Source organism: Nitratireductor sp. PBL-C9 (genome assembly GCF_050877045.1).
In the GTDB taxonomy this organism is placed as follows: Bacteria; Pseudomonadota; Alphaproteobacteria; order Rhizobiales; family Rhizobiaceae; genus Nitratireductor; species Nitratireductor aquimarinus.
Genome location: NZ_JBPAXW010000008.1, coordinates 1 through 112,826 on the forward strand (window position 1 = coordinate 1; position 112,826 = coordinate 112,826).

General features: G+C 62.3%; 109 protein-coding genes and 1 riboswitch (1 of these 110 running past the window's edge). Of the genes, 37 read left to right on the forward strand and 72 right to left on the reverse strand.

The features are described 5' to 3' along the window. Together ACRTG1_RS16680 and ACRTG1_RS16685 are read left to right on the forward strand one after the other, a co-directional pair. On the forward strand, positions 1-1,118 hold a 1,118-nt coding region (locus tag ACRTG1_RS16680), incomplete at its 5' end, for a porin (RefSeq protein WP_432516646.1). Between the two features lie 156 nt (positions 1,119-1,274). Further along, positions 1,275-2,387 carry a pyridoxal phosphate-dependent aminotransferase gene (locus tag ACRTG1_RS16685; RefSeq protein ID WP_432516648.1) on the forward strand — a complete coding sequence of 371 codons (1,113 nt, stop codon included), beginning with the start codon at positions 1,275-1,277 and terminating at the stop codon, positions 2,385-2,387. Positions 2,388-2,486: 99 nt separating this feature from the next. On the opposite strand, the gene ACRTG1_RS16690 is transcribed toward ACRTG1_RS16685, so the two are convergent. The 5 genes from ACRTG1_RS16690 to ACRTG1_RS16710 all read right to left on the reverse strand — a co-directional run bounded on the left by ACRTG1_RS16690 (position 2,487) and on the right by ACRTG1_RS16710 (position 7,363). Next, positions 2,487-2,921, reverse strand: coding sequence for a 6,7-dimethyl-8-ribityllumazine synthase (locus tag ACRTG1_RS16690; RefSeq protein WP_113156234.1), 435 nt, complete (start codon positions 2,919-2,921; stop codon positions 2,487-2,489). Between the two features lie 82 nt (positions 2,922-3,003). Further along, positions 3,004-3,155: riboswitch (FMN riboswitch) on the reverse strand. A gap of 67 nt (positions 3,156-3,222) precedes the next feature. After that, complete coding sequence (locus tag ACRTG1_RS16695; RefSeq protein WP_432516650.1) at positions 3,223-4,326, reverse strand: DUF1513 domain-containing protein; 1,104 nt, start codon at positions 4,324-4,326, stop codon at positions 3,223-3,225. Beyond that, a complete protein-coding gene (locus ACRTG1_RS16700; RefSeq protein ID WP_432516652.1) occupies positions 4,307-5,377 on the reverse strand; it encodes an imelysin family protein in 1,071 nt (356 codons plus the stop codon). The genes ACRTG1_RS16695 and ACRTG1_RS16700 overlap by 20 nt, the downstream gene beginning before the upstream one ends. A 142-nt stretch (positions 5,378-5,519) precedes the next feature. Further along, a complete protein-coding gene (locus ACRTG1_RS16705) occupies positions 5,520-6,545 on the reverse strand; it encodes a P1 family peptidase (protein WP_432516654.1) in 1,026 nt (341 codons plus the stop codon). Beyond that, entirely contained in the window at positions 6,542-7,363 is an 822-nt protein-coding gene (locus tag ACRTG1_RS16710) for a M55 family metallopeptidase (protein WP_432516655.1), read from the reverse strand. The genes ACRTG1_RS16705 and ACRTG1_RS16710 overlap by 4 nt, the downstream gene beginning before the upstream one ends. A 348-nt stretch (positions 7,364-7,711) precedes the next feature. On the opposite strand from ACRTG1_RS16710, the gene ACRTG1_RS16715 reads away from it, so the two are divergent. The 5 genes from ACRTG1_RS16715 (at position 7,712) to ACRTG1_RS16735 (ending at position 13,583) form a co-directional block, all read left to right on the forward strand. Then, entirely contained in the window at positions 7,712-8,914 is a 1,203-nt protein-coding gene (locus ACRTG1_RS16715; RefSeq protein ID WP_432516656.1) for an MFS transporter, read from the forward strand. Positions 8,915-8,993: 79 nt separating this feature from the next. Next, positions 8,994-9,548 (forward strand): cysteine hydrolase family protein, encoded by a 555-nt coding sequence (locus tag ACRTG1_RS16720; RefSeq protein ID WP_206545947.1) that lies wholly within the window; start codon positions 8,994-8,996, stop codon positions 9,546-9,548. A 467-nt stretch (positions 9,549-10,015) separates the two neighbouring features. Then, on the forward strand, positions 10,016-10,624 hold the full coding sequence (locus ACRTG1_RS16725) for a TetR/AcrR family transcriptional regulator (RefSeq protein WP_206545946.1): 609 nt from the start codon (positions 10,016-10,018) through the stop codon (positions 10,622-10,624). Between the two features lie 13 nt (positions 10,625-10,637). Continuing rightward, complete coding sequence (locus tag ACRTG1_RS16730; RefSeq protein ID WP_113154647.1) at positions 10,638-11,798, forward strand: isovaleryl-CoA dehydrogenase; 1,161 nt, start codon at positions 10,638-10,640, stop codon at positions 11,796-11,798. Between the two features lie 177 nt (positions 11,799-11,975). Further along, positions 11,976-13,583 carry a carboxyl transferase domain-containing protein gene (locus ACRTG1_RS16735; RefSeq protein ID WP_283799337.1) on the forward strand — a complete coding sequence of 536 codons (1,608 nt, stop codon included), beginning with the start codon at positions 11,976-11,978 and terminating at the stop codon, positions 13,581-13,583. Between the two features lie 17 nt (positions 13,584-13,600). Here ACRTG1_RS16735 and ACRTG1_RS16740 read toward each other — a convergent pair whose 3' ends face one another. From ACRTG1_RS16740 to ACRTG1_RS16750, 3 genes are all read right to left on the reverse strand, one after another. After that, positions 13,601-14,212 carry a DUF922 domain-containing Zn-dependent protease gene (locus ACRTG1_RS16740; RefSeq protein WP_206546035.1) on the reverse strand — a complete coding sequence of 204 codons (612 nt, stop codon included), beginning with the start codon at positions 14,210-14,212 and terminating at the stop codon, positions 13,601-13,603. Between the two features lie 307 nt (positions 14,213-14,519). Further along, the gene (locus ACRTG1_RS16745) at positions 14,520-18,416 is read right to left on the reverse strand and encodes a TonB-dependent receptor (RefSeq protein ID WP_432516658.1); all 3,897 of its coding nucleotides are present in this window, start codon (positions 18,414-18,416) and stop codon (positions 14,520-14,522) included. Between the two features lie 180 nt (positions 18,417-18,596). Then, a complete protein-coding gene (locus tag ACRTG1_RS16750) occupies positions 18,597-18,758 on the reverse strand; it encodes a hypothetical protein (RefSeq protein ID WP_206545944.1) in 162 nt (53 codons plus the stop codon). 414 nt (positions 18,759-19,172) lie between these two features. On the opposite strand from ACRTG1_RS16750, the gene ACRTG1_RS16755 reads away from it, so the two are divergent. Continuing rightward, the gene (locus ACRTG1_RS16755) at positions 19,173-21,128 is read left to right on the forward strand and encodes an acetyl-CoA carboxylase biotin carboxylase subunit (RefSeq protein WP_206993674.1); all 1,956 of its coding nucleotides are present in this window, start codon (positions 19,173-19,175) and stop codon (positions 21,126-21,128) included. 91 nt (positions 21,129-21,219) lie between these two features. Here ACRTG1_RS16755 and ACRTG1_RS16760 read toward each other — a convergent pair whose 3' ends face one another. From ACRTG1_RS16760 to ACRTG1_RS16775, 4 genes are all read right to left on the reverse strand, one after another. Further along, entirely contained in the window at positions 21,220-21,486 is a 267-nt protein-coding gene (locus tag ACRTG1_RS16760; protein ID WP_113154643.1) for an SEL1-like repeat protein, read from the reverse strand. Between the two features lie 382 nt (positions 21,487-21,868). Further along, positions 21,869-22,705, reverse strand: coding sequence for an ABC transporter ATP-binding protein (locus tag ACRTG1_RS16765; RefSeq protein WP_206547339.1), 837 nt, complete (start codon positions 22,703-22,705; stop codon positions 21,869-21,871). Beyond that, a complete protein-coding gene (locus tag ACRTG1_RS16770) occupies positions 22,698-23,753 on the reverse strand; it encodes a FecCD family ABC transporter permease (protein WP_297557919.1) in 1,056 nt (351 codons plus the stop codon). Before ACRTG1_RS16770 ends, ACRTG1_RS16765 begins: the two co-directional genes overlap by 8 nt. Further along, positions 23,750-24,742 carry a FecCD family ABC transporter permease gene (locus tag ACRTG1_RS16775; RefSeq protein WP_432516661.1) on the reverse strand — a complete coding sequence of 331 codons (993 nt, stop codon included), beginning with the start codon at positions 24,740-24,742 and terminating at the stop codon, positions 23,750-23,752. Before ACRTG1_RS16775 ends, ACRTG1_RS16770 begins: the two co-directional genes overlap by 4 nt. A gap of 130 nt (positions 24,743-24,872) precedes the next feature. Here ACRTG1_RS16775 and ACRTG1_RS16780 point away from each other — a divergent pair, with 130 nt between their 5' ends. The 3 genes from ACRTG1_RS16780 to ACRTG1_RS16790 all read left to right on the forward strand — a co-directional run bounded on the left by ACRTG1_RS16780 (position 24,873) and on the right by ACRTG1_RS16790 (position 27,232). Continuing rightward, the gene (locus tag ACRTG1_RS16780; RefSeq protein ID WP_317089009.1) at positions 24,873-25,772 is read left to right on the forward strand and encodes an ABC transporter substrate-binding protein; all 900 of its coding nucleotides are present in this window, start codon (positions 24,873-24,875) and stop codon (positions 25,770-25,772) included. Positions 25,773-25,856: 84 nt separating this feature from the next. Next, positions 25,857-26,771, forward strand: coding sequence for an ABC transporter substrate-binding protein (locus tag ACRTG1_RS16785; RefSeq protein WP_432516662.1), 915 nt, complete (start codon positions 25,857-25,859; stop codon positions 26,769-26,771). Positions 26,772-26,887: 116 nt separating this feature from the next. After that, positions 26,888-27,232 (forward strand): DUF2147 domain-containing protein, encoded by a 345-nt coding sequence (locus tag ACRTG1_RS16790; RefSeq protein WP_432516781.1) that lies wholly within the window; start codon positions 26,888-26,890, stop codon positions 27,230-27,232. A gap of 158 nt (positions 27,233-27,390) precedes the next feature. Here the strand turns inward: ACRTG1_RS16790 and ACRTG1_RS16795 are convergent, their stop codons facing one another. Further along, positions 27,391-28,299 carry a LysR family transcriptional regulator gene (locus ACRTG1_RS16795; protein ID WP_113154637.1) on the reverse strand — a complete coding sequence of 303 codons (909 nt, stop codon included), beginning with the start codon at positions 28,297-28,299 and terminating at the stop codon, positions 27,391-27,393. Between the two features lie 111 nt (positions 28,300-28,410). Here ACRTG1_RS16795 and ACRTG1_RS16800 point away from each other — a divergent pair, with 111 nt between their 5' ends. Together ACRTG1_RS16800 and ACRTG1_RS16805 are read left to right on the forward strand one after the other, a co-directional pair. Further along, positions 28,411-28,749, forward strand: a complete 339-nt coding sequence (locus ACRTG1_RS16800; protein ID WP_113154636.1) for a DMT family transporter — start codon at positions 28,411-28,413, stop codon at positions 28,747-28,749. Next, a complete protein-coding gene (locus tag ACRTG1_RS16805) occupies positions 28,746-29,063 on the forward strand; it encodes an SMR family transporter (protein WP_113154635.1) in 318 nt (105 codons plus the stop codon). Before ACRTG1_RS16800 ends, ACRTG1_RS16805 begins: the two co-directional genes overlap by 4 nt. Positions 29,064-29,136: 73 nt before the next feature. Here the strand turns inward: ACRTG1_RS16805 and ACRTG1_RS16810 are convergent, their stop codons facing one another. Beyond that, entirely contained in the window at positions 29,137-29,841 is a 705-nt protein-coding gene (locus tag ACRTG1_RS16810; RefSeq protein ID WP_297562755.1) for a glutathione binding-like protein, read from the reverse strand. A gap of 226 nt (positions 29,842-30,067) precedes the next feature. Here ACRTG1_RS16810 and ACRTG1_RS16815 point away from each other — a divergent pair, with 226 nt between their 5' ends. The 4 genes from ACRTG1_RS16815 to ACRTG1_RS16830 all read left to right on the forward strand — a co-directional run bounded on the left by ACRTG1_RS16815 (position 30,068) and on the right by ACRTG1_RS16830 (position 33,106). After that, positions 30,068-30,238: a hypothetical protein gene (locus ACRTG1_RS16815; RefSeq protein ID WP_206545936.1), complete on the forward strand. Its 171-nt coding sequence runs from the start codon at positions 30,068-30,070 to the stop codon at positions 30,236-30,238. Between the two features lie 23 nt (positions 30,239-30,261). Continuing rightward, positions 30,262-30,438, forward strand: coding sequence for a hypothetical protein (locus ACRTG1_RS16820; RefSeq protein ID WP_162742260.1), 177 nt, complete (start codon positions 30,262-30,264; stop codon positions 30,436-30,438). Positions 30,439-30,530: 92 nt separating this feature from the next. Beyond that, complete coding sequence (locus ACRTG1_RS16825) at positions 30,531-32,030, forward strand: AMP nucleosidase (RefSeq protein ID WP_113154633.1); 1,500 nt, start codon at positions 30,531-30,533, stop codon at positions 32,028-32,030. A gap of 59 nt (positions 32,031-32,089) precedes the next feature. Then, positions 32,090-33,106, forward strand: a complete 1,017-nt coding sequence (locus tag ACRTG1_RS16830) for an endonuclease/exonuclease/phosphatase family protein (RefSeq protein ID WP_432516666.1) — start codon at positions 32,090-32,092, stop codon at positions 33,104-33,106. Positions 33,107-33,166: 60 nt separating this feature from the next. Here the strand turns inward: ACRTG1_RS16830 and ACRTG1_RS16835 are convergent, their stop codons facing one another. Both ACRTG1_RS16835 and ACRTG1_RS16840 read right to left on the reverse strand, forming a co-directional pair. Next, positions 33,167-34,018: a methyltransferase gene (locus ACRTG1_RS16835; protein WP_432516667.1), complete on the reverse strand. Its 852-nt coding sequence runs from the start codon at positions 34,016-34,018 to the stop codon at positions 33,167-33,169. Between the two features lie 5 nt (positions 34,019-34,023). Next, positions 34,024-35,706 (reverse strand): electron transfer flavoprotein-ubiquinone oxidoreductase, encoded by a 1,683-nt coding sequence (locus ACRTG1_RS16840; RefSeq protein WP_206553992.1) that lies wholly within the window; start codon positions 35,704-35,706, stop codon positions 34,024-34,026. A 381-nt stretch (positions 35,707-36,087) separates the two neighbouring features. Between ACRTG1_RS16840 and ACRTG1_RS16845 the strand changes: the two genes are divergently transcribed. From ACRTG1_RS16845 to ACRTG1_RS16860, 4 genes are all read left to right on the forward strand, one after another. Continuing rightward, positions 36,088-36,687, forward strand: coding sequence for a DUF2585 family protein (locus ACRTG1_RS16845; RefSeq protein ID WP_432516669.1), 600 nt, complete (start codon positions 36,088-36,090; stop codon positions 36,685-36,687). A 104-nt stretch (positions 36,688-36,791) separates the two neighbouring features. Then, positions 36,792-37,364, forward strand: coding sequence for a hypothetical protein (locus ACRTG1_RS16850; RefSeq protein WP_432516671.1), 573 nt, complete (start codon positions 36,792-36,794; stop codon positions 37,362-37,364). Positions 37,365-37,450: 86 nt separating this feature from the next. Beyond that, positions 37,451-38,287 (forward strand): uracil-DNA glycosylase, encoded by an 837-nt coding sequence (locus ACRTG1_RS16855; protein WP_432516673.1) that lies wholly within the window; start codon positions 37,451-37,453, stop codon positions 38,285-38,287. 99 nt (positions 38,288-38,386) lie between these two features. After that, the gene (locus tag ACRTG1_RS16860; protein WP_432516674.1) at positions 38,387-39,256 is read left to right on the forward strand and encodes a hypothetical protein; all 870 of its coding nucleotides are present in this window, start codon (positions 38,387-38,389) and stop codon (positions 39,254-39,256) included. A 25-nt stretch (positions 39,257-39,281) separates the two neighbouring features. On the opposite strand, the gene ACRTG1_RS16865 is transcribed toward ACRTG1_RS16860, so the two are convergent. Together ACRTG1_RS16865 and ACRTG1_RS16870 are read right to left on the reverse strand one after the other, a co-directional pair. Next, positions 39,282-40,235 carry a DMT family transporter gene (locus ACRTG1_RS16865; protein WP_113154626.1) on the reverse strand — a complete coding sequence of 318 codons (954 nt, stop codon included), beginning with the start codon at positions 40,233-40,235 and terminating at the stop codon, positions 39,282-39,284. Positions 40,236-40,303: 68 nt separating this feature from the next. Next, positions 40,304-42,619: a xanthine dehydrogenase family protein molybdopterin-binding subunit gene (locus tag ACRTG1_RS16870; protein WP_432516676.1), complete on the reverse strand. Its 2,316-nt coding sequence runs from the start codon at positions 42,617-42,619 to the stop codon at positions 40,304-40,306. A 187-nt stretch (positions 42,620-42,806) separates the two neighbouring features. Here ACRTG1_RS16870 and pepN point away from each other — a divergent pair, with 187 nt between their 5' ends. Together pepN and ACRTG1_RS16880 are read left to right on the forward strand one after the other, a co-directional pair. Beyond that, positions 42,807-45,452, forward strand: a complete 2,646-nt coding sequence (pepN, locus tag ACRTG1_RS16875; RefSeq protein ID WP_432516678.1) for an aminopeptidase N — start codon at positions 42,807-42,809, stop codon at positions 45,450-45,452. Between the two features lie 130 nt (positions 45,453-45,582). After that, on the forward strand, positions 45,583-47,919 hold the full coding sequence (locus tag ACRTG1_RS16880) for a PAS domain-containing sensor histidine kinase (protein WP_162742259.1): 2,337 nt from the start codon (positions 45,583-45,585) through the stop codon (positions 47,917-47,919). Between the two features lie 25 nt (positions 47,920-47,944). Here the strand turns inward: ACRTG1_RS16880 and ACRTG1_RS16885 are convergent, their stop codons facing one another. The 35 genes from ACRTG1_RS16885 to ACRTG1_RS17055 form a co-directional block, all read right to left on the reverse strand. Then, on the reverse strand, positions 47,945-50,911 hold the full coding sequence (locus ACRTG1_RS16885; protein WP_299937078.1) for a bifunctional [glutamine synthetase] adenylyltransferase/[glutamine synthetase]-adenylyl-L-tyrosine phosphorylase: 2,967 nt from the start codon (positions 50,909-50,911) through the stop codon (positions 47,945-47,947). A gap of 43 nt (positions 50,912-50,954) precedes the next feature. After that, on the reverse strand, positions 50,955-52,415 hold the full coding sequence (locus tag ACRTG1_RS16890; protein ID WP_432516679.1) for a sensor histidine kinase: 1,461 nt from the start codon (positions 52,413-52,415) through the stop codon (positions 50,955-50,957). Next, positions 52,415-53,086: a response regulator transcription factor gene (locus ACRTG1_RS16895; protein ID WP_113154620.1), complete on the reverse strand. Its 672-nt coding sequence runs from the start codon at positions 53,084-53,086 to the stop codon at positions 52,415-52,417. The genes ACRTG1_RS16890 and ACRTG1_RS16895 overlap by 1 nt, the downstream gene beginning before the upstream one ends. Before the next feature lie 97 nt (positions 53,087-53,183). Beyond that, positions 53,184-54,731: a Do family serine endopeptidase gene (locus ACRTG1_RS16900; RefSeq protein WP_432516681.1), complete on the reverse strand. Its 1,548-nt coding sequence runs from the start codon at positions 54,729-54,731 to the stop codon at positions 53,184-53,186. A 124-nt stretch (positions 54,732-54,855) separates the two neighbouring features. Further along, positions 54,856-56,100, reverse strand: a complete 1,245-nt coding sequence (locus tag ACRTG1_RS16905; RefSeq protein ID WP_297562790.1) for a bifunctional alpha/beta hydrolase/OsmC family protein — start codon at positions 56,098-56,100, stop codon at positions 54,856-54,858. 103 nt (positions 56,101-56,203) lie between these two features. Further along, positions 56,204-56,677, reverse strand: coding sequence for a cytochrome c-type biogenesis protein CcmH (locus tag ACRTG1_RS16910; RefSeq protein ID WP_206547319.1), 474 nt, complete (start codon positions 56,675-56,677; stop codon positions 56,204-56,206). Then, the gene (locus ACRTG1_RS16915) at positions 56,677-58,665 is read right to left on the reverse strand and encodes a heme lyase CcmF/NrfE family subunit (RefSeq protein ID WP_432516682.1); all 1,989 of its coding nucleotides are present in this window, start codon (positions 58,663-58,665) and stop codon (positions 56,677-56,679) included. Before ACRTG1_RS16915 ends, ACRTG1_RS16910 begins: the two co-directional genes overlap by 1 nt. Before the next feature lie 62 nt (positions 58,666-58,727). Next, the gene (gene ccmE / locus ACRTG1_RS16920) at positions 58,728-59,162 is read right to left on the reverse strand and encodes a cytochrome c maturation protein CcmE (protein WP_113154616.1); all 435 of its coding nucleotides are present in this window, start codon (positions 59,160-59,162) and stop codon (positions 58,728-58,730) included. Between the two features lie 7 nt (positions 59,163-59,169). After that, positions 59,170-60,309: a c-type cytochrome biogenesis protein CcmI gene (gene ccmI, locus ACRTG1_RS16925; RefSeq protein WP_432516684.1), complete on the reverse strand. Its 1,140-nt coding sequence runs from the start codon at positions 60,307-60,309 to the stop codon at positions 59,170-59,172. Between the two features lie 169 nt (positions 60,310-60,478). Continuing rightward, a complete protein-coding gene (locus ACRTG1_RS16930) occupies positions 60,479-60,916 on the reverse strand; it encodes an RT0821/Lpp0805 family surface protein (RefSeq protein ID WP_432516686.1) in 438 nt (145 codons plus the stop codon). Between the two features lie 98 nt (positions 60,917-61,014). Then, positions 61,015-62,421, reverse strand: coding sequence for a sensor histidine kinase (locus tag ACRTG1_RS16935; protein WP_206545917.1), 1,407 nt, complete (start codon positions 62,419-62,421; stop codon positions 61,015-61,017). Between the two features lie 9 nt (positions 62,422-62,430). Further along, positions 62,431-63,102 carry a response regulator transcription factor gene (locus ACRTG1_RS16940; RefSeq protein ID WP_206545916.1) on the reverse strand — a complete coding sequence of 224 codons (672 nt, stop codon included), beginning with the start codon at positions 63,100-63,102 and terminating at the stop codon, positions 62,431-62,433. A gap of 75 nt (positions 63,103-63,177) precedes the next feature. Beyond that, positions 63,178-63,414: a hypothetical protein gene (locus tag ACRTG1_RS16945; RefSeq protein ID WP_432516688.1), complete on the reverse strand. Its 237-nt coding sequence runs from the start codon at positions 63,412-63,414 to the stop codon at positions 63,178-63,180. Positions 63,415-63,550: 136 nt separating this feature from the next. Continuing rightward, on the reverse strand, positions 63,551-63,757 hold the full coding sequence (locus tag ACRTG1_RS16950; protein ID WP_206547315.1) for a hypothetical protein: 207 nt from the start codon (positions 63,755-63,757) through the stop codon (positions 63,551-63,553). A gap of 24 nt (positions 63,758-63,781) precedes the next feature. Then, positions 63,782-67,741: a baseplate multidomain protein megatron gene (locus ACRTG1_RS16955; RefSeq protein WP_432516690.1), complete on the reverse strand. Its 3,960-nt coding sequence runs from the start codon at positions 67,739-67,741 to the stop codon at positions 63,782-63,784. A gap of 6 nt (positions 67,742-67,747) precedes the next feature. Then, positions 67,748-68,221 (reverse strand): NlpC/P60 family protein, encoded by a 474-nt coding sequence (locus ACRTG1_RS16960; RefSeq protein WP_432516782.1) that lies wholly within the window; start codon positions 68,219-68,221, stop codon positions 67,748-67,750. After that, complete coding sequence (locus tag ACRTG1_RS16965; protein ID WP_432516691.1) at positions 68,221-69,111, reverse strand: DUF2163 domain-containing protein; 891 nt, start codon at positions 69,109-69,111, stop codon at positions 68,221-68,223. Before ACRTG1_RS16965 ends, ACRTG1_RS16960 begins: the two co-directional genes overlap by 1 nt. Continuing rightward, the gene (locus ACRTG1_RS16970; RefSeq protein ID WP_432516692.1) at positions 69,108-69,749 is read right to left on the reverse strand and encodes a phage distal tail protein, Rcc01695 family; all 642 of its coding nucleotides are present in this window, start codon (positions 69,747-69,749) and stop codon (positions 69,108-69,110) included. The genes ACRTG1_RS16965 and ACRTG1_RS16970 overlap by 4 nt, the downstream gene beginning before the upstream one ends. Before the next feature lie 17 nt (positions 69,750-69,766). Continuing rightward, positions 69,767-70,321, reverse strand: coding sequence for a phage tail tape measure protein (locus ACRTG1_RS16975; protein WP_432516693.1), 555 nt, complete (start codon positions 70,319-70,321; stop codon positions 69,767-69,769). A gap of 198 nt (positions 70,322-70,519) precedes the next feature. Further along, on the reverse strand, positions 70,520-70,738 hold the full coding sequence (locus tag ACRTG1_RS16980) for a rcc01693 family protein (protein WP_317089021.1): 219 nt from the start codon (positions 70,736-70,738) through the stop codon (positions 70,520-70,522). After that, the gene (locus ACRTG1_RS16985) at positions 70,735-71,073 is read right to left on the reverse strand and encodes a gene transfer agent family protein (protein WP_432516694.1); all 339 of its coding nucleotides are present in this window, start codon (positions 71,071-71,073) and stop codon (positions 70,735-70,737) included. The genes ACRTG1_RS16980 and ACRTG1_RS16985 overlap by 4 nt, the downstream gene beginning before the upstream one ends. Next, positions 71,070-71,486: a phage major tail protein, TP901-1 family gene (locus ACRTG1_RS16990; protein WP_297557965.1), complete on the reverse strand. Its 417-nt coding sequence runs from the start codon at positions 71,484-71,486 to the stop codon at positions 71,070-71,072. Before ACRTG1_RS16990 ends, ACRTG1_RS16985 begins: the two co-directional genes overlap by 4 nt. Before the next feature lie 28 nt (positions 71,487-71,514). Then, on the reverse strand, positions 71,515-71,922 hold the full coding sequence (locus ACRTG1_RS16995; protein ID WP_432516695.1) for a DUF3168 domain-containing protein: 408 nt from the start codon (positions 71,920-71,922) through the stop codon (positions 71,515-71,517). After that, positions 71,903-72,067 carry a hypothetical protein gene (locus ACRTG1_RS17000; RefSeq protein WP_297562823.1) on the reverse strand — a complete coding sequence of 55 codons (165 nt, stop codon included), beginning with the start codon at positions 72,065-72,067 and terminating at the stop codon, positions 71,903-71,905. The genes ACRTG1_RS16995 and ACRTG1_RS17000 overlap by 20 nt, the downstream gene beginning before the upstream one ends. Continuing rightward, complete coding sequence (locus ACRTG1_RS17005) at positions 72,064-72,399, reverse strand: phage head closure protein (RefSeq protein WP_432516696.1); 336 nt, start codon at positions 72,397-72,399, stop codon at positions 72,064-72,066. The genes ACRTG1_RS17000 and ACRTG1_RS17005 overlap by 4 nt, the downstream gene beginning before the upstream one ends. Next, positions 72,399-72,968, reverse strand: a complete 570-nt coding sequence (locus ACRTG1_RS17010; protein WP_297562828.1) for a head-tail connector protein — start codon at positions 72,966-72,968, stop codon at positions 72,399-72,401. Before ACRTG1_RS17010 ends, ACRTG1_RS17005 begins: the two co-directional genes overlap by 1 nt. Before the next feature lie 75 nt (positions 72,969-73,043). After that, positions 73,044-74,300, reverse strand: coding sequence for a phage major capsid protein (locus ACRTG1_RS17015; RefSeq protein WP_432516697.1), 1,257 nt, complete (start codon positions 74,298-74,300; stop codon positions 73,044-73,046). A gap of 10 nt (positions 74,301-74,310) precedes the next feature. Then, a complete protein-coding gene (locus ACRTG1_RS17020; RefSeq protein ID WP_432516698.1) occupies positions 74,311-74,994 on the reverse strand; it encodes an HK97 family phage prohead protease in 684 nt (227 codons plus the stop codon). Positions 74,995-74,997: 3 nt separating this feature from the next. Then, positions 74,998-75,357: a DUF6107 family protein gene (locus tag ACRTG1_RS17025; protein ID WP_206547301.1), complete on the reverse strand. Its 360-nt coding sequence runs from the start codon at positions 75,355-75,357 to the stop codon at positions 74,998-75,000. 157 nt (positions 75,358-75,514) lie between these two features. Then, entirely contained in the window at positions 75,515-75,664 is a 150-nt protein-coding gene (locus tag ACRTG1_RS17030) for a hypothetical protein (protein WP_432516699.1), read from the reverse strand. Between the two features lie 766 nt (positions 75,665-76,430). Further along, a complete protein-coding gene (locus ACRTG1_RS17035) occupies positions 76,431-76,712 on the reverse strand; it encodes a hypothetical protein (protein WP_162742257.1) in 282 nt (93 codons plus the stop codon). Between the two features lie 359 nt (positions 76,713-77,071). Continuing rightward, positions 77,072-77,680 (reverse strand): hypothetical protein, encoded by a 609-nt coding sequence (locus ACRTG1_RS17040; RefSeq protein ID WP_432516701.1) that lies wholly within the window; start codon positions 77,678-77,680, stop codon positions 77,072-77,074. A 115-nt stretch (positions 77,681-77,795) separates the two neighbouring features. Further along, entirely contained in the window at positions 77,796-78,965 is a 1,170-nt protein-coding gene (locus ACRTG1_RS17045) for a phage portal protein (RefSeq protein WP_206547298.1), read from the reverse strand. Between the two features lie 33 nt (positions 78,966-78,998). Beyond that, positions 78,999-80,240, reverse strand: coding sequence for a DNA-packaging protein (locus tag ACRTG1_RS17050; RefSeq protein WP_432516783.1), 1,242 nt, complete (start codon positions 80,238-80,240; stop codon positions 78,999-79,001). After that, positions 80,230-80,703 carry a hypothetical protein gene (locus ACRTG1_RS17055; protein WP_432516702.1) on the reverse strand — a complete coding sequence of 158 codons (474 nt, stop codon included), beginning with the start codon at positions 80,701-80,703 and terminating at the stop codon, positions 80,230-80,232. The genes ACRTG1_RS17050 and ACRTG1_RS17055 overlap by 11 nt, the downstream gene beginning before the upstream one ends. A 333-nt stretch (positions 80,704-81,036) precedes the next feature. On the opposite strand from ACRTG1_RS17055, the gene ACRTG1_RS17060 reads away from it, so the two are divergent. From ACRTG1_RS17060 to ACRTG1_RS17070, 3 genes are all read left to right on the forward strand, one after another. After that, positions 81,037-83,184, forward strand: a complete 2,148-nt coding sequence (locus tag ACRTG1_RS17060; protein WP_432516703.1) for a transglycosylase domain-containing protein — start codon at positions 81,037-81,039, stop codon at positions 83,182-83,184. Positions 83,185-83,269: 85 nt separating this feature from the next. Further along, positions 83,270-83,854, forward strand: coding sequence for a DUF1214 domain-containing protein (locus ACRTG1_RS17065; RefSeq protein ID WP_206547295.1), 585 nt, complete (start codon positions 83,270-83,272; stop codon positions 83,852-83,854). Next, entirely contained in the window at positions 83,847-84,389 is a 543-nt protein-coding gene (locus ACRTG1_RS17070; protein ID WP_297562850.1) for a DUF1254 domain-containing protein, read from the forward strand. The genes ACRTG1_RS17065 and ACRTG1_RS17070 overlap by 8 nt, the downstream gene beginning before the upstream one ends. A 146-nt stretch (positions 84,390-84,535) precedes the next feature. Here the strand turns inward: ACRTG1_RS17070 and ACRTG1_RS17075 are convergent, their stop codons facing one another. Next, complete coding sequence (locus ACRTG1_RS17075) at positions 84,536-84,727, reverse strand: hypothetical protein (protein ID WP_432516704.1); 192 nt, start codon at positions 84,725-84,727, stop codon at positions 84,536-84,538. Between the two features lie 235 nt (positions 84,728-84,962). Here ACRTG1_RS17075 and ACRTG1_RS17080 point away from each other — a divergent pair, with 235 nt between their 5' ends. After that, positions 84,963-85,877, forward strand: coding sequence for a hypothetical protein (locus ACRTG1_RS17080; RefSeq protein WP_206547294.1), 915 nt, complete (start codon positions 84,963-84,965; stop codon positions 85,875-85,877). Here ACRTG1_RS17080 and ACRTG1_RS17085 read toward each other — a convergent pair. The 3 genes from ACRTG1_RS17085 to ACRTG1_RS17095 form a co-directional block, all read right to left on the reverse strand. Then, the gene (locus tag ACRTG1_RS17085) at positions 85,853-86,200 is read right to left on the reverse strand and encodes a DUF1491 family protein (RefSeq protein WP_113154602.1); all 348 of its coding nucleotides are present in this window, start codon (positions 86,198-86,200) and stop codon (positions 85,853-85,855) included. The two genes, ACRTG1_RS17080 and ACRTG1_RS17085, sit on opposite strands and share 25 nt — an antisense overlap. A gap of 98 nt (positions 86,201-86,298) precedes the next feature. After that, positions 86,299-87,240: a peptidoglycan-binding domain-containing protein gene (locus ACRTG1_RS17090; protein WP_432516705.1), complete on the reverse strand. Its 942-nt coding sequence runs from the start codon at positions 87,238-87,240 to the stop codon at positions 86,299-86,301. Then, positions 87,215-89,005, reverse strand: coding sequence for a sensor histidine kinase (locus ACRTG1_RS17095; protein ID WP_432516706.1), 1,791 nt, complete (start codon positions 89,003-89,005; stop codon positions 87,215-87,217). The genes ACRTG1_RS17090 and ACRTG1_RS17095 overlap by 26 nt, the downstream gene beginning before the upstream one ends. Positions 89,006-89,468: 463 nt before the next feature. On the opposite strand from ACRTG1_RS17095, the gene ACRTG1_RS17100 reads away from it, so the two are divergent. Both ACRTG1_RS17100 and ACRTG1_RS17105 read left to right on the forward strand, forming a co-directional pair. Then, the gene (locus ACRTG1_RS17100; protein ID WP_206545906.1) at positions 89,469-89,819 is read left to right on the forward strand and encodes a DUF5330 domain-containing protein; all 351 of its coding nucleotides are present in this window, start codon (positions 89,469-89,471) and stop codon (positions 89,817-89,819) included. A 62-nt stretch (positions 89,820-89,881) separates the two neighbouring features. Further along, the gene (locus tag ACRTG1_RS17105; protein WP_206993699.1) at positions 89,882-90,310 is read left to right on the forward strand and encodes a SufE family protein; all 429 of its coding nucleotides are present in this window, start codon (positions 89,882-89,884) and stop codon (positions 90,308-90,310) included. An 81-nt stretch (positions 90,311-90,391) separates the two neighbouring features. Here the strand turns inward: ACRTG1_RS17105 and ACRTG1_RS17110 are convergent, their stop codons facing one another. Together ACRTG1_RS17110 and ACRTG1_RS17115 are read right to left on the reverse strand one after the other, a co-directional pair. After that, positions 90,392-91,216: a DUF6456 domain-containing protein gene (locus ACRTG1_RS17110; protein ID WP_299936998.1), complete on the reverse strand. Its 825-nt coding sequence runs from the start codon at positions 91,214-91,216 to the stop codon at positions 90,392-90,394. Position 91,217: 1 nt separating this feature from the next. Then, entirely contained in the window at positions 91,218-91,649 is a 432-nt protein-coding gene (locus ACRTG1_RS17115) for a helix-turn-helix domain-containing protein (protein WP_283799308.1), read from the reverse strand. A 204-nt stretch (positions 91,650-91,853) separates the two neighbouring features. On the opposite strand from ACRTG1_RS17115, the gene ACRTG1_RS17120 reads away from it, so the two are divergent. Beyond that, entirely contained in the window at positions 91,854-92,216 is a 363-nt protein-coding gene (locus tag ACRTG1_RS17120) for a hypothetical protein (RefSeq protein WP_222473852.1), read from the forward strand. Between the two features lie 211 nt (positions 92,217-92,427). On the opposite strand, the gene ACRTG1_RS17125 is transcribed toward ACRTG1_RS17120, so the two are convergent. The 8 genes from ACRTG1_RS17125 to ACRTG1_RS17160 all read right to left on the reverse strand — a co-directional run bounded on the left by ACRTG1_RS17125 (position 92,428) and on the right by ACRTG1_RS17160 (position 99,169). Next, the gene (locus ACRTG1_RS17125; protein ID WP_206545903.1) at positions 92,428-92,847 is read right to left on the reverse strand and encodes a MucR family transcriptional regulator; all 420 of its coding nucleotides are present in this window, start codon (positions 92,845-92,847) and stop codon (positions 92,428-92,430) included. Positions 92,848-93,282: 435 nt separating this feature from the next. Next, on the reverse strand, positions 93,283-93,660 hold the full coding sequence (gene mnhG / locus ACRTG1_RS17130) for a monovalent cation/H(+) antiporter subunit G (RefSeq protein WP_113156224.1): 378 nt from the start codon (positions 93,658-93,660) through the stop codon (positions 93,283-93,285). Further along, a complete protein-coding gene (locus tag ACRTG1_RS17135) occupies positions 93,660-93,995 on the reverse strand; it encodes a cation:proton antiporter (protein WP_206545902.1) in 336 nt (111 codons plus the stop codon). The genes mnhG and ACRTG1_RS17135 overlap by 1 nt, the downstream gene beginning before the upstream one ends. After that, positions 93,992-94,465: a Na+/H+ antiporter subunit E gene (locus ACRTG1_RS17140; protein ID WP_113154595.1), complete on the reverse strand. Its 474-nt coding sequence runs from the start codon at positions 94,463-94,465 to the stop codon at positions 93,992-93,994. The genes ACRTG1_RS17135 and ACRTG1_RS17140 overlap by 4 nt, the downstream gene beginning before the upstream one ends. Next, a complete protein-coding gene (locus tag ACRTG1_RS17145) occupies positions 94,462-96,018 on the reverse strand; it encodes a Na+/H+ antiporter subunit D (protein ID WP_432516707.1) in 1,557 nt (518 codons plus the stop codon). Before ACRTG1_RS17145 ends, ACRTG1_RS17140 begins: the two co-directional genes overlap by 4 nt. Before the next feature lie 7 nt (positions 96,019-96,025). Next, the gene (locus ACRTG1_RS17150; RefSeq protein WP_113154593.1) at positions 96,026-96,403 is read right to left on the reverse strand and encodes a Na+/H+ antiporter subunit C; all 378 of its coding nucleotides are present in this window, start codon (positions 96,401-96,403) and stop codon (positions 96,026-96,028) included. After that, on the reverse strand, positions 96,403-96,822 hold the full coding sequence (locus ACRTG1_RS17155; protein WP_113154592.1) for a Na+/H+ antiporter subunit B: 420 nt from the start codon (positions 96,820-96,822) through the stop codon (positions 96,403-96,405). The genes ACRTG1_RS17150 and ACRTG1_RS17155 overlap by 1 nt, the downstream gene beginning before the upstream one ends. A 1-nt stretch (position 96,823) precedes the next feature. Then, positions 96,824-99,169: a putative monovalent cation/H+ antiporter subunit A gene (locus ACRTG1_RS17160; RefSeq protein ID WP_297558004.1), complete on the reverse strand. Its 2,346-nt coding sequence runs from the start codon at positions 99,167-99,169 to the stop codon at positions 96,824-96,826. A 472-nt stretch (positions 99,170-99,641) separates the two neighbouring features. On the opposite strand from ACRTG1_RS17160, the gene ACRTG1_RS17165 reads away from it, so the two are divergent. Continuing rightward, complete coding sequence (locus ACRTG1_RS17165) at positions 99,642-101,759, forward strand: S9 family peptidase (RefSeq protein ID WP_432516708.1); 2,118 nt, start codon at positions 99,642-99,644, stop codon at positions 101,757-101,759. Here ACRTG1_RS17165 and ACRTG1_RS17170 read toward each other — a convergent pair. The 4 genes from ACRTG1_RS17170 to ACRTG1_RS17185 form a co-directional block, all read right to left on the reverse strand. After that, positions 101,734-102,666, reverse strand: a complete 933-nt coding sequence (locus tag ACRTG1_RS17170) for a cytochrome c (RefSeq protein WP_206545899.1) — start codon at positions 102,664-102,666, stop codon at positions 101,734-101,736. The two genes, ACRTG1_RS17165 and ACRTG1_RS17170, sit on opposite strands and share 26 nt — an antisense overlap. Positions 102,667-102,840: 174 nt before the next feature. Continuing rightward, positions 102,841-103,290: a c-type cytochrome gene (locus ACRTG1_RS17175; RefSeq protein ID WP_432516709.1), complete on the reverse strand. Its 450-nt coding sequence runs from the start codon at positions 103,288-103,290 to the stop codon at positions 102,841-102,843. A gap of 178 nt (positions 103,291-103,468) precedes the next feature. Beyond that, a complete protein-coding gene (locus tag ACRTG1_RS17180) occupies positions 103,469-104,068 on the reverse strand; it encodes a superoxide dismutase (protein WP_113154587.1) in 600 nt (199 codons plus the stop codon). Positions 104,069-104,170: 102 nt separating this feature from the next. After that, complete coding sequence (locus tag ACRTG1_RS17185) at positions 104,171-105,049, reverse strand: branched-chain amino acid aminotransferase (RefSeq protein ID WP_297562882.1); 879 nt, start codon at positions 105,047-105,049, stop codon at positions 104,171-104,173. 196 nt (positions 105,050-105,245) lie between these two features. Here ACRTG1_RS17185 and ACRTG1_RS17190 point away from each other — a divergent pair, with 196 nt between their 5' ends. Together ACRTG1_RS17190 and ACRTG1_RS17195 are read left to right on the forward strand one after the other, a co-directional pair. Then, positions 105,246-105,902: a haloacid dehalogenase type II gene (locus ACRTG1_RS17190; protein ID WP_113154585.1), complete on the forward strand. Its 657-nt coding sequence runs from the start codon at positions 105,246-105,248 to the stop codon at positions 105,900-105,902. A 249-nt stretch (positions 105,903-106,151) separates the two neighbouring features. Then, positions 106,152-106,898: a L,D-transpeptidase gene (locus tag ACRTG1_RS17195; RefSeq protein ID WP_206545897.1), complete on the forward strand. Its 747-nt coding sequence runs from the start codon at positions 106,152-106,154 to the stop codon at positions 106,896-106,898. Between the two features lie 40 nt (positions 106,899-106,938). Here the strand turns inward: ACRTG1_RS17195 and ACRTG1_RS17200 are convergent, their stop codons facing one another. Next, positions 106,939-108,510 (reverse strand): helicase HerA-like C-terminal domain-containing protein, encoded by a 1,572-nt coding sequence (locus ACRTG1_RS17200; protein WP_206554013.1) that lies wholly within the window; start codon positions 108,508-108,510, stop codon positions 106,939-106,941. Between the two features lie 255 nt (positions 108,511-108,765). Between ACRTG1_RS17200 and ACRTG1_RS17205 the strand changes: the two genes are divergently transcribed. From ACRTG1_RS17205 to ACRTG1_RS17220, 4 genes are all read left to right on the forward strand, one after another. Further along, positions 108,766-110,211, forward strand: a complete 1,446-nt coding sequence (locus ACRTG1_RS17205) for a methylmalonyl-CoA mutase family protein (RefSeq protein WP_206545895.1) — start codon at positions 108,766-108,768, stop codon at positions 110,209-110,211. Next, positions 110,208-112,334 carry a methylmalonyl-CoA mutase gene (scpA, locus tag ACRTG1_RS17210; RefSeq protein ID WP_432516710.1) on the forward strand — a complete coding sequence of 709 codons (2,127 nt, stop codon included), beginning with the start codon at positions 110,208-110,210 and terminating at the stop codon, positions 112,332-112,334. The genes ACRTG1_RS17205 and scpA overlap by 4 nt, the downstream gene beginning before the upstream one ends. A gap of 64 nt (positions 112,335-112,398) precedes the next feature. Beyond that, positions 112,399-112,620: an AbrB/MazE/SpoVT family DNA-binding domain-containing protein gene (locus tag ACRTG1_RS17215; RefSeq protein ID WP_432516711.1), complete on the forward strand. Its 222-nt coding sequence runs from the start codon at positions 112,399-112,401 to the stop codon at positions 112,618-112,620. A 179-nt stretch (positions 112,621-112,799) separates the two neighbouring features. Next, positions 112,800-112,826 carry the start of a TIGR03808 family TAT-translocated repetitive protein gene (locus ACRTG1_RS17220; protein WP_432516712.1) on the forward strand. 1,341 nt of this gene lie beyond the right edge of the window, so only the first 27 of its 1,368 coding nucleotides appear in the window; the start codon lies at positions 112,800-112,802; the stop codon falls past the right edge of the window.

Sequence of the window (112,826 nt, forward strand, 5' to 3'; positions counted from 1 at the left end):
ACATGAAACTCAAGAGCCTTCTCATCGGCTCCGCAGCTCTCGCAGCTGCTGCCACCGGCGCAAAAGCAGCCGACCCGATTGTCGTTCCCGAGCCGGAGCCGATGGAATACGTTCGCGTTTGCGACGTCTACGGCGCAGGCTTCTTCTACATCCCGGGCACCGAAACCTGCCTGAAGATCGGCGGCATGGTCCGTTACCAGATCAACTGGAACGAGAACGACGACGGCTGGCGCAAGTACGCTCGCGGCGAGCTCAACATCGACGCCCGCTCCGAGACCGAATACGGCACGCTCGGCGGCTTCATCAAGCTGCGCGCAACGTCCACGACCGGTGCGACCGCTACGTTCCCGGCTGCTTGGGACGTCAACGACGGCAACGCCTACTCCACGGGTGTTGGCTCGACCGTTGGTCTGCAGCAGGCAATCATCTCGCTCGGCGGCCTCTCCATGGGTCTCTCCGACACGCTGTACGACGCATCCATCTCGGGTGAGTTCGACAATGGCGGTGGTGATCGCGTTCACTTCATCAACTACACCTTCGCAGCAGGCAACGGCTTCACCGCCACGCTCGCTCTCGAAGAGGCTGACAGCAACTACGACTACACGCCGAACTTCGTCGGTAAGGTTGGCGTTGCTCAGGGTTGGGGCACTGCAGACTTCTACGCTGCTTACGACGCAACTGCAGAAGAGTTCGCTCTTAAGGCAATCGTCAAGGCTGACCTGACCGAGCGTCTGTTTGCACAGGCAATGGCGATCTACGAAAGCGGCATCAACTTCTACTCGACCGATCCGTTCGATCTCGGCGGCTTCGGCACGCCGAACGTTGCTCGCTTCGGTTCGGAGTGGTCCGTTGGCGGCCTCATCGGCTACAAGTTCACGCCGAAGCTGAAGGCTTCTATCGGTGCTCAGTACTACGACGCCGTTGGTCATGACTTCATCTCGAACCTCGCAGGCGGCGACGTTGATGTCATCAACGCTGGTCTGACCGTGGATTACGAGATCGTCGAGAACTTCGACGCGAAGCTCGCAGTCAACTACACCAACATTGATGCGCCGGCTGGTACTCCGATCATGGACGACCACTGGAGCGGCTTCATCCGCTTCCAGCGCAACTTCTAATCAGAAGTTACGGTGTTTTGGGAAAGGCCCGGCATTTGCCGGGCCTTTTTCATTTCTGGTACAATTGAAGGGCTGCGAAAGCATTTTCTCTTGTGACGGGCATGCTGTAGGGTCTCTGCATTCGACAAGACCCAGAAAGCAGACACATACCGCCCCATGACAATACGCCCACCGCTTACGCCGCTTGCAGAATCCCTCCCCTCCACCGTTCCGTTTGTCGGCCCTGAAACCCAGGAGCGCGCCGCCGGACGGCCTTTTCGTGCGCGTCTCGGCGCCAATGAGAATGGTTTTGGTCCGTCCCCGAAGGCGATCGAAGCCATGGAGAACGCAGCGCATCACGTGTGGAAGTATGGCGACCCCGAAAGCAGCGATCTGCGGGCGGCGCTGGCGCAGGAACACGGCGTAAAGCCGGAGAACATCGTCGTCGGTGAAGGCATTGACGGGCTTCTTGGCCTGATTGCCCGTCTCTATATTGAGCCGGGAACGCCTGTCGTCACCTCGCTCGGCGGCTATCCGACATTCAACTATCATGTGGTCGGCTTTGGCGGTCGTCTCGTGCCGGTTCCCTATTCGGGAGATCACGAGAACCTCGAAGGTCTGCGGGATGCAGCCTTTGCCGAAAAGGCCCCGCTGGTCTATTTCGCCAATCCCGACAATCCGATGGGCACATGGTGGGAGGCCGACGAGGTTCAGCGCTTCATCGAATCGCTGCCCGAAACCAGCATGCTCATTCTGGATGAGGCCTATGGCGAGACCGCGCCGGCGAGCGCCCTGCCCCGCTTTGAGCCCGACCGGCCCAATGTGCTGCGCATGCGCACCTTCTCAAAGGCCTATGCGCTGGCCGGCCTGCGCTGCGGTTACGCCATTGGCGAAGCGCAGACCATCCGCGCCTTCGACAAGATCCGCAATCACTTTGGCATGCCGGGCATCACGCAGGCTGCCAGTCTGGCCGCACTTCAGGACAAGGCCTATTTTCAGGAAACGCTCAAGAAGATCAGCGCGAGCCGCGACCGGATTGCAGCGATTGCGGCAGCCAACGGGCTGGCGAGCGTTCCCTCCGCCACCAATTTCGTGGCCGTCGACTGCGGCGGCAAGGCCATTGCCGAGGCGGTCATGCAGGGCCTGCTCGACCGCGATGTGTTCGTGCGCAAGCCGGCAACCCCGGGCCTTGATCGCTGCATTCGCGTCAGTGTCGGACCGGAGAACGAAATGGATGTCTTTGAACAGGCCTTTGCCGAGGCCCTGGCAGCGGCGCACAATCAGCGCTGAAGCTCTGAAACTGAATCAGCCGGGAACCATAATCGACTGATTTAAAAAGTCTTTTTAAATTGAGAGGGGCGATCTGATCGCCCCTCTTTTCATTCACGCTCAGGCTGCCAGTGCGGCCCGGGTCTTGCCGATCATAAGAGCGGCCTGCGCGGCTTCACGACCCTTTTCAATGAAATGCTCGCGATAGATCGCGGTGTGATGCTCGGTCGGCTGATAGTGGTGCGGTGTCAGCGACACGGACAGAACCGGCACACCGGTGTCCATGCCGGCGCGCATCAAGCCGTCCACGACGGCCTGCGCGACGAAATCATGCCGGTAGATGCCGCCATCCACCACGAAGGCGGCAGCGGCCACCGCCGCATAACGGCCGGAGGACGCAAGGTCGCGCGCCACGAGCGGCATTTCGAACGCGCCCGGCACATCGAACACATCCACCTGTTCGGCGGGAATCAGTTCGCAAAAGCCTTCCAGCGCCCTGTCGACAATGTCGGCGTGCCAATTGGCCTTGATGAATGCATAGCGGGTGTGTGTCATCGTGATCTCCTTTGCAACAGACACGTCACCCAAGGCGATCACGTGCGACGCAGCGCAGCCGGAAAACGGCAAGCGAAACATCGCGCGTTCTCTTCCATCCGGACTCTAACCGTCGGCCCAGGAGTCTCACCTGGTCTGCTGACCCTTCCCGAGTGTCATGGGAAAGCGCTCGCGGGCTTGCGGCCAGTGCCGCTTACCGCCGGTGGGGAATTTCACCCCGCCCTGAGAACGAGGCGAAGATAAGCATCCCTCCAAAGAACGGCAAGCCGAAAACGAGGTCCGGTGGAATTGCATCCGGTGCTCAGATCCGGCGCAGGTGATTGTCCCAGGCAGGCGCGCTGGCCTGCGGCTCGCGAACGCTTTCAAGCACCGCGTCAGGGCCTGTCCGCACGATTGCGCCACGGCCGCTGGTGCCAAGCAGACGGTGCCCCGAGAGTGGCGCGAGACCGCAGCCATCCTTGAGCTGGCGCTCGCCCAGGCATCGGCCGGTCTCGGCATCCCAGAACACCGAAAGCCCGCCGCGCGGCGACGATGTGGCGACGATTTCGCCGGATGCATCGATGGCGACCGAACCGACATAATTGTCGAGTTTCTTCAGCGTTGCTTCGGGACCGGGAAAGAGCTCAAACGCGTGCCCCCGGCGATGCCGCCCGACAAGCGGCGGGCGCGCATCGTCCTCGCCCTGATACTGCGCCCCGAACCAGACCGCGCCGAACCGGTCGAGCGTCATGTGGCGGATCGAGAGTTTGTGGAGTTCCGGCGCAAGCTCCGCCTGCTCCAGAAGATCGCCCGTCTCCAGATCCACATAGGAAAGGCTCGGCTTCATCGTGGCGAGGTTCAGTTTCACCCGCTCATAATCGGGATGGGTGAGAATGCCGCCATTGGCAACGCACAGCGTCTTGCCGTCTGCCAGCAGAATCACCTCATGCGGACCGATGCCGCCAGTCTCGAACTCGCCGATGCGGCGAAATCCGGCGCTCGCATCGTAAAGCCCGGTGACGCCCCGCTCGCCGTCATAATCGTTTTCCGTGGCGAGAAGCAGCCGGCCATCCGGAGTGAAGACGCCGTGACCGTAGAAATGGCGGTCCGGCGTCGGAGCGAATGCGATGGGCTCGCCCGTTCCATCGACCGAGAAGGCCACCGCGAAACGCCCCGGCGACCGCGCAAACGCAACGGCGCGGCGGCGCGGCGCATCGATGGCGAAGGAATGTCCGCGCGCCTCCAGCGGCAGCACCAGCCGGTCACGGCCGGAAGCGTCGATCACCGCCGCCTCGAACGCACCGCCATTGAGGCGCGCGCCAAGGAACAGCGCTTCATCCGCAGCGCTGGCAAGCGCCGGCCTGAAGGCCGCAGCAGCGCCGGCGAGCGCGAGAAATGTCCGGCGATCAATCTCCATCGAGCGCATTGAACCCCATCACCAGCCCCAGAGCCCCTGCGAGTTCGCCATTGAGCGTGTGCTTCGCGCCCTCCATGGCGATGGTCGCATAGCTGATGCGCCCGCGATCCTCTTCCTCGCCGAATGCCGCTTCCGGCGCACCCGCCACAGCCTCGAGCGCGTCGCGCGCATGCGCGAGATCGAAATTCATGCTCTCACCATAGCCATTCACCAGATCGGAGGGGCCGTCGACAAAGCCCGCCGCCGCGATCAGTTGCTGCACGCCTTCGATCTGGGCTGCGGTGAAGGCGAAGGTCTCGCCACTGCGCCAGAAGGGTGCGCGCTTGCCCCGCGCCTTCTCCACGCTCTTTCCAAGGGCGGGCAGAAGCTCCGCATTGCGCGCAAATTCGATTGCCGTGCCGGCTGCCTTCACCACTTCACCCGCCACTTCGGCGCTGGAGCGATAGGGGTCGCGATCCGCAGCAGGCGCGGTGAACGAAGCCCGAAAGGCCGTACCCTCGGCCCAGCCATTCTCCAGCGCCCCTGCGATATCGGCCACATTGTCCGCCACCGCCTGCGCATAGGCGCAGCGCCTGGCATCGTCTGCCAACTTGTCGCCGCCCGTGCCGAAGAGCACATAGTCGAGCGCCGGCAGGCCCTGCAGCGCGACGCTCTGCGCGGCCAGATCCTGCGGCAGTGGTTCGTCGGAAGCAAGAAGCCCCTGCACCTGGCGCAGCGTCACGCCGCGCGGATCGGGCCAGAAGAAGACACGCTCGAAACGGTTTTCCGCCACCAGAGGCCCAAACCGCAGAACAGAAACATGCCCCCAGGCAGAAACCGTCTCGGCAAAATGCTGATGCACGGCGGCAAGTCCGCTGTCCGACGGCGCGCCGCAAACATCACCAAGTGCGTTCGAGAGCGCCCCGCTCGCCTCGCGAAAGCGCGCCAGCGTGGGCGTGACATATCCTTCCAGCACCCGGCTTCCCACATTGGGGGCGATGGTGCTGGTGTTTTCCTGCGCCAGCGCTGGCGCAGATGAAAGACAAAGGATCAGAACGCATCGCGAGAGGCGCGCTTGCATCGGGCAGACTCCATAACCGTGGCTGGCATTGCTGGCTATCGCGCAGGGGGGAGAGGCGCGAGGGCTGGCCGGAAGCCGGGAGCAGGCTCCCGTCCATCCGGCTTATCGCCCGGAACCGCTCACGACAAGGGAAAGTCCGGCTTCACGACAAAAGTTGATCGCGCAACACAGGAAGCCGGAGCCCGTCATAACCGCTCACGGGGCTGGCGTGCCAGAGGCCGTTCAGAACCGCCTCCTCCGCCGCCTCGACGGCTGCATGAAGGAACGGATCGATGCGCGCTTCGGCAAGCCGCTCGATGGCATCCGCCTCGCTGTCGATATCGAGGCGGTTGGCGGTGGAGAAGGCGATGGCCACATCGCCGCTCTGGTCACCCCAATAACTGCCGAGACGTCCAAGCGCTGCACCCGCCCGCCGCGCCACGCGGGTGAGCTGGCGCGAATCGAGAGGCGCATCCGTGGCATAGACGATGATGACGGAGCCCTTGTCCTGCGGGTCGGCGCGCCCGGCCTCCGGCGTCTTGATGCGTTCCCCCAGAAGCCGCAGATCGCCCGGCCTGCCGAAATTGGAGAGAACAAGCGCCGCTACCGTATGGGTACGGCCGGATGGCAGCGCGACACGGCGCGATGCGCTGCCGATGGCGCCGGCAAAGCCAAAGGTGCGCATGCCGGTTCCTGCGCCCACCGTGCCCTGCGCAACCTCGGCGCCGGCGGCGGAAATCGCCTCTTCCGCCATGGCTTCGGTCACCGCCAGCGCCTGAATGTCGCTGACGCGCCCGTCATTGCATTCCAGCACCAGCGGATTGACGGTTGGGCGTCCGCGCCCGATCTCGGGGTTTTGTGCAATCGCCCGGCGGATCAGCGCCGTGGTGCAGGCCGCCACGCCAAATGTGTTGGTGAGAAGGATCGGCGTTTCGATGCGGCCGAGCTCTGCAAGCTGCATCAGGCCGGCGCTCTTGCCAAATCCATTGAGCACCGCCACGCCGGCCGGAACCGGATTGCGAAAGAGATCGCCATCATGCGGCAGGATCGCGGTGACGCCCGTGCGCGCGGTCTGAGCGCGGTGGGTCAGATGCCCGACGGTGACGCCCGGCACATCCGCAATGCTGTTGGCCGGTCCCGCCGGAAGATCCCACCACGCGCCCGCCCTGTCGAAAAGCCGTTCCGTCATGCCAGAGCCGATGCCATGAGAGAGAAGCTGGAGATGATGCCGATCGCCTCGGCATGGCTCTTTGCGACAAAGCGCACATCCAGCGCGCCGGTGCGCTCCGTGAAAGGCAGGAGTGCGGCGGCATCCGCGAAAATCTGCTTGGAAAAGCCGATATCCACCGTAAGCGGCGGCGTGCATGGCGCTTTCACCTCGGTGCCCGCAGCCGCCTCAACCGCCTCGCAGACATCCTGTTCGATCCTTTCGCGCGCTTCGTCCGGCGACATGCTTTCCGAGGCAAAGGCGTTGATGCAGCGCTTGACGGTAATGGAGCGGGCTGCCGGAAACTGCTCGGCGATTTCGGCTTCCAGCCGGTCATCGCCGCTCACCGCAAGAAGCGGCACGCCAATCTCCGCTGCATGGCCGGCAAAGAGCGTCGGCTCTCCGGCGCGCACGCCATTCACCTCGATGCGGCGGAACGCCAGACCGCTGACCGTGTGGGCAAGCACGCCGAAATTGTCGGCGGCCGCGTGGTAACCGATCAGCACCACACCATCGTGATCGGCATGAATGCCTTCGATCATCGACAGCGGACGCGCGCGACCGGAAACAAGACGCGCGCGCGGGTCGAGCTGTTCAGCGATCATGTTGCGCATCGGCCCGTGCGAATCCGCCACCGTCACCGCGTCCGCTCCGCCCGCAAAAGCGCCACGGATCGCGGCATTCGCCTCTTCGGTCATGAGCCTGCGCGCCACCTCGTATTCCGGGTTGCCGCGCTGGCCCTGAAGGCTCTCGCAGACCCCGGCCACGCCCTCGATATCGACAGAGATAAAAATATGCATGCCGCTCCCCTGATAATGAATCGCCGGCATTCGACTTGAAACGCATGACGAATTCCAGTCCCAACATGCGATAGAAGCGATGCCAGCCGCTTGCACCGCAGCCTGCATCATGCAAAATGAAGCCAGCGTTCGGGCAAACAGCCCTTGGCAGCCCCCTTGGCAGCCCCCGGCAGCCCTTGGCATCCCCCTCCCGGCAACATTGCCACAAGACGCTTCAGCACCTCTCCTTTCTTCCCTGAAACGCTGCGCAAACCCTCTGCGCCAGCACTCCGGTGCGCTCTCCCCCCAAAAAACGTCTTTCCCGGCGCTCAAAGCGCCATCCCGTTCATCCTGAACATGGAGTTTTCCATGCCTTCACGGCTTCTTTTGCCGGTGCTTGCGCTGGCTGTTTTCTTCGTCGGCGTGACAGAGTTCATGATCGCGCCCCTTCTGACGCCCATCGGCGCTGCCTTTGGCGCGACCCCGGCTGCCGCCTCCTGGCTGATTTCCGGCTATGCGCTTGCCTATGCGGTCGGCGCGCCGCTTATCGGTCTTGTCGCCCACCGGCTTGACCGGCGGCGTCTTCTGCTTACGGCGCTGGCGCTTCTCGCCGCCGATGGGCTTGCGGTGGCCTTCGCCCCCACGCTTGGCATTGCCATCATTCTTCGTGTTCTGGGTGGAGTGGCGGCGGCCGCGCTCATTCCTGCCGTGTTCGCGCTCATTGCCGACCGGTTTCCCGAGGCGCGACATTCACAGGCCATGGGCCTTGTCATGCTTGGCATGACGGCAGGCATCGCCGCCGGGCCAGCGCTGGCCGGCGTCCTGACACGGCTGTTTGACTGGCGCGCGCCCTTCCTTGCCAGCGCCATCGGCTGTCTTCTGCTGCTCATGCCCGCAGGCCGTGTGCTTCGGGGCGATGAGACGACACATGCGCCTGCCACACGGCAGCGTTCAAGCGGGCTCGGCAGTTCTGGAAGAAGCGCGCTCCTGCTTCTCATCGCCAAGGCTCTCTGGAATGGCGCTGCCGTTGCCGCCTTCGGGCTAAGTGGCGAGATGCTGCGGGACCGATTTGCAACCGACACGCTGCAAACGGGGCTGGCGATCACGGCATTCGGCCTCGGCTTGGCCGTGGGCAATCTTTCGACCGGCCTTGTCAGGCGGCTGTCGCACGGCGATGAGCGGCTGCTGGTCGCCGCCGTTCTGTTTCTCGCGCTCAGTTTTGCAGCCTTCCTGCTTCTGCCATTGCCGCTTGTCGGCGCGCTTTTCTGCCTTGCCTTCTGGGGCATTGCGCTCGGTTTTGCAGCCCCTGCCAGCACGGCGCTGATCGCCCGCCGGGCGGGTACAGACAAAGGGTTTGTGCTGGCCCTGTCGGAGAGCGCCAACAATATCGCGCTGCTCTCGCTGCTCACAGGTGCGGCCTTCGCATTGCAGAGGTTTGGATTGCCTGCGGCAGGCATGGTGCTTGGAAGCGGGCTCGCGCTGGGGGCGAGCCTTCTCCTGATGGACGGGTTGGTCCAGAAGCAGGCAAAACCCCGGCGCGATGGCTCTTGCAGGTCCGGCAGCTGGCGGTAGCATTGGCCTGCTACCCGTGCCCGATGCAGGCACCCAGTACAGGCAATCGCGCAACAACCGGATATGCAAAGGCTCACCGATGGATCTGAACGACGCCGTTCTTCTGCTTGTCGATTATCAGCAGGCATTTGACGATCCGTCCTGGCCCCGGCGCTGGAACAGCGATGTCGACAGGAACGGTCTTGCACTTCTCGCCGCCTGGCGCAGGGCAAAACGCCCGCTGATCCATGTGCGGCACGATTCAGTCGAGCAGGCTTCCACGCTGCGCCCCGGCGCGCCCGGCAACGCTCTGCGGCCGGGTTTCGAGCCGCTGCCCGGCGAACAGCTTGTCACCAAGAGCGTCAATTCCGCCTTTATCGGCACCGATCTCGACCTGCGCCTGCGCCGTCTCGGCGCGAAGACGGTCGTTACCTGCGGCATTTCCACGGATATGTGCGTGTCTACCACCATACGCACCGGCGCGAATATGGGCTGGAACATGATGCTGGTGGAAGACGCCTGCGACTGCTTCGATCTGCCGGATGGCAAGGGCGGGAGCGTTCCTGCCGAAGAGGTTCACCGCGCGCATGTGGCCACGCTCGGCTTCGAGTTCTGCAGGGTCGCGACCACAAGAGACGTTGTGAGCGCGCTCTGAGCCGCCCGTATGAACCGGGCGCGACGGCACAGAGAACAGGGACGGCTTTCCCGGTTTCCCACCCTGGTAACAACGCATTTGCATACCTGCTTCTGTCGCGTCCGGGCGGCTTCGCTTCTCTAGCGTAGGCCTCGTTTGCTTGTTCAGATTGCCGCAAATCCATCGAATGCCACGGTACGCACGTCCATGGCATTGACCCAGTGCGTGGTTCGACAAGCTCACCATGAGGGAAGTGGTATCCGACAGGAGCCTAGATCCCGGTCGTTGCAGCGGATTTGACAAACACCGCCCTCCCTCATGGTGAGCTTCCTGAGCTTGTCGAAGGGCGAACCACGCACCGCGCTGGGACTGCGAAACCATCTTACGGCATGAACTGTGATCAAACGCCCTTTTGTCCGTAACCAACCAATTCACACCCATCTTGAATTAATTGAACGTTCGTTTTATTAATACCACAGGGAGGCACCATGGCGCGCACGACCGGCTCAGACGGTGAAAAGACGGAAGCAGCGATCCGCGAGGCGGCGCTGGACCTGATTGCGCGTCTCGGCTTTGAAGCCATGTCCATGCGCCAGCTTGCCGCCAGCGTCGGCGTGCAGCCGGCTGCTCTCTACCGATACTTTACGACTAAAGAAGCATTGCTCCATGCACTCATGCTCGAGCATATGGAGCGCCTTATCGCTTCCTGGGGGGAAGCGCGTCCTGCACATGGCTCCGACAAAGAGAAGCCGGCAGGACGCCTCGCTAAATTCGTTGAAAACCACATCCGCTTTCACCTGGCGCGGCGCAACGCGACCCATGTGAGCAATCTGGAGCTGCGCAGCCTTTCCAGCGAGCGGCTCGAGCAGATCCTTGCGCTGCGCAGCCAGTATGAGGGCGAATTGCGCTCCATCCTGACCGATGGCCAGCGCGAAGGCGTTTTCCAGATCGACGATGTGGCGCTGACGGCGATGGCGATCATCCAGATGATCACAGGTGTGATCGTCTGGTTTCGCCCGGAGCTGCGGCTTTCCGAAGACGAAGTTGCCGCTAACTATCACACCATGACCATGCGCCTTGTGGGCGCGGAGGCTTGACCGGAGGAGACCGATGTATACCGGATCGATGAATTTCGGGCTTGGCGAGGACATCGACGCGCTGCGCGACATGACGCATCGCTTCGCTCAGGAAAAGATAGCGCCACTGGCGGCGGAAACCGACGAAAGCAATGAGTTTCCAGCCCATCTCTGGCAGGAAATGGGTGCGCTCGGCCTGCTCGGCATGACCGTTGATCCGGATTATGGCGGCTCGGGCCTCGGCTATCTGGCGCATGTGGTGGCGATGGAGGAAATCTCGCGCGCCTCGGCCTCGGTCGGCCTTTCCTACGGCGCGCATTCCAATCTCTGCGTCAACCAGCTGCGCCGCTGGGGCAATGACGCGCAGAAGGAAAAATACCTTCCGGCACTCTGCTCTGGCGAAACCGTGGGCGCGCTCGCCATGTCCGAGACCGGCGCGGGCTCCGATGTCGTGTCCATGAAGCTCAAGGCAGAAAAGCGCAATGACCGCTTCGTGCTCAACGGCTCGAAAATGTGGATCACCAACGGCCCCGATGCGGGCACGCTGGTTGTCTACGCCAAGACCGATCCCGATGCGGGCCCGCGCGGCATCACCGCCTTCATCATCGAGCGCGACATGAAAGGCTTCTCGGTCGCGCAGAAACTCGACAAGCTTGGCATGCGCGGCTCCAACACCGGCGAACTGGTGTTCGAGGATGTGGAAGTGCCCTTCGAGAACATGCTTGGCGAGGAAGGCAAGGGCGTCAACATTCTGATGTCCGGGCTCGATTACGAGCGTGTGGTGCTGGCCGGCGGCCCGGTGGGCATCATGGCGGCCTGCCTCGACGTCGCCGCGCCTTATGTGCGCGAGCGCCAGCAGTTCGGCCAGCCGGTCGGCTCATTCCAGCTTGTGCAGGGCAAGCTTGCCGACATGTACACGACGATGAACGCCTGCCGGTCCTATGTCTATGCGGTGGCCAGCGCCTGCGACCGTGGCGAGACGACCCGCAAGGACGCCGCCGGCTGCATTCTCTACGCAGCCGAGAAAGCGACGCAGACGGCGCTCGATGCGATCCAGCTACTGGGCGGCAATGGCTATGTGAACGAGTTCCCCGCCGGTCGCCTCCTGCGCGACGCCAAGCTCTACGAGATCGGGGCCGGCACGAGCGAAATCAGGCGCTGGCTGATCGGTCGCGAAATGATGACGGAAGCCTGATGCGGGCCTTGCAGACCGCTCTGCCCGCTTCTCTGCAAGATTTTCTGCAGGATTTTCTGGCCGGTGCTCTTCTATCCGTTGCGCCGGGCAGACATGATGCGCTTACCTGACGCTCAATTCGTTTGCGCAGTTTGACCACCAAAGGGCCTTGCGCCCGACAATGCCGCCGGAGATCGCATGACCGTCCTTCAATCGCAGCTTTCCACCGCCTCCGACGCATACAGGGCCAATTTTGAACGCATGCAGGCGCTGGTGGCCGAAACGGCAGAGAAAGCCGCGCTCGTGGAGCGTGGCGGGTCTGACGAGGCGCGCGAACGCCATGTGAAGCGCGGCAAGCTTCTGCCGCGCGAACGGCTCGCCCAATTGCTCGATGTCGGTGCGCCCTTTCTCGAAATCGGCCAGTTCGCAGCCCACGACATGTATGGCGGCGACATCGCTTCAGCTGGCCTGATCGCCGGCGTCGGGCGCATTGAGGGTCGCGAATGCGTCATCGTCGTCAATGACGCCACCGTGAAGGGCGGCACCTATTATCCGCTGACGGTGAAGAAGCATTTGCGCGCGCAGGAGATCGCGCTCGAAAACAATCTGCCCTGCGTCTATCTGGTGGATTCGGGCGGGGCCAATTTGCCGAACCAGGACGAAGTGTTTCCCGACCGTGAGCATTTCGGCCGCATCTTCTTCAACCAGGCCAACATGTCGGCAAAGGGCATTCCCCAGATTGCCTGCGTGATGGGCTCCTGCACCGCAGGCGGCGCCTATGTTCCCGCGATGAGCGACGAGACCATCATGGTCAAGGGACAGGCGACGATCTTCCTCGGCGGCCCGCCGCTGGTGAAGGCGGCCACCGGCGAAGTGGTGACCGCCGAAGAACTGGGCGGCGCGGAGGTGCACACGCGCGAATCCGGCGTTGCCGATCACTATGCGCTGGACGATGAACACGCACTGGCCATCGTGCGGCGCATCGTCAAAAACCTGAATCGAAAGAAGACGGTATCGCTCGATCTTCGCAAATCGATTCCGCCGCTTTACGACCCGCGCGAGATTTACGGGATCATTCCCGCCGACACCCGCCAGCCCTATGATGTGCGCGAGGTGATCGCGCGGGTGGTGGACGGGTCGGAGTTCGATGAGTTCAAGGCCAATTACGGAACCACGCTCGTCACCGGGTTTGCGCATATTTACGGAATTCCGGTAGGCATTCTGGCAAATAACGGGGTGCTTTTCTCCGAAAGTGCGCTGAAAGGCGCGCATTTCATCGAGCTGTGCTGCCAGCGAAAGATCCCGCTCGTCTTCCTCCAGAACATCACCGGCTTCATGGTCGGCCGCAAATATGAGGCCGGCGGCATCGCCCGTGACGGCGCGAAACTGGTGACGGCTGTCGCCACCGCGCAGGTCCCCAAGGTGACGGCCATTATCGGCGGTTCCTTTGGGGCCGGCAATTACGGCATGTGCGGCCGCGCCTACTCGCCCCGCTTCCTGTGGATGTGGCCCAATGCGCGCATTTCCGTGATGGGTGGCGAACAGGCGGCGACGGTTCTCTCAATCGTCAAGCGCGAAGGCATCGAGCGCAAGGGCGGAAGCTGGAGCGCGGAAGAAGAGGTAGCGTTTCGCCAGCCGATCCTTGAAAAATACGAGCGTGAGGGCCACCCGCTCTATTCGAGCGCACGGCTTTGGGATGACGGCATCGTGGATCCGGCCAAAACCCGCGAGGTTCTGGCGCTTTCGCTCGGATCGGCGCTGAACGCTCCGATTGGCGACACGAAATTCGGCGTTTTCAGAATGTAGGAAGGCAGTGCGGCAGATCAGTTGCTGCGCTGCCTGTCACCATTGATGAACTCCATCACCAGACGGTGGACATTGCCGCCATCGCCCATTTCGACGCGGTCGAAATCGCGGCTGCGCTGACGCTGCGCCTGCGACAGGCGGCCCAGATGCTCCTGCAGTTTCGCCCGCACCTTGCGGCAGCCGGGATCATTCTCCGCGCGCAGACCGACAGACACGGCCTGGATCTCCTTCACCATGTCGGTGATGATCTCGCCATGCATTTCTTCATGCGTGCGCACGCCCGCACTGAAGCGATCCCAGGCGGCCTGCGTCTGCGGTGAGAGGGAAGAAGGCGCCTGCGGCAGGCGATAGGTGATGATGAGCTTCGGCTTTGCGGAAGCCAGCACGCAGGCTCCGTCCTTGCGCTGCTGATAATCGCGCTGCCAGGTCAGCCTGAAATCCGTATAGGCAATCACGCGTCGCACGCCCAGCTTGGGACCACGCTCGCCGATGGAACGGTAGAGATCCAGCGCGGTGGAACCGGTGATTTTGTAGGGTTCCACCTGTTCGACGGGCTTCCACCCGGCCAACGCAACGGACGGCAGCACCACCGCCACCGCCAGGACAACACCCCGAACAAGCTTGCTCAAACCGGACACCCCCGACACGCATTTCTGACCGCTCACCACGTTGCGGCTGGAATAGAGCGCTTCCGCTTTTCGTTGAATCACGGAAGCGCTCTAATTCATTGTTTCTGCGCAATTCCGGACGGAAAACCGGATCCCACTTTTCCTGGAATTGCTCTAGCAGACCGCCAGAGCGCCGGCCATGGCGTTCTGGCGGAAATGCAAGACGGGTCTGTTTCACGGGCAAGTTTGTCGAAATGACGACCCGCGCCATACGCTTGTGAAAACAGGTGGTGGGCGCCGCCCCCTCAAGCGGCGCCCGCCTCGGGCCTCAGAACTTGCCAACCATGTTCAGGAAGGCGCCGCGATCATCAAGCGTGAGATCGCGCAGATCGTCCGAGAAGCGCCCGAAATTGTAGCCCGCTCCGACCTTGAAATTGTTGCCGACGTGGCGGTAGAGGGCTGCGAGTGCGCCGTAATCCATCGACTCGATCTCCGGCAGGTAGAAGGCCCTGCCCTCCACCATGGCGTCCCAGTTCTTGACCACGTGCAGGTCGGCCCTGACGATGCCAAGATGGGCGGAAGACTGTTCCCAGCTTCCCATCGCATTGCTGCCATCGGTGCGCCTCTGGCGAATTTCGCCCATACGCATACCGTATTTACCACCCACCGAAAGCCATGGAAGAAGATCATAGGTGACGTCGGCAGAGACGATATGGCTTCTCTGAAGCGGGCCATTTGTCGAGCGTGACGCGGTGCTGATCTGCTCATTGCCCGGCAGATTGTAGAGATAGGTGTAACGCACCAGAGCATTGAGCGCGTCATGATCGACCGGTCGGTAGGCGTAGCCCAGCGAACCTTCGACATAATCGCCATTGTAATAGGTTCCACCCGGCGTCTGCGAGATGACGGCATCCACATTGCCAAGAACCCGTCCATAACCGTCATGGTCCATGGAAGCACCCGCGCTGACCAGATAGGTGTTGCGGTTGCGGCTTTCATCGTCTGAACGCTCGAAGCGCGCTTCACCACGCGCACGGGCATTGACGCCCAGTTCTTCATCCTTGAAGCCGACGCTGACGGAACCGGCATAGCGCTCGAAATCGGAATACTGTTTTCCGGTGTTCGGATTGATGCGATCATCTTCGATATTGCCTGCTTCAACACCGGCATCGACGGTCCAGGCTGCATCGGGCGTATAGATCACGCCATAGCGCTGAGCCAGAGCATTACGCCGGCCGAACAGATCGTAATCCGCTTCGGAATAGGCCGAGACAACATCGGTCATGCGCTTCTTCACGCCGGCAACCACTGCGCCATAGTCCCTGCCCTGCAGATCGTAGCCGTAGTTGCCATTCGAGGCGCGATCCGGATCGAGGCGATAACCGAGGTAATAGTGATCCTCGGGCGTCGGATCGTAGGTAACGGCAGCGAGACCGCCGATACCGGACTCACCCCAGGACACCTCGCCCTCTGCACCCACTTTCTCGGTCAGACGAACTTCCGCGCCGACACCATAGCGGTCATTCTTGCTCATATTGCCGCCGCGATCGAAGGTCGCCTGGGCAAAGCCGTAATAGAGATAATCGTCGTTCTGGCGATAATCGACGCGCATACCGGCATCCAGCCGCCGACCGCTATATCCGGATTTGCCTGCGGCGACCGCTGCCGGCGAATGAAGTTCTGAGTATGCGACACCAAACGCAGCCTTCCAGTATGCGTCGAATGTGTAGCTGACTTCGAACTCGGCTTCCTTGCTCTCACGCCCCTCGACGTTCCTGTAATCGTCGTAGGAGAGTTTTAACTCCATGTTCGCGGTCAGCGGAATTTCGGCATGCGCGCCCCAGATCCGCTCTTCCACATCCACCTGATCGGTGACGCTGGTGAAGCCGGCCTCCTTCTTCTCATAGTAGCCGCCGATCTTGCCGGGCGTGCCAAACACACGGAAATCCTTTAAGTCCGCCTGTCCGCGAATGCTCCATGCCTTGGCTGCCTGTCCCGCCTGACCGGCGGTTTCGCGATCCGCAAGAGTGAGACCGCCATCGGTAGAGCGGGTAAGACCGAAGCCCGGCCCTTTCGAATAGGCGATTTCCGCATCGATATAGGTATTCTCGGAACGCTGCACGCGAATGTCGCCGCCATAAGCGGTCTGGTCCGACAGGCCCGTCTCGTCCCGCAGGCCGGTCGCACCGAGGCGCACATGGTTCTTGAGCCATGTCTCGGCGCGGCCGCCATAGACATAGTTTTCCATCTCGCTCGCCCTGGAGCGATATTCATACTGGGCCACCATATAGGCCGAATGGCCGCCAAGCGCCCCATCGCGGACCGCGCCGCCGTCGACCGTGCCGGAGTTGAGCGGCGCATCAAGGATCACCACGCCCTGCAGATAATCGATCGTGTAGTCCTCGCCATAGACCAGCGCACGACGCTCGACAACGCGCCCCGTGGTCTTGTCGCGATACTCGATATGCAGCGTTTCGGAACCATCGACGATCCGCTGCCGCTTCAGGAAATAGGCGGAGCCGCCGGTGCCGAGAAATTCGTCGCGCTGCGGCAGTGTCTCGGGCTTTGCGGCGAAGGCGGTGGCCTTGAATTTGGGCTTGCCCCTTGCATTGTTGCCCGGCGAACGCAGCACCATTTCCGCGCCGTAAAGACCTCGGTCGACCTGGAGAAAGCGCGTTCCGGATATCTTGGTCTTGTAATTGCCCCACATGACGTGGCTCTCGCCGCGCTCAAGACGGACATAGAATTTCCCGTTGGTCGGCGCGTCTTCCACCGAGGTGGAGTCATCGCCATAGACCGGATAGTACTTGTCCGGGTCGATGCGCCGGAGAAGCTCTCTCGGGTCGCGGGCATCGAGATCCTTGAAAAGGTTCTTGATCTCGTTTTCGCCGGTGTCTGCCGCCGCCGTGAGCAGGAACTTGCCCTTGATCTTTCCGCGCAGGTAGAAGGCCAGCCTGCCGGAGTTCCACACCTTGTCGTATTCGCCCGTACGCACCTCTTCAATGCGCGGATCGCCGCTGCGTTTGCCGACGGTGAAATCGGCCAGAGCGACGTAGAACCAGTCATTTGTGGGAATGTTGACGTCGCGGCTGAAATAGAGACCACCTGCCTTGGAGCCGCCATCGACGGCCACGTCGACCATGTGCTGCCCCGGCGGGAGAATACGCTGGGTCACGAAAGTGCCCTTGGGATCGAGCGGGACCAGCTCATCGAAAACCACAATCCCGTATCCTTCGGGAACGCGCGATCCGTGGACCGTGACGGCCCCGCCATAGACGGGAATGTTGCGGAATGCGGTTCGATCTTCTGAATTGCCCGGCGCGACGCCATTGCCGGAGTCGGACATGAACTCGCCGCGCGTGCTTGCGAAGGTCATCGGAACCGTTTCATCGAAGCGGCCTTTGGCGTCGTAGACGCGCAGCACATAGCGGAACTCACGCCCGCTCTGGGCCGGCATCACCCAGCCAGCCTCCCCGTTCACATTGATGGGCACCACCGCAACCGGCTTGTTCTGCCAGGCGACATTGTTCTCATAGATGCGCACTTCAGACCGGGTGATGAAGGCGGGATAGTTGGACGTCGCGTAGAAACGCACCGGCTCGCCAGCACGGAATATGCGCTGGACCGGCACTGTCGAGACGTTGAGCAGCGGCTCGACATCGAGCCCGTCGAACTTGATCTGGATATCGACGGAGCTCAGATCCAGATCGGTCTTGCGCTGTTTGTCGACCGGGCGTGCGCCCGGCGATACGCCGAACATGCCCTCGTCAACGATCTGGCCGCTCTCATCAACAACCTGGCCATCCACGGAGATGACAAAGGGGATGGAGGGCTGATCGCCGGGCTGGGCCAGTTCGGTGTTCTCGCCGATCCTGAGCGTGCCCGACCCGCTATTGTCGAGCATCTTGCCACGGACGGTAGCCGGACATGGAAGCCCGCCACAGGCATCGTTCATTTCCATAAGAGGCGGCAACCCGTCATCGCCCTTGTAAACCACGCCGCCATCACCGGGGGCATCGACGGGCGGTCCTCCGACAGTCCCCGCCATGGGCTCACCACCGACAATGCGCCCACTCCCGCCAAGCGGCGAGCGGGCCAAAATGGGCGGTTCCGGGATCGGCTCGATGCCCTGCATGTCTGCAGCCAGAAGCGGCTCTGCCTGAAGGGCGGCAGAAATTGATATGATACTGCTCGCGAGCAGAAAGCGGGGTCGTGAACGTTCCATCATGAAATTTCCATTTGTTGTCTGCTGACGAATTCAACGGATCGCGCCGTTTTCACGCCTCCGAGCAAATCGGGGTTTCTCCCCGGCGGGTGCTGGCGCGGCTGACCAACCGGCTCTCGCGACACCGCCTTGCTTCTCATTTTTGTTCGGGCACTGATGGTGGGCATTCGACGCCCCGCCTCAGTCATTCTTGATTTCCGTCTTGATGACTGCGCAGGGCAGACCAGGCGACGGCGATGCGCTGCCTTTGGGCGCGACGCTCAAACCACTGATGTTCAGCGCAAAAATATCGTTGCCGTCAGCGTTACCGCACGAGGGATGACCACATTCGAGTTCTTGCATGACCATTCGGGAACCAGCCTATGTGTATCGCGCCCGCAACCAGTGCTCCTGGCTGGGACTTTGTTGACGATGCGAAGTACTTGGAACGAACCGACGCGTACTCGGGGTCTAGACACAGGAAAAAAAATAGACGGAACGGATACCGCTTGAGCAGTGCTGGAAGGGTATGGTTACGGTATCGAAATCGAAGAGGTTACGGATTAAGGCACTGAAATCACTTTGTCTTTCCGGTCACAAACGGAGAGAAGACCTGTTGATGCGGTCTCTCGGACAAGCGCAGCAGGACAGTTCAGCGTGGCTCCCGGAACGGTGTTTGCTTATGCATCCAAAAAACAGCGCCAGTGACCGATTCTTCGCTGCAAGCCTGTGCGACAGGCGTTATGCTCTGGCAGCTTTGTAGGAGGATCGGTTCGCATGTTTCAGAAAATCCTGATTGCAAACCGCGGCGAGATCGCCGTGCGGGTGATCAAGACCGCGCGGCAAATGGGCATTGCCACGGTCGCGGTCTATTCGGACGCGGACCGGGATGCCCGGCATGTGCGCATGGCGGATCAGGCCGTCCATATCGGCCCGGCTGCAGCTTCTGAAAGCTACCTCAACGGGGACCGGATCATTGCGGCGGCGCAGGAAACCGGTGCAGAGGCGATCCATCCCGGATACGGATTTCTCTCCGAAAACCCGGATTTCGTGGAAAAGGTGGAAGCAGCGGGCCTTGTCTTCATCGGGCCTTCGTCGCAGGCCATTCGCGCCATGGGGCTCAAGGACGCCGCCAAGCGCCTGATGGAAAAGGCGGGCGTGCCGGTGGTGCCCGGCTATCACGGAGACACGCAGGCGCTGGTGGCGCTCGCCTCCAAGGCGAACGAGATCGGCTATCCGGTGCTGATCAAGGCGCGGGCCGGCGGTGGCGGCAAGGGCATGCGCCTGGTCGCGGACCCGGATGCGTTTCCCGATGCGCTCGCGGCCGCGCAACGCGAAGCAAAGGCCGCCTTTGGCGACGAGCGCGTTCTGGTGGAGAAATACATCGAGACGCCGCGCCATATCGAAGTGCAGGTCTTTGGCGACAAGCATGGCAATGCGGTGCATCTGTTCGAGCGTGACTGCTCTGCCCAGCGCCGTCACCAGAAGGTGATCGAGGAAGCGCCCGCGCCCGGCATGGATGCGCTGACGCGTGAAGCCATGACGGACGCTGCAGTGAAGGCGGCAAAGGCCATCTCCTATAGCGGAGCGGGCACGATCGAATTCATCGTGGATGCGTCCGAGGGGCTTCGGCCCGACCGGTTCTGGTTCATGGAAATGAACACGCGCCTGCAGGTGGAGCATCCCGTGACCGAGATGATCACCGGCATTGATCTGGTGGAGTGGCAGTTGCGGGTGGCCGCCGGCGAGCCCCTGCCCCGCACGCAGGACGAGATCGCCGCGCATGGCCATGCGGTGGAGGCGCGCCTCTATGCGGAAGACGCCACGCGGGACTTCCTGCCGGCCACCGGAACGCTGCATCATCTGAAGTTTCCCGAGCATGTCGATGGCGCGCGCCTGCGCGTGGATGCCGGTGTTGCCGAAGGCGATGCCATCACCCCGTTCTACGATCCGATGATCGCCAAGCTGATCGTGCATGCCCCGACCCGCGAGGAAGCGCTGGAGGGGCTGGCGAATGCGCTGGAACGCACGGAGGTTGCCGGATCAACGGTCAATCTCGGCTTTCTGACCCGATTGTTGCGCGACGACGATTTTGCGGCCGGCCGGCTGGAAACGGGGCTGATCGCGCGCAAGCAGGAAGCGCTGACCACGGTCGCGCCGCTGCGGGACCGCCATCTGGCCGTTGCCGTTGCCGCCACAAGCGGGACGGCCACGGGTGCCGATGCCTCAGACCCGTTTTCGGCAATCTCGGGTTATGGGCATTTTGGGCCGCTCGTTCACAGGCGGACACTGGTGGATGGCGAGGACGCGGTGGAGGCGCGGGTGACGGCGCAGGGGGATGGCGCGTTGAGCATTCGTCTCGGCGACGACGAGGCGGCGCGACCGATCATCGTGCGTCGGGATGATCCGACGCGCATCGCGCGCTGGCCGGGACATGTCACGGTTTTTGAGGGCGCGGATGCGCTGACGTTAAAGGTGCCGGATCGCCTTCAGGCTGCCGACGAGAGTGCTGGCGGTGACAGGCTGAGCGCGCCCATGCCCGGCCTTGTGAAGGTCGTGCGGGCAGCGGTGAACGACACGGTGAAGAAAGGTCAGCCGCTTCTGGTGCTTGAAGCCATGAAGATGGAGCACACCATCACCGCGCCTCATGACGGCGTGGTCGCAGAGATTGCGACCGAGGGGGCGCAGGTGAATGACGGCGCGATGCTTGTCCGCTTCCAGGACGCTGATTAGGAGAATAAGGTGCCCGGGAGCCGGTGGATCTGCGTCCGGTCCCGGGCGTTCCGCCCTCGCTATCAGTTCCCGGGCGTTCCGCCCCCCGCTATCAGTGCATCGTCATCCATTCGCGCGCATCGCGCAGCGCCTTGGCGAGTTCCGGCTTGCTCATGCTTGCGGCCAGTTCCGAGCGCAGCGCAGCGGCGCGTCCAGAACCCTTGATGGCCGCAATGTTGAACCATTTGTGCGCGGCCACCAGATCGACAGCACAATCGCGGCCGGTCGCATACATCATTCCCAGTTGAAACAGCACGTCCGCCTGGGTGGACGAACCAGCCGTACCGAAGCCTGCTTCCTGAACGTCATAACGTGCCATAATCCAAGATCCCTGTTTTTCTCCCGAGAGCCTTTTGTTTTTGCCCGTCTGGGCTAGCCCTTCGATGCTTCCGAGAATGCAGGGAGCGGCTGAAATCGCCGTTAAATCTTGTGCTTAATTTGAAGAAAACAAAGTTCAAATTTTCAGTAAACGCCTGATTTTGTTAAGCATCGCAAACCCGCACGGTGTCGGGGTTTGGGCTCTGTGTGACCGGCTCATTCGTTAACGCCCAGGCTAAGACTTCGCTAACCATGCGGAACGCAAGAACAGACGGTTTTGTGAAAATTGCGGCGCATCGGAGCGAAAAGTGGGGACCGGCTTTCGGCCACTCCGATGCCCCATGAACGGTGTAGAGCATCGGACCGAACGGACGCCCGGCGCTTTAGTCCTGCACGAGGCGGTCGCGACGGGCCGGACAGGCTGCGAGCGGGACGCAGAAGGGGCGGCCTGACGCTTCTTCGCGGCGGACAATGCATTCAATGCCGAACACGTCCTCGATCAGCTCCTGATGGAAAACCGCTTCCACCGGCCCGCAGCCGGCGACCTGGCCCGCACGGAAGAACACGATGTCATCGGCAAAGCGCGCGGCCAGATTGAGATCGTGGAGCACGACCACCACGGTCTTGCCCTCCTGCGCGCCGAGGCGCTGCACAAGCGACAGCACTTCCAGCGCATGGGCGATGTCGAGATGATTGGTGGGCTCGTCGAGCAGGATGACGGGTGCGGCCTGCGCCAGAACCATGGCGATCCAGACGCGCTGAAGCTGGCCGCCCGAGAGCGTGCCGATGGCGCGATGGGCAAGCTCGGTGAGATTTGTCTGTGCGAGCGCGACGGCAACGGCCTCGCGGTCGGCGCGGGCATCGGGCGCGAAGGCCCGGCGGTGAGCGTAACGGCCAAGAGAGACCAGTTGCTCGACCGACATTTCGTCGGGTGCGGTGGGGCTTTGCGTGAGCATGGCGATCTCACGCGCAAGCGCCTTGGCCGGGATCTGCGAGAGCGGGGTGTCGCGCAGCAGCACGGAACCGGCCTGCGTGGGCAGCATGGCCCGCATGGCGCGCAGGGCCGTGGACTTGCCACAGCCATTCGGCCCGCACAAAGCGGTGAGACGCCCCGGACGGATTGAAAGATCGAGCGCATCGAAGACGAGCTTTCCCGGATAGCCGAGCGCTGCGGCGCGCAGTTCGATTTCGCACTGGTCTGCCGAATGGCCTTTAAGCATGAACGCGTCCTGCACGGATCAGAATGAAAAGGAAGTATGGCGCGCCGATCACGGCGGTGACCGCACCGGCAGGCACTTCAAGCGGCGCGAACAACACCCGCACCGCGAGATCGGCCGCGATGACGATGGCTGCGCCGATGAGCGCCGCGCCAAGCGCCTGCACGCCCGCCCTGCCCCCGAGCATGAGCCGCGCGGCATGAGGCGCGACGAGACCGACGAAACCGATGGCTCCGGCAAAGGAGACCGCGGCGGCTGTGAGTGTTGCCGCCAGCGCAAAGAGCATCAACTGGGTGGCGCGGACGGGAAGGCCCGTGGCCTGCGCGCTCAGTTCGTCAAGCTGGAGCTGGTCCATGCGACGGGCGAGCAGAAAGACAAGCGGAACCAGAACGCCAAGCACGATGGCCAGCACCTGAACATCGGCCCAGCGCGCCTGATAGACGGAACCGGCAAGCCACATGGCGGCCTGGCTCGCGCGATGCACCGGGCCATCAACAATGAAGAGCGTGACGCCGGCCTTGGCCAGAGCACCCAGCGCGACACCGTAGAGAATGACCCGCAGGGGCGGCGCTCCGGTGCGCGCGGCAAGCAGGATGACAAGTCCTGCGAAGCCGAGCGCGCCCAGCACCGCCGCCAGCGGCTGCCACTGAATGCTGACAGTGAGCGCATTCGCGTCATTGCTGAAGAGGAAGAGAAACACCACCACGCCAAGGGCAGCGCCATCTACAATGCCGAGAACCGACGGTGAGGCGAGCGGATTGCGCGTGGCGCGCTGAAGCGCGAAGCCTGCCAGCGCCAGCGCCAGGCCGCTCAACCCGGCCATGGCGAGGCGCGGCATGCGCAGCGACCAGATGATGATGGTGTCGCTGCGCTCTCCCGTGCCGAGGATGGCGGACAGGACACGCTGCAACGACATGCCCGAACTGCCCAGCGCAACGCTTGCAAGCGCAAGCGCGCATAAGACGGTGGCGCAGGCGACCAGGATGGCCACGCGCGCCGGGATGCGCGAGCGGACAGGATGCGGACGCTGCGCGAAAGAGGCTGCCGTCATGCTGCGGCTCCGAGCCGTTTGCGCTGAAGGAGATAAAGCAGCATCGGCACGCCGACCACGGCCAGAAGAACGCCAACCGGCGCTTCTGACGGATAGATGATGAAACGGGCCGCAATGTCGGCGGCGAGCGCCAGCGCCGACCCGGCAAGAAGCGAGAGCGGCACGAGCTGCCGGTGCCCCGGAAAGCCGCTGAGCCGCGCCAGATGTGGCGCGGCAAGACCGATGAAGGCGACCGGCCCGGCAACCGAAACACTGACACCGGCAAGGATGGCCGCAAGAACAAGCACCGTCATGCGCACTTTCAGAACCGGCACGCCCAGCGCCTCGGCAGTCGTATCGTCGGTCATGAGCGCGTCGAGCGTCGGGGCGAGGAAACGGCATGCCACCGCCACCAGAACGACCACCGGAGCCGCCAGATAGAGAAGCTCCGCGTCCCGGTCAGCGAAACCGCCGGAAAGCCAGAAGATCAGCTCTTCCATGGTGCGTTCATCGGCAACGATGACGATCTGGATGCCGGATGACAGAAGGGCGGCGCTGGTGACACCCGCCAGAAGCAGATAGGAAGGCGAGGAAATGCCCCCTGCCGAGAAGGCAAGCGAGAAGACGAGAAGCGCGCATAAAAGCGCGCCAAGGCAGGCCGCGAGCGCAATGAGGGAGAGTGATCCCGTGCCGGTGAAGACGACCAAGAGCACGACGGCAAAGCCAGCCCCTGCATTGATGCCCAGAAGACCGGGTTCGGCCAGCGGATTGCGGGTCGCCGTCTGAAGCAGAAGCCCGGCAAGACCGAGCGCCCCTCCCACAATGAGCGCCACAGCCGTGCGCGGAACACGCAGCGTGTTGACGATCAGCGCGGCCTGATCGTCCCCGCCCTGGCTCAGGGCGCGCCAGACCTCTGCGCTGGGTGTGAAGCGAATACCCACATGCAGGCTGATGATCGCCAGAAGGGCAATCACCGCAATCAGTATGGCGTGTGGAAGATAGCGCGGCATCCGTCTCTCTTTCGTGCCCGCTGCATCCCAGAAATTGACTGATAATGTCAACTTCAAACTTGACATTTTAACGCAAGATTTGTTGGTCGTGCCGGCAAGACAGCCACCGCGTCAAATCAGGAGACAGATCATGCGCGTCCTTCCCCTCTTACCGGCCATGCTGATGGCGTTGTTCACGGCGGCGGCAGGCGCTGCCGGGATCGAGCACGCCATGGGAACGGCCACGGTGCCCGACGCTCCGCAGCGCGTGATCGTGCTGACCAATGAAGGCACGGAAGCCCTGCTGGCGCTGGGCGTGAAGCCCGTGGGCGCGGCGAATTCCTGGAATGGCGATCCCTGGTATGCCCATATCGCGGACCAGATGGAGGGCGTGGAGCCGGTCGGCAAGGAGAGCGCCGTCAATCTGGAACTGATCGCTGCACTTGAGCCAGACCTCATTCTGGGCACCAAGATCCGACACGAAGGAATTTTCGAACAGCTTTCCGCCATCGCCCCGACCGTTGTTTCGGAGCGCCTGCGCGGCGACTGGCGCGAGAATTTCGAACTCTGGGCGAAGGCGCTGAACCGGCAGGAAGCCGGCGAGAAGGTGCTGGAGGACTTCGACGCGAAGGTCTCGTCCCTGAGAAACGATCTGGGCGAAGCGGTGGACGAGAAAGTCTCCGTGATCCGCTTCATGCCCGGCCACATCCGCATCTACCAGAAGGACAGTTTTTCCGGCTTCATCCTCGACAGGGTCGGTTTTCAGCGCCCTGAAAATCAGGATGTCGACAACTTCATGCTGAAGGCCGGAAAGGAGAGCATTCCGGACATGGATGGCGACCGCATTTTCTACTTCACCTATGAACCCGGCGATGGCGACGCGACCAGACTTTCTGAAGAGGTGCTGGCCGATCCCCTGTGGCAGACGCTTTCAGGCGTGAAAGCGGGCAAGGTTCATCAGGTGGATGACACGATCTGGAACACGGCCGGAGGCGTTCTGGCCGCGAACCTGATGCTCGACGATCTTGCCCGCCTTTACGGGCTTCGTTGATCAAGACCGGGGCGGCCTGCCAGTGACGGGCCGTCCCACCCTCCCCGTTTTGGGGATTTTTCTCATTTTAAGACGAGATTTTTCATGAAACGATTGCTTATTCCCCTTTTGACCCTTGCCCTGTCCGCCGTGAGCGGAGCCGCTCTGGCCGGCAATGTGCAGCATGCCATGGGCAGGACGACAACGCCCGACACCCCTCAGCGCATCGTGGTGCTGACCACCGAGGGAACCGAAGCGGTTCTCGCACTGGGCATCAAACCGGTGGGCGCCGCCAATGGACGCGCGGTCAATGCGCGCGGCTCCGTCTGGTATGCGCATGTGGCCGACCGGCTTGACGGCGTGGAGCCGCTTGGCGAGGAGCGTGCGGTCAATCTGGAGCAGATCGCGGCGCTGGAGCCGGACCTGATCCTCGGCAACCGCCAGCGTCATGAGGGCGTATACGACCAGCTCTCGGCGATTGCGCCCACCGTGCTGTCCACCCGCCTCAGGGGCGACTGGCGCAAGAATTTCGAACTCTATGCCGAAGCGCTTGGCAGGAAGGACGAAGGGGCTGCGGTGCTTGCGGCCTTCGACAAGCGTGTGGCTGAACTGTCCGACGCGCTCGGCGCGCAGAAGGACGAGACGCTTTCCGTCATTCGCTTCATGCCCGGACAGATCCGCATCTACCAGAGAGACAGTTTTTCAGGCGATGTGCTTGCCCGCCTCGGCATTGCGCGGCCTGAACTCCAGCAGGAAGACAGCTTCGTGCTTAAGGTCGGCAAGGAGAGCATTCCCGACATGGATGGCGACCGGCTGGTGCATTTCACCTATGAATCCGGTGACGGAAAGGCCACCGCGCTTGCGCGCGACATTGCCAGCGATCCGCTCTGGCAGAGCCTGAAGGCCGTACAGGCTGGCTCGGTTCATGCCGTTGACGACGTGATCTGGAACACGGCTGGCGGCATCCTTGCGGCAGAGCGCATGCTGGATGACGTGGCGAAGATCTACGGCGTCGACTGAGCGAAAAGCCCCCGCCCGTCTGCGCGGGGGCCTTCACGGGCCAGTTGCAGAAAGAGGTTGTATTACGTTTACGTTCGCGTAAGCTTGCAGCTGCAACGCCATTGGGAGGAAGAATGATGATTGGCAAACTCTTTCTGGGCGGTGCGGCCCTGCTGCTTGCCGGCGGTGTCGCCATGGCCGACCCGATCGAGGGGAACTGGAAAACGGAATCGGGCGCGACCGCGCAGATCGCGCCCTGCGGCGGTTCCTATTGCATCACGCTGAAAAGTGGAAAGTTCGCCGGCAAGAAGATCGGCACGTTCCAGGCAGCGGGCAGCAACAAGTACACCGGCAAGATCACCGACCCGACCAAGGACAAGACCTATTCCGGCAAGGGCACCCTCACCGGCAACAATCTGAAGATGGGCGGCTGCGTTCTTGGTGGCCTGATCTGCCGCAACCAGACCTGGTCCCGCATCTAAAGCAACTCCAGGAAAAGTGGGAACCGGATTTCCGTCCGGAGTTGCGCAAAACAATGCCTTAGAGCGGTTCAGCGAAAAGCGGAAGCGCTCCAGGGGCAGGCAAAACCCTCCAGCTCAATGCCTCCGCGCGCCTTAACCCTGCAAGGCGCGTGGAGGTTTTAATCTGCAATCAGCCCATCGCTGCGCATCTGTGTGAGAATGATGTCGTGCGCGCGCGACTGTAGCGGCTCCCTCGCCTGCCCCTTGGCGGCCAGCGGCTCGCGACTGCAGACGAAATAGGGATACCACGCAGCGCCCAGACCATGATTGATCTGGCCGAGCTGCGCATAGTCTTCTTCCGACAGCAGGGATTCGGGCACATAGCCCCAGCCCAGACCGTCGCAGATCGCATCCTTGCCGAGTTCAAAACTACTCAGCGCAATCCGCTCGCTGCCCATGGCGTCGAGGTGGAAGCGCTCATGCTGCGTGCTGTCGAGATAGGTGATCTGCGGCAGGATGGAGAGATCCGCATCGGCGACATAGCTCATCGCGGCGAGCGGGTGACCACGCGCGACCATCATGCGCATGCCAATCCGCGCGATGACACGGCTGTAAAGCCCGCTGGCGGGGCCGGACCGGCCGGAGGCGATGAAATAGGCAATGTCCAGCTGCCCCTCGCGCACCAGTTCCGGCAGCACGTCGCTTTCCGCGTAACGCATGCTCAGGCGCACATCCGGCCGCGCGCGTCTGATGGAGCGGATTACGTGGCGCCAAAAATTTTCCGAAAGCACGTCGTCGCGACCGATCCGCAACTCCTGGCCCGCAGTCTCCTCGCCGCGCGCACAACGCTCGATGATGCTGTTGGAAAGCGCGATGATACGGGCGCAGTCGTCCAGAATATGCTCGCCGACCGGCGACAGGGTGAGGCTGTTGCCGCGCCGCACGAAAAGCTCCGCACCCAGCTCATCCTCCAGCGCGGCAATGGCCATGCTGACCGTGGAACGGTTGCGGCCCAGCTGCACCGCTGCGCCCGAAATGGAGCCGGTTCGCGCCGCAGCCTCAAAATATTCCAGGTAGTCGAGCCGCATTGGAACGGCCTTTCGTCAAAATTCTTGTCACTCAGCGATTTCTCATACGTCTAAAAGGCGGATATCTCAATCAAGTGACATTAAATTTGATCTTACATCACGAGGACGAAATTGCACTGGTTCTATCTGATCGCTGCGGTCTCCGCAGAAGTTGTCGGGACCACACTGATGAAATTCCTGGTGTCTGCGGGCCAGCTGGCCCAGGGGACGCTTGCCGCAATCTTCATGGTCGCCATGGCCTATCTCTTTCTGGGCAAAGCGACGCTGCGCATACCGGTGGCGCTGGCCAACGCCTTCTGGGAAGGGCTCGGCATGATCCTGATCGCGCTTGCATCGCTCTATCTGCTGGATGAGAGCATCTCGACCATGCAGGCGGTCGGCATCGGCGTGGCGCTGCTGGGCATTGTTATAATCAATTATGGCCACCACCAGCAGGAGCAGAAGCGATGACCATCTATATGGGATATGTGCTGGGCTCGGTGGCGCTCGACATCATGGCCAATCTGGCGCTGGAAAAATCGAACGGCTTTGCCCGCAGAGGCTGGGGCGTTGCGGCAGTTCTTCTGATCATGGCGGCGTTCGCGCTGCTCGCACTGGCCGTCACCGGCATGGATCTTTTCATCGCCTATGCAGTGTGGGGCGTGCTTTCGATCCTGGGAACGGCCATCGCCGTTTGGCTCGTTTTCGGCCAGCGCCTCAACCTGACAAGCTGGGTGGGCGTAGGCATTCTGATCCTGGCCATACTGCTGATCAGGCTTGGCTAACGTCTGAGATTGGGCTTACGATAAAGAAAAGCGGGCGACCGGGATCGCCCGCTTTTTGCATTCCGGACAGGGATCAGCTTGCGCGCTGACCAAAGAGAACCTTCTGGGCCTCCTTGTCCTCGGCCAGATTGCTGCGATGCGTCTGACCAACCTCGAGCGCGCGAATGACCGCCGGCCGGGCCATGACGGTTTCGAACCAGCGCTTCAGGTTCGGGAAGTCGTTGAGGTCCTGCCCCTGCTGCTCATAGGGCTTGATCCAGCCAACGCAGGCCATGTCTGCAATCGTGTACTCATCGCCCGCCAGATAGGCGCGGTCGGCAAGACGACGATCCATCACGCCGTAAAGGCGGTTGACCTCATTGGTGTAGCGCTCGATGCCGTAGGGCACTTTCTCGGGCGCATATTTGCGGAAATGGTGCGCCTGACCGGCCATCGGGCCAAGACCGCCCATCTGCCAGAACAGCCACTGATCGACTTCCACGCGGGCGCGCTCTTCCGTGGGATAGAACTTGCCCGTCTTGCGGCCAAGATATTGCAGGATCGCGCCCGACTCGAAAACGGAGATGGGCTCGCCGCCCGGGCCTTCGGGATCGATGATGGCGGGCATGCGGTTGTTCGGTGCGATCTTCAGGAAGGACGGCTCGAACTGCTCGCCCTTGCCGATGTTCACATAGTGCACGGCATAGGGAAGTCCGGTCTCTTCAAGAAAGATGGTGACTTTCCAGCCGTTTGGTGTCGGCCAGTAATGAAGTTCGATCGGCTTGATCTGGGTGGTCATGCTTGTCTGCCTCCAAGGGTTCAGAGCCACGCGGTCGGGGGAGGATCGTGGCGACATTGGGGCAGGTAAGCACCGCCCGCCCGTTTTGCAACACACGCGCCGATAAACGATCTGTCATCGGGTGTTAACCGCCGTGTTAACGGTGCTGAACGCCGGATGAATGCCCCCATCAGTATCGGTTCAGCCGTCCCCTGCCACATTGATGGCAACAAAGAGGAAGAGCCCGATGCTGATACGCCGATTTTCGATTGTCTGCCTGATTGCAGCCCTGTTCGGCATGGGCCTGGCGATCCTCGTTGCAGAGGCCGGCCGGTCTTCCGACCGCTGGCAGGGCGGCAGGCCTTTCGCCTGCATGACCGATGACAACGCGTTTTGCGGCCAGACGGTGCGGCGCTGAGCAGAAAAGAAGTGGGGTTGGTGATGTTGCAGACAATGACACATATGGCCAAGGGACTGATGTTCGCGATGCTGATCGGCTCGCCGCTTCTGGCGGTCCAGAATGTGCGCGCCGGTGATGAAAACATCATCGAAGGGCGTTATGACAGGTCGAGTGGCGCCGGTCTCGTTCTGATGGTCAGCCTGCAACGCTCGCGCTAGGAGAGCTTCCCCCACCAGCTGGAAGTGCGCGAGCAGACCATGGATGCCGCAACCGGGCCTTGAGAAGACCGGGAAAATCCATATAAAAGGCCATGGAACACAGAATCTATCCTCAGCCCATTCAGACGATTTCAAGTCCGGAGCCCTACGCCCGGAAGAGCTTTACCGATGCCCGCGAAGCCGTCGCGGCGTTGAAAGCGCTCTACGAGCGCAACACCGCATTCCTGCGCGATGCGTTTGCGCAGGTTTCCAAAGAAGGCGAGAGCGATTGCCGCTTCCGCGCCTTCTATCCTGAAGTCAGCCTCGCCACCGCCACCTACGCCCAGATCGACACGCGGCTGGCCTATGGCCATGTGGCGGCGCCCGGTGTCTATGCGACCACGATCACCCGGCCCGACCTTTTCGACGATTATCTGATCGACCAGCTGAGCCTGGTGATCCGCAATCACGGCGTGCCGGTGACCGTGTCGGAATCGGAAACGCCGATCCCGCTGCACTTCGCCTTCCTGCAGGACACCTATGTGGAAGGCTCCATCGCCGACCGGCTGAAACGGCCACTGCGCGATCTGTTCGACGTGCCGGATCTGAACGCCACCGATGACCACATCGTCAACGGCACCCATGAGACGCCGGCAGGAGAACCGGAACCGCTGGCCCCGTTCACGGCGCAGCGCGTCGACTATTCGCTGCACCGGCTGTCGCACTATACGGCGACGGCGCCTGCGCATTTCCAGAACTTCGTGCTGTTCACGAACTATCAGTTCTACATTGACGAGTTCTGCGCCCTCGCCCGCGAGATGATGGCCGAAGGCGGCAAGGGCTACACGGCCTTCGTGGAGCCCGGCAATGTGATCACCAAGGCCGGCGAGACGAGCCCTTCGGCCAGCACGCCGGCGCGTCTGCCGCAGATGCCCGCCTATCATCTGAAGCGTGACGGTCACGCCGGCATCACCATGGTGAACATCGGCGTCGGCCCCTCCAACGCCAAGACGATCACCGACCATGTGGCGGTTCTGCGCCCGCATGCCTGGCTGATGCTCGGCCATTGCGCGGGGCTCAGAAACTCGCAGGCGCTGGGCGATTACGTTCTGGCGCATGCCTATGTGCGCGAAGACCATGTGCTTGACGACGATCTGCCGGTGTGGGTGCCGCTGCCCGCACTTGCAGAGGTGCAGGTTGCGTTGCAGGAAGCGGTAGCGGAGACCACCGGCCTTTCCGGCTATGAGCTGAAGCGCATCATGCGCACCGGCACGGTGGCGACCATCGACAACCGCAACTGGGAACTGCGCGAACAGCGCGGCCCCGTGCAGCGGCTCTCGCAGTCGCGGGCGATTGCGCTGGATATGGAATCGGCCACCATCGCGGCCAATGGCTTCCGCTTCCGCGTGCCCTACGGCACGCTGCTTTGCGTTTCGGACAAGCCGCTTCATGGCGAACTGAAGCTGCCGGGCATGGCCACCGACTTTTACAAGCGGCAGGTCTCCCAGCATCTCAAGATCGGCATGCGGGCGGTCGAGAAACTTGCGGAAATGCCGCCAGAACGGCTCCATTCGCGCAAGCTGAGAAGCTTTTTCGAAACCGCCTTCCAATAGCCCAAAAGAACGGCTAGCCCGCGTATCTCAAGGGACACGCAGCAAACAAGGCGCGAGAGATGAAGAAGAGCAGAACCGCATCCGCACTGCCGGCAATTCTGGCAATCGGCGCGGTTCTGATTTCGGTGCCCCTCGTGGCCGGCTATTGGGGCCGGCTGCACCCGGCCTTCGACGCCATGGCGCATTTTCGGATGCATCTGGCGGTGCTGATCGCCATTCTCTCCCTGCCGCTGATCTTCATACGGGGCTGGCGGCAGATCGGTGCGGCAGGAACCGTGCTTGGCCTTGCAGCCCTGAGCGCCACGCTTTTGCCGGGACAGAATGCGGCAGGAACGGCCAGAGCCGAAGCCGCGGACATGCCGGCTGCGCGCTACCGGCTGCTCCAGATGAATCTGCGCTACGACAACCCCACCCCAAAACAGGTGTTTTCACTGATCGGCCAGACCCGGCCGGACATCGTGACGCTGAACGAGGTTTCGAGCATGTGGGTGGAGGAACTGAAGTTCCTTGAAGCCACCTACCCCTACCGCGTGATCTGCCCGCCGCCGGCCCGGATCGGCGGCGTTGCCATTCTCTCCCGCCGCCCTTTCGCCAGCTCATCCGCCTATGCGTGCTATGATCGCGGCTCGATGGCCGTGGCGACGGTACGCCTTGGCGCAGATCCGGTGGAGATCGCCGCGCTGCATCTCGGCTGGCCCTGGCCTTATGAACAGAACCGTCAGGTGGAGCGCGTGACACCGGTTCTGCAGCGGCTCGGCAAGACGGCGATCCTTGCAGGCGATCTGAACGCAGCGCCGTGGAGCGCAACGGCGCATCGTGTTGCGGCTGCCGGTGAGCTGGATATTGTGCCGGGCGTTGGCCCGACCTGGCTGAAGCGTCTGGTTCCCGAACCCGTTCGCCGGGTTGCAGGCCTGCCCATCGACCATGTGTTCAGCAAGGGACGGATCGTGCCCATTGCCATCTCGCGGCCGCAGGATGCCGGTTCCGACCACCTGCCCGTCCTGTTCGAATTCGGCATCATGCCTGACGCCGAACAGAACATCCTTGAGGTGAAGCTGGCGCAGAACGCCGGTTAGAGCGCCGTGCGGCCATCCGGACGCACAAATGACGCCCTAACCTGTTGAAAGCACGGTGCGCTAATCGGCTTTCTGCTTTCGGGCGATGACCAGATGCCCCGGCACCGGCTTGCCCATTTCATGCCGCACCACGATGTCGCCAATCGCCAGACCGGCGAAGCCGTGATCGGCAAGCATTTTGCCGAGATAGGCCTGCGCATGGGCAAAGCGCTGATGCGGGCCAACCATGAAGGGGCGGCCGGCAAGCGTTTCATCCGGCAGGGTCTCGCTTGAGAAAGCCAGAACCGCGCCCTCTGTGGCGAGTTCCGCAGCGCCTTCGAAGAAGGCTTCCAGCTCACCGAGATAAGGCAGAACATCCGTCGCCGTGATCAGGTCGAAGGGTTCGACATCCGCATACTGCAGAAAGTCCACCGCATCGCCCACATATAGGGCGTCGTAGAGCTCTTTCTCGTCGGTGACCTCGATCATCGTTTCGGAAAGATCGACGCCGGTGATGTGGGCTGCCATATCGCGCAGCACCTCGCCGGCAAGGCCGGTACCGCAGCCAAGATCGAGCATGCGCTCATAGGGGCCGGGCGCGATCTCTTCCAGCGCCTGACGCACGAGTGCCGGCACATCGTAGCCGAGCTGGTCTACGAGGATGCTTTCGAATTCACCGGCGTGCTGGTCGAACAGCGTCGCGACATAGGCCTCCGAGGCGCGTGTCGGCGTTTCGCCGCGCCCCATGCTGGCGAGCCGCACGGCTGCCCCGCCATGATCGGCGGGATCCAGCGCCAGAACTTCCCTGTAGGCCTCGGCGGCGGCGTCGAGATCGCCCGCCTTTTCCAGTGCAAGCGCGCGATTATAGGCTTCGGCCAGCGCCTCTTCATCGACGGGGCTGGCTTCGGCGGCGCCGGTTTCATGATCGGACAATGCGGTTACATCCCGGTGTAGACGGGCCCTTCGCCACCCTGCGGCGGCACCCAGTTGATGTTCTGGTTCGGGTCCTTGATATCGCAGGTTTTGCAGTGGACGCAGTTCTGCGCGTTGATGACAAAACGCGCGTCAGCCACATCGCTGCCATCGGTCAGCGCGTTGCCGTCGGCATCCACCCATTCATAGACGCCCGCCGGGCAATAGCGCGAGGACGGGCCGGCAAAGACGCCGTATTCCGAAGTCTTCTGCAGCTCCATGTCCTTCACCTGAAGATGAACGGGTTGCTCTTCCTCATGGTTGGTGTTGGACAGGAAGACCGAGGAGAGACGGTCGAAGGTGAGAACACCATCGGGCTTGGGGTAATCGATGGGCGCGTGTTTCGCGGCCGGCTCAAGCGAGGCGGCATCGGTCTTGCCGTGCTTCATCGTGCCGAAGGGCGAAACGCCGAACAGCGAGTTCAGCCACATGTCGAGACCGCCGATGCCGACGCCCAGAAGCGTGCCGAAGCGCGACCAGAGCGGCTTGACGTTGCGGACCTTCTTCAGGTCCTTGCCGATGTCTGAGGAGCGCCAGGCGGCCTCATAGCCTTCAAGCGTGTCGTTGGTGCGCCCTGCCCCGAGCGCCTCGACAACGTGTTCGGCGGCGAGCATGCCGGACAGAACAGCATTGTGCGAGCCCTTGATGCGCGGCACGTTGACGAAGCCTGCGGAACAGCCGATGAGCGCGCCGCCCGGGAAGACGAGCTTGGGCACGGACTGCCAGCCGCCCTCGGTAATGGCGCGCGCGCCATAGGAGAGGCGCTTGCCACCCTCGAACGTGTCGCGAATGGCCGGATGCGTCTTGAAGCGCTGGAACTCCTGGAACGGCGAGAGGAAGGGGTTCTTGTAGTTCAGGTGAACCACAAAGCCGACCGCCACCTGGTTGTTTTCCAGATGATAGAGGAAGGAACCGCCGCCGGTTTTCATGTCGAGTGGCCAGCCAAAGGAGTGCTGGACGAGACCGGGCTTGTGGTTCTCCGGCTTGACCTCCCAGAGCTCCTTGAGGCCGATGCCGAACTTCTGCGGCTCACGCTCTTCGTCGAGACCGAACCGGGCGATGAGCTGCTTGGCGAGCGAGCCGCGCACGCCCTCACCGATCAGCACATATTTGCCCAGAAGCGCCATGCCCGGCTGGTAGTTGGGACCGTGCGAGCCATCGCGCTCGACGCCCATGTCGCCCGTGGCGACGCCGATGACTGCGCCTTCGTCATTGTAGAGAACTTCGGCTGCGGCGAAGCCCGGATAGATTTCGACGCCAAGCGCCTCGGCATGGCCGGCGAGCCAGCGGCACACATTGCCAAGCGACACGGCGTAATTGCCGTGATTGTTCATGAGCGGCGGCATGAGGAAATTGGGCAGGCGGATGGAGCCTGCCGGCCCCAGCACCAGAAACTGATCGTCGGTGACCGGCGTCTTGAACGGGTGGTCAGGATCTTCACGCCAGTCGGGAAGCAGGCGGTCGATGCCGATGGGATCGACAACCGCGCCCGACAGGATGTGCGCGCCAACCTCACCGCCCTTTTCGAGCACGACGATGGAAAGCTCGGGATCGAGCTGCTTGAGCCTGATGGATGCGGCCAGTCCTGCCGGCCCTGCGCCGACGATGACCACATCGAATTCCATGCTTTCGCGTTCCATCTCGCTCATTTAACCCTCCGCAGTCTTTTTCTCTAGCGCACCATGGTTTCGACCCGAATATGGGCCGGTGCGGACCGGATACAAATCAGCCCCGCATAACGGTTTCAACGCCGGGCTATAGCGCATCCGCGCCCCTATCGAAACCAGAGAAGTTGCATCAACCCATTCCTGATTGCTGCAAGCACAACACTTACTTTAACGTAAACGTAAATATTGGGCAATCTGGTGGTGGGCAATTCCTGTTTGCCAGCCTTCCCGAATCCCATCAGTGTCGCGCGGTTTCGAGAGCGTCAGGCAAGAATGCAATCCGGCTATCGGTTGGATGTTCCGAATTGAGCCCGGTGTTTCAAATTGAGCCCGTTGCTCCAAATTGAGAAGGAGATCGTGCGCGTGAATGCGAGTGAAAATGCGCTTCTGAGAGCATATCGGCAAAGACCGGTTGCGATCACCGCGTTCTGCGTTCTCGGTATTCTGGCGATACAGGCGCTGTTTCTGAAACTGATGGGGCAGACGACCATCTGCGACTGCGGCACGGTCAAACTCTGGTATTCGGATCCGTCGGGACCGGAAACCTCGCAGCATATCGGCGACTGGTACACCTATTCGCACTTTCTCCACGGCCTTCTTTTCTATGCGCTGCTCTGGCTTGTCGCGCCGCGCCTGCCCGTCGGGCTTCGCCTCGCGCTGGCGGTGGGTCTCGAAGCGGCATGGGAGATGGCAGAAAACACGCCGATGGTGATCAACCGCTATCGGGAATCGGCGCTGGCAGAGGGGTACTACGGAGACAGCGTGCTGAACTCGCTCTCCGATACCGCCGCGACGATTGTCGGCTTCTTCGTTGCCCGCATATCGCCAGTATGGCTGAGCATCGTTCTGGTGGTGACGACCGAGTTCTTCATGGCCGTGATGATCCGCGACAACCTCACGCTCAACATTCTTCAGCTGGTCTATCCCTCTCAGACGATCTCGAACTGGCAAGTGGGCGGCTGAACTGGGCGGCTGAATTGGGCTAACGCCATTCCATTTCGCGGAAAGTACCGATGGCGCTATAATGCGGCAGGAAGGGAGGTGTTATCCTGCCTCGCGCCGCAACCATGATCGCCCTGCCCCTGCTCGCATGCCTGCTGGCTGCGGAGCCGGGAGATGACGGGCGCTGGCAGGCGGGGCCATACGCCTTCTCGGACGAGAGCGGCGGGTTTCGCATCCGCGCGGTTTCCGGCAGCGGTTCGCGCGGTGATCCCGTCATCCTTCAACAGGAACTCTACACCGCATCGGCGGTGGTGATGGTTATTCGCCTCATCGGAGAGACGCCGCGCTATGCCTATGACGAGCGCGCGGGCGCGGGCTATCTCTTCATCGAGATCGAAACGCTGAATGCGAGCAATCTGCCCTGGATGGAATTCGAGTTCGAACTTCAGGAGAAGCGCGGGGTTTCCAGCGTCTATGGTGACGGGCTTTCGTTCGACCAGCGCAATGTGGGAAGTGAGTATGTGGGCTCTGACGCCTTTAAAAGCCACGACCGCAAATTCGAGCCCCATGACCGACTGCTCTTTCAGTCCGGTACGGTGGATGCGGGGCATTCCGTCACATTTCGCCTGCTGATTACCGATCTGACGCCCCAGCCGGTCTTTTATCTGGTGCAGGATCCACGCATTCCCGCTTCGTGAACTTGCAACGGCAGGCAAAGAAAGAGAAAGTGCCGCTTCAACGCCAACCGGCGACAATCAGGATTTCGGGCAGGATTTCGGGCACGATGGATTCCGCAGGACTAAGGGAGCTTCTGACATTCTACGCCGATGCCGGCGTGGATGAGTCCCTGCTGGAATCTGCCGCCGACCGGTTTGAGGAAACCCGGGTCGAGGCGGAAAAGCGCGCCGCACGCCGCGCGCCAGCCGCGCAGGAGCAGAAGAAGAAAGCGCCGGCAGCACAGATCCAGGCGCCGCCCCTTCCAAGCTCGCAGCGCGCGGCCATTCCCGACGATGCGCAGGCAGCCCGCGCACGCGAGATCGCCAAAAGCGCAAACACGCTGGAGGAACTGCGCGAACAGCTCGCCGCCTTCGATGGCTGCAATCTGAAAACGACCGCGAAGAACACCGTCTTCTCCGACGGCAACCCGCAGGCCGCCGTGATGCTTGTGGGCGAAGCGCCCGGCCGTGACGAGGATCTTCAGGGCCTGCCCTTTGTCGGGCGCTCGGGCAAGCTGCTCGACCGCATGCTGGCAGCCATCGGCCTCGACCGCACATCGGTCTACATTTCCAACGTCATTCCGTGGCGGCCGCCGGGCAACCGCGATCCCTCTCCGCTTGAGACGGAGATCTGCCGCCCCTTCATCGAGCGCCATATCGAGTTGGTCGCGCCGAAAGTTCTGGTGACGCTGGGCAACCCTTCGACGAAGCTGCTGCTCAACACGCAGACGGGCATCATGCGCATGCGCGGCAACTGGGCGCTGCACAAGACGCCGGCTGGTCAGGAAATTCCGACCATGCCGACGCTGCACCCGGCCTATCTGCTGCGCAACCCCGCCCACAAGAAGCTCGCATGGCATGACCTTCTTGCGATCAAGGTGAAGCTGGAAGGCGCTGGCGCGTAGAGCCGCTTAAGCCCGCATTAACCCTGTTGGGGCACAGTCGACAGCCTCAACAACGTCCCGGAGTCGAGCATGTGTGTTCGCGTTATATCCGGGGGGCGCGTGGTTTTTCTTTTTCTCTTTCTGATCCTCACTTTTGCATTCCTGCCCAGCCAGGCATTCGGTGCTGATCTTCTGGCGCATGAGGCGCTGGAGCGGTATCGGAGTGCCCAGAGCGGCTCCATCAGGCATGCGCGCACCATGGGTGTGATCGAATATCGCCAGTCGGATGGCGATGGCAGGGTGGCCGGCGAAAGCGGGCGCAACTCGACTGTTTCCGTGGCGGCGAAGGCCAACCGACGGATCGGCGCGGGCTGGAACGTGCAGGGCAATGTGAAGCACCGGCATTCGGAGCTGAACGGCGACAGGCGACAGCGCACGCAGGGCACGGCGCATCTCTATCATCGCGACCCGGAGCGCTATGCGCTTGGAGCCTTCGGCAGTCTGGCGACCGAACGCGCAAAGCCGGCAACCGCCATCGCAGGCGATGAATGGAAACGCGTGGACAGTGCGGCCGGCGGCCTGGAGGCAGCGCTCTTTTCGGAGAAGACCACGCTTCTGGCCGCAGCCGGTCTGCGCCGGAAGATGATCGAGCAGAAGGAGAGCGACAGCGCCTTCACCATGCTTGGCGCACGCTACTATGTGACGGATCAGTTTCGCCTTGGTCTTCAGGGCACTTATGAGCGCCCTCTCACCATCGAGGACGACCCGGTCATCTACGGGCTCGGCGCGGAGGTGAGCTACCGGCCGCACGAGCTGCCGTTCAGCAGCTTTGGCGGCTATCGCTACCAGCTGGCGCAGGCCGATGGCAGCGCCGAGAAGACGGTTTCACACGGCGTCTTCGCGGGCTTTCGCTATCATTTCGGCAGCCACAGCCTGAAGGAAGAAGAGCGCTACGGGCCGCTCTGGCCCGACCTGCCCATCGACCTTTGAAAAGGCGGCGCGGCTGCGCCGGCCTTCAGGAGGCCGGCGGCACGAAGCGGCGCGCGGCAACGCGCCGGAGGCCAAGCCTGCGCTCGCGCCAGATGATGAACAGACCGGCGCTGATGACGATGGTGCCGCCGACCAGCGTGTAGATGGTCGGCACATCGCCAAAGGCGAAATAGCCGATGATGATGGCAAGCAGCATCGAGGTGTATTCGAACGGCGCGATGGTCGAGAGCTCCGCATGGCGGTAACACTCCGTCATGAGGATCTGCGCGACGCCACCACACACGCCCGCCCCGGCAAGGGCCAGATACTGATCACGCGTCAGGTCTGCCCAGCCGAACGGGATGGTGAAGAGCGCCAGCACCGTGGCCGTGACGGAAAACCAGAGAACAATGGTGGCGGTCTTTTCCGTCTGCACCAGCCGACGGACCAGAAGCATGGCGACGGCAGAGCCCGTCGCTGCGCAAAGGGCCGCAATGACGCCCACCGCCTGCGCGGCCTCAAGACCGGCGTCCCCGGTCAAAAGGGTGAGTTTCGGCCACGCGATGATGATGACGCCGATGAAGCCGACGGCCACGGCGCTCCAGCGATAGACGCGCACGATCTCGCCCATGAAGATGGCCGAGAACACCACCACGATGAGCGGCTGCGCATAATTGAGGGTGATCGCGTCAGGCAGCGGCAGGCGCGTGAGCGCGAAGAAGCCGAGCCCCATGGAGGTCACGCCGACAAGGCCACGCATGATGTGGCTGACGGGGTGCGTGGTGCGAAAGGCGGTCGACAGCTCCTTGCGCCAGGCGAGCATGGCGAGGATCGGGAAAATCGCGAAGAAGGAGCGATAGAAGACGATCTGTCCGGACGGCACGGTCCCCGCCGATTTGATCAGCGAGGACATGACGACGAAGATGGAGACCGAGATGACTTTCAGCGCGATGCCGATGAGTGGCTGGCGTTCGGCGCCGAGTTCGGTCACAGCAGGCATTCTCTAAAATCCTGAAAAGCAGCTTCTGGGGATGGGAGAGCATTCCAGGGCGTATGCGCAGGCCTGCCTCATGCCGCGTCTGCCTCCCGGGCCATGCGGATAGCCTCCCAGACGCGCGATGGCGTGGTTGGCATGTCGATATGGTCGATGCCGTGAGCGCGGTAGAGCGCGTCCGTGACTGCGTTCAGAACCGCCGGCGTTGCGCCGATGGTGCCGGCCTCGCCCGCCCCCTTGATGCCCATGGCATTGGTGGTGGACGGCACGTTGCGCGTCTCGAAATGGATGAAAGGCAGATCATCGGCGCGCGGCATGGCGTAATCCATGAAGCTGGCCGTGATGAGCTGGCCGTCTTCGCCATAGACCGTGTCTTCCGTCAGCGCCTGTCCAAGCCCCTGGGCAACGCCGCCATGCACCTGGCCGGCCAGCAGGATCGGGTTCACCGTTGCGCCGAAATCATCGACGATCCAGTAATCAAGCACCTCCGTGCGGCCCGTATCCGGGTCGATCTCGACCTCGCAGATATGGGTGCCGTTCGGATAGGTCGCCTCTTCCTGCACGAACTCGCCGAACCCTTCGACATCCTCGGGAGCCTTGGCGGCCTTGGCGATGGCTGCGAAATCGACCGCGCGGTCCGTACCGACGATGCGCGCCGCCCCGCCTGAAAGCTCGATATCGTCGACGGACGCTTCCAGTTCGTCGGCCGCCAACTTGCGGATTTTCTCGGCAAGGTCTTCACCGGCGCGCGCGGCGGAGACGCCGCCCAGCGGAATGGAGCGCGAACCGCCCGTGCCACCGCCCGACGCCAGCTCATCCGTGTCGCCCTGGCGCACAGTGATTTTGTCGATGTCGAGATTGAGCTTGTCGGCCACGAACTGCGCATAGGCCGTGGCGTGCCCCTGCCCGTTCGACTGGGTGCCGATCAGAAGCGTGACCGTGCCATCGTCATTGAGCTTTACATGGGCCGGCTCGGAGCCTGCGAAGGCGCAGGCCTCGATATAGGTGGCCATGCCGATGCCGCGCAGCTTTCCGTTTTGGCGCGACTGCTCCACCCGCTCATCGAACGTGCTCCAGCCGGCATTTTCCATGCACTTGTTCATGTGCCCTTCGAACTCACCGACATCGTAGAGACGGCCGGTCTGGGTGCGATAGGGGAACTGCTCGGGCCTGATGAAATTGCGGCGGCGGATTTCCTCGCGTCCCATGTCGAGATCGCGGGCGCAGACATCCACCAGCTTCTCCAGAAGGAAGGCAGCTTCCGGGCGCCCCGCGCCACGATAGGCGTCCACCGGGCAGGTGTTGGTGTAGACGCCATTGATTGTCACATCGAGCGCCTGAATATCGTAAACGCCCGTCGACATGGACACGCCAACGAACGGAATGAACGGGCCATATTGCGAGATATACGCGCCCATATTGGCCGTGAGATCCACGCGAAGACCAAGGAAACGGCCTTCTGAATCCATCGCCATTTCAGCGGTCACGACATTGTCGCGCCCCTGCGCGTCGGTCATGAAATGCTCGTTGCGGTCGCCCGTCCACTTGACCGGACGGCCAAGGCGCTTCGCGGCTTCCATCACCATGGCGTATTCGCGGTAGACGAAGGTTTTCGGGCCAAAACCGCCGCCCACATCCGGCGTGATGACCCGGAGGTTTTCCGGCTCGATGCCGAACGTCTTGCACAGAATGCCGCGCATGGAGTGCACGCCCTGCGAGCCGGTTGTCAGCACATAGCGATTTTCATCGTCGCGCCATTCGGCCAGCGCCGCGCGCGGCTCCATGTAATTGCAGACCAGACGGTTGTTGACGAACTCGATGCGCGACACGTGGTCCGCTTTGGCAAAGGCCGCGTCGGACTTTTCCTTGTCACCCACATGATAAAGGAAGGCGCGGTTTGACCCGAGTTCCGGCCAGACCAGCGGCGCGTCTTCCGAAAGCGCTTCGGCGGTTGCCGCAATCGCCTCTTCATCGTCGAAATCGATATCGATCAGTTCTGCGGCATCCTGCGCTTGGGCGCGGCTGTCGGCCACCACGAGCGCCACGGCATCACCGACATACTGCACGCGGTCGCGGCAGAGAATCGGAATGTCGCGCGTCGGCGCGCGCGTGCCATCGGGCTGCTTCTGCATCGCGCCGGAGCGCAGATCCTTGAGATGCGCCACATCGGCGCCGGTCAGCACCAGATGAACGCCCGGCGACGCCTGCGCTTCCTCAATCGAGGAAATGGTGAAGGTTGCCTTGGCGACGGGCGAGCGCAGCACATAGAGATGCAGCGTACCCTCGGGCAGGAAATCGTCTGTATAGTGTCCCCGGCCCGTGATGAAAGCCGCATCCTCCTTGCGGCGGACCGAAGCCCCCATGCCGAATTTCGGCGTCATCACAGTCATGCGGAATCCCTTCTGGCCAAAAATTCCTGGCCGATGTTCGGTGAGCTGGCTGGAAACAGTCGAGCGACGTTTGATGCCTTAGTTTTGTCGAGCCGGATGGTTGTGTAAAGAGCCGCAATCCGATTTTGTTGGGCCAGGCGGACGCGGATTTTCCCGCACTGCGCCACAGGTCATGGAAAGAGTGAAGATGCGTACAGAAAGCGGCCAGATTTTTCGTCTCGAAGACTACAAACCCAGCGCCTATCTCATCCCCGGGATTGCGCTCGATTTCGCGCTGGACGCTGACGAAACGCTGGTGACTGCGCGGCTCCGGGTGGAACGGGCCGAGAATGCGCCGGACGATGCGCCGCTGGAACTCGATGGCGATGCGCTGACGCTGGAAGCGCTGAGAATCAACGGAGCCGATGTGCCCGTCTCAAGCTACGAGGCGACGCCCGACAAGCTGACCATCCGGAAACTCCCCGAGGAGCGGGAATTCGAGCTGACTATTGTCACGCGGGTCCTGCCTTCGAGCAACACGACACTGATGGGGCTTTATGTCTCAAGCGGCGTCTTCTGCACGCAGTGCGAGGCGGAAGGGTTTCGCCGGATCACCTATTTCCTCGACCGGCCTGACATCCTGTCGGTCTACACGGTGCGGATGGAAGCCGACCGCAAGGCTGCCCCCCTGCTTCTGTCGAACGGCAACCCGGTCGAGAGCGGCGCGCTTGAGAATGGCAGGCACTTTGCCGTCTGGCACGATCCGTTCCCCAAACCCTCCTACCTGTTTGCGCTGGTGGCGGGCGACCTTGGCGTGGTGACGGACAGCTTCACCACCGCGTCGGGACGCGAGGTCTCGCTCGGCATCTATGTGGAGCACGGCAAGGAAGAACGCGCCGCCTACGCGATGGACGCGCTCAAGCGCTCCATGCGCTGGGACGAGGAGCGCTTCGGCCGGGAATACGATCTCGATGTGTTCAACATCGTGGCCGTGTCGGATTTCAACATGGGGGCGATGGAGAACAAGGGTCTCAACGTCTTCAACGACAAATATGTGCTGGCCGATGCGGAGACCGCCACGGATGTCGATTTCGCCAATATCGAGGCGATCATCGCGCATGAGTATTTCCATAATTGGACAGGCAACAGAATCACTTGCCGGGACTGGTTCCAGCTCTGCCTGAAGGAAGGTCTGACGGTTTTCCGCGACCATGAATTCTCTGCCGACGAGCGGTCGCGCGCGGTCAAGCGCATCGGCGAGGTGCGCGCGCTCCGGGCGCACCAGTTCCCCGAGGATCAGGGACCGCTGGCCCATCCGGTGCGGCCGCGGCGCTATCGCGAGATCAACAATTTCTACACGGCGACCGTCTACGAAAAGGGCTCGGAAGTGGTGCGCATGCTGCGTACCATTCTGGGTGAAGAGGCGTTCCGCGCCGGCATGGACCTCTATTTCGAGCGGCATGACGGGCAGGCCGTGACAATTGAGGATTTTCTAAAAGCCTTCGAGGATGCCTCGGGCCGTGATCTCACCCAGTTCGCGCTCTGGTATCATCAGGCAGGAACCCCGAATGTGGCGCTCTCCTCGCGCTATGACGCCGGGGCGAAGACGCTGACGGTGGAGATCGAGCAGTCCGTTCCGCCAACACCTTCTGAAAGCCGCAAGCGGCTGATGCACATCCCCCTCGCCTTTGGCCTTGTCGGGCCGGAAGGTGAAGATCTCGCCTATGAAAGCGCTGAGGGCGCGGTGGTGGAAAATGGCGTCATTCACCTGCGCAAGCGCCGGCATACGATTGTTTTCAAAGGCGTAAATGCGCGGCCAGTGTTCTCGGTCAACCGTGGATTCTCAGCGCCGGTGACGCTCTGCAGCGAGGGCAGAACCGCCGACCGGCTGTTCCTGGCCCGTCACGACAGCGACCCGTTCTCGCGCTGGCAGGCGCTCACGACGCTCTTCACCGACACGCTGATTGCCGCAAGCAAGGCCGTGCGCGGCGGCAAGGAGCCGGCCTTCGCCGACGATCTCGTGCAGCTGGCGCTGGATCTGGCTGCCGATGCAACGCTGGAAGAGGCCTTCCGCGCACTGGTTCTGACCCTGCCCAGCGAGGCCGACGTAGCGCGTGAAATCGGCCATGACATCGATCCGGACGCCATCCACACGGCCCGCAGGGCGCTGCTTGAGACCATTGCGCAGGCAGGACGGGAGACGTTTGGCGACCTCTATGAGGGACTGCACGACAACGCCCCCTTCTCGCCCGATGCCCGCAGCGCCGGACGCCGCGCCCTGCGCAACACGCTGCTGGAATATCTGGTGCTCGGCGAAGGGAACCCTCAGGCCGCACGCCGGCAGTTCGACGATGCCGACAACATGACCGAGCGCGCCGGCGCGCTGACCATTCTGGCGCAGTATTTCCACGACACGGAGGATGGCAGGGCTGCTCTTGCGGCCTTCGAGGAACGCTATCGCGACACGCCGCTGGTGCTCGACAAATGGCTTCAGATCCAGGCCATGATCCCCTCCGAAGGGGCCGTATCGCTGGTGCGGTCGCTGATGGAGCATCCGCATTTCTCGCTCGCCAATCCCAACCGCGTCCGGGCGCTGATCGGCACTTTCTCCATGGCCAACCAGACGGCCTTTCACAGCGCCGATGGCGAAGGCTACCGCCTTGTCGCCGACACGGTGCTGGCGCTGGACGGACAGAACCCGCAGGTGGCGGCAAGGCTGGCCACCGCATTCCGCTCGTGGCGGTCGCTCGAGAAGGGCCGGCGCGAACATGCCCGCGCGCTTCTTGCCGACATGGCGGGACGTGAAAACCTGTCGCGCGATCTTGCGGATATCGTTGAAAGGACACTGGCCTGAGGGGCCGCGTTAATAAGTTTTTTACCATGACATCTGGACAAGGCGAATCACCTTTGATTCCTTATGGATGATTCGGCAGCAGGCGGAGCCGAATCACCGAACTTAACCGAGGAACGAGGGAGCCCGTCGGATGGCGAAGGCAGGGGGTTGGGCTTTGCCCCTGATAGCGGGCATGGCTGCCGGGCCAAAAACCCGACGCGCAAGGCGTATGGGACTGGCCGGCAATGCCAAGATAATCGCTGCTCCGGCATACGAGCGTCTGCTGGCGGTGGAACCGTATCTGCGCCGCTCGATCCCCATTCTGATCATCATCTTTCTGCTGGTGCTGGCCGCAGCGCGCCTTCTCTCGCTGTTCACCTGGCGCGACGACATCGAACGCGATGCGCGGACCATGCTGGCGCTTGCCGCAGATTCGCTTGCCGCAAGCGTGGCCGTGGACACGACCGAGGCCGACCCGACGCACAAAGCACGCATGCTGATCGAGGAAGCGATGCGCCGCGCGGGTTCCGAAGACCAACGCGTTCTGGCCATCACCGACAGCCGTTTCGACGTGATCGCAAGCTCGCCCAACGGGACCGACCTCGTCGGCCGTTCGCTGGAATCCGTGCTGACAGGCGGGCAGCCACTCTTCCTGTTCGGCGCACGCGCCGGCGTGATGAACGTGGAAATCGGCGGCGAGAGCTGGCTGGCCTCGCTCGTGCATGTGCCCGGACAGGATGGATCGGCGATTGCGCTGACCTCGCATGACGCGCTCTTTGCCGACTGGCGGCGCTCCGTCTCGCTGAACGTGACACTGTTTGCGCTGACGGCGGCGATCCTGATGGTGATCCTCTACGCCTATTTCAGCCAGGCTGCGCGGGCGCAGGCCGCCGACCGCATCTACATGGAAGCCCATCAGCGGGTCGACATGGCCATGGTGCGCGGCAAATGCGGACTGTGGGACTGGGACATGGTGCGCGGCAAGATGTTCTGGTCGCGCTCGATGTTCGAGATGCTCGGCTACGAGACCACCGATGACATGCTCTCCTTTGGCGAGGTGGCGGAGATCATCCACCCCGAGGATGGCGATCTGTTCGATCTGGCCAACCGCATCGTGGCGCGCGAGATCGACCATGTGGACCGGGTTTTCCGCATGAAACGCGCCGATGGCCAGTGGGTCTGGGTGCGCGCCCGCGCGCAGGTTGTCGACCCGAACGCACCCGAACTGCACCTGATCGGCATTGCCGTGGACGTGACCGAGCAGCGCACGCTGGTGCAGCAGACGGAAGCGGCCGACCAGCGGCTGCGCACGGCAATCGAGAGCATCGGCGAATCCTTCGTTCTGTGGGACTACGCAGAGCGCCTCGTCATGTGCAACACGAAGTACAAGCAGGATCTGGGCGTTGACCAGAGCATGATCGTGGCCGGCGCGCGCCGGCGCGACATCGAGGCCCATGCGCCCGCTTTCCGCTCCGAGCGGAGGCTGGCCATCCCCTCCGGCAATGGCAATGGCGCGACCTATGAGCGCCAGCTCGCAGACGGACGCTGGCTGCAGGTCACCGAATTGAAGACGCGCGATGGCGGCACCGTGTCGGTGGGCACCGACATTACCCAGCTGAAGCAGCATCAGGGCAAGCTGGTCGACAGCGAACGCCGCCTGATGGCGACCATTCACGATCTGAGCCTTGCGCGCCGCGCCGAGCAGGAGCGCACCCGCGAGCTCAGCGAGCTGAACCGCAAATACATGCGCGAGACCGAGCGCGCCGAGGCGGCCAACCGCGCGAAATCGGAATTCCTGGCCAACATGTCCCATGAGTTGCGCACGCCGCTCAACGCCATCATCGGTTTCTCCGAGGTGATGCAGTCGGGCATGTTCGGCCCGCTCGGCTCCGAGCGCTATGCGGAATATGTTCAGGACATCTGTTCCAGCGGCTCCTACCTGCTGGGCGTGATCAACGACATTCTCGACATGTCGAAGATCGAGGCGGGCCAGTTCTCCGTCGATTGCGAGGAGATCGACCTGTGCCCGCTGATCCGCGAGACGGTGCGGGTGGTGGACCTTCAGGCGGCGGAGAAGTCCATCGACATGAAGATGGATATTCCGGAGACCATGCAGGTTTTCGCAGACCGCCGCGCCATCAAGCAGATCGTCATCAACCTGCTCTCCAACGCGGTGAAGTTCACCGGCGAAGGCGGACACATCTCGCTGCGCGCGCGCAAGGTTGGCCAGGCGGTGACGCTGACCATCGAAGATTCGGGCTGCGGCATTCCGCGCGATGCGCTGAAAAAGCTCGGACGCCCCTTCGAGCAGGTGCAGAACCAGTTCTCCAAGAGCCATACCGGCTCCGGGCTGGGGCTTGCCATCTCCCGCTCGCTGGCGGAGTTGCATGGCGGTGTGCTGAAAATCCGCTCGACCGAAGGCGTCGGCACCATTGTGTCCGTCCGCCTGCCGGCAGGCGAGCGCAAGAAGCCGGCCGTGGCCGCCTGATGACAGTCGTTAGAGGCTGGTTCGCTTAATCCTGTTCAACCGGGCCGATGAGCGCCTCGAAATGCCGGCGCACCCTGCCGGCGGTTTCCTCCACATGGGCGGCGAGAACCGGCAGTTCCGGCAGGTCGGTCTGACGAAGAAGCAGATCGGCAAAGCCCGGCGGCGCTTCGTCCGGGTCAAAGCCGCCTTCGAGGCAAAGCCGCGTGGTCTGCGTGAGCGTCATGTAGAGCGCATGCGCATCGACCAGTTCCTGACGGACCTGCGGCGGACAGAAGCCCTCTGAAAGCGCGGACAGAACCTCGCCGGTTGCCGTGGCCTCCTCGCCCTGTTCCTCGATATTCCCGGTCAGGGCCGCAACCTGCGCGATGAATTCCAGATCGATCAAACCGCCGGGAACCAGCTTCAGATCCCAGATATCGCGGGCCGGCTTTTCCTCTTCGAGCAGGCGCCGCATTTCGGCCGCCTCGCCGCGTATCTTCGCGGCATCGCGTGGCAGAGAGAGGATTTCGCCCACCTCCCCTTCAACGCGTTCCATGAGCGACGGGTCACCGGCGACGGCGCGCGCACGCGTCAACGCCATATGCTCCCATGTCCACGCCTCGTTGCGCTGGTAACGGGCGAAGGCCTCGATATTTGTGGCGACCGGCCCCTTGTTGCCGGACGGGCGAAGCCGCAGATCGAGTTCGTAAAGCACGCCCTCTGCGGTGGGGGCCGAAACGGCGGCGATCAGCCGCTGGGTAAGCCGCGCATAATATTCTGACGGCGCAAGCTCCTTCTTCCCGTCCGAATAGTCCGCGTCGGCATCGTGATCGTAAAGCAGGATCAGATCGATGTCGGAACCGGCGGTCAGCTCACGGCTGCCCAGCTTGCCCATGCCCAGAATGGCGGCGCGCCCGCCGGCGATGCGGCCATGGCGTTCGGCAAAATTGTCGATCACCGCATCGAGCGCGGAGCCAACAGTAAGATCGGCGAGATCGGAAAACGCCTTGCCCGCACGGGACGCATCAATGACGCCGGTGAGAAGCCGGATGCCGATCAGGAATTTCTGCTCGGCGGCGAAGATGCGCAGCCGGTCGAGGATTTCCTCAAAAATCCGGGCTCCTGCCAGAAACGTGTCCAGCCGCTCGGCGAGATAGGCGCGATCCGGCAGTTCGGAGAGAAGCGCCGGGTCGAGCAGACCGTCAAACACGTGCGGTCGCCGCGTGATGATCGCCGCCAGCCTTGGGGCCGCGCCCATGATGCTGACCAGCATGTTGAGCAGCGCCGGGTTGGACTGAAGCAGAGAGAAAAGCTGAATGCCGGCTGGAAGACCGGCAAGGAACGTGTCGAAGCGCAGCAACGCCTCATCGGCGCGCCTTGTCCCGCCAAAGGCCTCGAGAAGCGCCGGGGTCAGCTCGGTCAGCCTTTCGCGCGCCTCGGCAGACTGTGTCGCGCGGTAGCGTCCATAGTGCCAGCCACGGATCACACGGCACATGTCGCTTGGCCGCTCGAAACCCAGCTCGCTCAGCGTTTCGAGTGTGCCCGGATCATCCACATCGCCGGTGAAGACGAGATTGCCGACCCCGCGCGAAAGCTGCGGCGCGGTCTCGAACAGGTCCGCATAATGCTGCTCCACGAGGCGCAGACTTTCGCGGAACGTTTCCGCAAACGACCCGGCGCTGTCAAAGCCCAGCATATGAGCGATGCGCTCCAGCTCGTCATCGTCTTCCGGCAATGTGTGTGTCTGTTCGTCAGCCACCATCTGCAGGGCGTGTTCCACATCCCTGAGGAACCAGTACTGGTGCGTCAGCGCATCGCGCGCTTCATCATCGATCCAGCCGCAGCGGGCAAGCTCCGCCAGCATCGTGACCGTGCGCCGCCCGCGCAGCTCCGGAAATCGCCCGCCGGCAATGAGCTGCTGAGTCTGAACGAAGAACTCGATCTCGCGAATGCCGCCACGCCCGAGCTTGACGTTGTGGCCCTTGACCGCGACCTCGCCATGCCCCTTGTGTGCATGGATCTGGCGCTTGATGGAATGCACATCTGCAATCGCCGCATAGTCGAGATATTTGCGCCAGACATAGGGCTGCAGCTCCTTGAGGAAGCTCTCGCCGCCTGCGAGATCGCCCGCTATCGGCCGCGCCTTGATCATGGCCGCGCGTTCCCAGTTCTGGCCACGGCTCTCGTAATAGTGAAGGGCGGCTCCGACCGGGATGGCAAGCGGCGTGGAGCCGGGATCGGGCCGCAGCCGCAGATCGGTGCGGAAGACATAGCCATGCTCGGTGCGGTCCTGAAGGATCCGCACCAGCCGGCGCGTCAGCCGTACGAACAGATCGACAGCCTCATAGGGCTCGGGGATGGCGGGCGCGTGCGGATCGACCAGAACGATCAGGTCGATATCGGATGAGAAGTTGAGTTCATTTGCGCCAAGCTTGCCCATGCCCAGAACGATCCAGCCACTGCCGCTGGAGGGGTTTGCGCGATCCGGCAGTTTGAGTTTTCCAGCCCGGTCCGCATCAAGGAGAAGAAAGTCGACGCTGGCGCGGATGCACTTGTCGGCAAGAAGGCTGAGCCGCTCGGTGGTGAGCGCCGTATCGGCGGCATCTGCCAAGCGGGCAATCGCGATCAGGAAATGCGCCTCGGCCTTCAGATCGCGAAGGGCCTTCATGAGGCCGCTCTCGCTCTGCCCCTCTTCAAAGGCGCTCTGCTCGATTGCCTCGAAAAGAACATCCAGCCGCGCGGCAAGCGGCGTGTCGAACAGGGCTTCCAGCGCTTGAGGGTTGCGGCGCGCGAAGTCACGCAGAAATGGCGACAGCCCGAACACGGCCGCGAGAAAATCCGTCAGCGCGGTTTTGCCTGCAAGAAGATCGCCGAACCGTTGGCATTCATTGTCACGGGCGGCCTCAAGCACCATTTCCAGCGCATCGGCAGCCTGCTCGGCGTCGGCGGGTGTCAGCGCCTTGACCGGCGCTCCGAACCACAGGCTCCCATCCGCAACCGCATCACGCCCCATTCCGGTCCCCTCTTCAGTCAGGCATTCTTGCTTGTCCGCCCCGTCAGGCAGAGGCGTCACGCTTCTTGAAAATCGCTTCCGATTTCCGTTTCGGCGGCTCCGCGGGAAACACCATGGTGACGGCGAGACCGGGCGCATTGTCGGCAAATTCGAGGCGACCACCATGGAATGTCATCACCGCCTTGGCAAGGCTGAGACCAAGGCCGGAACCCGGCTGGGTACGGCTTTCCTCAAGCCGCACGAAACGCTCCGTCACGCGCTGCCGGTCCGCCTCGGATACGCCGGGGCCATTGTCGCGAACCGTCAAGCGGATTTCGTCGCCGACCTTGTCCAGAGAGACCTTCACTGCCGGGCTTTCGCCGGAACCGGCGGAATATTTGATGGCATTGTCGACGATGTTCGACAGCGCCTGTCCGATCAGCTCGCGGTTGCCCGGCATTTCGAGCGCACCGTTGATCTGCGCTTCAAGCGCAACGCCCTGCTCCTCGGCCAGCGGCTCATAGAGCTCGACCACATCGGCGAGGATCGCGCGCAGATCGATGATCCCGGTCGCCTCGGCTGAATAGCCGGCCTCAAGGCGCGAGATCATCAGGATTGCATTGAAGGTGCGGATGAGCTGGTCGGATTCAGCAATCGTGCGCTCAAGCGCGGCGCGGTAATCCGCTGTCTCCGGCTTGCCGGCGAGTGCCGCTTCCGCCCGGTTGCGCAGTCTCGTCAGGGGCGTCTTCAGATCATGCGCGATGTTGTCGGAGACCTGGCGCAACCCTTCATTCAGGGCTGAGATGCGGTCGAGCATCTTGTTCAGATTGTCGGAGAGACGGTCGAACTCGTCGCCTGCGCTGGAGACCGGCAGCCGGTGCGACAGATCTCCACCCATGATGCTGCGACTTGCCTCAGACACGCGGTCGATGCGTTTCAGGGCGCGACGGCCGACGAAATACCAGATCAGCAACGCGCCGACACTCATGATTGCAAGCGTCACCACAAGGGCGCGCTGCATCACACTGCGGAATTTCTCGGGCTCTCCCAGGTCACGCCCGACCATGACGATGACCTGATTGGGCAGGCGAAAGACAACGGCCACCGCCTTGTGTTTGGCTTCACTCCCGTTCGGGTCCAGACGCACCTCGCCTTCACCGAAACGGCTGTAGGTGAACGGGCGCTCTGTCCAGCCCATCACATCCAGAACGCCCGGCTGGAGGCTTTCGACATTGCCTGAGAGAATGCGGCCATTGGCGTCTGCGAGCAGATAGAGATTTGCGCCCGGCTGGCGCGCGCGCGATTCAATCACGCGAACAAGGAGCGGCAGCCCACCCCGCCGATAAGAGCGATCAAGGCCGCGCACTTCTTCATTGATGGCATCGCGCGTCTGCCCGACCAGCATGCGGGCGGACAGAGACGTCATGTAGATGACGAGGAAAGAGGCACAGACGGCAAACAGGATGAGATAGAGCGCAGAGAGGCGCGCTGCCGTCGTGTTGAGGATGGAAAGGATGCGCGCCATCAGTCCTTCAGCATGTAGCCGGCGCCGCGCACCGTATGAAGGAGCGGCTTGTCAAAGCCCTTCTCGATCTTGCCGCGCAGGCGCGAGATATGCACGTCGATGACGTTGGTCTGCGGGTCAAAATGATAATCCCAGACATTTTCGAGCAGCATGGTGCGCGTCACCACCTGGCCTGCATGGCGCATCATGTATTCGAGAAGACGGAACTCACGCGGCTGGAGCACAATCTCCTGCCCCGCGCGGCGCACCGTATGCGACAGGCGGTCGAGTTCCAGATCGCCGACCTGGTAGGAGGTCTCGACATCTTTCGCGCCAGCGCGACGGCGCAGCACTTCGATGCGGGCGAGCAGTTCGGAGAAGGCATAGGGTTTGGTGAGGTAATCATCGCCACCGGCGCGCAGACCCGTCACACGGTCGTCCACCTCGCCAAGTGCCGAAAGGATGAGCGCCGGGGTATCATTGCCGCCTTCACGCAGTTCCGTGATGATCGACAGGCCGTCACGGCGCGGCAGCATCCGGTCGACGACGAAAACATCGTAGCTGCCGGTATCGGCCATGGAAAAACCGGTATCGCCATCGCGGGCGATGTCTGCCGTGTGTCCGGCTTCGGTAAAAGCGTTCTTCAGATAGTCCGCCGCTTCACGGTCGTCTTCGATAACAAGAATCTTCATACGCCCGTTATACCCCGTTTGCCGATCCAGCGAATTCAGAGAAGACAAACTCCCCCGCAAAGATTGCGGGGGAGATGTGAGGTCTTGTGTGAGGCGATCAGCCCTGGCCGGTTGGCAGGGCAACGAAACGGCTTGCGTCGTCACGCTGGATCTGGATCAGGACGGCCTTGCGACCGGCTTCAACGGCAGCCGCAACGGCTTCCTCGACATCCTTGCCCGACTTCACCGCCTGAGAGTTGACAGTGCGGATGATGTCGCCGGCGCGAATGCCGCGATCATCGGCGGGGCTTCCGGGCTCGACATCCGTGACAACGAGACCGTCACCATCTTCAGCCGGGGTAACCTTGAGGCCGAACTGCGCGTTCACCGCATCCGGCTGCGCGCCACCGCTTGCCGATGCCATTGTTTTGACGCCAGGCATTTCGGCAAGCGTCACCGTGAGGTTCTCGGTCTTGCCGTCGCGCCACACGGTCACCGCCACGTCATTGCCCGGGGCGTAGCCGGCGACAAGCCGTGCAAGCTCCTTGGGCGACGAGACCGGCTTGTCCTCAACGGCGATGATGATGTCGCCAGAGCGGATGCCAGCCTTGGCGGCAGGCTCACCAGTCTGCGCGTCGGCAATCAGCGCACCCTTTTCCTCGTCGAGGCCAACCGATTCAGCGATATCCTTGGTCACGGGCTGAATCTGGACACCGAGCCAGCCGCGCTCCACGGTACCGTCGTCGATCAGGTCTTTGACCACCTGTTTGGCGATGGACGCGGGAATAGCGAAGGCAATGCCCACATTGCCGCCCGAAGGCGAGAAGATTGCCGTGTTCACGCCAACGACTTCACCCGTCAGGTTGAAAGCCGGACCACCGGAGTTGCCGCGATTCACGGCAGCGTCGATCTGGATGAAGTCATCGTAAGGACCTGCGCCGATGTCACGACCACGCGCCGATACGATGCCCGCCGTCACGGTGCCGCCGAGACCGAACGGATTACCAACGGCCACGACCCAGTCGCCAACACGCACCTGCGCATCATCGGCGAAGTCGACATAGGTGAACTCGCGCTCTTCATCGACCTTCAGCACGGCAAGATCGGTGCGCGGGTCGGTGCCGACCAGCTTGGCGTCGATCTCGGTGCCGTCATCCATCACGACGGTGAAGCTGCTGCCACCTTCCACCACGTGGTTATTGGTCACCAGATAACCGTCTTCGGAGATGAAGAAGCCGGAACCCTGAGAGACCGGACGTGCACGCTGGCGACGGTCGGGACGGCGGTCCTTCTCATAGCCGCGATCACCACGCTCGCCGCGGAACTCGCGGAAGAAGCGCTCAAGCGGATGCCCTTCCGGCAGTCCCTCGAAGCCCGGCATGTCGAAGAACGAGCCGCCACGGTCCGATGTGGTCTGGATTTCAGCCTTCACGCGCACGCTCACGACAGCGGGAGAAACCTCTTCCACGATGTCGGCAAAGCTCGGAGCCTGAACCGGCTGCTCGAGGCGAACGGCCTCAGCCATCACCGGCGCGGTTCCGCTCGTCACGACACCAAAGCCGACCGCACCTGCAATCGCAACAGACGCAATCGTGGCCATCAGCCGGCCGCGACCCTTGCCGATAACGCTCTTGTTTGTCGCGTTGTTGTCAGCATTCTGATGCATGGAATGATATCCTCTTGAAAACATTTCATTTCGGCGCGCCTCGCCGTCTTCGAAGACAGAGATAGTGACCCAAACATTACAGCGCCATTTCCAGCCGATGAATTTTTGGTAATGTTCGCTGCACCTACTCAGTCATGCTTTCACCCTCGCGGACACGCGTATGCACGTGTGCGACGCTCTCCAGGGTCCGGTGAACCGGGCATTTCCCGGCAATCTCTATCAGCTTGTCGCGCAGCTCTTCCGAAATGTCTCCCTCCACATCGATGACCCGTTCAAACCGGTCTATCTTCCCCTGCTCCTTCAGCGCTTCGGAACAGTCAGCGCAATCTTTGGAGTGAATCTTCGCATGCGAGACGTCCACATTGATCCGGCCGAGTGAGAGTTTCTTGCGGTCTGCATACATGCGCAGCGTCATGGTCGTGCAGGCGCCAAGCGCGATGGAGAGGAAGTCGTAGGGCGACGGTCCGCTGTCCATCCCGCCATAGCTTTCCGGCTCATCGGCAAACAGCCGATGGCGACCCGCCTGCACTGCGTTCTGAAATTTCCCCTGCCCCGTCTCCATGACACGGACATGCTCGATGGGCGCCTCGCCCTGCGGCTCATCGCCGGTGATGTAGCGCGAGAGCCAGCCGGTCATGACACTTGCGGCAAACGCGGCATCCTCTTGCCCCGTCAGAAGATGATCGCCGCTGTCCAGCGATACGAAGCTTTTGGGGTGTTTGGCGGCGAGGAAGATCTGCGTAGCGTTCTCGATGCCGACGATCTCATCCAGCGGCGCATGCATGACCAGAAGCGGCTTGTGCATCGCAGCCACGGCATCAAGCAGGGCATGCGAGCGCACATCCTCGACAAACTGATGCTGAACGCGGAACGGGCGGCCGCCGAGGGTGACATCGACCTCGCCTTCCGCTTCGATGCTCTCCGGCGATGCTCCGAGATGCCTTAGAACATGCGCCGTGTCGGAAGGTGCGCCAATGGTGACGACCGCCTTGACGGAAGGAAGACGCGCCGCAATCGAAAGCACGGCAGCACCACCAAGCGAATGCCCGATCAGGACGCCCGGCGCTTCATAATGCTCTTTCAGGAATTCGGCAGCGCTTAGAAGGTCACCGAGATTGGTCGAGAAGTTTGTGGAGGCAAATTCGCCCTCGCTCGATCCGAGCCCGGTAAAATCGAACCGCAGGACGGCAATGCCACTGCGCGCCAGATCGGCGGCAATCCGGCGTGCCGCCAGCAAATCCTTGGAGCAGGTAAAACAGTGGGCAAACAGCGCATAGGCGCGAACCGGGCCGTTGGGCAGATCGAGACGCGCGGCCAGTTCAGCCCCTGAATGGCCGGGGAAAGCGAGCTTGAGTGTTTTCGCGGTCATGCGCCTACCTTTTGCGTGTGCCTCAATGGATCGTTTCAGGCCGAAGCCAGAGGCTCAAGCTATGGTGAAACGCCCGCAACGCAATGCTTGACGTAGCGAAAACTCAATCACGCTCGTTCAAGATTCGGTCAAGCCGCTCTTTCTCCTCCGCGCTCAGCGCCTGTTGACCCGCGCTGGCCCCGCGACGGCGGGCATTCGCATAAATGATCGCACCGCCGATCAGCAGCAGGAGAAACGGTGCGCCCCAAAGGAGCGCATTGCGATAGCTGAAGCGCGGTTTGAGAAGAACGAACTCGCCATACCGGTCGACCACATAGTCGAGCACTTCCTCATTGCTGTCGCCCGCCTGAAGACGATCACGAACCAGAACGCGCAGATCACGCGCCAGTTCGGCATCGGAATCGTCAATCGACTGATTCTGACAGACCATGCACCGCAGTTCGGTCGACAGATCGCGGGCGCGCGCTTCCAGTGCCGGATCTTCCAGCACCTCGTCGGGTTGCACGGCCGCCACCGGCTGCAGCGACAGGAAGAGTGCGGCCGCAGACACAGCCAGAAGGCTGAATGGCTTGCGCATCATGCCTGTCCGCCCTGCGCCAGAGCGGCTTTCTTGCGGGGCATGGGTGCTCCGATCCGCAGCCTGCGATCAAGCAGCGACACCGTGCCGCCAATCATCATCACGAGCGCGCCAAGCCAGATGAGCGTCACCATCGGCTTCCACCAGATCCGCACGACAATCTTGCCGTTGGGCGTCTGGTCGCCAAGCGAAACATAGAGCTGGCTCACGCCGAGCGTGCGGATGCCCGCCTCCGTGGTCGGCATCTGACGCGCCGTGTAGAAGCGTTTCGACGAAACGATTTCGCCAAGCTGCCTGCCGCTCACGCGCGTCAGGACGAAGCGCGCCTGATCCTCGGTGTAGTTCGGCCCGGTGAAGGGCCTGAAACTGTCGAAGCGCAGATTGTAGCCATGAATTTCCACGACTTCGCCCGGCTCCATGGCGACGATCCGTTCCGTCTCCAGCGTGGTCACCGCCACGATGCCGATGGTGGTGAGGCCAAGCCCCGCATGGGCGAGCGCTGTGCCGAACACCGAACGCGGCAGCCCCTTGAAGCGACTGAAGGCAACCGAAGGCGCAACCTTGCCGAGACCGGACTTGATAACGAGGTCCGTCATTGCCCCCAGCACAAGCCACGCGCCAAGGCCGATGCCCAGCGCAGCCAGAACCGAAGTGCGATCCACCAGAACCAGCGCCAGAAGCGCAACCGCCAGCGCCCCGCCGAAGGCCCAGATGAGCCGCTGCGAGACCGCCCAGAGATCACCGCGCTTCCACGCAAGCAGCGGGCCGAAGGGCACGATTGCAAGCAGAGGAAGGATGAGCGGCCCGAATGTCAGGTTGAAGAAGGGCGCGCCGACCGAAATCTTGTCACCCGTCACCGCCTCCACCAGAAGCGGATAGAGCGTGCCGATCAGCACCGTGGCCGTCGCCGTGGTCAGGATCAGATTGTTGAGAACGAGCGCCCCTTCGCGCGACACGGGCTGAAAGAGCCCGCCCGACGTCAGCGTCGCCGCCCGCCATGCAAAGAGCGCCAGCGATCCGCCGATGAACAGGACAAGGATGCCCAGAATGAACACGCCGCGCGCAGGGTCCGTCGCGAAGGCGTGGACGGACGTCAGCACGCCGGAGCGCACGAGGAACGTCCCCAGCAGCGAAAGCGAGAAGGTCAGGATCGCCAGCAGCACGGTCCAGATCTTGAGCGCGGAGCGCTTCTCCATCACCAGTGCGGAATGCAATAGCGCGGTGCCGCCCAGCCAGGGCAGAAGCGAAGCGTTTTCCACCGGGTCCCAGAACCAGAAGCCGCCCCATCCCAGCTCATAATAGGCCCAGTAGGAGCCCATGGCGATGCCGCCCGTCAGGAAGGTCCAGGCGGCCAGCGTCCAGGGACGCACCCAGCGCGCCCAGGCCGCATCGAGCCGGCCTTCGATCAGCGCCGCAATGGCGAAGGAAAACGCAATCGAGAAGCCCACATAGCCGAGATAGAGAAGCGGCGGATGGATGGCGAGCCCGATGTCCTGAAGGATGGGGTTGAGGTCACGGCCTTCAATCGGCGCCGGATCAAGCCGCGCAAACGGATTCGACGTCGCCAGAATGAAAATGATGAATGCGCAGCTGATCGCCCCCTGCACGCCAAGAACATTGGCCCGCAGCGAAAGAGGCAGGTTGCGGCCGAAGAACGCCACCAGCGCACCGAAGAACACGAGGATCAGAACCCATAACAGCATGGAGCCTTCATGGTTGCCCCAGGTGCCGGTGATCTTGAACAGCATCGGCTTGGCCGAATGCGAGTTCTCCCACACATTCAGCACCGAGAAATCCGACTGGATATAGGCCGAGGTCAGCGCCATGAAGGACAGGGCGACCAGCATGAAGCTGGTGATCGCCGCAGGCTCCGCGACCCGCATCAGCGTTTCGTTCCTGAGCTGCGCGCCAATGATCGGCACCGACATCTGGACGAGCGCCAAAGCAAAGGCCAGGACAAGGGCGAAATGACCGAGTTCGATGCTCATTATCCGGTACGCTCCAATCAAGCCGTCTGCGGAGAAACTTCAGTGTAAAGGATCAGCCGCGTTCAATCTTCTTTCCAGACGCCCTTTTCCTTCAGGCTGTCTGCAACTTCCCGCGGCATGTAGTTCTCATCGTGCTTGGCAAGTACCGTATCAGCAACGAAGTTGCGGTTCTGATCGAAGGCGCCTTCGGTCACAACCCCCTGCTCTTCGCGGAAGAGGTCCGGAAGAATGCCGGAATACTGCACCGCCACGGATTCGGTTCCATCCGTGACCGCAAAACGCACATATGTGTCGTCGCCGCGCTGAATGGAGCCCTTCTCCACAAGACCGCCCAGACGTATGCGCTGACCCGCCGCAACCGGCCGTTCTTCAAGGTCGCCCGGCATATAGAAATACGACGTCTGCTCGCCCAGCGCATAGAGTGTGAGCCCTGTCGCGAGCCCCAGAAAACCGATTGCGCCTGCGATGACGGCCAGTCTTTTCTGTTTCCGTGTCACGTCACACCTACTCGCTTTTGATGCCGAGACTATCGGCGAAGGCTTTCAATTCCTGGCTCTCGGGCGCATCGGCCCCAAGGGCTGCCAAAGCTCGCTCCAGAGCGGCCTTTGCGTCGTCCGGACGCTTCAGCACGATGTATGAACGAATGAGACGCTGCCATCCATCCATGTCATCCGGGTTTTCCTGCAGCTTGGCGTCGAGGCTCGCAACCATGCCTTCGATCATGTCCTGACGATCAGCCTGGGAGAGTTCGGCTGCCGCAGCCACATCCTCATCGCTTGGACCCGTTGGCGCGGTTTCTGCGCCTGCCACCGATGTGTCACCCGAGCTCAGCAGTGCCTGCCGCGCCGCCACGCGCCACGGCGATTCTCCCGGCAGGTCAGCCAGCATCTCACGCCACATCGCCTGGGCATCTATGGTTTCGCCATCCTGCGCCAGCGCCAGCCCAAGGAAGAAACGCGCCCTCGGCTCCTTCGGGTCAAGCGCAATGGCGGCATTGAAGGCCTCTTCGGCTTCCGCCGTCACCATGCCCTGTGCGCCACCGACAATCGCTTCGCCCAGCGCAGACTGCATCTCAGCACTGTCGCCGGATATGCGCATGATATTGCGCAACGCGGTCTGTGCATCGCCGAAACGGCCGATCCGCATATAGACCGGAGCCAGAACCTGCCAGCCGCGCGCATCGTCGGGGTTTTCGGCCAGATGGGCTTCCGCCCGCGTCACCAGCTCATCAATCGGGGCATTGGCCGGCTCTTCGGTTGCACGCGCATGAAAGGGCTGCGCCGGCATGTTGGGCGAGCCGGTAAACACGTAGAGCCCCCAACTGACGAGCGGTACGGCCAGAACTGCAATCGCAGCCGTCAGCTGCGTCACGCGTCGACTGGCGTTTCGCTTGCCGGCCTGGCTGTCGGCCGCTTCGGAGGCCTTGAGGATGCGCCGGCCGATTTCGGCACGCGCCTGCTCGGCCTCCTGCGGTCCGATGAGACCGCGCTCGGCATCGCGCTCGACTTCATCGAGCTGGTCTCGATAGACCTCGATATCATGAGCGGGGGCATCGTCTGCCTGCCCGTTGCGCACGGCAAAGGGCCGCAATACGGCGAAAGCGGCGACGAAGGTCAAAAAGGCTGCAAGGATCCAGAACAACATGAGCCCTAAATAGCGGTCGGCAAACCCGCTGCCAACTCGATACGCCTGCGGCCATTTGGCAAGTCACGGTTGCGCTGTGCAAACATCTCGCACAAACGCCTAAAATGCCAGACGTTCAGAAACCGGCACAACCGGTCAGTCAGGCCAGTTGCGCTTTCTTGTCAATGTGTTAGCCGAGCAACATCCAGCTGCCATCCTCGTTGCGGCAAGCAGTTCCGCGCGCCTCGCGCGGCCCGCCATTGACCTGAATGACATGGGTATACTGCCGGCAGTCCTGCGAACCGACGCGGTAAGGCTGCGCCGGGCGCACTGTTCCCGCCCGTCCGGACGAGGCATCCTGCCACGAGACATCCTGACCGGCAGGCGTATTTTCCAGCGCCTTGTACTCGGCCTCGATGGCAAGCCGCTTCTGCCGTCGCGACAGGGCGTCACCAAATTCACCGCCGACGAGCCCGCCGCCCTCCATGCCAAGAATGGCAGAGCTGTCCGCAGGCGTCTGCGTCGCCGCGAACTGATTGGGCTCAAGCTGCGAGCCGGACATGTTGCTGCTGAGGCAGCCCGACAAAACTGCGGAGAACGCTACAGCGAAGATTGGCGCGAGTTTCATTGATCTCGATGATCCCCTGAGACACACTCATCGTTTACGAGCCCCTGATTAGGGCATCGATTTGGCCTAATTTGGACGATCTTCCTTAACAAGCAATTCTATGCTTCGGCCCGTGGCAGCGTAACGACAGCTTTCAGCCCACCAAGAACAGACCGCTCCAGCGCAAGCGTGCCTCCGTATTCTTCCACCAGGTCGGCAACAATCGCAAGGCCCAGCCCTGTTCCCGGCTTGGTTTCATCGAGCCGGCGACCGCGTTTTACTGCGTCGCGCGCCTGCTCTTCGGGAATTCCAGGCCCGTCATCTTCAATCACGATGCGCAGGCCCCGCCCCTCGCCCGGCTCGCCCCCTTCTTCAAGGGTCAGCGCGACCTGGCCTGCGGCCCACTTCATCGCATTCTCCATCAGATTGCCGTTGATCTCCTCCAGATCCTCCCGCTCGCCGGCAAAGACCAGCACCTCGTCGGGCAGTTCCACCTGCAGATCGATGGACGGATTGAGCTTGCTCATCACCCGCGCCATCCGCTCCAGAGAAGCCTGCACCGGTGTCCGAAACACAAGGCTGTCGCGCTGTGCTGCAGCACGCGCACGCTGGAGATAGTGGTCAAGCTGCTGTTGCAGCGCCTTGGCCTGTGCGGTGATCAGCTTGCCGCGCTCGCCGCCCACCGCATCGCCTTCATTCATAAGCACGGCAAGCGGCGTCTTCAGCGAATGCGCCAGATTGCCCACCTGTTTGCGTGAACGTTCGACAATGCGTCTGTTGTTGTCGATCAGCGCATTGGTCTCATCCGCAAGCGCCTCGATCTCCGTGGGGAATGGCCCGGCCAGCCGCTGCGCCGTTCCCGCCCTGATGTCGGAAAGCGCCTGCTGCACGCGGTTCAACGGGCGCAGACCGTAAAGAATGGCGAAGACATTGATCGCCACCATGCCAATGCCGAAAAGCGCGAGATAGCCATAGAGTGTGCGAATGAAGCGGCTGATTTCGTCTTCCAGCTCGCTGCGGTTGCCCATCACGCGAAAGCGCGCAACCTGCCCCTGATCGCCCACCACCAGCTCGGCCTCAACCACCTGGATCGTGTCGCCACCCGGGCCGGTCGCCTTGTAATTGCGTTGAAAGCCCGCATTGAACGGCACCCTGGACGCGTCTGGCGAAGGGATCGGCGTCGCCATGGACGGCGAGCGCAGCGCCCGCCCCAGATCATCCGTCACCGGCTCAACCGCCCAGTACCAGCCCGACTGCGGCTGCAGAAAGCGTAGATCATCGAGGTTCGGATTGCCCTGCAACCCGCCATCCTCGGCCACGCCGACAGAACCGATCACATTGTTCAGATAGGCTGACAGAACGCTGTCAAACCCCCGTTCCGAGACCTGTCGGAACAGCGCAGAGATGATGGTGGCGATCACCACCAGCGCTATGATTGCCCAGAAAGAGGAAAACGCAATCACCCGCACCGCAAGCGAGCGGGACAGGATGCGCCTCAGATAGGATTGCTTGTTATGGTCAGCCATCGGGGCGGCCTAACCGGCCCCCGGCTCGCGCAGACGATATCCCATGCCACGCACGGTTTCGATCAGATCCACATCGCCAAGCTTCTTGCGCAACCGTCCGACAAACACTTCGATCGTATTGGAATCCCTGTCGAAATCCTGGTCGTACAGGTGCTCGACCAGTTCCGTGCGCGAAACCACCGTATCCTTGTGGTGCATCAGATAGGCCAGCAGCCGGTACTCATGCGACGTCAGCTTCAGCGGAACGCCCCCCACATCCGCCTTCGAGGCTTTCGTATCAAGGCGGACCGGACCACATCGCAGTTCAGACGATGCATGACCCGCCGCGCGCCGGATCAGCGCGCGCAGCCGCGCGAGGACTTCCTCAATGTGAAATGGCTTGGTTACATAATCGTCAGCGCCCGCGTCGATACCGGCAACCTTGTCGCTCCAGCGGTCACGCGCCGTCAGGATCAGGACCGGCATCTTGCGCTCGTCCTGACGCCAGCGCTCCAGAACGCTGATGCCGTCCATCTGCGGCAATCCGATATCAAGAACCACCGCATCGTAGGGCTCGGTGTCTCCGAGGAAATGCCCTTCCTCGCCATCGAACGCCTTGTCGACCACATAGCCGGCATCGGTCAGTGCTTCGCAGATCTGCCGGTTGAGGTCCTTGTCGTCTTCGACAACCAGAATGCGCATCAGCCCCTCGACTTGTCCTGTTTCACGTCATTCAAAGGCCACGCACGGGCAAACGCCTCGCCCGGGCGCGCGGCATCAATTGGCCGGCACCACGAACTCGGCGCGTTTCGGGCGTTCCCCGTTACCACCGGGAATGACCACGACCACCCTGCAGACGGTCTTTCCACCCTGGTCTTCGGCTGTTGCCTGAACCAGTTGCCCGCCATTCTGGGCCGCAACCCGTGAACCGACGGAGTAGCAATCGACGCCCGGCTGGGCGGCGGCTGCGGACGGCCAGATCAGCACCGGCAAAAGCGCCAGAGCGACCAGCAAGAAGGGTTTATTTGCACGATGCCAAAACATGCATCCGGTGTAGCCCATACAGCCTGAATAGGAAATGAACGGCTGTGTTATTTTACGGGGCGCTGGGTTTGCGAAGGCGGGTCATTGCCCGCCTTCGCAACTCTTTCTAGGCAATCGTGCTGCGGGCATGAACCCTGCCGAAAATGGCGACCAGCCCAGAAATGGCAGTGATGGCCTGCAACAGCCCTTCAGACACGGCCGAACTGTCGATCTCGCCGACCGGATAGCCGAGCATACTCGCCGCCGTCGCCGCAATCGTGACCACAGACGCCCAGATGGTGCGCGAGAGGTACCATGGTTTGCTTCTGATCATCGTCTTCCTTCCCTTGTTGAATGGTCAAACGGTCACTGCAATGCTGGCCGGGTTTCCCGGTCCGGCCTGAGCGCTGATCTGGCGCACGGTGAAATGGATCGGCCCCGCAGCACCCGGAAAATCGGCAGCCCTCTGCGCCGCCTCATAAACCCACTCGGCTGCCGCTGAGGAAACACTGCGCACCACTGCCCCGCCCTCACCGGCGATGTCGACACGGTACTGTTCGCTCGCCTCGCCAAGCGGGATGTCTTCGCCCAGCCAGCTGTCACCATCGATGCGGCTGCGCCGTATCCAGGAAATGGAAATGTCGCCATTCGGCAACGCCCGCGCCCTGAGATGAACCGGTGCGAGCGGCAGAAGCGCTCTCGTTCCGCCCGATGCGCGCATCTGGAAGAAGCGGTCACTGCCAAAATCTTCGCCCGCAGGTCCGATGCGCCACGTCCGCTCAAGACCGATTTCGCCGGCTTGAAGCCCCGCACTCACCACAGCCTGATCCAGCAGCACGAACCCCGCACCCGGCGGCGCCCCGGCCCGCATCGCATCCTCTGTGCCCAATTGCCCGCGCAACAGCCCGCTCAGACGCCAGCGGGACGGCGCAATCTCCTCTGCGTCCATGAACTGCAGGATTTCCCAGGCCCCGTTCTGGCTGAAAACGGCAGCGGCATTGGCCCCATTGAGCAGCCGCGATCGCGAAACCGCTTCAAGAGCACCCGACAGGAGGTCCACCGTCAGGCTCCGCCCTCTGTCGAGACGGCCAGAGCACACGCCCTCAATCGCCTCCGGCAGGAAACCCATCGTGGCGCGTTTTTCAATGGTCGTACGGACTTCGAACCCGCTTTCCTCCGGAGAAGAAAACACCACGTGCCGTGTCCAGGGCTGCGCATGGACGGCAATGCGTAGCGCATCCTGTGCGCCCTGCATCCCCGGCTGCCAGGGCAGATCGAGCATAAGCGCAAACGCCGCACTTTCATTGGCTCCTGCGCCGTCACCGGGCGGCAGCGGAAGCGGTTTTGCCGACGGGGCCGGAATTGCGTGAACCCGCCGCGCCTTCACGCTGCGAAAAGTTCCGTCCTCGATCTCGGTAACGAGGTATCGGGTCTGCCCTGCCGCCTGCGGTATCGTGACGACCGACCCCGGCTCGATCCCGCCTTCGGAAGGCGGCAGGGCGAACTGCGCCTGCTCGCGCGCCGCCCAGTGTCGCAGCAGCCAGCCAGTCGCCTGCGCCTGCGCCTCAGGCGTCGCCAGAACACCCGGAAAGCTCAGGAAATGCGTCTTCTGTCCCTTGGCGCCCACATGCTCGGCCACCGCCGTAGACGCCTGATGATCCTTCATCTCATCGCGATAATCGACATGCAGCCGCGCCGGCAAAGCATGGTCGGGATCACGCACGCGCTCAAACACCGGCGCATCGCCCTCGATCACCAGATCGCCGATCTCCTTTGCGTCCTTCACCGCCGCACCGATGGACCGGAACACCAGTTGCCCGGCGCGTTCATGCGCACCGATGCCGAACAGATCCGTAATCGGCTCAAGTGCTGCACGCGCCGTCGAAGGATTGGACACGACATAGCCGGTCAATGTCCCATCCGCAGACGCCGTCTCGGCGGGCGGCAAATCATGATCGGCCAGAATGGCGTTGATCAGATCCTCGACGGCCAGACCGCTTGCCCGGCCATTCAGCCAGTGTCCGCAGGACCAGCTCTCGCCATCGCCCCACACATCCCGTCGGTTCGGAAAGGCCGGAAACGGACGCGCATCCCACGCCCAGACCGAAGCCGTCTCGGGCGAAACCATCGGTGCATGATAAACAGACGAAACCGGATTATGCGCTCCCGCACGCGACCAGTGCGCATAATGCGCCTGCAAAAGACGATGCTGCGCGAGGTCAGACCGTCCGCCACTGGAAAAATAGGGTATCGCCCCTTCCGACGATTTGGCGTCGGGAAACACATTCGGCTGGTTCGGCCCCTTGTCGACGGCAGGACAGCCGATCTCCGTGAAGATGATCGGTTTCGAGGCTGGAACCCATGCCGTCGGCATCGGCTTCTCAGTCCCGCCCAGACGGTCGAAATGCGGATTGGACCACCATCCCACCAAATCCTTGTAACGAAAGACCCAGGGCTTGCCGTAAGCGCCATCCGTTATCGGCGAGCGCCGCCGCGCCGCCCGGTCCGCCTCACTCGCATAATACCAGTCGAACCCTTCACCGGATGCAATGCCGGCCTTCAGCCCCTCAATGTCATACGGCCCCGAAAACCCGTCCGGGTTTGCACCCGCGTAATCCTCGTCGCGCCAGTCGGACAGGGGCATGTAATTGTCGATGCCGACCGCATCGACCGCATCTTCCGCCCACAGCGCATCGAGGTTGAACAGCACATCGCCACTGCCATCCGCCGGCTGGTAGCCGAAATACTCGCTCCAGTCCGCGCCATAGGTGATGGTCGGCCCGGCCCCCAGCAGGCTGCGCACCTCATTGGCCATCGTCCGCAGACCGTCGACAAACGGAAACTGGCCCGTCCCGTCGCGCAGCCGCGTCAGGCCACGCAGTTCCGAACCGATGAGAAACCCGTCGACACCGCCGGCAGCCGCCGCAAGATGCGCGTAATGCAGGAGAAAGCGTCGATACCCCCAGTCCCCCGGCGCGCCGTTGAAGGCAATCGTCGCCTCGTCCCGCACATAATCGGCAGGAGCCGCAGCGCCGAGAAGCGCCTGAACCTGCGCGCCCGCCGCTGCTGTCTTGTCCGCGCTCGCCGGTTGCCCCGGTGCTGGAAACGAGGTCACGCGCCCCCGCCAGGGATAGGCTGGCTGCCGGGGTCCACCAAACGGGTCCGGCAGATTGTTGTCCGCAGGCACATCCATCATGACGAACGGATAAAGCCAGACCTTCAGACCCCGCGCCCGGATCGCCCGGATCGCAGCCATCACCGTGTTGTCGGAAGGCGTGCCGCCATAGGCCGCGCCCTCCTCGGTCGAAGACACGATCTGCGCATCGTTTCGTTCGACACCCGATACACACCATTTTGCGCCTTCACTACCGAACAGAAGGCGGGTGAACGTCGCGTGGATGCCCATCATGTCCCAGATCGGCCCCCACGGGTTCGGAAGCGCTTCATTGCCATGGGAGACGACCATGGGCTTGATCTGGCAGTTCCCCGCGCGCAGGTCCGTGCCAAACCACGACACAACCAGCGAGATCGTCTTCAGATTTGGAAACAGCGCCTGCAATTCATCCAGCGACGCCTCAAGATCGCTTTCAGCGGATAGCGCGTTCCGGTTGACCAGAACATGCTGCCCCGGCCGTTCCATAATCTTCACCGCCTGCGGCGAAAGTCCGAATTCGGTCGAACCGGGAATAAGCGCCACAGAACCGATGGACGGGTTCAATGCCCCCACCGGACGCATCACCTCGAACTGAAACTGCGGAATGCGCCGCCCATAATCATCGATCGGCATGCGGTCGATCACCGCATAGGCCGTTCCCCTGTAGGCCGGCGCATTTCCGGTCCCCTGCTTCGCTTCAATGAGCGGATCGGGCATCTGGTCATCGCTCCCGCGATAGATGCGGATGTTGACCTTGCTCTGGTCCACCTCCCGTCCATCCGCCCATATCCGCCGCACGCCTGCGATTTCGCCTTCACAAAGGGCAAACGCCACATTGGCGAAGTAATTGTAGGTGGTGACTTTCGGGCCGCCCTTGCCGCCCTGGCGCTCGGTCGTGCTGGTTTCCTCAAAACGGGTCGCCCAGATCAGCGTGCCGCCGGTGCGCACCGTGCCGTAAAGCCTCGGCAGCGGCGCGCCCTCCTCTCCGGAAAACGGACGCGCCGCCGAAAGACGCGGCCCTTCATAATGCTGCCGACCACCGAGCAATGCGCGGTCAACCACATAGCCGGCCAGCGCGCCCGCAGCCGTTCCAAGCGTCACGCCCACAGGGCCGAGAAAGCCGCCGAGAAACGCACCCGCAGCCTGCAGAACAATCGTCGCCATCGGCTCTCACTTTCCAGATTGAACAGTTACAGGCAGGGGAAACGCGAAGACACCGGCGATCCTTCGCCGCCATTGCGGCACCAGCGCCGAAACGGTCACCGCACCGCCTTCATAGGCATGAACAAACGCATCCTCGCCGCTGAGAATGCCCACATGTTTTGCAGGCAGCCCGCCCCGCCAGCGGAAGAGTACGAGATCGCCGGGCCTGCGCGCTCCGGTCTCCTTCTCGGCACAGTGTCTGCGCGCCGCCGCAAGAAGGCGCTCCTCGCGCGAGGCCTCTGCCCAGTCAGCGCTGTAACGGCCCGGATCTTCCGGCTCGCAGCCATAAACTTCACGCCATACGCCCCGCAGCAGGCCAAGGCAGTCGCACCCCACGCCCCTGCGGCTTGCCTGATGGCGATAGGGCGTGCCGACCCAGCGCATCGCTTCGCGCAGGATCGCCGCGCGCAGCTCCGCCTCGCATCCGATATCGTGGCGCATCATCTCACCAGCGCCCTTCCATCGAACACGCCCTCTTCATTCACATAGCCGTAAGCCGCGTCGTCTCCCGGCAGATGCGGAAAACCGCGAAAATTCACTCCGTTCGAGAACTTGGCCCTGCAGGTGGAAAACCGCTTGTCACAACCGGCAACGATGCTGAACGCATCGCCTGCCTCGCCGCCAAGTGCCGCTTCGCGCCACAGCGAAAGCCGAACCGCATCCCCCGCCCGGCCGTGCGAGACGATCCGCTCCTTTCGCCCCGCATGCGCCCCGCCGGTCCAGGTCAGAACGCCATTGTCGAACCAGCCATTGGAGAAGCCGCCAATGCCATCAACGATGACGACGCCGCCGTCTTCCACGCGCACAAGCGTTCCAGTCCCCGCAAAATGCGCATCCGCAAGGTTGACCTTGCAGGTGCTGTCGCCCAGTTCGACGTCGCAGTCGCGTCGCACCGTGCGCCCGTTTGGCTGATCAAGCGCCCAGTTCTCGCTTTCCAGCTCGGCAATGAAATGCCCGTCGCGCCGCGTCACCTTGCCGATCACCGCAACCCGCACCCGCCTGAACATTGCCGGATCGCGCCAGTTCACCAGCAGGGTCTCGACCTTCGCGCCGTCATAAAGACCGGAAAGAATATCCTCTTCCGAAATGTCGATGGCCGAGAGCGCCCCTTCCACATCGACGCTGTCGACGGACAGGCCAAAGGACGATTTCGCCTCGCTCGCGGTAAATCCGCTTTCCGGCGCAAACAGCGTTCCGTCGCACAGCAGATCCCTGTCGTGGTCGGTAAAGCCAAGTACAGTCCCATCGCTTCGGCTCAGCCGCCAGCAATGGCACACGCTTGTCGCTTCCCCCTCAAGATGCGCCGCCAGCGCGTCACCAGTCTGCGTCATGCGAAAATCTCCACCAGCGGTATGGTTGGGATCTGCCCGGCCCTGAAGGCGCTCAGGCTTACCGAGAGCCGCTCCATGTCGAAGCGCACCGGCACATCGAATTCAAAGCCGGCCGTCACAACCGCGCCATCGGCCGGCGTTGCCCCCGGCTGAAAGACCACTTCGCCCGTTTCGCCATCCACGGCGTAATCGAGCGAGGTCTGCATCTCTGTTCCGTTCACCGCGACCAGAACGGTCTCCGCCACCGGATGCGTCACCGGGCGCAAGACCGCATCTTCTCCATCGCCATAGGTCTTGGTCAGCGCAAAGCGCGCCGTCGCGCCATCACCCGTGCCGACCCTCTGGTCGAGCGCCGATGGCGTCGCCGAAGGCGCACACGACTTCATGTCGAACGGATCACGAAAACGGAAACCGTGCAGCGATCCGCGCCGCGCCTCGAAGAAGGCGAGAACCGCATGCACATCGTCGAGCGAGCGAAGCCCCGTCCCCGCGTCGTAATAGCGCCGCGCCAGCGCCTGCCGCGCATTGCGCTGTTCGCGTCCCGAGACCAGTTGCACGATCTCGTTTCGGCGCTCCGGCCCACCCGTCGCGCCGAACGAGATCGCGAGCGGAAACCGCACGTCGTGAAAGCTATTCATGCTGTTTCCTTCCGCGCTCAGAGCGTCCGCGCCCCGCGCGATACGGCGCGGGTCAGCATGCCGGTGATCTGCGCTTCGGACTTGCGAAACGACCCGGCGTCAGGCGTGGACACGTTGAAGACAATGCTGGTCGCCGCGCCGCCGCCACCGCCTGCGGAGACGCCAAGACGGCCATCCGCGCCGCGCTGCAGTGGCAGGATCGCCTCCGCGCCGGCCTCGCCCATCAGCCCCACATTGCCGCCCATGGGAAAATAGGTTGGCGAGGAAACAACACCGCCGCTCGCAAACGGCACCACCCCGCCCTTCGCAAAAGGCATGATGCCGCCCAGCACGCTGGAAAACAGCGAGGAACCGAGCGCCGCCAGGGGCTGAAGCGCCTGTGAAAGCGCCATGCTCGCCAGGTTCATGCCGATATTGCGCAGCACATCCTCAAACGACTTGCCGCTCACCACCGCGCTCTTCAGCGCCCCTGTCATTTGCCGGCCAAAACCGTCGGCCAGCTTTTCCAGATCGCCCAGCGCTGCCTCGAAAGGCCTGGTGTCCGCGCGAATTTCAAAGGTCACATCTTCCAAGGCATCGTCTCCGCCTGGCGCATCGGCCCGAAAATCGGGAACCGGTTTTCGGAAAGCACGATGCGCAGATTCAACAGGGTAGAGCGTCCTTTGTGCGTCCGAATGGACGCACGGCGCTCTAGCCGCATCGGCCCGAAAATCGGGAACCGGTTTTCCGTCCGGAACTGCGCAAAATCAAACAATGGGAGCGTTTTGCAGTCAGGTGAGATCACGGTCGGGGAACCGCTCCATCAGCCGGTCGAGATCGTTGCGGGCAGGCGCTCCCGCCCCGCCCCCGCACAGGGCTTCCAGCGCGCAGTTCAGTTCGCGTGGCGTCATCGACCAGAATGCATCGGGTGAAAGCCGCAGCACCCCGAAGGCGAACCCCATCACATCGTTCCAGGGGAATGGCCTCGGGCGGGCTGCTGCGGCGTTCAAGGGTTTTCCGGCGTCTCCTCCGCCCCGCCAAAGGTGGCGGTCAGGAGCGCGCTCACGATGCGCGCAAACCCCGCCGCCCCTTCATCACAGCGCATGGAGCGCACATCCTCGTCGCTGACCGCATGGCCGCCGCCGCGCAGGCCCGCAGCGATGACGCGCAGCATGTCCCGGGCCGAAAGACGCCCGCTGGAAAAGCGCGCGGCCAGTTCCCCCAGATCGTCGGCAGCGAAGGCGTCTTCGAGTTCCGCCAGCGCGCCCAGCGTCAGGCACAGCCGGTAATCCCTGCCATCGATGCGCGCCGCCACTTCGCCGCGCCTTCTGTTCACGCTGCTCATGGGGCCACCGCAAAGCTCACCGCACCGGCGGATTCCAGCGCAATCTCGAAGGTCACCTCGCCATCATGATTGCCGCTATATTCCAGCGCCGTGATCTGAAACGGCCCCGCCACCACGCCGAAATCAGGGATCGCCAATTGCCAGCTGGCGATCTCGCCTGCGAAAAAGCGACTGCGGATCGCGCCATCTGACACGCTGTCCTTGAAGATGCCCGACCCGCTGATTGCCGCCCGCTGCACGCCGCTGCCAGCGAGCAGTTCGCGCCAGCGGCCAGCCGAATCCGCATCCGTCACGTCCACCGTCTCGCTGTTGAAGGCGAGGCGCTTGGCGCGCAGCCCCGCCACAGTCGTGAAAGCCCCCGCCCCGCTCGTGTCGAGTTTCAGGAGCAGGTCCTTGCCCTTCTTGGCCACCATGCTTGTCCTCCAGGAATGTGTTGATGTCTCACGCGGGCTCGGTCACGGCGCGAAAGCGCATCAGCCCGTGATAGGCGGCGAGATCTTCGTCAAAGCGGATTTCTCTGCTCTCGCGGCGCAGATTGACCAGAACATAAGGCGTGATTGCCGCCGGCAGCGCGGCCAGAGCCGTCTCGATCAGCCCCATCAATTGCAGCGCTTCGCCCCGCCCCTTGCCGTTCGACCAGACATTGATCGTGAAGAAGTGCTCGTCGCCCTCTTCCGTATCGGTGCTCCAGTCATGCGTGCTTGCCGGGCCGAACGTCACATAGGGATAGGCGGTGCGCACCGGAGCCAGGTCATGGAGCTTGCGCCCGCCCAGCGCGCTTACAAGTGCCGCATTCGCAGCCAGTGCCCCAAACACCGCCTTTTGCAGTTCAAGTGCGGCGTCGGTCATCGGCACGCTCCCTGTCATCGGCACGCGTCTTTTCCTTTGCCTGCGCCTTGCGCCGCGCCTCGTCCCCCGCCTCGGCTGCCCGATGCGCCAGCCGCCGCAGCGCGCGTGTCAGGCCCTCGCCGGTCAGTTTAATGCTCGTCTTCATGACGGCTCCTCCTCGGCGAGACACACCAGATAGCGTCCGGTCTCATCAGGATCGTGCGCCGTGACAATCCGGAATATCCGACCCGCCCTCAAAAACCGCATGCCCCCCGCAACACCCGGCCGAGACCGCAGCGTGATGCGATGCGTCACCCGCTCATGGTTCTGCGCCGCGCCAAAAGGCGCTGACGCCCGCACTGGTTCAATGAACCCGAAAACCGTCGCTGTCTCGCTCCAGCTCTCGGTGTGACCGCCCGCCCCGTCGGGCGTCAGCGTGGCGCTTTGCAAACTGAGTTCAGTTCGAAATGCGCCGGGGTCGATGAATTGCACCCGCATCACAGCCTCGGCGTCCGATAGCGGTTCACGAGGCGCTGATAGCCCGCCGGCAGCGAAACAGGTTGATCCTCGGCCCCGAACGAGGCGCGGAATTCGAACCAGTGCGCGACGAGAAGCAGAATGGCCCGGCGCAAAAGGTCCGGCACATCCGTGCCCGCCTCGCCATAACCAGCCCTGAAATCGATTTCGATGCCGTTCAACCGGCGTCCCGGAAGCGGTCGGTCGCGGAACGCCAGCCGGGCCGGCTGCGCATGCGCGTCGAGTTGATAGCCCGCCGGATCAACCACCGAAGCCGCGCCATTGCCATCGAACACGGTCACCGAAAACACCTGCCGCACCGGCGTCCGGTTCAAAAACACGATTGCGCCCTGCGGCCAGTCATCCAGCGTCAGCCGCCAGGACTGGTCGATCAGCGCCTCTCCCGTCGCCTTCTCCACCTCCGCGCGCGCGGCGCGGATCAGCCCTTCGATGAGCGCATCCTCGCTGGCATGGCCGACCCTCAGATGCGCCTTTGCTTCGGCAAGCGTCACCGGCTCGACCAGCGGATCAACCGTTCGGAAAAGCGTCATGTAAAAACTCCCGTTCAAAGAAAACGGCCCCGGAACGCATTCCGGGGCCGCATCGGCATGGTCGTCGAGGGAGGGCTAAACCGTGCCGAATTTCAGCAGCTTGACCGCATCGAAGTCCTGAATGCCGCCGCCGACGCGCTTGGTCGTGTAGAACAGCACATAGGGTTTGGCGGAATACGGGTCGCGCAGCACCCGCACGCCCGCGCGGTCCACCACCAGGTAGAAGCGGCGGAAGTCGCCGAAGGCGATGGGCGTCGCGTCCGCGCCGATGTCGGGCATGTCCTCGGCCTCCACCAGCGGGAAGCCCATCAGCATGGCGCGGCTGCCGGGCGTCGCGGGTGGCTGCCACATATAATTGCCGTCCGCATCCTTCAGCTTGCGCAGCGTCGCCTGCGTCTTGCGGTTCATCACCCAGCTCGCGTTCTGGCGGTAGCCCGCCTTCAGCGCATAGACCAGATCGATCAGCACGTCAGAGGAATCCGTTGCCGGCAGCGCGCCTGCGGCGCCCGTCACATTGTAACCGACATTGCCCCAGCTCCAGGTGGCATTGGCAACCCGCGCATAGCTCAGAAAGCCCTTCGGCTTGTTGACCCCGTCACCATTGATGAAGGCCGCGCCTTCCTGCTCGGCAAAAGCGGTTTCCACCTCGCTTGCAATCCACTGGTCCAGATCGACCACCGCATCGTCGAGCAGCATCGCCGTTGCCGCTGGCATGGCGTAAAGCTCCGCCGTGGGAAACTGCAACTCGTCCAGCGTTCCCGTCGCCGTCTCCGGGCGGGCGGCCGTTTCGGCAACCCAGCCCACCGCCGGACCGGTCACCGCAAAGGGCTTTTTCAGTACCGCGCTCGAAACCTGCCGCACCGTGGCGATGGAACGGATCGGCGAGAGCTCCGCCAGCCGTGCGCCAATGGCCGCTTCCGTCTCATCGGGCACCAGATAACCGCCATCCGGCGCAGAGCCGTAGGACATCGCCTTTTCTTCAAGCGAGCGCATGGCGCGCTCGTCGCCCGCGCGCATATAGGCGTCGAAGGCCTGTTTGCGCTCCAGATCCTGAAGCGCTGCGCCGCCGCCACGCCCCAGCACCGGCCGCGTCTTCTTCAGCACCAGCGTGTCCAGCGCCTGTTTCTGCTCATCAAGCGCCCGCGAGATGCGCTCCACCTTGTCCACCGTCACCACATCGGCGCTGCGCGTCTCGATCTGTTTCAGCTTCTCGTCATTGGCTTCCTTGAACGCCTCGAACGCGTTCATGAATTCATGAAACGCACCCGTCACGTCACCTTCGTCGAGCGCCGACTTCACCTCGGGCGCGCGTTTTGCCAGTCCTGCCGTCATTTCCTGATCCTCAATCGTTGAACATCCGGGCCGCCTGGCGAATTGTCGCCGCCAGCCCGTCATCAAAGCCCCGCGCAGCGTCCCGCTCGCGTCTCAAGGCGCCAAAGCCCTTGGCGATCACCACCCGGGCCTCGCGCCGCGTCAGGCCGGCATCCCGCGTCAGCGATCGCTCAAATGCGCGCGCCGTGGGCAGTGGCGCGCCCCTTCCCTCCGCCTTCACCTCGTCCACACGCGCCTCCGGCAGCATGGGAAAGGTGACCACGGAAATCTCCCAGAGATCGGCCTCCACGATGCGGCGCACGCCTGTCTTCGGCTCCGTCTTCGCCTTCACCGTGCGAAAGCCGATGGAGAGCCCGTCGAGCGCCCGGTCGCGCATCAGCTCCCAGACCTCCCGCGCCCTGGCGACGCCAAGCGCCAGCCGCCCGCGCACCAGAAGCCCCCGCGCGTCCTCGCGCAGCTCGTCCCAGGTGCCGATGGGCTGGTTCGGATCATGCTGAAACAGCATCCGCACCCCCGCCGCCCCGCGCTTTTCAAGCGAGCGCGCAAACGCGCCCCGCTCCACCGCGTCGCGGCCAAGGTCGACCCGCCCGAACAGGCTCGCATAGCCCGAGAAGGTTCCGTCCGCCTGCACCGTTTCGATGTCGAGCCCGGCATATTTGCGCTCGTCGGGCATCGGCGCGCTCTTTGCGTGCATCCTCTAGCGTCCTTTCTGTTCGCGAAGACGATCATGCCTCTCCTGCGGCAGCGCCCCGACCGGGCGCGCATGGAGATAACGCAGCGCCAGACCGATGGCGCTCCACGCGCAGAGGCTTGCCACCGCCGCGCCCATCAGCATGGTTTCCGCCGCTCCCAGCCGCTCCGTCAGTTCCAGGATCTCGGCCAGTTTCAGCCCCGTCGCCCCGCCGAAAACCATCCCGCAAGCCACGCCAACCGCAAAGCGGATCGCCGCATCACGCCGGTGGCTCGGCAGGATATAGGCAAGCGAAATCGCGGAGCCGGCCACAGCGCCAGCCCCCTTTGCGAGCCATATCCAGCCCGCATGGGTCATGTCGGTCATCAGAAAATCCTCGTTCGGGATCTTGTTCAAATATCCGGGCTCAAATGCCCGGCTGCCTACCCGGCCTCCAAACGCCAGACGGCAGACAACAGACGGCCCTCATGGTGAGCCTGTCGAACCACGCACCGCGCTCACTTCGCGCGGTTCGCAGTGTTCATCATTCATGAATCCACCATTCGAACCCGCGATCATGGACCAGTTTTTCGGCCAGTTCAGCTCCATTGCCTTCGCCGATAAAAAGCTGCGGAATGACGGTGGTACGAATTTCGCCCTTACCACATGTCCAGTTTCCGTCTTCGCCCAGCACAAACCAGTCCTCCAACGAATCCAGCAGGGCGCTGGTCTCGCTTTCAGTTAAACTCGGACAGTCACCGGAACTGAGTATCCTCCACGAGAAACTGACGAGCTCTCTCTGCTTAAAATACCTGATCGCACTGCAGTATTCGATCACATCTGCGCTTGAAGCGCGGATGGTACACCGTGTTGATCAGAGTAAAGACATTGTCCACCCAGCTTTCCTCAAGCGAAGCCAGAATCCTTGCACCGATTTCATCGATCATATTCATGGGTCGCTGCCTCAATCGGTGTCAGGAATGGGTGTGTGCGGCTGCTCCTTGAGGTCACCCCTCATCCTATACCTATAGTAGAATTTTGAAAGGATTTTCGCGTCAACTTTAGTGCGGAAATTCTCCCGGAGGCTTGCCATGATGCGAACGCCTCGCCGGTATGCTGGTTGCGGTAGATCACACCATCTCCACTTTTGGCATTGCGCTCAAATCTGTACCCGTTTCGAAAGAGCTCTTTCAGCAACCACCTGCGTCCCCAGAGAGGATTAACATGGGGAACCGCCCCACGGGTGAGCTCCTGAAATCGATCACGCGCCTGTCGAGCAACAGCTTCGAAATGAAGTATTTCACCGTGTATGGTGGACGTAGCGCTTGTCGATCCGCGCCGCCCACCCGGCTCCACAGCGCCTCCCGATCATCGCCGGAAAGTTCCATTGCGAGATTCATCCCTTCAGCCAGGCGGCAAAAACCTCGGGAACTTCCATCACTCACCTCGTCATCGCCAATCTACCCGGCACGCAGTGCCTCAAGGAGCTCCCGATAAAAAAGCTCCGCATACCCTTTGCGAAGGTAGCAATCAGAGCCCGTTTCTGACCAGATTTTCACCAAATCCTCATCGTTCAGCCCGTCCGCCAGCAACCGTTCGATAAAACCGGATGCAATTTCCTTTTCTTGCGCGGTCAAGGACCGAGCGAGATAGGCTGGCAACTCGTCATCAGATCGAACGACAAGCTCCACATCGGCATGCATATGGCGCGCCATGCGAGTAAAAGCGTCTGGAACAGACACTGTCTTTCTCCCGGCCTTGTTCTGCGGTCCCCGTAAGGGAGGCAATCAAGGCATTGCCCTACGTGTGCCGGAGAAAATACCGCACGAGGCACAAAACCATAGAACTAACGATGAATAAAATTAACAACGAGGCAAAGAACCATGACAAGGCCAATAAAAATAAATTCCCCCACTCTATAAAATCCGATTTCGACACCAAATCAAAAATAAAACCAGCCCCAAATCTACAATCAAAACCCTCGTATGAAGCACAATATGAAGATTGAGGATTATGATCTAGGGCTATATAAACAATATAAATAGATATAAAAACCGATATAATAAGGGAAAATATTAAAATTTTCCCAAAAGAAATATTCCTACAAATCCCACCACGGTTCTTCTTCATAGATTTTCTGAACACGAGCCCCATAACCTGAAACCTGCTCTGCTGACAGATTGTTGTACAGCGTTGCTACCTTTGCAACCGTAGGCTCTTTCACCCGCTCTGATATACGCTTCAGCAAAGTCACTCCGGCTCGAATATTGGTCGCCGGAACCTGTAGATCTTCCCGACTCCAGCCAAAGCCCGACCAATATGACACATGGACATTCATCGGCAAAACCGTCTTGGGCCGAGGGTGCAGCCGATCATAGTACCCATGCGTGGTCTCCATGTAGACGATGGCCATCACCAATCGATGATCGACATCTTGTGCCGACGCCTCCTTCAGAATGTCCACGGCATGCTCAAACACCTCGTTCATCTCATGGAGTTCGTAGATTGGTTTGCTGCCGTTTGCTTCTGAGTTCGCCTCAACCTCAAAGACTGCGGGCGTATCTTTGATTATACTTCTTTTCCTGTCTGCCGATCTTTGCAGGACAGGTGCTTCATCCTGCCCCATAGCGCCGGAACCAGTGCCCCGCCTCCATCCGTCCACCGCCCGCCACCAGGATTTCCCGCCGGCACGCGCGGCTGAAGATGCCATCTGGGGTTGTGTTTCAGTACCCGTTCCAGCCGCCCTGCAGCAGCCAGCAGCCGGACCCATGCCGCCTCCCCGCGCATTCGGGCGGCAAGCATTCCCGCATCCACCATGAAGCGCCTTACTCGCCGCGCGGGCCATAGCCCACGGCCCGGCGTTTTTCCTCGTCGCTCAGGAAGTCGGCAGCGCCCACCCGGCTCCACAGCGCCTCGCGCTCGGCGGCCAGCCCCTCGATGCCATCCGCGTCATACCAAAGCCGCACGCCAGCACCGAACACCGGCTGGAGCCAGGCGGAGAACTCCTTCGCCACCCGCCCCACAAGCGGCAGTACGGTCAGACGGTAAAAGGCCCGGTTCGCCTCCTGATAATTGGCATAGGTGTTGTCGCCGGGAATGCCGAGCAGCATGGGCGGCACGCCGAGCGCCAGCGCGATGTCGCGGGCAGCCCCATTCTTCGCCGCCATGAAGTCCATGTCGCGCGGCGAAAGGCTCATCGCCTTCCAGTCGAGCCCGCCCTCCAGAAGCAACGGTCGTCCGGCGCGCGCGGCGCCCGCATAGCCCTGTTCCAGCTCCACCTTCAGCCGGTCGAACTGGTCGTCGGAAAGGTTCCCGCCCTCCTTCGGGGCATAGACCAGCGCTCCCGAAGGCCGCGCAGAGTTGTCGAGTAGCGCCTTGTTCCAGCGCGCCGCCTGATTGTGCGTGTCGAGCGCCATCAGCGCCGCGCCCAGCGGCGCGAAACCATAATGATCGTCGAGTGGATGAAAGAGGGTGAGTTGCAGCGCTGCCCCCGCTTCCAGCGGCACACGCTCGCGCGCCTTGCCCTCGCGGTAGTCCAGCGCCACCGGCCAGCCGCCCGCATCCGCCACCACCGACACCCGGTCCGGCCGCAATAGATGCAGTTCGCGCGTGCCCGTACCCGTTTCCAGCATGCGCAGATAGGCATTACCCGACAGAAGCAGATGCCCGTAAAGCGCCTCCATGAAGCCGCTGCCGGCCTGGCGCTGGTTGGGCCGCGCCATCAACTCCAGCACCGGATGCGCGTCATGCTCCCGCGCACCTTCATAAAGCAGCCACGGGATCGCCGCCGCCGCCTCCGCGACAAGTCGCACGGCGCGATGCGCAATCGGGTTGGCCATAAACCCCTCGCGCGACATCGCAGCATAGTCGCGCCGCGAAAACCGCGCCTCCGCTTCCCGGTGCAACGCGACGAAACCGCCGGCATGCATCTGTTTGGTTTCAACCGGCGCGTCAGCACCTCCCGGACGCCTTGCCCAGGGCCAATACCAAGCCATGTGATTTTCCCGATCTGTGTTTCTTTGTCTGCCTCAGCCGAGCGCGCGCACACGCGGCTCCCGCCGGTTCGAAAGCATCAGTTCACTCAGCGCCCAGACCAGCGCATCCACCCGGTCCGGTGAGTGCCCGCCCGAGAGACCATCGAGGCCGAAATCGCACATCTCGTCCTCAAGTGCCGGAAAACGCTCCGCGTGGCGCACCCTTCCCTGTTCATAAAGCGCCGCCACCGGCTCCGCCCGCAGCCACTTGCCGCGTGTTGCCCGCACCGCCTTCACCGGCACGCTCGCGTCAACCGTGGCGATCACCGTCGCCACCATCTCGCCGCCCTGGTTCACCTCCGCCACCAGACAGTCGGCACCGAGCCGGCGATAAAGCGCTACCGCGCGCGCCGCCCATTCCTGTGGCTTTGCGCCCTTCACCGTCTCATCGCACAGCACCACGCCATGGCCCGCCGCATCGAGCCCCGCCGCCACCAGCCCGCAGGCGTCCGAGCGGCGGCCCGAAGCAGCCGGCGGATCCACCGCCACCACAATGCGCCTCAAGTCTCCCGCCCGTTCGGCGCAACCCGCCGCCTCCAGCATTGCCCGCGTCCACAATGCGTCAGGCCGGTCCTCGATCAGCTCGCCGTCAAGCTCCTGCCGCCCCAGCCGCGTGCCCGCATAGCGCTGGCGGATCGCCCGGATGAAGCCCGGCGCAAGATTGTCCCGGTTTTCGTCCGTACGCATCCGCGTCACCGTCACATGCGGATCGTCCATCAGCCGGTGGATCAGCGGGATCGGTCGCGGTGTTGTTGTCAAAAGCTGCCTTGGCCGCTCGCCAAGCCGCAGTCCGAATTGCAGCATGTCGAACGTCGCATCCGCCAGCCGCCATTTGGCCAACTCATCGCACCAGGCGGCATCGAATTGCGGTCCGCGCAGACTGTCGGGATCCTCTGCCGAGAACAGATGCGCCACCGCGCCATTCTCCCACACGATGCGCCTGCGGCTTGCCTCGAAACGCGGGCGCGCGCCGCGCGACACGGCAAGCACCCCCGACGGCCCCTCCACCATCACCTCGCGCGCATCGGTCAGCGTCTCACCGATCAGCGCCAGCCGCCCATAGCGCCGCCCGCCGGAAAAGGGCGGCAGACCGCGCACCAGCGCGTTGACCCATTCAGCCCCCAGCCGGGTCTTGCCCGCGCCGCGTCCGCCCATCACAAGCCAGCTGTCGAAAATCGCGCCAAGCGGATATTGCGCAAGCCGCGCCGAGCCCAGCCATTCCCGCTCAATCGCCAGCGCCAACCGCTTTTGAAGGTTCGCCCGCGCCCAGCCCTCCCGCCAGTTCTTCGGCAAGGCTGCGAATGCGTTCGTCGATGCGTTCGAGTGCGGCGGCCATGTCTTCATCGCTTGGAGCCTGCTCTGCATCCGCATCCTGCTCACCGGCAGCGTTTTCACGCATCTTCTCAACCATCTTGAGCATCGAGCCCAGCGCATCGATCCGCGCCTTGTCATAGGCGTCATCGCGCACACCGCGCTCAATCGTCCGCTCGAGCTCCGCGAAGATCAGCCCCGTCAGAACCTCTGCCCGGTTCCCGCAGTCGCGGGGCTGGACGCCATCCCGCGTCTTCCACCCTTCCGTCTGCGCGCGCTTGCGCAACAGCCTCTCCGAACGGCCACTGGCCAGCGCCAAGAGCTCAAACGAGGCCGGCGCGCCCTCACAAAGCGCGCGCAGGGCCATCAGATCGGCCGAAACCGTCATGCCCATAAGATCCCCATCCATTCTCGGAAACAAAAAAGGCGCGCCTTCGCCAGAAGACCCGCCCCGATGCCGCAACTTTGCGACCATGCCTGAAACCTATCAGCGGGCCGTTACGGTGTCAAGAATTTTTTCCTATATTTTGACATAGCCTGCCCCGGCGTTAGCCATCATGCCGGATTTCACTTGCAGAAAACGTTGAAATTCGGCGAAATTTACACAAATTCGCGCTAGGGTGGATATCATAAATGCGTCACACTGCAGGACCATTCTCGGCACATAATCCAATGGCGCGGATGTGATCGGGTTGGCCGCAAATGGCCGGACGGAGGTTGGGTGAATAAGCCGCGCGAAAAACGGCAGACGAAGGCTCCCCGGGCGACCAGACTTCTGGCGCTCGATGCATGGATCGATTCAACGCTCTACGAGGCGGGGTTCAAGCTCGCCGAAATCTGGGAAAGCATAACAATCTTCTCCCGTCGCTTTCGCGTTTACGGTTTCAAACGCGCAACGGTGGAACTGTTTAGCGAAGGCGTCACCCTCGCCGCCGTCGGCTCTGTCGTCATGCTGGGGCTCGCCTTGCCGGCCTTCGAGGAGACCGCCGGAGACTGGCGCGCCCAGGACGATTACGCCGTCACCTTTCTGGACCGCTACGGCAACGAAATCGGACAGCGCGGCATCATCCAGCTCGATTCCGTGCCTGTCGACGAGATGCCCGATCACGTCATCAAGGCCATTCTCGCCACCGAGGATCGCCGCTTCTTCGAGCATTTCGGCATCGACTTCCTGGGGCTTGCCCGCGCCTTCACCGAAAATGTCCGCGCCAATTCCGTCGTTCAGGGCGGCTCCACGCTCACACAGCAGCTTGCCAAGAACCTGTTTCTGACCAATGAGCGCACGCTGGAACGCAAGGTCAAGGAAGCCTTCCTGTCCGTCTGGCTGGAGATGAACCTCTCCAAATCCGAAATCCTGCAATACTATCTCGACCGTTCCTATCTCGGCGGCGGCACATTCGGCATTTCAGCAGCGGCCGATTTCTATTTCGACAAACAGGTCAAGGATATGAGCCTCGCCGAGGCCGCCATGATTGCCGGCCTCTTCAAGGCTCCGGCCCGCTACGCACCGCATGTCAACCTGCCGGCCGCGCGTGCGCGCGCCAATGAAGTGCTCACCAATATGGTGCAGGCCGGTTTCATGAGCGAAGGGCAGGTCCTGTCGGCCCGTTTGCAGCCGGCCACTGCCGTCGACCGCGATGGCGCGGAAGCCCCCGATTACTTCCTCGACTGGGCGTTCGAGGAGGTCAAACGTGTCATTCCCAATGGCACAACCCATTCGCTCGTCGCCCGCACCACGCTTGACCCGGATCTGCAGAAGGCGGCGGAGGAATCGCTGGAATTCCATCTGCGCCAGTACGGCAAGGATTACGATGTCTCCGAAGGCGCCATCACGCTCATGGACACGAACGGAGCCGTGCGCGCCATCGTCGGCGGACGCGACTATGGCGCAAGCCAGTTCAACCGCGCAACCAAGGCTGAGCGCCAGACCGGCTCGTCCTTCAAGCCCTATGTTTACGCCGTCGCGATGGAAAACGGGTTCGAGCCCGATTCCCTCATTTCAGACGGCCCCATCTCATGGGGCAGCTGGTCACCCCGCAATTACGGGCGCAGCTATGCCGGCCGCGTCACCCTTACGCGCGCCCTCATCAAATCCTACAACACCGTGCCGGTTCGCCTGGCGCGCGATCATCTGGGCATCGCCCCGATCATCGCACTGATCAAGTCATTTGGCATCGAATCCCCGCTCAACGGTCACAAGACCATGGTGCTCGGCACCTCCGGCATGACCACGCTCGATCAGGCCACCGGCTATTCCGTTTTCGCCAATGGCGGCTACGCCGACACCCGGTTTGGCATCTCGCAATTATCGACTCATTCGGCCCGGCTGCTCTACGACCATGGCCGCGATGCCTCACCGCCGCGCCGGGTCCTGTCCGAAAAGGCAGCGGCGTCCATGAACCAGATGCTCATCCTTGTCCCTGAACAGGGCACGGGGCGCCGCGCCGCGCTTCCCATGACGCGCTCAGCCGGCAAGACCGGCACCACCCAGTCCTATCGGGATGGCTGGTATGTGGGCTATACGGGCAATTATGTCGCCGCAGTCTGGCTCGGCAATGACGATTTCCACCCCACGCGCCGCATGACCGGCGGCTCCCTGCCCGCCATGGTCTGGCAGCGCATGATGGCCTACGCCCACCAGAATGTGGAGATCAAGTCGCTGCCCGGCATCGAAGGCCCCATGCGTATCGAAACAGGCGAAGAGCTGGTCGCCAGCGAAGGCGCGGAGGGCGCCAGCCGCAAGCGCGAAGACCTGCCACTCGCTCTTTCATCGCGCACATCCCGTTTCCTCAGGGAGCTGGCCGGGGACTTCAAAAAAGCTCCGAGCCTCAAAAATCAAAGCGCTCTTGAAACAGTCACCGCCCTGTAATGCCCGGCCCGGCACACTTCAAACCTCTTGAACCTGCGGTTGAAATCAGGCTATCCGGGGCCCTCCGTTTTTTGTCGGGCATCACATGCTGAAGTCTGTTTTCCAGGTGGCAGTGGTTCTGCTCATCGCCCTTGGCGGCGGTGCCGGCACGGCATGGCTTGCGCTGGAATCCACCCGCACGATCGGTTCGAGTGAAATCGGTCCCTGGGTTACATTTCCCAATGAAGGCACCAGCGACGCCGATCCCTATGCACGTGCGCGCAGCGCTCGCCTGGGCACGCTTGCGCTCGGAAACGCAGAAGGCATCGTAATCACCGCCACTCAGGACAGTCTGCGCCGTCCGCTTCTGCGCGAATGCAGCTATATGATCCGTGGCGACATGCCGCCCACCCGGTTTTTCACCCTGCACCTGACGGATCTTGAACGTCGCCCCCTGCCCGCGCCGGCGCGGTTTGCATCCGCACTCCACTCACAGTCCCTGGTCTGGCGACGAAACACCCCCCTGCGCATCATGGTTTCGCCACATGCCCATCCGGACAACTGGATCGCCACCACGGGCCCCGGCCCCATGCGCATCGTTCTGACGCTGGTCGACACCCCGCTGTTTACCGAGTCCAGCGTTGGCGAAACCCGGCTTCCGGTCATCATGCGGACGGGCTGCGATGCTTAGATTTGCGCACCTTGTCCTTCTCGGCCTCTTCGGCGCAGCCGCCGTCCATCTCGCCATCCTGTTTCTGCTACCCGCCTATTCGGAACGGGACATGTGGTCCGCGCTCGCCGCAAAGCACGACCTTTACACATTCACGCGCCTCGGCAAGGACGATGCCAACGCGCTGCTCGCAGAGAAGCAGAATCCATTTCTTGAGGAGGCTGCCTGCCGGTTCGATCTCGAAAACGGCATGACCTGGCTCAGTGCAGAAACCCGCGTGCCCTTCTGGTCTTTCTCGGTCTACGACCGCGACGGAATCAATGTTTTCAATGTAAACGACCGCGGCGCCGAGAGTGGAAAACTCGATGCGCTGATCATGAACGCACCGCAACTTCTGGAGTTGCGCAAGGAAATGCCTGAGATGGTGAGCACCTCACTCATTGCCCAGACCGATCTGGACGAAGGCATAGTTGTCGTGCGGGTCTTTCAGCCAGACAAGAGCTGGCGCGCCACAATCGAGCGTTTCTTTCAGGAACTGCGCTGCTCGGCACTTTGAGTTCACGCGCGCGCTCAGGCCCGCTCTCCGGTCCGCCTGTTTGGCCAGAGCAATTCCAGGAAAAGTGGGAACCGGTTTTCCGTCCGGAATTGCACAAGAACAATGAATGAAAGCGTTTTTGCGATTCGACGAAAAGCGGAAATGCCCTAGCGTTTCGTCACACGCCGGCCGACGCTTTTCGGCTGGTTGCCACCGCTGTCATCTTCCGGCCCCATATCCGGTTGCTGCTCATAGCGCACGCCGGGAAAGATGATGATCGCGGCGTCCGAACGGCGCTGCCTCGGCACATTTGCCGAACTCTTTTTTGCTGCTGGTACGAAGCTCAATATCGTTGCCATGACATCGCGTCCCTTTCTGTGACGGAGTGGTACGCAACGCCTCCGTTACTGAGTAAGGCAGCACATGGTTAAGGTTTCGTTACCCCTGACAATCCGTTTCTGAACGGAACTCTAAAGAAACCGGTTAACAGCTTGCTAAGGGAATTCGTGTAATTCTAACCAGGCATCGGGCATTGGCGCGTCCGCCCGATGGCGTTTCATGTAACCATTCGTGTTTCTGGAGGTTTAGGTCTGCGTGTCATCCGCTGTATTCAGGCAACTGGCTTCGGGCGGGGAAGCGCATAGACCGGAGCGCCTGTTCCGTGCTGCCATATCCGCTTTCGTGTCGCTGACGCGACCGACCAGACGCGAGATTGCGCAACTGGACGACCTCGCCCTGCCGCTCTATCCGCTGATTGCCGCAGAGACCCGCCGCTACGCCGCTGCGGTCCTGTCCGATTTCGCAACGCCGCCCCCCGGGCTCCTGCGCAGGCTGACCGACGAGCCGGCGGAAATCTGCGCGCCCCTTCTGGTCCGCTCGCCCGCCCTTTCGGATGTCGATCTCATCGGCCTGATCGCGCGGCACGGGCAGCCCCACGCGCGGGTCATCGGCCGTCGCGCGCACCTCAACCCGGCCATTGCCGCACTCGTGCGCGCATTGTCGGCGCAGGCGCATGATGATGAGCAGACCGCACCGTCCGCCGGAAGCGCCAGCGAGGCTGATGTCCGCGATCGCCTGCGCCTCATCATGAGCGCAGCCAACACACAGGCTCCGGCTGCCCGCCAGCGCATCGACAGGCCCTTGCCGACGCTTGAGACTGCCGGTGCGATACTGCGCGAAGCCGTCTTCTCCAGCGAAAATGGAGCCTTCGAAGCCGCGCTCACAGAGCTTCTGGGAATTTCTTCAGATGCCGCCCGCGAGATCACGGGTTTTCCCACCTATGGCGAACTGATCATCGTCCTGAAGGCGCTCGGCTTTGAGGATGCGGAGGCGTTCCTCCTGACCGCAGCCGTGTTTCCAAAACTGTTCTCACAGCGCAGCGCCATCGGCTTTTTCCTGGAGCGTTACCGCGCCCTGTCTGCCGACAATGCACGGCACAGGCTGCAGAGCTGGCGGGACGGCACCAGCTCGCCGGGCCATGCCGATCAGCCGGTGGCAATCTCGAAATAGCGCTCCGCCTCATCGAGGTTCATGACCTCGATCTCCACAAGCCAGAAATCCGGATCGAACCGACGCTCGCGTTCGAGGCGCTTTTCGATCGCCTCCTCGTCATTCTGCACGATCAGCGCAAACCGGCGCTCATTGGGGCGCGCCTCGTCATAAACGGCCTGGGCCGCCGGCCCATAAAGCGCCTGCTCGCCAAGCCTGTTGCGTAACAGTATGTAGATTGTGCCGGCTTCGCGCGCGCCCTTTTGCAGAACGGTTGCAAAACCGCCCTCTGCAAACAGTCTCTTGGTCAGGGCAGAGACCCAGAAATCGCTGGTCAAACGCATATGCGCATCGGCCTCCTCGCCGCAGTTTCAGCCGTGCAAAACAGATGGCAGGGGTAATCTCACGCGCACCGGCCCTGTGCAAGGGCCGGTCTGACCCGTCAATTGGTCAGGCCGACTTCCCGCATCTTGGCGAGGAAAGTATCATCAGGGCGACCGGTGACCGGCAGGCCAAACAGGCTCTGGAATTCCCGGATCGCGGTCTGCGTGTCCTGGCCGAGAATGCCATCCACCGTGATCGCATCATTGCCGAAGGCTTTCAGACCCGCCTGAACCCGCATGATGGTCGGGTCGGCCTCAACCGTTGCCAGCGCTGCGGTCTGCACGCGCGGCTGCGGCACTTCGGCGGCCGGAACCGGAACGTTTGCCGTCTGCGACCTTGCGGCCACTGCGGGCTGCGCTTGTACTGCCTGCGGCTGATAGGCAGGCCGGGGCGTCGGGATTGGCACGACAGTCGGGGTCTGCACGACCGAGGGCGCGCCCGGAGCCTGCTCCATTACAGGTGTGGCGTTCGAAAGCCCCAACTGGCGCAGCAGCGCCTCATCGACGACCGGATTGGAATCCAGCCCCACGATGCGCCGATAATTGCCGATTGCCGTGCGCGTGGCGGCACCCTGCAGACCGTCAATCGTTCCGTGATAGAGGCCGAGATCTTCCAGAACCTTCTGCACCTTGCGCACGACCGGATCGCCGCCCTGAAGAACGTCGGGCCGCTGCACCGGTATCGCACCGGTCGTGTCCCGGTCAGGCGCGATCTGGCGCGGCGCCTGGCTTGGCGTTTCCTGCACCGCAGCCGGGAAGGTCGGCGCAGGCGTCGTTTCAACGAAGACGGGTTCGCGCGTTGAGATCAGCGCGCCGGCGTGGAAATGCGGCTGATACCAGAGCGCATTTGCAGAAACGAAGGAAAACGCCACGGCGAAGGCCGTCGCCCCGCCAACCGCAATCGGGTTGCGGGCGATGGCCATCCCTGCACCGGCCGCACCGGCGCGCAGCAGGGTTCCAAAGGTGACCTCCGGTTCAGGCCGTCTTGCGGTATTCTTCATCGCTCCACTCATCGTCAATCGCCGGTTTGCCGTTACCGGTATTCTGATCCTTGTCCTCGCCGACGCCGACCGGCAGGGAAATGCTCACCCGCGTGCCCTCGCCGGGCGCGCTGTCGATGGTCATGCCACCGCCCTGAAGGCCGACAAGCCCTTTCGCCAGTGCGAGGCCGAGGCCCGTCCCTTCCACATGCCGCGTCTCGTCGGTGCGCACCTGAGCAAACGGCTCGCCAATCCGCGCCAGATCGGCAGCTGCAATGCCCACGCCATTGTCGGAAACGCTGAAGTCCAGCCGGTTTCCTGAACGCTCGGCCGAAACGCACACCTTGCCGTTCGCATGCGAGAATTTGACCGCATTCGACAGGAGATTGATCAGCACCTGCTGCACGGCGCGCCGGTCGCAATAGACCACGCCAACCGAGTCGGCAATGGCGACCTCGATGTCGATGGACCGCGCCGATGCATCCCCCTGAACGAAGGCAACACTCGGGTCAACCACTTCGCTGAAGCGGAAGGCCTCGGGATGAAGCGTGTAGGTGCCGGCCTCAAGCTTGGAGATCTCCAGCGTCGAGTTCACCACCGAGAGAAGATGACCGCCAGCCTCATTGATCAGCCGCACATATTCGCGCTGCTTCTCGTTGGAAAGCTGCCCGAAAATCTCCGAAAGAAGTGTGTCGGAGAAGCCCAGAATGGCATTCAGCGGCGTGCGCAGTTCGTGGCTGACGGCAGCCAGCATACGCTTGCTCTCTACCTTCGCCACACGCGCCTCTTCGCGGGCGCTCGCCAGATCATGCTCCAGCTCGGCCATGCCGGCTTCATCGCGCAGAATGACAACGGCCCCGCCCTCGCCGGCTGCCGACAAGAGTTCGACACCGAACTGGCGGTAACCGGGTGCGCGCAGTGCACCCTGTTCCACCGGCATGCGCAGGCGCATGCTGATCGTACGCGCCTCGGCGCCTTCATTGATATCGGAGACGGCGCACAGATAGGCGACGCGGTCGGCCACATGAATGCGCTGGAAGAAACCATTGCCGAGAAGAATGTCCGAACGCACGTTCAGAAGAGTTTCAGCCTGGCTGGATGCGTGCATCACATCGCCGGAACGGTTCACGCGAAGCAGCACTGCGCTCATGCGCTCTTCAATGCCGGAGGCTTCGGGAGCCGCATCCGCGTCCGCACGCGCCGGCTCTTTCACGGTGAAGCGAAGGCCAAGCGTTGCAACGTAGATGAGCGGCACGAGCCATTGTGCAGCCGAAGGCGTCACGGAAGGCAGACCACCAAAACCAAGAGTGCCTGCGCCGAAGGAGAGCGCCACCGCGACCGCACCGGCGAAAGCGCCGGTCATCGCCGCGCGACGGGTCCGGGCAATCCAGTAGCATTCAGCAGCCAGCGCCCCGGCCAGCAGCGTCATCGGCGAGGAAACCCCGCCGGCAATCGCGATCAGCGCCGCAACAGCCGGAACAGCCATGACAAGCGCGCCGGCTTCGACGAGCCTGCGCCGTCCGGTTGCCAGAAGCAGGGCAGCCGTCAGCCAGCTCGCGGCGAACACGGCGCTCGCCAGCGCCAGCGTCTGGGCAAAGCCCACCGTCGCGCCAAGAAGCTGCGCCGCAGCGCCTGCAAACAGAAAGGGAGCGGCAAACAGAACGGCAGCAAGCCTGAGCTGATGCGAGCGTTCGGGCCCCTGCTCGACACTCGGATGGATCAGCCCTTCAAATGCTGCCGAAACGGCTGCCAGCCACTCCGGATATGGAGATACTCGTGAACTCAACTCGACGCGCTCTTGTTTGGTCCGTTCGGCGGGTTCTTGTTCCTGAGGAGACTCGCACCGAGCGTTTAAGGAAAGGATAAGCGCAGCGGTGAAACGGCCGCCTCAGGCCGCAAAACGCCGATTTCTCGCAGTAGAAAGCCGGCTGAATGTCGTCATGGTTAACGCCCGCTGAACAAAATACGCAGCTCCCCGCCCTCCAGAAAAACAGGCTTTCGCCCTTTGACCATCGCCGACACCTCAATCGGCACAGGCGCTTGGATGGTAAATCAAAGGTTAATGCGTTTCACAGGCTTTGATGCAGACTTGTCTCGAAGGCAGTCATTTTCGAATGCGAGAGAAATTTGCTTTCAATTTTAGCAAAAATCTCAAGAGCTCCTTGGCCGGACCGTGCAATGGTAATGAAAGGGACGCCCCCTTGAGTTGGATCTTGAGCTAAACGGGGCAGGAAACGGGACTGGACGTCATGGGCTTTCTTATTCGCGCAATCTTCTGGCTTTCGCTTGTTCTGCTGTTTGTGCCGATTGGCGGCGCCGGTAATGATGGCGATGGCGCAGCGCCGCAGATCGGCGCCCTTCAGGCTCTGAGCGCTGCCCGCGATGCGGTCAGCGACATGGCAGGCATCTGCGAGCGCAAACCGGAAGTCTGCGCCACGGGCGTCGCCGCCCTTCAGACCATCGGCGTCCGCGCCCGTGAGAGCGCCCGCATGGCCTATGAGATGATCGAGGAAAGCGGCAGCGAAGCGCCCGACGCGGCAGCCGCTCCCGAAGACACCATCACCACCGGCAGCATTCCCGAGAGCGCCGAGAACCGCTAAGCGCGCCCTTCCTGAAAAGGTTTTGCGTGACGACAGGCCGGACAATCACTATATCCGGCCCAATGAGCACGACGATTGACACCCTCTACGACGACTTCGCCTTTCTGGACGACTGGGAAGAGCGCTATCGCTACATCATCGATCTGGGCAACGGCCTTTCGGCCTACCCGGAGAGCGCGCGGGATGAGGCGCATCGCGTTCGCGGCTGCGTTAGCCAGGTCTGGCTTTACACCGAGCGCGCCGATGGCGACGATCCGGTCCTGAACTTCAGGGGCGATTCCGACGCTCACATCGTGCGCGGCCTGGTGGCCATCATGATGCTGCTCTTTTCGGGAAAGCGTGCCAGCGAAATCCTCGCCATCAATGCCGAAGACGTGCTGCGCAAGCTCGGTCTCGACGAGCACCTCACCCCGCAGCGCGCCAATGGCCTGCGCGCCATGGTCCAGCGCATCCGGGACGAGGCCGCAGCCGTAGCTCCCGCAGCGGGCTAAATCTCTCGCAAGACTGACTCGCAAGACTGACATGCGAAGGCCCTCATGGGCCTCCGCGCTGGTGTATCGTTCCGCCGCACGTCAGGCGATTTTCGGACGATAATCCTCAACGCCCCAGTGAAGAATGGGCTTTTGCGCCGCCGCTCTCCCGGCGTCCCGTGGCGCATAATGGCGGTCGAGCGCGCCAAGCGCCGTCTTCAACACCACCTTCGCTGAACGCACGGGCCAGCCACGCTCCGTCTCCACCTGCTCGAGCCCTTTCAGGAAGCAGCAGATATCGACGAGAACGCCGGCAAGTTCCGGCCCCACCGCATTGAGCGCCCGGTCCACTCTCTGGCGCGCTGCGAGCGCCGCATCGGTGAGTTCGGCCCCCTCGCCTGCCCCACCGCTCCTCCTGCCCGCCGAAACCGTCGCCACCCAGTTGGCGCTCATCCGCGGCATGATCTGCCCGCGCGTATAGTCTGCGCGCAGCCTTTCCCCCGCATCGAACTCCGCCTGGTTCAGAAATGGCTGGCCATTGCGCGCCCGCCGGCGGGCAAGCTGGGCGAGCGGCGATTCGCTCAGTGTCGCCGACACCACTTCACGCTCCAGCCCCTCGCCAAAGCTTCGCTGTTCGAGCTCCCAGTGCTGCCTGCGAAAAGGTTCCTCACGCGCGCCAAGCCTGCACGCATGTGCGCTTCCCGCCTGCGTCAGCTTCACCCGTTCCCCATCACGAGAGACCAGATCATCACGGCTCAGCCTTTCCAGCACATCTCGCGCGATCGAGATCGTTCCCCGCTCTCCGCCATCCAGAAGCACCGCCCCCGTCTTCGCCCCGCGCTGAAGCCAGGCGGGCCCCTTCTGCAGAAACCTCAACGCCCTCTGAAATTCACGGCGCTGACGCACATCGTCCTTCATCACCGCCATCTCAGCGCACCTCCATATTGCGAAACGCAGCCGAGGTGATCCGCTCCGTCATCAGCACGATCCGGTCGAATTCTTCATCGTCGCGCATGTCCTCGATCAGATGGCACGCATATTGAACCGTGGTCCGGTCACGCCCGAAGCCACGCCCGACCTCGGTCATGTTCAACCCAAGCACAACATGCGCGACATACATGCCGATCTGGCGCACCCGCGTCACGCTGGTGGACGACCGACGGGCCTCGCGCAGCTCGCGCCCGCTCACATTGAACAGCGCTGCGAGGATATCGATGACGCATTCGCAGACGTCGCCCAGCCGCTCTTCGGTGACGGGGCTCAAGCGCCGCGCCAATGCCGGACGCTCGGTCTCCTCGGACACTCCTTCCGGCTCGGCTGCGTCTTGCGGCGGTTTGGTGGAATTTGAAAGCACAGGCATTATCCCTTCCCAAAAAAGAGGAATAAATTCTTATACCCTACACAACCACCAACGCGAACAAAGAGGGAACGATATTTCCCCATCGATCAATCAAGATATTGAAATACAGACATAAAAATTCTGAGACCGTTTTTCCAACACAGGTTTATCCCCGCCCGTGCCGCGCGCCCTCATAGTCACCCCAAATCAAGACAGGGATCGACCATGACCGCGATGAAGCAAGAACGCCTTGAGTTCCTTGAAGAAAAGAGAAAACGCCATGAACTGTCACGGCAAACGGCAGCACTGTTCCTCATTGGCGGCATCGATCTTGCCAAAGCGCTACAGACAACGGGCGCTGAACGCACCGCGCTGGTACAACGCCTGAAGCGTCTGATCGAAAGAGAGCGCCTGAAGGGTGTGCGCGGGCACTGGAGCTATGATCTCAACCGACACATCGCTCTAAAACAGGGGCTGGAACGCCTGGCGCCGGAAACACCATGCCCGGCACGAAGAAAATCCACACATCCGCCCGCAGCCATCTCGCTGGGCGCTCGCTCCGTCCCCCGAATTCCCGGAAACGCATGAGAAGCGTCGCATTTTGCGCAACAGGAAAAAGCCCCCCCTGAAACAAATCAGGCGTCGCTGTGGCAGCGACGCCTGAACCTTGAAGCGTGTAATCTCGGCGTAGCCGTTACACTGGATCACCCTGCGCCCGTCCGGGCAACAAAGGATGATCGAAACTTTTATAGAGCAGCCGAACAACCGAAAACCGGATGCCGCCTCTCGGTCCGAAGCTCTAGGTCTCTTTGCGCTTGCGGCCTAAACCCATCTGCTTGGCCAGCTTCGAGCGGGCAACCGCGTAGCTGGGCGCAACCATCGGGTAGTTCGGATCAAGGCCCCACTTCTCCCGATACTGCTCCGGCGTCATGCCGTAATGCGTCATCAGGTGGCGCTTCAGCGATTTGAACTTCTTACCGTCTTCAAGACAGATAATGTAGTCTTCATGCACCGAGCGCTTGGGGTTGACGGCCGGCTTCTGCTTCTCGGCCGGCGGCGCCTCAGGCGTTCCGCTGACACGGCCAAGAGCCGAGTGCACATCAGAGATCAGGTTGGAAAGCTCAGATGCGGGAACCGGATTGTTGCTGACATACGCGGCAACAACGTCCGCAGTCAGCTCTATAAGCATGTTGTCGTTCTTTACAGAATCGTCGTTCATTTCGTTACCTTGCCCCAACGTCATTAAAATTGGTCTCACCTCAAGTCGCCACTCATGAGGTCTCTAAAGGGAGCCAGATGTTTTTGGCATTTCTTGGCCCGACTCCCGATGAGGCAGCAATCTTATGATTACTTTTCTGCTTTCGGTCAACTCACTTTTTAAGTCTTATACTAGGCGACACTAGAAGCCGATTGTTTATCTCATCTCAAAAAAATCAAATTCATTCCAAAAATCAGACAAAATTGAGCTTACTGGAAAATTATATCTAAGCCCGCCTTATTAAATTTGAGTATTGAAGCCATGCCTTGTGAGGTATGACCCTGCACCCGAAGCCGCACTTCCCGGGAAAAGCCGGCTTCAGGCTTTTCAAAGACCATCATAAGTAGAATCCATCCCGGCAATGCCTCAAAAAGGATTTACCGGAAAATTATTCCACTATTCTTTGTCACTTCTTGCCTCTGCGTCAGGGGTCGTCGCATCCCCTCCCGCATTCGCCATCTCATCATGCACCGAACGACCCCAGAGCTTGTAGCCGGCCGCATAGGCGGCCTTGGCCAGGAGGTGCGCGGAAATGGGCGCTGTCAGCAGGAAGAAGACCACGGCAGCGAGCGCGCGCGTGACGATGGCCTGATCCTGCGCAAAGATCGCCAGGGCGATCAGCAACAGGCCCGAGCCGAGCGTGCCCGCCTTCGACGCCGCATGCATGCGGGTGTAAAGGTCAGGCAGGCGCAGAATGCCAATGGCCGCCACCAGCGTGAAGGCAGCGCCAATGATCATGAGCGCGCCGGTGAGAATGTTCAGCACGTCGCCCATCATTGGTCCTTGTCCCCGTAAATGCCCAGCGTATCGCGCTTCACGAACTCCTGCTCATAGCGGCGGCTGAGCACGAAGCGCGCAAACGCCACCGTCGCAAGGAAGCCGACAAGGCCAAGCGCAATGGCGATGTCGAGATAGAGCGTGAAGCCCGTGCGAATGCCGATGACGGCGATGAAGCCGATGGCGATCGTCACCAGCATGTCGAGAGCAAGAACCCGGTCGGGCAGGCTCGGCCCCACCAGCACCCGCACCACCGTGAGAAGAAACGACAGGCTGAGCAGGGCAAGCGCCACAAACTCGGCGAAGACGAGGAATTCTTGACTGGCGCTCATCGAAACGCCTCCATGATCTTTCGTTCAAAACCATCGGCGATGTCGCGACGCAGTTCATCCGGGTCGGAACAGTCGATGGCGTGCACGTAGAGGAAACGGCGGTCTTCCGACACGTCGACGGACAGCGTGCCCGGCGTCAGCGTGATCAGGTTCGCCAGAAGCGTGATCTCGAAATCGCGATCCACCTTGAGCGGATAGGCAAAAATGCCGGGCTTGATGTCCATCTTGGGCGACAGCACGAGAATGGCTACACGCCACGCTGAAAGCACCAGCTCGTAGAGGAAGAGAAGCGCCAGCGAGAGAACCCGCATGCTGCGCTCGAAATAACCGAGCGAGCCCACCTGCTCGCGGATCAGATAGAGCGTGGCCGCACCAAGCAGAAAGCCGAAGAGGAAGTTCGGCAGCGTGAACGAGCCGCTCACTGCGGTCCAGATCAGCGCCAGGAGAATGTTGATCAGGGACAGTTTCATTGCGCTGCCTCCACGGGAAAGACCGCTCCGATATAGGCGGACGGATCCAGAAGCCCTGCCGCAGCGGTCTCTGCGATGCGAATGAAGGGCTCAGGATACACGCCAAGAAGGATGATCGGAATGCAAAGCAGAGCCAGCGACACATAGCCGAGCCCCGGCCGTGCGTTCGGCTCGCCGCTCGGCGCACCTTCGGGCCGGTTGCGCCAGATCGCCAGGATATAGACGCGGCCAAGCGCAATCGTGGTCAGAAGACCCGTCGCGAGAATGGCCAGCGCGAGCCATGGCAGGCCGGATTCCAGCGATGCCTGCACAAGCAGGATTTTCGGCCACAGGCCGGATGCCGGCGGCAGGCCGGCCACGGCAAGCATCAGGATCAGCGCGAAGGCCCCCATCGCCGGATAGGCGCGGTAGAGACCGCCCAGCTCATGCAGCGAATAGCTGCCGCCAAGCTCCTTCATCACGCCCGCAAGCAGATAGAGCGCCGTCATCGCCAGAATGGAATGGAAAGCGTAGAGAACCGTACCGGTAAGCCCCTCTTCCGTCCCCAGCGCCAAACCGGCCAGCATGACGCCGACGCCCGAGATCACCACGAAACCCAGAACCCGGCGAACATCCGACTGGGCAAGCGCGCCCATAATGCCCAGCACCATCGTGCCGGCAGCCACCCAGGCGATCACGCCGGAAAGCTCCACGCGCTCGACCGGGAACATCATCACCAGCACGCGCAGCAGCGCATAGACGCCCACCTTGGTCAGAACGCCGCCAAACAGCGCCGCCGTGACGATGCGCGGCGTGTGATAGGAAGCCGGCAGCCAGAAATTGACGGGAAACGCCGCCGCCTTCATGCCGAAGGCCAGCAGATAGAGAACCGCCAGCGTCATCAGCGGCCCGGTGTCGCGCATGGCGTCGACCCTGCGCGCAATGTCCGCCATGTTCAGCGTACCGAACGTGCCGTAGAGATAGGCCGTCGCCGTCAGGAACAGCGTCGTGCCCACAAGGTTCAGGATCGCATATTTGGTCGCGCCGTCGAGCTGGCGTTCCGTCGAGCCCAGGATCAGAAGACCGAAGGACGAGATCAGGAACACCTCGAACCACACATAGAGGTTGAAGATGTCGCCCGTCAGGAACGAACCGCCCACACCGGCCATCAGGGCCATCACGAACGGGTAGAAGCCGTAACGGCGTCCCGTCGCCCCGATGTCCTTCATGGCGTAGAGCGCACACACGGCTGCCACCAGCGTCGCCACGAAGGCGAGCGAAGCGCCCAGCGCATCTGCGACAAAGGAAATGCCGAAGGGCGGCAGCCACCGCCCCATGGTCATCACCTGCGGCCCGTCGGCGAGCACCTGCAGCAAGAGCGCCGCATTGGCTGCCAGCGTCAGAAGCAGGCCGGTGATTGCGATACCGGCATGCAGGCGCGTCTCATGACGCACCATCAGCAGGATCGCGGCAAAAAGGATCGGCACCCCAACCGGCGCCACAATCATCCAGTCACCCAGCGTGGTCGGCTGGATCACCATTGCATCGGAAATGTCTATCGATTCAGCGGCCATCAGTGTCTCAGTATCCAAGCGGGGGCAGCGGCTCGCCCTCAGGTTCGGCGACGCGCATTCCGTCCGTATCGTCTGTTCCAAGTTCCTGATAGGCGCGGAACGCCAGCACAAGGAGGAACGCGAACAGCGAGAACGAGATCACGATTGCCGTCAGCACCAGCGCCTGTGGCAATGGGTTGGCGATCGCGGAGTCCGGCGTCTGCAGAGCCTCGGGAATGATCGGCGGCACCTCACGCATGAGCCGCCCTGCCGTGAAGATCGACAGGTTCACCGCATTGCCGAAGATCGAGACCCCCAGCAGGATGCGGATGATGTGCTTTGAAAGCATGAGATAAATGGCAACGGCAAAGAACACGCTGACCACAAAGGCAAGAGCGGCTTCCATTATCCATGCTCCCTTTCTTCAAGCGCCAGCGCGATCGACGTGATCGAGCCGAGCACCACCAGATAAACGCCGATGTCGAAGAACAGGACCGTCGACAGGTCCAGCGGCACGCCCAGAAAGTTCACCTTGGTCCACAGGCCCGTCATGAACGGCACCTGGAAGAAGTAGGAGAGCCAGCCAGCCAGCGCCGAGACCAGAAGTCCGAAACCGGAAATCGCCATCGGGTGGAAGTAAAGCGCCCGCCGCACCGGCGAAACACCACAGGCAATGCCATAGATCGCAAACGCAGAGGCCGCGATCAGACCGCCGATGAACCCGCCACCCGGCTCATTGTGCCCGCGCAGAAGCACGAACACGGAGAACAGGATCATCAGGCTCGTAAGATAGGGCGCGACCGTGCGGAAAATCAGAGTGCGCATATCAGCCCTCCCCGTTCTTGGAAGCGATCGGCTTCACACTGCGAACACGTACCAGCGCCAGAATGGCAAGGCCCGCAATCATCACCACGGCGATCTCGCCCAGCGTATCCGTCCCGCGGAAGTCCACCAGAATGACGTTCACGATGTTGCGGCCATGCGCCAGCACACGCGAATACTGCGTGAAGAAATCGCTCAGCTCGCTGTTGAACGGCACCTGCGTCACCCGCAGAAGCATCAGGCCGAGGGCCGCGCCGCACGTGCCCGCAACCGCCACGTCCATCACCTTCTCGCCCGTCGGGCGATGATCCGTCGGCGAAAGCCGCAGACGCGTCATGACCAGCGCCAGGATGACCACCGAAAGCGTCTCCACCATGAATTGGGTGAAGGAGAGATCCGGCGCACCCAGAAGCATGAAGATCAACGCCACGGAGAAGCCCTGAATGCCCAGCGAGACGATCGCCGTCAGGCGGTCGCGCGCATAGATCACCGCGCCCAGACCGATCAGCGCGATCAGAAGCACCGTCCACTCATAGAACGGCATGCGCGGCATCGAAGGAACAGCCGGCCACTCTTCATAAAGCCCCATCGGGATCAGGACGGCAGCGGCAACGGCGATGAAGGTCGCCGTCATGTAGTAGTCCAGCCGGCCGTTCTGGATGAGATTGGTCACCGAGAAGGAAACACGTGTCAGGCCGCGCATCACTTGGTCGAAACCCTTGTCCGGGCCCCAGCCGATGGCGTTGAGGATGCCGGCCATCGCCGCGCGCCCCTGCCCCAGCATGACGAACACCAGAACGCCAAGCGCAACCGTCACCACCGACAGCGCCAGCGGCATGCCGATATGCGGAATGGTCGAAATCGTCACCGTCACGGCCTCGCCGAGCACGGCGCTCGACATCGGGCTGCTGACGAGCTCATGGCTCACGCCGGAGAACAGTGCCGAGACCAGACCCAGCGCGCCCAGCACCACCGGTCCGAGCCAGAGCAGGATCGGCCCTTCATGGGCATGTTTGGGCGTTTCCACCTTCGCGCCAAGGAACGGCTTCAGCGCCACGGCGAAGCCGATGGCGAACATCAGCCCGTTGCCGGCGAGCGCCACCAGCGTCAGCATGGTGGTCCAGCCATTGGCAAAGCCGAGGCCGGCATAGATCTCTTCCTTGGCGAGGAAGCCGAAGAACAGCGGCACGCCGCCCATCGAGGCCGCCGCCAGAACAGCCGCCGTAAAGGTGATCGGCATTGCCGTGCGCAGGCCACCGAGCTTCGTGACGTCACGCGTACCGGATTCGTGGTCGACAAGGCCCGCGACCATGAACAGCGCGCCCTTGAACATGGAGTGCGCCACGAGATAGAGCACCGCCGCCTCGACCGCCTTTTCCGAGCCCACGCCCGTCAGCATGACAAGCAGCCCCAGCGAAGCCACGGTCGTGTAGGCCAGCATCAGCTTCAGGTCCGTCTGGCGCACGGCCAGAAGCGTTCCCACCAGAAGCGTCGTGCCGCCGAACAGCGGCAGAATGGTTTCCCAGGCAGCCGTATCACCCAGCACCGGATTGAGGCGCATCAGCAGATAGACGCCCGCCTTCACCATGGTCGCCGAATGCAGATAGGCCGAAACGGGCGTCGGCGCTTCCATCGCGTTGGGGAGCCAGAAGTGGAACGGGAACTGCGCCGACTTGGTGAACGCGCCGCCCAGAATGAGCAGCAGCGCCGCCATGTAGAGCGGTGCATCACGCAGCGCGCTCTCGGTCGCAAGCAGCGCCGACATGGAGTTGACGCCCGTGGCGCTCCAGATCACCAGAAGACCGGCAAGCAGCGAAAGGCCGCCAAGCCCCGTCACCACAAGCGCCTGCAAAGCCGCACGGCGCGAAGCCTCGCGCGAGTGATCGAAGCCGATCAGCAGGAACGAGGTGATCGAGGTCAGTTCCCAGAAAACGAACAGGGTGAGGAAGGAATCCGCGACCACAAGGCCCAGCATCGAGCCCATGAACATCAGGATGAACGAGAAAAAGCGCCCCTGATGCTCGTGCCCCTTCAGATAGCCGCCCGCATAAAGCACGATCAGCGTGCCGATGCCCGAGATCAGCAGCGCGAAAGTGACGGAAAGACCATCGAGGAACCAGGAAAAATCAACCGAAAGGCTCGGTATCCATGCATATCCGCCCGTCAGCGTTTCGCCATCGGAAACGGGTCCGACAAAGCCCGTAAAATGCAGAAAGATGAGAGCGGGCGCGATCGCCAGCACCCAGGCTGCATTGTGATGCAGCGCCCTTGTAAGCGCTGGTGCTATGGCGGCGGCTGCGAACGGCAGCAACAGAGCGAGAAATGTCAGCCACTGGCCGTCTGCCGTCATGAACTCTCCCCACTGGACTTAGTGTTTCAAGAAACTTCAGAAAATCTCACGGTGACATAAACACTCGCCCTCGGCACGACAAGGCGTAAACGCAACTCACAGGCGCGATGAAACGACGCCATTCACAAGAGATTGGTCAGCTTAAACCACCGGGGGCTCACTATGCAAAAACACCGCTGGAATCATGCCCACACAATCGGCAGGCCCCATCAGGTCGTTTGTTCCCCTATATAAGAAGAATGCATCATTCACGTTGCCCGCGTGAAACATAATGCAGCTTAGACACAGTCTTTTATTTCGACTGCCCAGAAGAGGCGGATCGCGCCCTCGATCTTCCTGCCCTCCCCGCCCGCAGGTATTTTTTCGATTGGCCATTGCCACGCGCCCCTTCGGCGGGACAAAAATGCGCCCAGCTTCACGCAGCGCTTCGCGCCGCACCTGCACACATTCCGCAGATACTCCAAGGTTTGCCATGACTTCCAAAGCATTTTCCTCGACAGCCAGCGCTCCCTCGCCCGAAGCCCGCCCCGTCAGCGACACCCGCCATGGCATCGAGCGCACGGACGACTATGCCTGGATGCGCGCCGACAACTGGCAGGAAGTCCTGCGCGACCCGGCCCTTCTGGCAGACGACATCCGCGCGCATCTGGAAGCCGAGAACGCCTATCAGGCGGAACTTCTGGCCGACACGGAAGCGTTGCAGAAAACCCTGGTCGCCGAGATGCGCGGACGCATCAAGGAGGACGAGACCTCCGTACCTGCCAAGGACGGCCCCTACGCCTATGCCGCCGGTTTCCGCACCGGGGGCGAATATCCGCGCTTCTTCCGCCTGCCGAGCGATGGCGACGACAACGCCCAAGAGGAAGTGCTGCTTGATGGCGACCGCGAGGCCGAGGGCAAGAGCTATTTCCGCATCGGCGGCGCCGACCATTCGCCGGACCACAAGCGCCTTCTCTGGGGCCAGGACGACAAGGGGTCGGAGCTCTACACACTGAGCGTGCGCGATCTCGAAAGCGGCAAGGAGCTTCCCGACACGGTCACCGAGACCGGCGGCAGCGGCGAATGGGACGCAGCCGGCAGTGGCTTCTTCTACACAAGGCTTGATGAGAACCACCGCCCGTCAAAAATCTTCTACCACCGGATCGGCGCGGATTCCGCTGAAGACCGCCTCATCTACGAGGAAGCCGATCCGGGTTTCTTCGTCGACGTGTCCGGCAGCCGCAATCACGACTGGATCTACATCTCCGCCCACGATCACGAGACGTCGGAGTGCCGCATCCTTCCCGCAAGCGATCCCGACGCCACGCCCCGTCTGGTGGCCGCGCGCGAAACCGGACTGCAATACGATCTGGAAGAAGGCGGCGACATCTTCTTCATCCTCACCAATGCGGATGACGCCAAGGACTTCAAGATCGTCACCGCGCCCGCAGGCGATCCCGCCCGCGCCAACTGGCAGGATCTGGTGCCCCACGAGCCGGGCCGGCTCATCCTCGCCATCATGGCGTTTGCCAATTACCTCGTGCGTCTGGAGCGCAAGGACGGCCTGCCGCGCCTCGTCATCCGCGACCGCGCCGACGGGTCGGAACATTTGATCGCCTTCGACGAGGAGGCCTATTCGCTCGGCCTGATGGGGTCCTACGAATACGACACCGAGACGCTCCGCTTCTCCTATTCGTCCATGACCACGCCGCAGCAGGTCTTCGACTACGACATGCGCACCCGTAAGCGTACACTCCTGAAGACGCAGGAAGTGCCCTCCGGCCACAATCCGGATGACTATATCACCCGTCGCCTCATGGCCCCTGCCCCCGATGGCGAACTGGTGCCCGTGTCGCTGGTCTATCGCAAGGACATCGCACTGGACGGCTCCGCGCCCTGCCTGCTCTATGGCTACGGCGCCTATGGCATGGCCATGCCCGCCGCTTTCAACACCAATTGCCTGTCTCTGGTCGACCGCGGCTTTGTCTACGCCATCGCACATATCCGCGGCGGTAAGGAAAAGGGCTACGCCTGGTATGAGGACGGCAAGCGCGAAAAGAAGGTCAACACCTTCACCGACTTCATCGCCGCCGCCTGCCATCTGGTCGCCGAGGGCTATACAAGCCACGACCGAATCGTGGCCGAAGGCGGGTCCGCCGGCGGCATGCTGATGGGCGCAATCGCAAACATGGCCCCCGAGGCGTTCGGCGGCATCGTCGCCGCCGTGCCGTTTGTCGATGTGCTCAACACCATGCTCGACGACACGCTGCCGCTCACCCCGCCGGAATGGCCCGAATGGGGCAATCCCATTGCCTCAAGGGCCGATTACGACACCATCGCCGCCTATTCGCCCTACGACAATGTGGGCGCGCAGAACTATCCGCCCATTCTGGCGCTCGCCGGCCTCACCGATCCGCGCGTGACTTACTGGGAGCCTGCGAAATGGGTGGCGCGTCTGAGAGAGCGCAAGAGCGGCGACAATCCGGTTCTTCTGAAAACCAATCTCGACGCCGGCCACGCCGGAGCCTCGGGCCGCTTTTCGCGGCTCGAGGAAAAGGCGCTCACCTATGCCTTCGTCCTGAAGGTCACCGGGAAGATGGATAACCGTTAGGCTTCGGCTGAACGGCAAGAAGATAGGCCGCGATCGCGTCGCGGTCTTCCTTGGAAAGCCGGGCCATGTTCTTCTGCACGGAGACCATGGCTCCGCCAACCGAATCGAACTCCGGCGTGAAGCCGCTTTCCAGATAATAGGCGATGTCGCCGGCCGACCAGGAGCCAATCCCGCCATCACCCGTGGTGATGTTCGGCACGATGCCCTCGCCTTCCGCCGAAACCGCACCCGCAAGCCACTGATCGTAGAGCTGTCCGCCGGCAAAATTGCGCGGCGTGTGGCACTCGCCGCAATGGCCCGCACCCTCCACGAGATACTGCCCGCGCCGTTCCGCATCAGAAGCATCGGCTCCCAGCGCAACCACCGGCTCGTCATGCATATAGGCCAGTTTCCATAGCCCGATGCCGCGACGCATTGTGAAGGGGAACGAAAGCTGATGCTCGCCCGCATCGCCCTCCACTTCGGGAAGCGTCTTGATGAAAGCGAACAGGTCGCTCACATCCTGCGGCTCCATCCGCGCATAGGAGGGATAGGGAAACGCCGGGTAGTAATGCTCGCCCTCGGGCGAAACCCCGTGCAGCATCGCATTGGCGAACGCCATGTCGCTCCAGCCGCCGATGCCGTCCTGCATATGTGGCGAAATGTTCGGTGCGACGAAGGTTCCGAAATCGGATTTCAACTCGACACCGCCGGCGAGTTCCAGCCGCGCATCGCCGTCAGCTCCGGGGCGCGCATGGCATGAGGCGCAGCCACCGGCCCAGAAGACCTGCTCGCCACGCTCCGCACTCGGCGCTTCCAGCGCGCCAAGCGCCCCGGCCTCCAGTGAGGTCGGAGCGCTCAACAGCCAGAACGCCGCTCCACCGCCCGCGATGACAATGAGGGCAGTGGTCAGCAATTTCTTCTTCATGACAATCCCGATCGTCCTGAGCTGAAAAATCGAACCGAAAGCCCGATGCGGCTTTTCGGTCCGATGTTCTCGACTAGAGCAATTCCAGGAAAAGTGGGAACCGGTTTTCGGTCCGGAATTGCGTAAGACAATGAATTAGAGCGTTTTCGCGTCTCAACAAAAAGCGGAAAGGCTCTAGTTGTTCTGAACGCGGAACTTCTCGTGGCAGCTCTTGCAGTTGCTGAACACCGGGCCGATTGCCGCCTGGAAAGAAGCGAGATCCGCCGGTCCGTCCTTGCCTGCCGCGTCTAAGGCAGCCGTCGTGTCGGTCATGTATTTGTCGAGCGCGGCCTGAAAGCCGGCTGCATCTTCCCAGATCGCAGGTGCAGCGGTGGTGTCGCCCTCGCCCGAACCCTCGGGAAAGAATGCGCCATAGGATTTTGCGCCTGCGTTCAGCGTCAGGATGGCGGCTTTGGCGATGGCTGGATTGTAAGCCAGCTCTTCCTTCATCATCGCGCCGGCAAGGCCGGCGGAAGCGGCCGTTGCCTGCATGATCGACTTGCGCACGGCAATCGGATCATCGGCCGCGGCAACGCCGGAAACCGACAGGCAAAGCGCTGAAACGGCAAGTGCAATCTTCTTCATGGAAACCCTCCGGTAATTTGTTCGAACAATACCCGGACCAACGCGGTTGGCCGGGAATTATTCCGGGGAACGCCTTCACGCTTTCGTGAAGGTCGGTCGAATCAAAAAGGCCCGGCGCTGGGCCGGGCCTCTCGAATACAGCCAGAAGCCGTACTTATTGTGAAATCCACAAGCGGAATTACGAAGCCTGCTCGTAAAGCTCCAGCACGTAGTCCCAGTTGATCAGGCTGTCGACGAACGCCTCGAGATACTTCGGACGCGCGTTGCGGTAATCGATGTAATAGGAGTGCTCCCACACATCGACGCCGAGGATCGGCGCTGCGTCGTGAACCAGCGGGTTCTCGCCATTCGGGGTCTTCATGATCTCAAGCTTGCCGTTCTTGACGGCGAGCCATGCCCAGCCCGAACCGAACTGCGTTGCACCGGCATTGATGAAGTCGGCGCGGAACTTGTCGTAGCCGCCCAGATCGCTGTCGATGGCCTTGGCGAGCGCGCCGGGAAGGCTGGTGCCGCCGCCGTCTTTCTTCATCCACTTCCAGAAGTGAACGTGGTTGTAATGCTGGGCCGCATTGTTGAACAGGCCGGCATTCTTGCCGAAGGACTGCTTGACCACTTCCTCGAGCGACAGGCCGTCCATGCCTGCTTCTGCAGCCAGCTTGTTCCCATTGTCGACATAAGCCTTGTGGTGCTTGTCGTGGTGGTACTCCAGCGTTTCCTTCGACATGAAGGGCTGCAGTGCCTCATAATCGTAAGGCAGATCCGGCAGTTCAAAAGCCATGGTGGTAAACTCCCTCGTACAGGTGGTTGAATTCTGCAGGACGCAGATGGTGCTCTCCCTTGAGAGAGACAATACCCATCGCGTCCGATTGTTCCCGAATGATCAGGCGGGCACGCCCGAATGGGCCCACTCCCAATAGAGGTCACGGGCCTTTTTGGCCACAGGACCAGCCTGATAATTCTGATCTTCGACCCGGCTCACCGGAACGACCTTGGAGTGGTTGCCGGAGGAGAACACCTCGTCCGCTTCAAGGAAGTCCTTCACCGAAAGCGTCTTTTCAACGACTTCCATGCCTGCATCGCGCAGAAGGCCGATCACGCGGGTGCGGGTGATGCCGGTCAGGAACGTGCCGTTCGGCGCAGGCGTGTAGACCACGCCATCCTTGACCATGAAGATGTTGGAGCTGCCGGTCTCGGCCACATTGCCCAGCATGTCGAGCACCAGCGCATTGTCAAAGCCGCGGCTGCGCGCTTCCATGATGGCACGGGCGTTGTTCGGGTAGAGGCACCCCGCCTTGGCATTGGTCGGCGCGGTCTCATAGGTCGGCCGGCGGAACGGCGAAACGCCAACGGAAAAGCCGGTCGGCTCCAGCATCGGCGCTTCATAGAGGCACAGGCAGAAACGGCTGGAATCCGGGTCCGCCGGCACGCCCATATAGCCGCCGTGCTCGCCCCAGTACATCGGGCGGATATAGACAGCCGTCTTGCCGTCGAACTTCTTCAGACCGTCATTCGCCAGCCCTATGATTTCGTCAGCCGAAACCTTCGGCGTGAGGCCGAGATTAGCGGCGGAAGCGTTGACGCGTGCCGCATGCAGATCAAGGTCCGGCGCAACATTCTCGAACCAGCGCGCACCGTCGAACACGGTCGAGCCGAGCCACATGGCGTGGCTGCGCGGACCGATGAGGGGTACGTTGCCCTCATGCCAATCGCCATCAACATAGGTCCAGGTCGTCGATTGGACTTCGGTCACTACGGTCATACTGCGCCTTCCTTCCTGATGATCACGCAAGAATCTCTGCAAAGATGCGAAATTCTTAAATTCTCGGTGCCAATTATGGAAATGACTTTGTCCGGTCCCGTCAATCGCCGCCATGCGCCTTTCGATGAGGCCAGACCACGCTTCTTGACCGTCTCCAGCCCGTGCGGTCAAGTACGGAGTGCGTAAAGGAGTGATGATGCGCCACGCGGCCTATGTGTTCGATGCCTATGGCACCCTGTTCGACGTGCATGCGGCGGTGCGTCGCCATGCCGGCGAAATCGGGCCGGAAGGACAGCGTTTTTCGGAACTGTGGCGCGCCAAGCAGCTCGAATATTCCTGGGTCTTCACCCTGATGGGCGAATACACCGACTTCTGGACCATGACGGAGCGGGCGCTCGATTTCGCCTTCGCAAGAATTCCCTCGGTCGACCGCCGCCTGCGGCAGGATCTGCTCGACGCCTACTGGCAGCTCGACTGTTATGAAGAAGTTCCTGCGGTCCTCAAAGCGCTGAAGGCCGGCGGCGCGCGGCTGGCGGTCCTGTCCAACGGGTCGCCCGCAATGCTGGAATCGGCAATCCGCTCCTCCGCCCTCGACACGGTTCTGGATGAGGTTTTCTCGGTGGAAACGGTCCGCCGCTTCAAGACCGATCAGAGCGTCTATGAAATGGTCACCAATGCCTGGCGCATCTATCCGCAGAACGTCTCGTTCCAGTCATCGAATCGCTGGGACGTTGCGGGCGCGCAGCATTTCGGATTCCGCACGGTCTGGCTCAACCGAACGGACCAGCCGGACGAATATGAAGAGTTTCCGCCTGACCTGATTCTACCGTCCCTCGACGGATTACTGACGTAACGTAAGAAGATTCCGCACATTCCGGGCGCGTGCTATGATGCATCTATAACACACTCGACCAGGAACTGCGCCGAATGCGTGATTTTTCACCTTCAAGTCAAAGTTACTCGGTCTATCAAGCATGTTCCGATAACTTCTCTCACCCTAGGGCGGGAACAAGGGATTTAAATCCCGCATGTGATCCGGAGGGCCGGCATTCAGGCTTTCGGGGTCATCAGTCCTGACGAAACGCGAGTACACGAAAGAACCATGTCCAATTCCCCCACTGCCGTACGATCACTCACCCGGCGTCGTTTTCTGTCCCTGAGCGCAATTGGCGCCGCATCGGTCGGCCTGTCCGCCTGCGTCAGCGACCAGAGCGAAAAGCCCGCGATTGTCTCGCGTCCCGCGCCCAAGCCCGGCCCCGTCCAGTACAATTCCATGTACTCGGCCGTCGTTGATGCCGGCTACGACATTCCCGCTGTTCCGATCGAGAAGATCAACCCGCGCTACTACCGTCAGGAAGTTGCCGATCCGACCGGCGAGCGTCCCGGCACCATCGTCGTCGACACCGCCAACCACTTCCTCTACCTCGTGCTCGAGAATGGCCGCGCCCTGCGCTATGGCGTCGGCCTTGGCCGCGCCGGTTTCGAGTGGGCCGGTCGCGCCGAGATCAAATACAAGCAGCAGTGGCCCCGCTGGTTCCCGCCGGCAGAGATGATCGACCGTCGTCCGGAGCTCGAAAAATATCGCTCCGAGTACGACAAGGCCAACGACAAGTGGGTCGGCGGCATGCAGCCCGGCGTTTCCAACCCGCTCGGCGCCCGCGCGCTCTACATCTTCGAAGATGGCAAGGACACGCTCTACCGCGTTCACGGTTCGCCCGAGTGGTGGACCATCGGCAAGTCGGTTTCCTCGGGCTGCGTGCGCATGCTCAACCAGGACGTGATCGACCTTTACACGCGCGTTCCAGATGGTGCGCCGATCCTCGTCACCTCGGGCCTGCGCACCGTTTGACGCGATGGTCCCGTCAGGACTTGAATGAGAAAGGGGCGCTCTAGCGCCCCTTTTTTAAACTCCCGAGAATGCCCCGCACCAGCGCCCTTCCAAGCGAGGTGCCGACGGAGCGGACCACCGATTTGATGGCGGCTTCCGTGACCGACTGCCGGTTGGACGTGCGCCGGCGCGGCGTGGTCGTCGTCTTGCGCCGCGTCGTGGTGGTGGTTTTCGCGCCATCGCCGAAATCGGGCAGCGACCAGCGCGTGCGCCCTTCCCCGTCGCCGGCCTCTTCGGCCTCCTGCGCGCTTGCCTCGGCCTTCGCCTTCTCTTCGGCTTTCTTTTGCAGCATCTCGAAGGCGGATTCGCGGTCGATGCTCTCGTCGTACTGACCGAACACCGGGCTCGCCTTCATAAGCTTGTCGCGTTCTGCATCCGTGATCGGCCCGAGCCGCGATGCCGGCGGGCGGATCAGCGTCCGCTGCACGATGGAGGGAACGCCCTTGGATTCCAGCGTCGAAACCAGCGCCTCACCGACGCCAAGCTGCGTGATCGCTTCGAAACAGTCGAATTCGGGATTGGGCCGAAACGTGTCAGCCGCCGTCTTCACGGCCTTCTGCTCGCGCGGCGTATAGGCGCGCAGGGCGTGCTGCACGCGGTTGCCGAGCTGGCTCAGAACCGTCTCGGGAACATCGAGCGGGTTCTGTGTGACGAAATAGACGCCAACACCCTTGGAGCGGATCAGCCGCACCACCTGCTCGACACGCTCGACCAGAACCTTCGGCGCGTCATCGAACAGGAGATGCGCTTCATCGAAGAAGAAGACGAGGCGCGGCCGGTCCGGGTCGCCCACTTCCGGCAGTTCCTCGAACAGTTCCGAAAGCAGCCAGAGCAGGAAGGTCGCGTAAAGACGCGGGTTCATCATCAGCTTGTCGGCGGCCAGCACGTTGATCGCGCCGCGACCATCGCGCGTGGTGCGCATGATGTCGCCGATCTCGAGCGCCGGTTCGCCGAAGAAGAAGTTCGCCCCCTGCTGCTCCAGCACCAGAAGCGTGCGCTGGATCGCGCCGACAGATTGCTTCGACACATTGCCGTAGCGCGTGCCGATCTCGTCGGCGCGGTCCGCCACATGCACCAGAAGCGCCTGCAGGTCCTTCATGTCGAGCAGCAGCAGCCCTTCCTCATCGGCAATGCGGAAGGCAATGTTCAAAACACCTTCCTGCGCGTCCGAGAGGTTCATCAGCCGCGACAGAAGAAGCGGCCCCATCTCCGAGATGGTGGTGCGGATCGGGTGGCCCTTCTTGCCGAAGAGATCCCAGAAAATGACCGGGAATTCCTGAAACTCATACGGGTCGAGCTTGATCGCGTCGGCGCGTTTGGTGAGGAAGTCCTTCTCCTCGCCCATCATGGCAATGCCGGAAAGGTCGCCCTTCACATCCGCGCAGAACACGGGCACGCCCGCATTCGAAAACCCTTCAGCGAGGATCTGCAGCGTCACCGTCTTGCCGGTGCCGGTTGCGCCGGTGACGAGCCCGTGCCTGTTGGCGTATTTCAGCAGAAGACGCTCGGCCTGCTGGTAGCTGTCGTCCGGATGCCGACTGGCCCCCAGAAAAATCGTGTCGTCTGCCGTCATGAAATAGCCTCGCTCGATCAACCCGTTGCTGCGCAATGTTCTCCGGTATAGTCAGCCCCGCAGAAACACTCAACGGCGTTGTGCACGCGCGCTGAAAGCGAGGCTTTCATGCAACGCTCGGGGCTATTTGGCCTATTGTGCATTGCGGCGTGATCTGTGGCGTCCTAAACTCCGGGCTCAGTAAAGGGTGGTTGCCTTGGGCTGGAAACGCGCAAAGCGGCGGATCCGGCCTCGGCCATCGGCGAATCGGGAGGCATGATGGATCGCGCGATCCTAAAAAAAGTGAAGTTCCCCCAGATCGATCAGGAGCGCTGGCGCGACCTGGTGGTCGAATCCCTGAAGGGGGAAGCAGGTCCGGAAGCTCTCTCCTGGCAGACGGATGACAATATCTCCATGCGCGCACTTTACGAGCGCATGCAGGACGCCAAGCCTCTGGCGCGCGGCCGTGGAAAATCCGGCTGGGCGCATGTTCAGCGCATGGACGACCCGGATCCCGTGCGCGCCAATCTTCAGGCGAAGGAAGACATCGCACAGGGTGCAACCGGCCTCGCGCTTGTCTTTGCAGGCGCTCCCAATGCATTCGGCTTCGGCATGCCCGCAACGCCCGAGGCGGTTGCGAAGGCGCTCGACGGCATCGACCTGCAGGGCATGCATCTGCGCATGGACGCCAATCCGAGCAGCCGCGCCATTGTCGACTGGCTGACCCAGCTTTTCACCGAGCGCCGCATCAACCCGGCCGCCATGACGCTTTCCTTCGGCATTTCTCCGGCAGCCACCTTTGCCGGCACCGGCAAGCTGCGCATGTCCATCGAGGCGCTTGAAGCCTCCATGCCGCAGTCCTTCGCGGGCTTCTTCGCGATGGATCTGCCCGGCATCCTGCTCGAGGGCGATGGCCGCGTGTTCCACAATGCCGGCGCTTCCGAGGCGCAGGAGCTTGGCATCATGCTTGCCTCCGCAGTCTCGCATCTGCGCATGTTCGAGCAAGCCCGCCAGCCGCTTGTCTATGCCGCGCCGCATATCGGCTTCTCGCTCTGCGTCGATCAGGATCAGTTCCTGTCGATTGCGAAGATCAGGGCCCTGCGCCGCCTGTGGGCGCGTGTTCAGGAGACCTGCTCCATCGAGCCGTCTCTTGCGACGATCCACGCAGAGACCTCCTATCGGATGATGACGGCGAAGGACCCGGAGACGAACACGCTGCGCACCACCATCGCCGCCTTTGCGGCGGCTGTTGGCGGCGCGGACACGCTGTCCGTCCTGCCGCACACCATCGTCCACGGCCTTCCTGATCCCGATGCGCGGCGGCTTGCCCGCAACACGCAGCTCATTCTCTCCGGCGAAAGCCATCTGGATCTGATCATCGATCCCGCGGCCGGCGCAGGCGGCATGGAAACGCTCACCGCCGCGCTCTGCGAAAAGGCGTGGGACGAGTTCCGCCGCATCGAGAGCGAGGGCGGCGTGCTGCGCAGCCTGATGAACGGACACATTCAGGAGCGCGTGCTCGACATGCGCGAGCGCCGCGAGCAGCGCATCAATGACGGCAAGAAGGCCATTGTCGGCACCACCATCTATCCGGCTGCCGAAGAGCGCCCGGTCAAGACGCTCAAGGCGGTTTCGCCCGACATCTCCGGTGAGGTGGCCGCCGTGCGTTGCCAACCGCTGCTTGCCCAGCGTCTCGACGAGACTGGAGGAGGCATCGCATGATCCCGGACTTCGCCAGCATCGACTGGTCGGTCCCTCATTCATCGCCTCTCCCAGCCCAGACCCCGCCGGCAGAAACGCCGGAAGGCATCGCCATCAAGTCTTCCTATTCGGAGGATGACTTAAGGGGTCTGCGCTTTCTCGACACCTATCCGGGCGCCGCGCCCTTCATTCGCGGCCCCTACCCCACCATGTATACCCGCCGGCCCTGGACCATTCGCCAGTATGCCGGTTTCTCGACGGCTGAAGAATCCAACGCCTTCTACCGGCGCAATCTCGCCGCCGGCCAGAAAGGCCTGTCGGTCGCCTTCGACCTCGCCACCCATCGCGGCTATGACAGCGACCATCCCCGCGTTGCGGGCGATGTGGGCATGGCCGGTGTGGCGATCGATTCCATTCTCGACATGCGCCAGCTCTTCGACGGCATTCCGCTCGATAAAATGAGCGTCTCCATGACCATGAACGGCGCGGTTCTGCCGATCATGGCGCTCTACATCGTCGCGGCAGAGGAACAGGGCGTCGCCCACAGGGACCTTTCGGGCACCATTCAGAATGACATTCTGAAGGAGTTCATGGTCCGCAACACCTATATCTACCCGCCCAAGCCCTCGATGCGGGTGATCTCCGACATCTTCGCCTACACGGCGGAGCACATGCCCAAATTCAACTCCATCTCGATCTCCGGCTATCACATGCAGGAGGCCGGCGCGTCCGCCGATCTGGAGCTGGCCTACACCATCGCCGACGGCATCGAATATGCCCGCGCCGGCATCGCCGCCGGGCTCGACATCGACCGTTTCGCGCCCCGCCTGTCCTTCTTCTGGGCCATCGGCATGAACTTCTTCATGGAAGTGGCCAAGATGCGCGCCGCGCGTCTTCTCTGGGCGACGCTCCTGAAAGAGAATTTCGCGCCGAAGAGCGAGCGCTCGCTGTCGCTGCGCACCCATTGCCAGACATCCGGCTGGTCGCTCACCGCGCAGGATCCCTACAACAATATCGTGCGCACCATGGTCGAGGCCATGGCCGCCACCCAGGGCCACACCCAGTCGCTGCACACCAACGCCTTTGACGAGGCGCTGGCCCTGCCGACCGACCATTCCGCCCGCATCGCCCGCAACACGCAGCTTGTGCTGCAGCTTGAATCCGGCACCACGCGCATGATCGACCCATGGGGCGGCTCCCATTTCATCGAGCGCCTCACACACGATCTCGCCAACCGCGCCCTCAAACACATCGAAGAGGTGGAAAGCCTCGGCGGCATGGCTGCGGCCATCGAGAAGGGTGTGCCGAAGATGCGCATCGAGGAAGCGGCCGCCCGCACCCAGGCGCGGATCGATTCCGGCGAACAGCTCGTCGTCGGCGTCAACAATTACCAGCCCGAACGCGACACCGAGGTGGACGTGCTCAAGGTGGACAACGCCGAAGTGCGCGCCCGCCAGCTCGCCAAGCTGCAACAGCTCAAGGGCACCCGCGACGTGGCCGAGACCGAGAGCGCCCTTGCCGCCCTCACCCGCGCTGCCGGGGGAGACGGAAACCTTCTCGAATTCGCCGTCCGCGCCGCCCGCGCCAAGGCAACGGTGGGCGAGATTTCTTCGGCACTCGAAAAGGTCTTTGGCCGCCATGTGGCCGAGATCCGCACCATTTCCGGCGTCTACCGCAAGGAGGTGGGCGACCTTCCCTCCGTCGAACGCGCGCACCAGAAGGTGGAGAAATTCCGCAAGAAGACCGGTGCCGCCCCCCGCATCCTGATCGCCAAGATCGGGCAGGACGGGCATGACCGCGGTCAGAAGGTCATCGCCACCGCCTTCGGCGATCTGGGGTTCGACGTCACCGTCGGCGCCATGTTCCAGACGCCTGAAGAAGTGGCCGAGCTCGCCATCGCCAATGATGTGCAGATCGTCGGCGCATCGTCGCTCGCCGCCGGTCACCTCACCCTCATCCCCGAGCTCAGGACAGCGCTGGAGAAGCGCGGCCATGGCGACATTCTTCTGGTTGCTGGCGGTGTCATTCCCCCGGATGATTTTGCGGCCGTACATGAAGCCGGCGCTGCGGAAATCTTCCCACCCGGCACGGTCATCCCGGAAGCCGCCGAGCGCCTGCTCGACCGGCTTCTGAAATCAGGCTGATCGCCCATTCTTGAAATGGCCGCCCTCTGCTATGCCCTGAGTTGCAACATGCAGAGCCGGAGCCATGAATGTGACCATTCGCAAGATCGGAAATTCGGAAGGGGGCATCCTTCCAAAGGAAGTGCTTGAACGGCAGGGTCTCAAATCCGGTGACCAGCTGGTCCTCACGGAGACGGAGAATGGCATTTATCTGAAAACAGCGGACGACCATTTTGAACGCCAGCTGGAAGCTGCCCATCAGATCATGGATCAATACAATGTCGCGCTGCGGAAACTCGCCGAATGAGCTGGAGTCCGTTCTTGCACGCGCGGAGAACAAGGCAGCCTACGAAGCCCTGACATCCATGATCTGGCAGCTGCATATGTCTGCGGCATTCTTCCGCGACCACACGGTCCCTCTCGAAACCTGAACCTCACGGCACGAAACCTGCATTCAAAATCGGGCCAGTCCGGAGTTGTGCCAAAATGAACCGCCGCAGATTTTTGAAAGCA

Excerpts from the sequence above, each read along its gene's own strand:
- ACRTG1_RS17155 (WP_113154592.1), bottom strand. The coding sequence starts at position 96,822 with ATGCGCACTCTGATTTTCCGCACGGTCGCGCCCTATCTTACGAGCCTG.
- ACRTG1_RS16985 (WP_432516694.1), bottom strand. The coding sequence starts at position 71,073 with ATGAGCAGCGTGAACAGAAGGCGCGGCGAAGTGGCGGCGCGCATCGAT.
- ACRTG1_RS16795 (WP_113154637.1), bottom strand. The coding sequence starts at position 28,299 with ATGCGGCTCGACTACCTGGAATATTTTGAGGCTGCGGCGCGAACCGGC.
- ACRTG1_RS16905 (WP_297562790.1), bottom strand. The coding sequence starts at position 56,100 with ATGACCGCGAAAACACTCAAGCTCGCTTTCCCCGGCCATTCAGGGGCT.
- ACRTG1_RS16780 (WP_317089009.1), top strand. The coding sequence starts at position 24,873 with ATGCGCGTCCTTCCCCTCTTACCGGCCATGCTGATGGCGTTGTTCACG.
- ACRTG1_RS17120 (WP_222473852.1), top strand. The coding sequence starts at position 91,854 with ATGACCGCGATGAAGCAAGAACGCCTTGAGTTCCTTGAAGAAAAGAGA.
- ACRTG1_RS17105 (WP_206993699.1), top strand. The coding sequence starts at position 89,882 with ATGAGCACGACGATTGACACCCTCTACGACGACTTCGCCTTTCTGGAC.
- ACRTG1_RS16750 (WP_206545944.1), bottom strand. The coding sequence starts at position 18,758 with ATGCAAGAACTCGAATGTGGTCATCCCTCGTGCGGTAACGCTGACGGC.
- ACRTG1_RS17160 (WP_297558004.1), bottom strand. The coding sequence starts at position 99,169 with ATGACGGCAGACGGCCAGTGGCTGACATTTCTCGCTCTGTTGCTGCCG.
- ACRTG1_RS16830 (WP_432516666.1), top strand. The coding sequence starts at position 32,090 with ATGAAGAAGAGCAGAACCGCATCCGCACTGCCGGCAATTCTGGCAATC.
- ACRTG1_RS17040 (WP_432516701.1), bottom strand. The coding sequence starts at position 77,680 with ATGGCATCTTCAGCCGCGCGTGCCGGCGGGAAATCCTGGTGGCGGGCG.
- ACRTG1_RS16955 (WP_432516690.1), bottom strand. The coding sequence starts at position 67,741 with ATGGCGACGATTGTTCTGCAGGCTGCGGGTGCGTTTCTCGGCGGCTTT.
- ACRTG1_RS17180 (WP_113154587.1), bottom strand. The coding sequence starts at position 104,068 with ATGGCTTTTGAACTGCCGGATCTGCCTTACGATTATGAGGCACTGCAG.
- ACRTG1_RS16760 (WP_113154643.1), bottom strand. The coding sequence starts at position 21,486 with ATGGCACGTTATGACGTTCAGGAAGCAGGCTTCGGTACGGCTGGTTCG.
- ACRTG1_RS17000 (WP_297562823.1), bottom strand. The coding sequence starts at position 72,067 with ATGAAGACGAGCATTAAACTGACCGGCGAGGGCCTGACACGCGCGCTG.
- ACRTG1_RS17020 (WP_432516698.1), bottom strand. The coding sequence starts at position 74,994 with ATGCACGCAAAGAGCGCGCCGATGCCCGACGAGCGCAAATATGCCGGG.
- ACRTG1_RS17175 (WP_432516709.1), bottom strand. The coding sequence starts at position 103,290 with ATGAAGAAGATTGCACTTGCCGTTTCAGCGCTTTGCCTGTCGGTTTCC.
- ACRTG1_RS16775 (WP_432516661.1), bottom strand. The coding sequence starts at position 24,742 with ATGCCGCGCTATCTTCCACACGCCATACTGATTGCGGTGATTGCCCTT.
- ACRTG1_RS17055 (WP_432516702.1), bottom strand. The coding sequence starts at position 80,703 with ATGACGGTTTCGGCCGATCTGATGGCCCTGCGCGCGCTTTGTGAGGGC.
- ACRTG1_RS16690 (WP_113156234.1), bottom strand. The coding sequence starts at position 2,921 with ATGACACACACCCGCTATGCATTCATCAAGGCCAATTGGCACGCCGAC.
- ACRTG1_RS16700 (WP_432516652.1), bottom strand. The coding sequence starts at position 5,377 with ATGCAAGCGCGCCTCTCGCGATGCGTTCTGATCCTTTGTCTTTCATCT.
- ACRTG1_RS16870 (WP_432516676.1), bottom strand. The coding sequence starts at position 42,619 with ATGACTGTGATGACGCCGAAATTCGGCATGGGGGCTTCGGTCCGCCGC.
- ACRTG1_RS16895 (WP_113154620.1), bottom strand. The coding sequence starts at position 53,086 with ATGAAGATTCTTGTTATCGAAGACGACCGTGAAGCGGCGGACTATCTG.
- ACRTG1_RS17125 (WP_206545903.1), bottom strand. The coding sequence starts at position 92,847 with ATGAACGACGATTCTGTAAAGAACGACAACATGCTTATAGAGCTGACT.
- mnhG (WP_113156224.1), bottom strand. The coding sequence starts at position 93,660 with ATGGGCGACGTGCTGAACATTCTCACCGGCGCGCTCATGATCATTGGC.
- ACRTG1_RS16705 (WP_432516654.1), bottom strand. The coding sequence starts at position 6,545 with ATGACGGAACGGCTTTTCGACAGGGCGGGCGCGTGGTGGGATCTTCCG.
- ACRTG1_RS17115 (WP_283799308.1), bottom strand. The coding sequence starts at position 91,649 with ATGCCTGTGCTTTCAAATTCCACCAAACCGCCGCAAGACGCAGCCGAG.
- ACRTG1_RS16940 (WP_206545916.1), bottom strand. The coding sequence starts at position 63,102 with ATGCGCATTCTGGTTGTCGAAGACGACAAGGACCTCAACCGGCAGATC.
- ACRTG1_RS16900 (WP_432516681.1), bottom strand. The coding sequence starts at position 54,731 with ATGCATCAGAATGCTGACAACAACGCGACAAACAAGAGCGTTATCGGC.
- ACRTG1_RS16715 (WP_432516656.1), top strand. The coding sequence starts at position 7,712 with ATGCCTTCACGGCTTCTTTTGCCGGTGCTTGCGCTGGCTGTTTTCTTC.
- ACRTG1_RS16695 (WP_432516650.1), bottom strand. The coding sequence starts at position 4,326 with ATGCGCTCGATGGAGATTGATCGCCGGACATTTCTCGCGCTCGCCGGC.
- ACRTG1_RS16890 (WP_432516679.1), bottom strand. The coding sequence starts at position 52,415 with ATGGCGCGCATCCTTTCCATCCTCAACACGACGGCAGCGCGCCTCTCT.
- ACRTG1_RS17150 (WP_113154593.1), bottom strand. The coding sequence starts at position 96,403 with ATGGAAGCCGCTCTTGCCTTTGTGGTCAGCGTGTTCTTTGCCGTTGCC.
- ACRTG1_RS16970 (WP_432516692.1), bottom strand. The coding sequence starts at position 69,749 with ATGAATAGCTTTCACGACGTGCGGTTTCCGCTCGCGATCTCGTTCGGC.
- ACRTG1_RS17170 (WP_206545899.1), bottom strand. The coding sequence starts at position 102,666 with ATGAAGAAGAAATTGCTGACCACTGCCCTCATTGTCATCGCGGGCGGT.
- ACRTG1_RS17140 (WP_113154595.1), bottom strand. The coding sequence starts at position 94,465 with ATGAAACTGTCCCTGATCAACATTCTCCTGGCGCTGATCTGGACCGCA.
- ACRTG1_RS16685 (WP_432516648.1), top strand. The coding sequence starts at position 1,275 with ATGACAATACGCCCACCGCTTACGCCGCTTGCAGAATCCCTCCCCTCC.
- ACRTG1_RS17200 (WP_206554013.1), bottom strand. The coding sequence starts at position 108,510 with ATGACGGCAGACGACACGATTTTTCTGGGGGCCAGTCGGCATCCGGAC.
- ACRTG1_RS16810 (WP_297562755.1), bottom strand. The coding sequence starts at position 29,841 with ATGACCACCCAGATCAAGCCGATCGAACTTCATTACTGGCCGACACCA.
- ACRTG1_RS17070 (WP_297562850.1), top strand. The coding sequence starts at position 83,847 with ATGCTTAGATTTGCGCACCTTGTCCTTCTCGGCCTCTTCGGCGCAGCC.
- ACRTG1_RS16805 (WP_113154635.1), top strand. The coding sequence starts at position 28,746 with ATGACCATCTATATGGGATATGTGCTGGGCTCGGTGGCGCTCGACATC.
- ACRTG1_RS17085 (WP_113154602.1), bottom strand. The coding sequence starts at position 86,200 with ATGCGTTTGACCAGCGATTTCTGGGTCTCTGCCCTGACCAAGAGACTG.
- ACRTG1_RS16825 (WP_113154633.1), top strand. The coding sequence starts at position 30,531 with ATGGAACACAGAATCTATCCTCAGCCCATTCAGACGATTTCAAGTCCG.
- ACRTG1_RS16880 (WP_162742259.1), top strand. The coding sequence starts at position 45,583 with ATGGCGAAGGCAGGGGGTTGGGCTTTGCCCCTGATAGCGGGCATGGCT.
- ACRTG1_RS16840 (WP_206553992.1), bottom strand. The coding sequence starts at position 35,706 with ATGAGCGAGATGGAACGCGAAAGCATGGAATTCGATGTGGTCATCGTC.
- ACRTG1_RS16710 (WP_432516655.1), bottom strand. The coding sequence starts at position 7,363 with ATGCATATTTTTATCTCTGTCGATATCGAGGGCGTGGCCGGGGTCTGC.
- ACRTG1_RS17025 (WP_206547301.1), bottom strand. The coding sequence starts at position 75,357 with ATGACCGACATGACCCATGCGGGCTGGATATGGCTCGCAAAGGGGGCT.
- ACRTG1_RS16730 (WP_113154647.1), top strand. The coding sequence starts at position 10,638 with ATGTATACCGGATCGATGAATTTCGGGCTTGGCGAGGACATCGACGCG.
- ACRTG1_RS17110 (WP_299936998.1), bottom strand. The coding sequence starts at position 91,216 with ATGGCGGTGATGAAGGACGATGTGCGTCAGCGCCGTGAATTTCAGAGG.
- ACRTG1_RS16755 (WP_206993674.1), top strand. The coding sequence starts at position 19,173 with ATGTTTCAGAAAATCCTGATTGCAAACCGCGGCGAGATCGCCGTGCGG.
- ACRTG1_RS16770 (WP_297557919.1), bottom strand. The coding sequence starts at position 23,753 with ATGACGGCAGCCTCTTTCGCGCAGCGTCCGCATCCTGTCCGCTCGCGC.
- ACRTG1_RS16745 (WP_432516658.1), bottom strand. The coding sequence starts at position 18,416 with ATGGAACGTTCACGACCCCGCTTTCTGCTCGCGAGCAGTATCATATCA.
- ACRTG1_RS16865 (WP_113154626.1), bottom strand. The coding sequence starts at position 40,235 with ATGCCTGCTGTGACCGAACTCGGCGCCGAACGCCAGCCACTCATCGGC.
- ACRTG1_RS17090 (WP_432516705.1), bottom strand. The coding sequence starts at position 87,240 with ATGAAGAATACCGCAAGACGGCCTGAACCGGAGGTCACCTTTGGAACC.
- ACRTG1_RS16850 (WP_432516671.1), top strand. The coding sequence starts at position 36,792 with ATGATCGCCCTGCCCCTGCTCGCATGCCTGCTGGCTGCGGAGCCGGGA.
- ACRTG1_RS17165 (WP_432516708.1), top strand. The coding sequence starts at position 99,642 with ATGACTTCCAAAGCATTTTCCTCGACAGCCAGCGCTCCCTCGCCCGAA.
- ACRTG1_RS17195 (WP_206545897.1), top strand. The coding sequence starts at position 106,152 with ATGTCCAATTCCCCCACTGCCGTACGATCACTCACCCGGCGTCGTTTT.
- ACRTG1_RS17075 (WP_432516704.1), bottom strand. The coding sequence starts at position 84,727 with ATGGCAACGATATTGAGCTTCGTACCAGCAGCAAAAAAGAGTTCGGCA.
- ACRTG1_RS17010 (WP_297562828.1), bottom strand. The coding sequence starts at position 72,968 with ATGACGCTTTTCCGAACGGTTGATCCGCTGGTCGAGCCGGTGACGCTT.
- ACRTG1_RS16935 (WP_206545917.1), bottom strand. The coding sequence starts at position 62,421 with ATGGCTGACCATAACAAGCAATCCTATCTGAGGCGCATCCTGTCCCGC.
- ACRTG1_RS17005 (WP_432516696.1), bottom strand. The coding sequence starts at position 72,399 with ATGCGGGTGCAATTCATCGACCCCGGCGCATTTCGAACTGAACTCAGT.
- ACRTG1_RS16990 (WP_297557965.1), bottom strand. The coding sequence starts at position 71,486 with ATGGTGGCCAAGAAGGGCAAGGACCTGCTCCTGAAACTCGACACGAGC.
- ACRTG1_RS17215 (WP_432516711.1), top strand. The coding sequence starts at position 112,399 with ATGAATGTGACCATTCGCAAGATCGGAAATTCGGAAGGGGGCATCCTT.
- scpA (WP_432516710.1), top strand. The coding sequence starts at position 110,208 with ATGATCCCGGACTTCGCCAGCATCGACTGGTCGGTCCCTCATTCATCG.
- ACRTG1_RS16930 (WP_432516686.1), bottom strand. The coding sequence starts at position 60,916 with ATGAAACTCGCGCCAATCTTCGCTGTAGCGTTCTCCGCAGTTTTGTCG.
- ACRTG1_RS16950 (WP_206547315.1), bottom strand. The coding sequence starts at position 63,757 with ATGATCAGAAGCAAACCATGGTACCTCTCGCGCACCATCTGGGCGTCT.
- ACRTG1_RS16965 (WP_432516691.1), bottom strand. The coding sequence starts at position 69,111 with ATGACGCAGACTGGTGACGCGCTGGCGGCGCATCTTGAGGGGGAAGCG.
- ACRTG1_RS17135 (WP_206545902.1), bottom strand. The coding sequence starts at position 93,995 with ATGAGCGCCAGTCAAGAATTCCTCGTCTTCGCCGAGTTTGTGGCGCTT.
- ACRTG1_RS17015 (WP_432516697.1), bottom strand. The coding sequence starts at position 74,300 with ATGACGGCAGGACTGGCAAAACGCGCGCCCGAGGTGAAGTCGGCGCTC.
- ACRTG1_RS16765 (WP_206547339.1), bottom strand. The coding sequence starts at position 22,705 with ATGCTTAAAGGCCATTCGGCAGACCAGTGCGAAATCGAACTGCGCGCC.
- ACRTG1_RS16885 (WP_299937078.1), bottom strand. The coding sequence starts at position 50,911 with ATGGGGCGTGATGCGGTTGCGGATGGGAGCCTGTGGTTCGGAGCGCCG.
- ACRTG1_RS16915 (WP_432516682.1), bottom strand. The coding sequence starts at position 58,665 with ATGAGCATCGAACTCGGTCATTTCGCCCTTGTCCTGGCCTTTGCTTTG.
- ACRTG1_RS16820 (WP_162742260.1), top strand. The coding sequence starts at position 30,262 with ATGTTGCAGACAATGACACATATGGCCAAGGGACTGATGTTCGCGATG.
- ACRTG1_RS16855 (WP_432516673.1), top strand. The coding sequence starts at position 37,451 with ATGGATTCCGCAGGACTAAGGGAGCTTCTGACATTCTACGCCGATGCC.
- ACRTG1_RS17065 (WP_206547295.1), top strand. The coding sequence starts at position 83,270 with ATGCTGAAGTCTGTTTTCCAGGTGGCAGTGGTTCTGCTCATCGCCCTT.
- ACRTG1_RS17145 (WP_432516707.1), bottom strand. The coding sequence starts at position 96,018 with ATGGCCGCTGAATCGATAGACATTTCCGATGCAATGGTGATCCAGCCG.
- pepN (WP_432516678.1), top strand. The coding sequence starts at position 42,807 with ATGCGTACAGAAAGCGGCCAGATTTTTCGTCTCGAAGACTACAAACCC.
- ACRTG1_RS16995 (WP_432516695.1), bottom strand. The coding sequence starts at position 71,922 with ATGACCGACGCCGCACTTGAACTGCAAAAGGCGGTGTTTGGGGCACTG.
- ACRTG1_RS16720 (WP_206545947.1), top strand. The coding sequence starts at position 8,994 with ATGGATCTGAACGACGCCGTTCTTCTGCTTGTCGATTATCAGCAGGCA.
- ACRTG1_RS17185 (WP_297562882.1), bottom strand. The coding sequence starts at position 105,049 with ATGACCGTAGTGACCGAAGTCCAATCGACGACCTGGACCTATGTTGAT.
- ACRTG1_RS16910 (WP_206547319.1), bottom strand. The coding sequence starts at position 56,677 with ATGCGCAAGCCATTCAGCCTTCTGGCTGTGTCTGCGGCCGCACTCTTC.
- ACRTG1_RS16725 (WP_206545946.1), top strand. The coding sequence starts at position 10,016 with ATGGCGCGCACGACCGGCTCAGACGGTGAAAAGACGGAAGCAGCGATC.
- ACRTG1_RS17190 (WP_113154585.1), top strand. The coding sequence starts at position 105,246 with ATGCGCCACGCGGCCTATGTGTTCGATGCCTATGGCACCCTGTTCGAC.
- ACRTG1_RS16735 (WP_283799337.1), top strand. The coding sequence starts at position 11,976 with ATGACCGTCCTTCAATCGCAGCTTTCCACCGCCTCCGACGCATACAGG.
- ACRTG1_RS16785 (WP_432516662.1), top strand. The coding sequence starts at position 25,857 with ATGAAACGATTGCTTATTCCCCTTTTGACCCTTGCCCTGTCCGCCGTG.
- ACRTG1_RS17205 (WP_206545895.1), top strand. The coding sequence starts at position 108,766 with ATGATGGATCGCGCGATCCTAAAAAAAGTGAAGTTCCCCCAGATCGAT.
- ACRTG1_RS16960 (WP_432516782.1), bottom strand. The coding sequence starts at position 68,221 with ATGCGCCACGATATCGGATGCGAGGCGGAGCTGCGCGCGGCGATCCTG.
- ACRTG1_RS17100 (WP_206545906.1), top strand. The coding sequence starts at position 89,469 with ATGGGCTTTCTTATTCGCGCAATCTTCTGGCTTTCGCTTGTTCTGCTG.
- ACRTG1_RS16790 (WP_432516781.1), top strand. The coding sequence starts at position 26,888 with ATGATTGGCAAACTCTTTCTGGGCGGTGCGGCCCTGCTGCTTGCCGGC.
- ccmI (WP_432516684.1), bottom strand. The coding sequence starts at position 60,309 with ATGTTGTTCTGGATCCTTGCAGCCTTTTTGACCTTCGTCGCCGCTTTC.
- ACRTG1_RS16815 (WP_206545936.1), top strand. The coding sequence starts at position 30,068 with ATGCTGATACGCCGATTTTCGATTGTCTGCCTGATTGCAGCCCTGTTC.
- ACRTG1_RS17045 (WP_206547298.1), bottom strand. The coding sequence starts at position 78,965 with ATGGCTTGGTATTGGCCCTGGGCAAGGCGTCCGGGAGGTGCTGACGCG.